110 protein-coding genes, 1 tRNA gene and 1 pseudogene (2 of these 112 only partly in view) are annotated in these 112858 nt (G+C 70.5%); 58 read left to right on the top strand and 54 right to left on the bottom strand.

Annotated elements, in window-relative coordinates:
* The 5 genes in view from MZC64_RS01880 to MZC64_RS01860 are tightly spaced (at most 12 nt apart) and all read left to right on the top strand, a layout consistent with a single transcriptional unit that may run on beyond the window.
* On the top strand, positions 1-1903 hold the 3' portion of the coding sequence (locus MZC64_RS01880) for a tetratricopeptide repeat protein (protein ID WP_247797653.1). 773 nt of this gene lie to the left of the window's left edge; the window shows 1903 of its 2676 coding nt (coding positions 774-2676); its start codon lies beyond the left edge, outside the window; its stop codon occupies positions 1901-1903.
* Between the two features lie 12 nt (positions 1904-1915).
* Complete coding sequence (locus MZC64_RS01875) at positions 1916-3184, top strand: glycosyltransferase family 4 protein (protein ID WP_247755348.1); 1269 nt, start codon at positions 1916-1918, stop codon at positions 3182-3184.
* Positions 3171-3881, top strand: a complete 711-nt coding sequence (locus MZC64_RS01870; RefSeq protein WP_247755347.1) for a class I SAM-dependent methyltransferase — start codon at positions 3171-3173, stop codon at positions 3879-3881. Before MZC64_RS01875 ends, MZC64_RS01870 begins: the two co-directional genes overlap by 14 nt.
* On the top strand, positions 3878-4873 hold the full coding sequence (locus tag MZC64_RS01865; protein WP_247755346.1) for a prenyltransferase/squalene oxidase repeat-containing protein: 996 nt from the start codon (positions 3878-3880) through the stop codon (positions 4871-4873). The genes MZC64_RS01870 and MZC64_RS01865 overlap by 4 nt, the downstream gene beginning before the upstream one ends.
* Positions 4870-5919 carry a GTP-binding protein gene (locus MZC64_RS01860; protein ID WP_247755345.1) on the top strand — a complete coding sequence of 350 codons (1050 nt, stop codon included), beginning with the start codon at positions 4870-4872 and terminating at the stop codon, positions 5917-5919. The genes MZC64_RS01865 and MZC64_RS01860 overlap by 4 nt, the downstream gene beginning before the upstream one ends.
* On the opposite strand, the gene MZC64_RS01855 is transcribed toward MZC64_RS01860, so the two are convergent.
* Positions 5904-7442, bottom strand: coding sequence for a hypothetical protein (locus tag MZC64_RS01855; protein ID WP_247755344.1), 1539 nt, complete (start codon positions 7440-7442; stop codon positions 5904-5906). The two genes, MZC64_RS01860 and MZC64_RS01855, sit on opposite strands and share 16 nt — an antisense overlap.
* A 97-nt stretch (positions 7443-7539) precedes the next feature.
* Between MZC64_RS01855 and MZC64_RS01850 the strand changes: the two genes are divergently transcribed.
* The 5 genes and pseudogenes from MZC64_RS01850 (at position 7540) to MZC64_RS01830 (ending at position 11346) form a co-directional block, all read left to right on the top strand.
* A complete protein-coding gene (locus MZC64_RS01850) occupies positions 7540-8256 on the top strand; it encodes a GAP family protein (RefSeq protein WP_247755343.1) in 717 nt (238 codons plus the stop codon).
* 18 nt (positions 8257-8274) lie between these two features.
* Positions 8275-9027: pseudogene (locus MZC64_RS01845) on the top strand (phosphotransferase); the annotation flags it as partial.
* Positions 9028-9243: 216 nt separating this feature from the next.
* Positions 9244-9828, top strand: coding sequence for a DinB family protein (locus MZC64_RS01840; RefSeq protein WP_247756201.1), 585 nt, complete (start codon positions 9244-9246; stop codon positions 9826-9828).
* 72 nt (positions 9829-9900) lie between these two features.
* Positions 9901-10413, top strand: a complete 513-nt coding sequence (locus MZC64_RS01835; protein WP_247755342.1) for a hypothetical protein — start codon at positions 9901-9903, stop codon at positions 10411-10413.
* Between the two features lie 78 nt (positions 10414-10491).
* Positions 10492-11346 carry a DUF4097 family beta strand repeat-containing protein gene (locus MZC64_RS01830; RefSeq protein ID WP_247755341.1) on the top strand — a complete coding sequence of 285 codons (855 nt, stop codon included), beginning with the start codon at positions 10492-10494 and terminating at the stop codon, positions 11344-11346.
* 301 nt (positions 11347-11647) lie between these two features.
* Here MZC64_RS01830 and MZC64_RS01825 read toward each other — a convergent pair whose 3' ends face one another.
* On the bottom strand, positions 11648-11914 hold the full coding sequence (locus MZC64_RS01825) for a hypothetical protein (protein WP_247755340.1): 267 nt from the start codon (positions 11912-11914) through the stop codon (positions 11648-11650).
* A 46-nt stretch (positions 11915-11960) separates the two neighbouring features.
* Here MZC64_RS01825 and MZC64_RS01820 point away from each other — a divergent pair, with 46 nt between their 5' ends.
* From MZC64_RS01820 to MZC64_RS01810, 3 genes are read left to right on the top strand one after another with little or no spacing between them, the layout of a single operon-like run.
* Positions 11961-12293: a hypothetical protein gene (locus tag MZC64_RS01820; protein WP_247755339.1), complete on the top strand. Its 333-nt coding sequence runs from the start codon at positions 11961-11963 to the stop codon at positions 12291-12293.
* A gap of 14 nt (positions 12294-12307) precedes the next feature.
* Positions 12308-13048: a WXG100 family type VII secretion target gene (locus tag MZC64_RS01815; RefSeq protein WP_247755338.1), complete on the top strand. Its 741-nt coding sequence runs from the start codon at positions 12308-12310 to the stop codon at positions 13046-13048.
* A gap of 10 nt (positions 13049-13058) precedes the next feature.
* Positions 13059-13460 carry a hypothetical protein gene (locus tag MZC64_RS01810; RefSeq protein WP_247755337.1) on the top strand — a complete coding sequence of 134 codons (402 nt, stop codon included), beginning with the start codon at positions 13059-13061 and terminating at the stop codon, positions 13458-13460.
* Between the two features lie 299 nt (positions 13461-13759).
* Here the strand turns inward: MZC64_RS01810 and MZC64_RS01805 are convergent, their stop codons facing one another.
* On the bottom strand, positions 13760-14140 hold the full coding sequence (locus tag MZC64_RS01805; protein WP_247755336.1) for a very short patch repair endonuclease: 381 nt from the start codon (positions 14138-14140) through the stop codon (positions 13760-13762).
* 181 nt (positions 14141-14321) lie between these two features.
* Between MZC64_RS01805 and MZC64_RS01800 the strand changes: the two genes are divergently transcribed.
* A complete protein-coding gene (locus MZC64_RS01800; protein ID WP_247755335.1) occupies positions 14322-15593 on the top strand; it encodes a DNA cytosine methyltransferase in 1272 nt (423 codons plus the stop codon).
* A 75-nt stretch (positions 15594-15668) separates the two neighbouring features.
* Here the strand turns inward: MZC64_RS01800 and MZC64_RS01795 are convergent, their stop codons facing one another.
* From MZC64_RS01795 to MZC64_RS01785, 3 genes are all read right to left on the bottom strand, one after another.
* The gene (locus MZC64_RS01795; RefSeq protein ID WP_247755334.1) at positions 15669-16616 is read right to left on the bottom strand and encodes a NaeI family type II restriction endonuclease; all 948 of its coding nucleotides are present in this window, start codon (positions 16614-16616) and stop codon (positions 15669-15671) included.
* A gap of 227 nt (positions 16617-16843) precedes the next feature.
* A tRNA-Lys gene (locus MZC64_RS01790) sits at positions 16844-16919 on the bottom strand.
* Positions 16920-16966: 47 nt separating this feature from the next.
* Entirely contained in the window at positions 16967-17449 is a 483-nt protein-coding gene (locus tag MZC64_RS01785) for a GbsR/MarR family transcriptional regulator (RefSeq protein ID WP_247755333.1), read from the bottom strand.
* Positions 17450-17677: 228 nt separating this feature from the next.
* On the opposite strand from MZC64_RS01785, the gene lysA reads away from it, so the two are divergent.
* Positions 17678-19018, top strand: a complete 1341-nt coding sequence (gene lysA, locus MZC64_RS01780; protein WP_247755332.1) for a diaminopimelate decarboxylase — start codon at positions 17678-17680, stop codon at positions 19016-19018.
* Here the strand turns inward: lysA and MZC64_RS01775 are convergent.
* On the bottom strand, positions 18969-19904 hold the full coding sequence (locus MZC64_RS01775) for a DMT family transporter (RefSeq protein ID WP_247755331.1): 936 nt from the start codon (positions 19902-19904) through the stop codon (positions 18969-18971). The two genes, lysA and MZC64_RS01775, sit on opposite strands and share 50 nt — an antisense overlap.
* A 78-nt stretch (positions 19905-19982) precedes the next feature.
* Between MZC64_RS01775 and MZC64_RS01770 the strand changes: the two genes are divergently transcribed.
* Positions 19983-20573 carry a superoxide dismutase gene (locus MZC64_RS01770; RefSeq protein ID WP_247755330.1) on the top strand — a complete coding sequence of 197 codons (591 nt, stop codon included), beginning with the start codon at positions 19983-19985 and terminating at the stop codon, positions 20571-20573.
* Here the strand turns inward: MZC64_RS01770 and MZC64_RS01765 are convergent.
* Positions 20570-21667 (bottom strand): hypothetical protein, encoded by a 1098-nt coding sequence (locus MZC64_RS01765; protein WP_247755329.1) that lies wholly within the window; start codon positions 21665-21667, stop codon positions 20570-20572. The genes MZC64_RS01770 and MZC64_RS01765 overlap by 4 nt on opposite strands.
* A 148-nt stretch (positions 21668-21815) precedes the next feature.
* Here MZC64_RS01765 and MZC64_RS01760 point away from each other — a divergent pair, with 148 nt between their 5' ends.
* From MZC64_RS01760 to phoU, 6 genes are all read left to right on the top strand, one after another.
* On the top strand, positions 21816-22154 hold the full coding sequence (locus MZC64_RS01760; RefSeq protein ID WP_247755328.1) for a hypothetical protein: 339 nt from the start codon (positions 21816-21818) through the stop codon (positions 22152-22154).
* Between the two features lie 20 nt (positions 22155-22174).
* Positions 22175-23326 carry a tRNA dihydrouridine synthase DusB gene (gene dusB, locus MZC64_RS01755; RefSeq protein WP_374205594.1) on the top strand — a complete coding sequence of 384 codons (1152 nt, stop codon included), beginning with the start codon at positions 22175-22177 and terminating at the stop codon, positions 23324-23326.
* Positions 23323-23769: a hypothetical protein gene (locus MZC64_RS01750; protein ID WP_247755326.1), complete on the top strand. Its 447-nt coding sequence runs from the start codon at positions 23323-23325 to the stop codon at positions 23767-23769. Before dusB ends, MZC64_RS01750 begins: the two co-directional genes overlap by 4 nt.
* A gap of 252 nt (positions 23770-24021) precedes the next feature.
* Entirely contained in the window at positions 24022-24942 is a 921-nt protein-coding gene (locus MZC64_RS01745; protein WP_374205593.1) for a GGDEF domain-containing protein, read from the top strand.
* A gap of 198 nt (positions 24943-25140) precedes the next feature.
* Positions 25141-27915 carry an LCP family protein gene (locus MZC64_RS48495; RefSeq protein ID WP_308300943.1) on the top strand — a complete coding sequence of 925 codons (2775 nt, stop codon included), beginning with the start codon at positions 25141-25143 and terminating at the stop codon, positions 27913-27915.
* 113 nt (positions 27916-28028) lie between these two features.
* Complete coding sequence (gene phoU / locus MZC64_RS01730; RefSeq protein WP_247755325.1) at positions 28029-28682, top strand: phosphate signaling complex protein PhoU; 654 nt, start codon at positions 28029-28031, stop codon at positions 28680-28682.
* Between the two features lie 101 nt (positions 28683-28783).
* Here the strand turns inward: phoU and pstB are convergent, their stop codons facing one another.
* From pstB to MZC64_RS01700, 6 genes are all read right to left on the bottom strand, one after another.
* Positions 28784-29560, bottom strand: a complete 777-nt coding sequence (gene pstB, locus MZC64_RS01725; protein ID WP_247755324.1) for a phosphate ABC transporter ATP-binding protein PstB — start codon at positions 29558-29560, stop codon at positions 28784-28786.
* A gap of 16 nt (positions 29561-29576) precedes the next feature.
* Positions 29577-30491 carry a phosphate ABC transporter permease PstA gene (gene pstA, locus MZC64_RS01720; protein ID WP_247755323.1) on the bottom strand — a complete coding sequence of 305 codons (915 nt, stop codon included), beginning with the start codon at positions 30489-30491 and terminating at the stop codon, positions 29577-29579.
* Entirely contained in the window at positions 30488-31441 is a 954-nt protein-coding gene (pstC, locus tag MZC64_RS01715; RefSeq protein WP_247755322.1) for a phosphate ABC transporter permease subunit PstC, read from the bottom strand. Before pstC ends, pstA begins: the two co-directional genes overlap by 4 nt.
* A 122-nt stretch (positions 31442-31563) precedes the next feature.
* Positions 31564-32679, bottom strand: coding sequence for a phosphate ABC transporter substrate-binding protein PstS (gene pstS / locus MZC64_RS01710; RefSeq protein WP_247755321.1), 1116 nt, complete (start codon positions 32677-32679; stop codon positions 31564-31566).
* 213 nt (positions 32680-32892) lie between these two features.
* A complete protein-coding gene (gene mshD, locus MZC64_RS01705; protein WP_247756197.1) occupies positions 32893-33807 on the bottom strand; it encodes a mycothiol synthase in 915 nt (304 codons plus the stop codon).
* A gap of 55 nt (positions 33808-33862) precedes the next feature.
* A complete protein-coding gene (locus tag MZC64_RS01700; protein ID WP_247755320.1) occupies positions 33863-34600 on the bottom strand; it encodes a response regulator transcription factor in 738 nt (245 codons plus the stop codon).
* A 98-nt stretch (positions 34601-34698) separates the two neighbouring features.
* Here MZC64_RS01700 and MZC64_RS01695 point away from each other — a divergent pair, with 98 nt between their 5' ends.
* From MZC64_RS01695 to pxpB, 9 genes are all read left to right on the top strand, one after another.
* The gene (locus MZC64_RS01695) at positions 34699-35496 is read left to right on the top strand and encodes an alpha/beta hydrolase (RefSeq protein ID WP_247755319.1); all 798 of its coding nucleotides are present in this window, start codon (positions 34699-34701) and stop codon (positions 35494-35496) included.
* A gap of 28 nt (positions 35497-35524) precedes the next feature.
* On the top strand, positions 35525-36337 hold the full coding sequence (locus tag MZC64_RS01690) for a DUF2993 domain-containing protein (protein WP_247755318.1): 813 nt from the start codon (positions 35525-35527) through the stop codon (positions 36335-36337).
* Complete coding sequence (locus MZC64_RS01685) at positions 36334-36747, top strand: thioredoxin family protein (RefSeq protein WP_247755317.1); 414 nt, start codon at positions 36334-36336, stop codon at positions 36745-36747. The genes MZC64_RS01690 and MZC64_RS01685 overlap by 4 nt, the downstream gene beginning before the upstream one ends.
* A gap of 398 nt (positions 36748-37145) precedes the next feature.
* A complete protein-coding gene (locus MZC64_RS01680) occupies positions 37146-37577 on the top strand; it encodes a DUF4395 domain-containing protein (RefSeq protein ID WP_247755316.1) in 432 nt (143 codons plus the stop codon).
* A 42-nt stretch (positions 37578-37619) separates the two neighbouring features.
* Positions 37620-38459: a sulfurtransferase gene (locus MZC64_RS01675; protein WP_247755315.1), complete on the top strand. Its 840-nt coding sequence runs from the start codon at positions 37620-37622 to the stop codon at positions 38457-38459.
* Positions 38460-38470: 11 nt separating this feature from the next.
* A complete protein-coding gene (locus MZC64_RS01670; RefSeq protein WP_185000742.1) occupies positions 38471-38779 on the top strand; it encodes a DUF1416 domain-containing protein in 309 nt (102 codons plus the stop codon).
* A 205-nt stretch (positions 38780-38984) separates the two neighbouring features.
* On the top strand, positions 38985-39563 hold the full coding sequence (locus MZC64_RS01665) for a peptidoglycan-binding protein (protein ID WP_247755314.1): 579 nt from the start codon (positions 38985-38987) through the stop codon (positions 39561-39563).
* Between the two features lie 173 nt (positions 39564-39736).
* Positions 39737-40378 (top strand): FABP family protein, encoded by a 642-nt coding sequence (locus MZC64_RS01660; RefSeq protein ID WP_247755313.1) that lies wholly within the window; start codon positions 39737-39739, stop codon positions 40376-40378.
* Positions 40379-40540: 162 nt separating this feature from the next.
* A complete protein-coding gene (gene pxpB, locus MZC64_RS01655; RefSeq protein ID WP_247755312.1) occupies positions 40541-41149 on the top strand; it encodes a 5-oxoprolinase subunit PxpB in 609 nt (202 codons plus the stop codon).
* On the opposite strand, the gene MZC64_RS01650 is transcribed toward pxpB, so the two are convergent.
* On the bottom strand, positions 41137-41988 hold the full coding sequence (locus tag MZC64_RS01650; RefSeq protein ID WP_247755311.1) for an aminodeoxychorismate lyase: 852 nt from the start codon (positions 41986-41988) through the stop codon (positions 41137-41139). The two genes, pxpB and MZC64_RS01650, sit on opposite strands and share 13 nt — an antisense overlap.
* A 44-nt stretch (positions 41989-42032) precedes the next feature.
* Here MZC64_RS01650 and MZC64_RS01645 point away from each other — a divergent pair, with 44 nt between their 5' ends.
* From MZC64_RS01645 to MZC64_RS01620, 6 genes are all read left to right on the top strand, one after another.
* On the top strand, positions 42033-42473 hold the full coding sequence (locus MZC64_RS01645) for a transcriptional repressor (protein WP_247755310.1): 441 nt from the start codon (positions 42033-42035) through the stop codon (positions 42471-42473).
* Entirely contained in the window at positions 42470-43567 is a 1098-nt protein-coding gene (locus tag MZC64_RS01640; RefSeq protein WP_247755309.1) for a folate-binding protein YgfZ, read from the top strand. The genes MZC64_RS01645 and MZC64_RS01640 overlap by 4 nt, the downstream gene beginning before the upstream one ends.
* A 49-nt stretch (positions 43568-43616) precedes the next feature.
* Positions 43617-44462, top strand: a complete 846-nt coding sequence (locus MZC64_RS01635; RefSeq protein WP_247755308.1) for a 3-keto-5-aminohexanoate cleavage protein — start codon at positions 43617-43619, stop codon at positions 44460-44462.
* Positions 44463-44523: 61 nt separating this feature from the next.
* The gene (locus tag MZC64_RS01630) at positions 44524-45111 is read left to right on the top strand and encodes an aerial mycelium formation protein (RefSeq protein ID WP_185000752.1); all 588 of its coding nucleotides are present in this window, start codon (positions 44524-44526) and stop codon (positions 45109-45111) included.
* A 14-nt stretch (positions 45112-45125) separates the two neighbouring features.
* On the top strand, positions 45126-46064 hold the full coding sequence (locus MZC64_RS01625; protein WP_247756195.1) for an asparaginase: 939 nt from the start codon (positions 45126-45128) through the stop codon (positions 46062-46064).
* A gap of 57 nt (positions 46065-46121) precedes the next feature.
* Entirely contained in the window at positions 46122-47297 is a 1176-nt protein-coding gene (locus tag MZC64_RS01620; protein ID WP_247755307.1) for an MFS transporter, read from the top strand.
* A 211-nt stretch (positions 47298-47508) separates the two neighbouring features.
* On the opposite strand, the gene MZC64_RS01615 is transcribed toward MZC64_RS01620, so the two are convergent.
* On the bottom strand, positions 47509-48387 hold the full coding sequence (locus MZC64_RS01615) for a hypothetical protein (protein ID WP_247755306.1): 879 nt from the start codon (positions 48385-48387) through the stop codon (positions 47509-47511).
* A gap of 197 nt (positions 48388-48584) precedes the next feature.
* On the opposite strand from MZC64_RS01615, the gene MZC64_RS01610 reads away from it, so the two are divergent.
* From MZC64_RS01610 to MZC64_RS01600, 3 genes are all read left to right on the top strand, one after another.
* On the top strand, positions 48585-48785 hold the full coding sequence (locus MZC64_RS01610; protein WP_185000755.1) for a DUF3073 domain-containing protein: 201 nt from the start codon (positions 48585-48587) through the stop codon (positions 48783-48785).
* 168 nt (positions 48786-48953) lie between these two features.
* Entirely contained in the window at positions 48954-49496 is a 543-nt protein-coding gene (locus MZC64_RS01605; RefSeq protein ID WP_247755305.1) for an HdeD family acid-resistance protein, read from the top strand.
* 102 nt (positions 49497-49598) lie between these two features.
* A complete protein-coding gene (locus tag MZC64_RS01600; RefSeq protein ID WP_247797652.1) occupies positions 49599-50495 on the top strand; it encodes a hypothetical protein in 897 nt (298 codons plus the stop codon).
* Between the two features lie 21 nt (positions 50496-50516).
* Here the strand turns inward: MZC64_RS01600 and iolD are convergent, their stop codons facing one another.
* The 9 genes from iolD to MZC64_RS01555 form a co-directional block, all read right to left on the bottom strand.
* Complete coding sequence (gene iolD, locus MZC64_RS01595; RefSeq protein WP_247756193.1) at positions 50517-52382, bottom strand: 3D-(3,5/4)-trihydroxycyclohexane-1,2-dione acylhydrolase (decyclizing); 1866 nt, start codon at positions 52380-52382, stop codon at positions 50517-50519.
* A 20-nt stretch (positions 52383-52402) separates the two neighbouring features.
* Positions 52403-53293, bottom strand: coding sequence for a 5-deoxy-glucuronate isomerase (gene iolB, locus MZC64_RS01590; RefSeq protein ID WP_247755303.1), 891 nt, complete (start codon positions 53291-53293; stop codon positions 52403-52405).
* Positions 53290-54177 carry an aldolase gene (locus MZC64_RS01585; protein ID WP_247755302.1) on the bottom strand — a complete coding sequence of 296 codons (888 nt, stop codon included), beginning with the start codon at positions 54175-54177 and terminating at the stop codon, positions 53290-53292. Before MZC64_RS01585 ends, iolB begins: the two co-directional genes overlap by 4 nt.
* Positions 54174-55115 carry a 5-dehydro-2-deoxygluconokinase gene (gene iolC, locus MZC64_RS01580; protein WP_247755301.1) on the bottom strand — a complete coding sequence of 314 codons (942 nt, stop codon included), beginning with the start codon at positions 55113-55115 and terminating at the stop codon, positions 54174-54176. The genes MZC64_RS01585 and iolC overlap by 4 nt, the downstream gene beginning before the upstream one ends.
* Positions 55112-55894, bottom strand: coding sequence for an ATP-binding cassette domain-containing protein (locus MZC64_RS01575; protein ID WP_247755300.1), 783 nt, complete (start codon positions 55892-55894; stop codon positions 55112-55114). The genes iolC and MZC64_RS01575 overlap by 4 nt, the downstream gene beginning before the upstream one ends.
* The gene (locus MZC64_RS01570; RefSeq protein ID WP_247755299.1) at positions 55891-56931 is read right to left on the bottom strand and encodes an ABC transporter permease; all 1041 of its coding nucleotides are present in this window, start codon (positions 56929-56931) and stop codon (positions 55891-55893) included. Before MZC64_RS01570 ends, MZC64_RS01575 begins: the two co-directional genes overlap by 4 nt.
* A gap of 1 nt (position 56932) precedes the next feature.
* Positions 56933-57913, bottom strand: coding sequence for a sugar ABC transporter substrate-binding protein (locus MZC64_RS01565; RefSeq protein ID WP_247755298.1), 981 nt, complete (start codon positions 57911-57913; stop codon positions 56933-56935).
* Between the two features lie 17 nt (positions 57914-57930).
* A complete protein-coding gene (locus tag MZC64_RS01560) occupies positions 57931-58743 on the bottom strand; it encodes a TIM barrel protein (RefSeq protein ID WP_247756191.1) in 813 nt (270 codons plus the stop codon).
* Positions 58744-58808: 65 nt separating this feature from the next.
* Positions 58809-59819 carry a Gfo/Idh/MocA family oxidoreductase gene (locus MZC64_RS01555; RefSeq protein ID WP_247755297.1) on the bottom strand — a complete coding sequence of 337 codons (1011 nt, stop codon included), beginning with the start codon at positions 59817-59819 and terminating at the stop codon, positions 58809-58811.
* Positions 59820-59939: 120 nt separating this feature from the next.
* Between MZC64_RS01555 and MZC64_RS01550 the strand changes: the two genes are divergently transcribed.
* On the top strand, positions 59940-60950 hold the full coding sequence (locus MZC64_RS01550; protein ID WP_247755296.1) for a LacI family DNA-binding transcriptional regulator: 1011 nt from the start codon (positions 59940-59942) through the stop codon (positions 60948-60950).
* 1 nt (position 60951) lies between these two features.
* Positions 60952-62442 (top strand): CoA-acylating methylmalonate-semialdehyde dehydrogenase, encoded by a 1491-nt coding sequence (locus tag MZC64_RS01545; RefSeq protein ID WP_247755295.1) that lies wholly within the window; start codon positions 60952-60954, stop codon positions 62440-62442.
* Between the two features lie 51 nt (positions 62443-62493).
* Here MZC64_RS01545 and MZC64_RS01540 read toward each other — a convergent pair whose 3' ends face one another.
* The 5 genes from MZC64_RS01540 to MZC64_RS01520 all read right to left on the bottom strand — a co-directional run bounded on the left by MZC64_RS01540 (position 62494) and on the right by MZC64_RS01520 (position 66624).
* Positions 62494-63006, bottom strand: a complete 513-nt coding sequence (locus MZC64_RS01540; protein WP_247755294.1) for a hypothetical protein — start codon at positions 63004-63006, stop codon at positions 62494-62496.
* Positions 63003-63503, bottom strand: coding sequence for a SigE family RNA polymerase sigma factor (locus MZC64_RS01535; RefSeq protein WP_247755293.1), 501 nt, complete (start codon positions 63501-63503; stop codon positions 63003-63005). The genes MZC64_RS01540 and MZC64_RS01535 overlap by 4 nt, the downstream gene beginning before the upstream one ends.
* Positions 63504-63582: 79 nt before the next feature.
* Positions 63583-65118, bottom strand: a complete 1536-nt coding sequence (locus tag MZC64_RS01530) for a tripartite tricarboxylate transporter permease (protein ID WP_247755292.1) — start codon at positions 65116-65118, stop codon at positions 63583-63585.
* 1 nt (position 65119) lies between these two features.
* Positions 65120-65641 (bottom strand): tripartite tricarboxylate transporter TctB family protein, encoded by a 522-nt coding sequence (locus MZC64_RS01525; protein WP_247755291.1) that lies wholly within the window; start codon positions 65639-65641, stop codon positions 65120-65122.
* Positions 65638-66624, bottom strand: coding sequence for a tripartite tricarboxylate transporter substrate binding protein (locus tag MZC64_RS01520; RefSeq protein WP_247755290.1), 987 nt, complete (start codon positions 66622-66624; stop codon positions 65638-65640). Before MZC64_RS01520 ends, MZC64_RS01525 begins: the two co-directional genes overlap by 4 nt.
* Positions 66625-66756: 132 nt before the next feature.
* Here MZC64_RS01520 and MZC64_RS01515 point away from each other — a divergent pair, with 132 nt between their 5' ends.
* Both MZC64_RS01515 and MZC64_RS01510 read left to right on the top strand, forming a co-directional pair.
* Positions 66757-68352 carry an ATP-binding protein gene (locus MZC64_RS01515; RefSeq protein WP_247755289.1) on the top strand — a complete coding sequence of 532 codons (1596 nt, stop codon included), beginning with the start codon at positions 66757-66759 and terminating at the stop codon, positions 68350-68352.
* Positions 68349-69026, top strand: coding sequence for a response regulator (locus MZC64_RS01510; protein ID WP_247755288.1), 678 nt, complete (start codon positions 68349-68351; stop codon positions 69024-69026). The genes MZC64_RS01515 and MZC64_RS01510 overlap by 4 nt, the downstream gene beginning before the upstream one ends.
* Here MZC64_RS01510 and MZC64_RS01505 read toward each other — a convergent pair.
* The 3 genes from MZC64_RS01505 to purF form a co-directional block, all read right to left on the bottom strand.
* The gene (locus MZC64_RS01505) at positions 69023-69775 is read right to left on the bottom strand and encodes a hypothetical protein (RefSeq protein WP_247755287.1); all 753 of its coding nucleotides are present in this window, start codon (positions 69773-69775) and stop codon (positions 69023-69025) included. The genes MZC64_RS01510 and MZC64_RS01505 overlap by 4 nt on opposite strands.
* Positions 69776-69852: 77 nt before the next feature.
* On the bottom strand, positions 69853-70941 hold the full coding sequence (gene purM / locus MZC64_RS01500) for a phosphoribosylformylglycinamidine cyclo-ligase (RefSeq protein ID WP_247755286.1): 1089 nt from the start codon (positions 70939-70941) through the stop codon (positions 69853-69855).
* A 40-nt stretch (positions 70942-70981) separates the two neighbouring features.
* Positions 70982-72499, bottom strand: a complete 1518-nt coding sequence (gene purF, locus MZC64_RS01495; protein WP_247756190.1) for an amidophosphoribosyltransferase — start codon at positions 72497-72499, stop codon at positions 70982-70984.
* A gap of 167 nt (positions 72500-72666) precedes the next feature.
* Between purF and MZC64_RS01490 the strand changes: the two genes are divergently transcribed.
* Positions 72667-73266, top strand: a complete 600-nt coding sequence (locus tag MZC64_RS01490; RefSeq protein WP_247755285.1) for a VanZ family protein — start codon at positions 72667-72669, stop codon at positions 73264-73266.
* Here MZC64_RS01490 and MZC64_RS01485 read toward each other — a convergent pair.
* The 3 genes from MZC64_RS01485 to MZC64_RS01475 form a co-directional block, all read right to left on the bottom strand.
* On the bottom strand, positions 73233-73727 hold the full coding sequence (locus MZC64_RS01485; RefSeq protein ID WP_247755284.1) for a hypothetical protein: 495 nt from the start codon (positions 73725-73727) through the stop codon (positions 73233-73235). The genes MZC64_RS01490 and MZC64_RS01485 overlap by 34 nt on opposite strands.
* Before the next feature lie 70 nt (positions 73728-73797).
* Positions 73798-75078 carry an MFS transporter gene (locus MZC64_RS01480; protein ID WP_247755283.1) on the bottom strand — a complete coding sequence of 427 codons (1281 nt, stop codon included), beginning with the start codon at positions 75076-75078 and terminating at the stop codon, positions 73798-73800.
* A 43-nt stretch (positions 75079-75121) separates the two neighbouring features.
* Complete coding sequence (locus MZC64_RS01475) at positions 75122-75862, bottom strand: maleylpyruvate isomerase N-terminal domain-containing protein (protein ID WP_247755282.1); 741 nt, start codon at positions 75860-75862, stop codon at positions 75122-75124.
* Positions 75863-75930: 68 nt separating this feature from the next.
* Between MZC64_RS01475 and MZC64_RS01470 the strand changes: the two genes are divergently transcribed.
* Positions 75931-76242 (top strand): hypothetical protein, encoded by a 312-nt coding sequence (locus MZC64_RS01470; RefSeq protein WP_247755281.1) that lies wholly within the window; start codon positions 75931-75933, stop codon positions 76240-76242.
* Entirely contained in the window at positions 76239-78092 is a 1854-nt protein-coding gene (locus MZC64_RS01465; protein WP_247755280.1) for an alpha/beta hydrolase, read from the top strand. Before MZC64_RS01470 ends, MZC64_RS01465 begins: the two co-directional genes overlap by 4 nt.
* A 74-nt stretch (positions 78093-78166) precedes the next feature.
* Here MZC64_RS01465 and MZC64_RS01460 read toward each other — a convergent pair whose 3' ends face one another.
* Entirely contained in the window at positions 78167-78547 is a 381-nt protein-coding gene (locus MZC64_RS01460) for a sterol carrier family protein (RefSeq protein ID WP_247755279.1), read from the bottom strand.
* A gap of 109 nt (positions 78548-78656) precedes the next feature.
* Between MZC64_RS01460 and MZC64_RS01455 the strand changes: the two genes are divergently transcribed.
* The 3 genes from MZC64_RS01455 to MZC64_RS01445 are packed head-to-tail and all read left to right on the top strand — an operon-like array spanning position 78657 to position 81739.
* Positions 78657-80369: an IlvD/Edd family dehydratase gene (locus MZC64_RS01455; RefSeq protein WP_247755278.1), complete on the top strand. Its 1713-nt coding sequence runs from the start codon at positions 78657-78659 to the stop codon at positions 80367-80369.
* A 14-nt stretch (positions 80370-80383) separates the two neighbouring features.
* Positions 80384-81010, top strand: coding sequence for a bifunctional 4-hydroxy-2-oxoglutarate aldolase/2-dehydro-3-deoxy-phosphogluconate aldolase (locus MZC64_RS01450; RefSeq protein WP_247755277.1), 627 nt, complete (start codon positions 80384-80386; stop codon positions 81008-81010).
* A 27-nt stretch (positions 81011-81037) separates the two neighbouring features.
* Positions 81038-81739: a FadR/GntR family transcriptional regulator gene (locus MZC64_RS01445; RefSeq protein WP_247755276.1), complete on the top strand. Its 702-nt coding sequence runs from the start codon at positions 81038-81040 to the stop codon at positions 81737-81739.
* A gap of 233 nt (positions 81740-81972) precedes the next feature.
* Here MZC64_RS01445 and MZC64_RS01440 read toward each other — a convergent pair whose 3' ends face one another.
* Together MZC64_RS01440 and MZC64_RS01435 are read right to left on the bottom strand one after the other, a co-directional pair.
* On the bottom strand, positions 81973-82464 hold the full coding sequence (locus tag MZC64_RS01440; protein WP_247755275.1) for a hypothetical protein: 492 nt from the start codon (positions 82462-82464) through the stop codon (positions 81973-81975).
* 108 nt (positions 82465-82572) lie between these two features.
* Positions 82573-84267, bottom strand: coding sequence for a glycoside hydrolase family 55 protein (locus tag MZC64_RS01435; RefSeq protein WP_247755274.1), 1695 nt, complete (start codon positions 84265-84267; stop codon positions 82573-82575).
* A 187-nt stretch (positions 84268-84454) separates the two neighbouring features.
* Here MZC64_RS01435 and MZC64_RS01430 point away from each other — a divergent pair, with 187 nt between their 5' ends.
* The 4 genes from MZC64_RS01430 to MZC64_RS01415 all read left to right on the top strand — a co-directional run bounded on the left by MZC64_RS01430 (position 84455) and on the right by MZC64_RS01415 (position 92809).
* Positions 84455-87148 (top strand): sugar-binding domain-containing protein, encoded by a 2694-nt coding sequence (locus MZC64_RS01430; RefSeq protein ID WP_247755273.1) that lies wholly within the window; start codon positions 84455-84457, stop codon positions 87146-87148.
* A 151-nt stretch (positions 87149-87299) separates the two neighbouring features.
* Positions 87300-89849 carry a sugar-binding domain-containing protein gene (locus MZC64_RS01425; protein WP_247755272.1) on the top strand — a complete coding sequence of 850 codons (2550 nt, stop codon included), beginning with the start codon at positions 87300-87302 and terminating at the stop codon, positions 89847-89849.
* Positions 89850-89897: 48 nt separating this feature from the next.
* A complete protein-coding gene (locus MZC64_RS01420) occupies positions 89898-91769 on the top strand; it encodes a glycoside hydrolase family 15 protein (protein WP_247755271.1) in 1872 nt (623 codons plus the stop codon).
* Complete coding sequence (locus MZC64_RS01415; protein WP_247755270.1) at positions 91766-92809, top strand: glucose 1-dehydrogenase; 1044 nt, start codon at positions 91766-91768, stop codon at positions 92807-92809. Before MZC64_RS01420 ends, MZC64_RS01415 begins: the two co-directional genes overlap by 4 nt.
* Positions 92810-92854: 45 nt before the next feature.
* Here the strand turns inward: MZC64_RS01415 and MZC64_RS01410 are convergent, their stop codons facing one another.
* The 3 genes from MZC64_RS01410 to MZC64_RS01400 all read right to left on the bottom strand — a co-directional run bounded on the left by MZC64_RS01410 (position 92855) and on the right by MZC64_RS01400 (position 97013).
* The gene (locus MZC64_RS01410) at positions 92855-93565 is read right to left on the bottom strand and encodes a serine protease (protein ID WP_247755269.1); all 711 of its coding nucleotides are present in this window, start codon (positions 93563-93565) and stop codon (positions 92855-92857) included.
* Between the two features lie 2 nt (positions 93566-93567).
* Positions 93568-94263, bottom strand: a complete 696-nt coding sequence (locus tag MZC64_RS01405) for a DUF1986 domain-containing protein (RefSeq protein WP_247755268.1) — start codon at positions 94261-94263, stop codon at positions 93568-93570.
* Positions 94264-94337: 74 nt separating this feature from the next.
* Complete coding sequence (locus MZC64_RS01400) at positions 94338-97013, bottom strand: AAA family ATPase (protein ID WP_247755267.1); 2676 nt, start codon at positions 97011-97013, stop codon at positions 94338-94340.
* A 194-nt stretch (positions 97014-97207) separates the two neighbouring features.
* Here MZC64_RS01400 and MZC64_RS01395 point away from each other — a divergent pair, with 194 nt between their 5' ends.
* Positions 97208-98083, top strand: coding sequence for a LysR family transcriptional regulator (locus MZC64_RS01395; protein WP_247755266.1), 876 nt, complete (start codon positions 97208-97210; stop codon positions 98081-98083).
* A gap of 1 nt (position 98084) precedes the next feature.
* Here MZC64_RS01395 and MZC64_RS01390 read toward each other — a convergent pair whose 3' ends face one another.
* From MZC64_RS01390 to MZC64_RS01360, 7 genes are all read right to left on the bottom strand, one after another.
* Positions 98085-98867, bottom strand: a complete 783-nt coding sequence (locus MZC64_RS01390; protein WP_247755265.1) for an ESX secretion-associated protein EspG — start codon at positions 98865-98867, stop codon at positions 98085-98087.
* Positions 98864-100291, bottom strand: coding sequence for a PPE domain-containing protein (locus MZC64_RS01385; protein ID WP_247755264.1), 1428 nt, complete (start codon positions 100289-100291; stop codon positions 98864-98866). The genes MZC64_RS01390 and MZC64_RS01385 overlap by 4 nt, the downstream gene beginning before the upstream one ends.
* Positions 100292-100303: 12 nt before the next feature.
* On the bottom strand, positions 100304-100870 hold the full coding sequence (locus tag MZC64_RS01380) for a DUF3558 domain-containing protein (RefSeq protein ID WP_247755263.1): 567 nt from the start codon (positions 100868-100870) through the stop codon (positions 100304-100306).
* A 2-nt stretch (positions 100871-100872) separates the two neighbouring features.
* Positions 100873-101301, bottom strand: a complete 429-nt coding sequence (locus tag MZC64_RS01375) for a hypothetical protein (RefSeq protein WP_247755262.1) — start codon at positions 101299-101301, stop codon at positions 100873-100875.
* 92 nt (positions 101302-101393) lie between these two features.
* Complete coding sequence (locus MZC64_RS01370) at positions 101394-103511, bottom strand: bifunctional diguanylate cyclase/phosphodiesterase (RefSeq protein ID WP_247755261.1); 2118 nt, start codon at positions 103509-103511, stop codon at positions 101394-101396.
* Positions 103512-104003: 492 nt separating this feature from the next.
* A complete protein-coding gene (locus MZC64_RS01365; RefSeq protein WP_247755260.1) occupies positions 104004-104813 on the bottom strand; it encodes an SAM-dependent methyltransferase in 810 nt (269 codons plus the stop codon).
* Between the two features lie 14 nt (positions 104814-104827).
* Entirely contained in the window at positions 104828-105634 is an 807-nt protein-coding gene (locus MZC64_RS01360) for an SAM-dependent methyltransferase (protein WP_247755259.1), read from the bottom strand.
* A 92-nt stretch (positions 105635-105726) separates the two neighbouring features.
* Here MZC64_RS01360 and MZC64_RS01355 point away from each other — a divergent pair, with 92 nt between their 5' ends.
* Positions 105727-106650, top strand: coding sequence for a pentapeptide repeat-containing protein (locus tag MZC64_RS01355; protein WP_247755258.1), 924 nt, complete (start codon positions 105727-105729; stop codon positions 106648-106650).
* 85 nt (positions 106651-106735) lie between these two features.
* Positions 106736-106933 (top strand): hypothetical protein, encoded by a 198-nt coding sequence (locus MZC64_RS01350; protein ID WP_247755257.1) that lies wholly within the window; start codon positions 106736-106738, stop codon positions 106931-106933.
* A 51-nt stretch (positions 106934-106984) separates the two neighbouring features.
* Here the strand turns inward: MZC64_RS01350 and purL are convergent, their stop codons facing one another.
* From purL to purS, 3 genes are read right to left on the bottom strand one after another with little or no spacing between them, the layout of a single operon-like run.
* Complete coding sequence (gene purL / locus MZC64_RS01345) at positions 106985-109276, bottom strand: phosphoribosylformylglycinamidine synthase subunit PurL (RefSeq protein WP_247755256.1); 2292 nt, start codon at positions 109274-109276, stop codon at positions 106985-106987.
* Positions 109273-109950, bottom strand: a complete 678-nt coding sequence (purQ, locus tag MZC64_RS01340; RefSeq protein WP_247755255.1) for a phosphoribosylformylglycinamidine synthase subunit PurQ — start codon at positions 109948-109950, stop codon at positions 109273-109275. Before purQ ends, purL begins: the two co-directional genes overlap by 4 nt.
* Entirely contained in the window at positions 109947-110186 is a 240-nt protein-coding gene (gene purS, locus MZC64_RS01335; RefSeq protein ID WP_185000803.1) for a phosphoribosylformylglycinamidine synthase subunit PurS, read from the bottom strand. The genes purQ and purS overlap by 4 nt, the downstream gene beginning before the upstream one ends.
* 154 nt (positions 110187-110340) lie before the next feature.
* Here purS and MZC64_RS01330 point away from each other — a divergent pair, with 154 nt between their 5' ends.
* Positions 110341-111336: an NAD-dependent epimerase/dehydratase family protein gene (locus MZC64_RS01330; RefSeq protein ID WP_247755254.1), complete on the top strand. Its 996-nt coding sequence runs from the start codon at positions 110341-110343 to the stop codon at positions 111334-111336.
* Between the two features lie 45 nt (positions 111337-111381).
* Here the strand turns inward: MZC64_RS01330 and MZC64_RS01325 are convergent, their stop codons facing one another.
* Together MZC64_RS01325 and MZC64_RS01320 are read right to left on the bottom strand one after the other, a co-directional pair.
* Positions 111382-112506, bottom strand: a complete 1125-nt coding sequence (locus MZC64_RS01325; protein ID WP_247755253.1) for a serine protease — start codon at positions 112504-112506, stop codon at positions 111382-111384.
* Positions 112507-112608: 102 nt separating this feature from the next.
* On the bottom strand, positions 112609-112858 hold the end of the coding sequence (locus MZC64_RS01320) for a DUF2334 domain-containing protein (RefSeq protein WP_247755252.1). The gene runs 506 nt beyond the window's last position; 250 of the gene's 756 nt are visible here — the last part of the coding sequence; its start codon lies off the right edge, out of view; the stop codon is at positions 112609-112611.

Here is a 112858-nt window from a genome sequence, read left to right as displayed (position 1 = left end):
CCGCCTGGTCCGGCGGCCGGTGGAGGCAGAGGTGTCCCAGGCACTGGCATCGGACGGGCGGTGCGTGCTGCTACACGGGCCCGCGGAGAGCGGGAAGTCGACGCTGCTGGCCGGGCTGCTCCAACCCGCGCACGCCGGACTGCTGCTCAGCGGCGGTGAACTGCTGGAGTCGATCGCCGGTGAGCTGCGCCGCCAGCTTGAGCTGACCCTGGACGGCTTCGCCGAGGCGGTGACCGGCTACTGGGATACCGTGCCGGACCAGGCAGGCGCCAGTGCGGACGCCTTCGAGCTGAACGTGCTCGGCCCGCTGCGGCGGCTGGCTCCCATTGCCGAAGTGCGGATCGTGGTCGACGGCATCGACAAGTTCGCCGACGGCAACCGGGACCGGCTGTGGGGACTGCTCACCCGCCTGCTCGACGAGCCGGAACTCGCCGCGGTGCGCGTGATCACCGCCGCGCGGAACCCACCGGCCGGACTGCCCGCGACCGTCGTCGTGGTGCCGCCGGCCACCGAGGCCGAGATCGACCAGGTGATCCGCTCGCACGAGGTGCCGGGGCACCGGGTGCCGCAGCTCGTGCGACAGGCCGGGCAGAGCTGGACCGCGGCCAGGCTGTTCAGCGAGGCCGTGCTCGCCGCGGGGATCTCCGCTGACGGCGCCCGGCTGCCGCGCGAGCTGACCGAGGCATTCGACGAACTGCTGCGCCGGGCGAAGATCAGGACTCCCGGCGCGATCGGCGAGCAGGGCCGGGACGTGCTGGCGCTGCTGACCGCGACGGGCCCTGGTCCGGTGCTGCCGATCACCGTGCTGGCCGCCGCACTGGGCCAGGAGATCGCCGAGGTGCGCACCGTGCTGGCCCGGCTGGACGCGATCATCGTGCGGGCACACCCCGGCGAGGACCACGAGCTGGTCGGCCTCGCCCTGCCCGCACTGGCCGACTACCTCGCCGACGGCGCCGTGCTCGGCGTGGACCCGGCGCTCGGGCACGCCCGGCTCGCCGAGGTCCTGGCCGGGGAACCTCGGCGCGGCACCCCGGCCGCGGACTACGCGCAGGCCGCCGAGGTCCGGCACCGGTGGCTGAGCGGGCGACATGCCGAGGCGCTGGACAGCCTGGACCAGCGCGAGGCGCGGATCCCGGCGGAACAGCGGGAACGCTGGAGCGCGCTGGCCCAGCTGGTCAGCGAGCACTTCGGCGCCGACCATCCACTCAGCCTGCGGGCCGAGGGCCGGGTGGCCACCTGGACGGCCAAGGCGGGCGATGCGGCCGCCGCGTTGCGCGCCTTCGGCTACCTGCTCGACCGGGTGCACGCGCTGTTCGGCCCGGCGCACGAGGAGGCGCTGAACCTGCGGGAGAACATCGCCTTCTGGACGCATGCGGGCGGGAATCCGGTGCAGGCCAAGGAGAACTACGACCAGTTGCGCGCCGACTGCCTGCGCCTGCTCGGCCCCGACCACCCGCAAACCCTGATGACCAGGCACGACCGGGCGGTGGTGCTCTCCGCGACCGATGGCCCGGAGATCGCGCTGACCGAGTTCCGGGCGGTGCTCCCAGCCCGCGAACGAGTGCTGGGCCCCACCCACCTGGACACTCTCCGTACCCGGACCAACATCCTGTACCGGGAGTCCGACGTACCGCACCCCCCCCCCGTCGCCTCTCGGTGGTCGGCTCTGGTCGCCGATCTCAGCAACACGGTCGGGGCGGACCACCCGGACACGCTCACTGTGCGTTGCTTCGCGGCCATGTTCCTGGCCAAGTCCGGCGAGGTCGGACCGGCGCTGGACCTGTTGCGGCAGCTGCGACCGCCGACCGAGCAGGTGTTCGGCCGGTGGCATCCGCAGCTGCGCAAGGTGGACGAGCAGCTCGACTTCTGGCGCCGGTTCGATGAGGAATCCCTTGGCGGGTAACGCGGTGGCGGCGTGACGCGACCGTTGCGGATCGCGCTGCTGAGTTACCGCGGCGCCCCGCATTCCGGCGGTCAGGGCGTGTACGTGCGACACCTCAGCCGCGAACTGCACGCACTCGGCCATGCCGTCGAGGTCTTCGCCGGTCCGCCCTACCCCGACCTCGATCCCGGCATCCCGCTCACCCGACTGTCCACTTTGGACATATTCGGCGAGCCGGACCCGTTCCGGTTACCGCCACTGCACCGGGTGCGCGGCCTGGCGGACTGGGTGGAGTACCTGGATTTCCGGTACCGCGGCAACTACCCGGAGCCGCTGTCGTTCTCGTTGCGGGCGCTGCCGGAACTGTCCGCACGCCGGGCCGAGTTCGATCTGGTGCACGACAACCAGGGGCTGGGCTACGGCTTGCTCGGCCTGCGCTGGCTGGGGTTGCCGCTGGTGGCCACCGTGCACCACCCGGTGGCGATCGACCGGGACTTCAAACTCGCCGCCACCACCGGCGCGGACCGGCTGGGCGCCCAGCGCTGGCACCGTTTCCTCGGCATGCAGGGCCGGGTGGCCAGGCAGGCCACCTCGGTGCTGACCGTGTCGGCGGCCGCGCGGGCGGCGATCGTGCGCCGGATGCGGGTGCCGGCCGAGCGTGTTTCCGTGGTGCCACTGGGCGTGGACCACTCGGTGTTCCGGCCGGGGACCGGGCCGAGGGTGCCGGGGCGGATCGTGGTCACGGCCAGCGCGGACGTGCCGATCAAGGGCCTGCGCACCCTGTTGGCCGCCGTGGCCCTGGTGCGGCAACGGATTCCGGCCGAACTCATCGTGGTCGGACGGGCCAAGGCGGACAGTCCGGCAGCGGCCCTGTTGGCCCACCCCGATCTCGCCGGGGCGGTGCGGTTCCAGCCCGATCTGTCCACCGAGCGACTCGCCGGGTTGCTCCGGTCCGCCGAGGTGGTCTGCGTGCCCTCGTTGTTCGAGGGCTTCTCGCTGCCCGCGGCCGAGGCGATGGCCTGCGGCACCCCGCTGGTCACCACCACCGCGGGCGCGCTGCCGGAGGTGGTGGGCCGGGACGAGCAGGCCGCGTTGCTGGTGCCGCCGGCGGACCCGGATGCACTGGCGGCGGCGCTGTGCCGGGTACTCGGCGATGCGGAGCTGCGGGCGCGGCTGGGCGCCGGTGGTGTGCGCCGGGCGGCCGAGTTGACCTGGCGGCGCACCGCGCTGGCCACCGTCGAGCACTACCAACGGGTTCTCCCTGATCCCGCCTGCCACCGGAGCGCACTTGCTGACCATTGACTTCGACCGGTTTCCCATCCGCGCCGGGCACCGGGTGCTCGACTTCGGCTGTGGCCAGGGACGGCACGCCTACGCGGCCTACCGGCGCGGCGGGCGGGTGCTGGCACTGGACCTGGACGGCGCGGTGCTCAAAGAGGTCAGGGACATGTTCGGCGCGATGGCCTACGTCGGTGAGGCCCCGCCGGACGCGACCGCGCACGCGGTGCACGGCGACGGCGCCGCGTTGCCGTTCCCGGACAACGCCTTCGACCGGATCATGGCCGCCGAGGTGCTGGAGCACGTGCCCGACGACAACGCGGTGCTCGGCGAGCTGGCCAGGGTGCTCGCCCCGGGCGGGCTGCTCGCGGTGACCGTGCCGCGCTGGCTGCCGGAGCGGATCTGCTGGGCGCTGTCCAGGGAGTACCACGAGGTCGAGGGCGGGCATGTGCGCGTCTACCGGCGGCGGGTGCTGCGGAAGCTGTTGCGCGGACACGGGTTGATCCCGATCGACAGCCACCACGCGCACGCGCTGCACATGCCGTACTGGTGGCTCAAGTGCGCGGTCGGGCCGAGCCGGGAGACCAGGCTGGTCCGGCGCTACCACGAGTTCCTGTGCTGGGACATCGAACGCGGCAACTGGGCCTCGCGCACCGCGGACCGGCTGCTGAACCCGGTGATCGGCAAGAGCCTGGTCGTCTACGCGGTCAAACCGGCATGACCCCGGAGGACCGCGCCGGCACCGCGCGCTGGATCCAGGCCATCCAGCGCGCGGACGGCTCGATCCCCTGGGACGACCACGGTCATCTCGACCCGTGGAACCACGTCGAGGCGGCGATGGGCCTGGACGCGGCGGGCTGCCATCCGGCCGCAGCGGCGGCGTTGCGCTGGCTGGCCGGGCAGCAACGGCCGGACGGCTCCTTCGCCACCGCCTACCAGGACGGGGTGGTCACCGACCCGCACGGCGACAGCAACTACACCGCCTACCTCGCCGTCGGCGTGCGGCATCACCTGCGGCACACCGGAAATCTCGCGCTGGCCAGGGAACTGTGGCCGACCGTGCGCGCGGCCGTGGAGTTCGTGCTGGAACTGCAGGCCCCGGACGGGACCATCGGCTGGCACCGCAGGCCGGACGGCAGTGTGTGCGCGCTCGCGCTGCGCGCCGGGTGCGCGAGCATCCACCACGCGCTGCGGTGCGCGATCGCCCTGGGCCACCGGCTGGGCGAGCCCACCGCGGACTGGTCGGCGGCCGCGGACCTGCTGCGCACCGCGGTGCTCGACGCCACCCTGTTCCTGCCCAAACCGCATTCGATGGACTGGTACTACCCGGTGCTGGGCGGCGCGGTCACCGGTGCGGCGGCGCGGGCCTGGCTGCTGGCCGACTGGCACCGGTTCGTGCAGCCCGGCCTCGGCGTGCGCTGCGTGCACGACCAGCCCTGGGTGACCGGCGGGGAGACCGCGGAGCTGGCCCTGACCCTGGCGGTGCAGGGCGATTCCGCGCGAGCCAGGGCGCTGCTGGCCGACCTGGCCCTGCTGCGCTGCCCGGACGGCGGGTACTGGACCGGCTACCAGTTCGCCAACCGGGTGCGCTGGCCGGACGAGCGCACCACCTGGACCGCGGGCGCGGTGTTGCTCGCCACCGCGGCGCAGGCAGGCGACCGTGCCACACTCGGCACGTTCGCCCCGGTCCCCGCCGAGAAGGAAACGTCGTGAGCAAGCAGCAGATCCCGGTCATCGTGGTCGCCGGATTCCTCGGCTCCGGCAAGACCACCCTGCTCAACCACCTGCTGCACAACAACAACGGCGCCCGGATCGGGGTGGTGGTCAACGACTTCGGGCAGGTCAACATCGACGCGATGCTGGTGGCCGGGCAGGCGGATTCGATGGTGTCGTTGTCCAACGGGTGCCTGTGCTGCGTGGCCGACACCTCCGAGCTGGACGAGTTGCTGGACCGGCTGGCCCGGCCGCAGGCGCGGATCGACGTGATCGTGATCGAGGCCAGCGGACTGGCCGAACCGCAGACGCTGGTGCGGATGGTGGTCACCAGCGAGAACCCGCGACTGGGGTACGGCGGGCTGGTCGAGGTGGTGGACGCGGTGGAGTTCGAGGCCACCCGGGAGCGGCATCCGGAGCTGGCCAAGCACCTGCGGCTGGCGGATCTGGTGGTGCTCAACAAGGTCGACCGGATCGACGACACCGAACGCCTGCTGCTGCTCAACGAGCTGGAGCACCTGGCGCCGGGCACGCCGATCCTGCCCACCAGCCACGGCCGGATCGACACCGCGCTGCTCTTCGACCACGAACCGCGGGCCGAGGACCTGTCCCAGCCACGCCAGCTCACCCTGGACGAACTGCTCCGCGAACACGACGAGGACCACTCGCACGAACACCTGCACACCGCCTACGACAGCGTGAGCTTCACCGAGTCCGCGCCGCTGCACCCAGGGCGGCTGATGGACTTCCTGCGGGACCGGCCGACCGGGGTCTACCGGATCAAGGGCTTCGTCCACTTCGGACTCCCGGAGCACGACCAGCGATTCACCCTGCACACCGTCGGCAGCCACCTCCAGGTGAGCCGATCTCCTTGGCCGCGCGGGGAGAACCGGCTCAACCAGCTCGTGCTGATCGGCGCCGAGGTGGACGCCGAGGAGATCCGGCGCAGGCTCGCCGACTGCGTGGACCCGGACCCGGCGAGCACCGAGGAGCGCAGCATGCTGCGCTTGCTGGCGGCGCTGGACGAGCCTCAGCCGGAGAACTGACCCAGCACCGCCTCGAACCGATCCAGCCAGTCGTGATCTGGGTGCCAGTTGTCCTCACCGCGAGCCAGCAACAGCACCCGCGCGGGGACGCCGGCCTCGGCGTAGGCGGCCAGTTTGTGGTGCCCGTCCAGCACCGCGCCGACCAGGAACCGCTCCGGGAACTCGGCCTCCACCCAGGTGTCCTCGATCCAGCCGAGCACCACCGCCGCGGGCCGCACCCCGGCCGCGATGGCCGCGCGGTGCCGGGCGACGGTGTCCGGGTCGAGCCGGGGCTGGGTGGGCAGCAGCACGCCGAAGGTCGGCATCGGCCCCGGAATGCGTTCCGGCAGCTGGAAATGCGCGACCCCCGGCCAGTCCTCCGCGGCCATGACCGCACCTTCGCGCTCCGCCCAGCGGCGCACCCACCAGGACTTCCCGGGATCGGTCACCCGCTGCACCGGCAGGTCGACCAGGTAGGCCCGGTAATGCCCGGTCGGCAACTCCCGGACCAGCGGCGCGAGCGCGGCCGGCACACCGTCCACCAGTGAGTCCACAGTGGACAGTGCAGTGCGCAGCCGGTCCGCCGAGGCGGCGGTGACCCGCTCCGGCCAGCCGAGCAGTCGCAGCATGGTCTGGCAGGTGTCGCAGTCCGAACTGACCTGGTACAGCGGCTGCCCGCCGACCAGCAGCGACCGGTTCCAGCGCGGCCAGGCCAAGCCCGGCGCCGGCGGGTCGTAGTCGAGCCGGATCCGGCCACGGCCCTCGTGCAGCTCGAACTCCGCCCGCCGCGGCCCAGTCACCAGCTCCCGGATCTCCGGCTCGGCCCGCACCGCCGGATCAACCTCGGACCACGTGCGCCACAACGCCTTCCTGGATTCCGCGGACGGCCCGGTCCACAGCGGCAGCAGCGGATCCCGGCCGGTCAGCCGCACCAGCGCGTGCAGCAGGTCCCCCGGCGCGTCCGCCTCCTTGAGCTGCCGCACCAGGTATGGCACCGCGGCCGGATCCCCGAGCAGTTCCAGCGCGACCACAAACGCGGTGTGCTCCAGCCCGTCCACCTTCCCGAGCCGCCGCGCGATCGGCTCGGTCCAGCGCCGATCTCCCAACCGCCCCAGGGCAATCGCCGCCGCGGCCCGCTTGCCCGCGGTGTCCAGCCGCTGCCCGAGGTAGTCGGCGAACCCGGGGTCCGCGGCGAGTCCCATCGCGTGCAACACCGGCTCGGCATCGCCAAGATCCGCCGCCAGCCGCCACAGCAGCTCGCCCGGCACCCGCAGCCCACCGCGCACCGCCGTGCCGAGCAGGTCGTGCGCGTCGTCACCGGTGTGCGCGGCGAGCAACCGCAGCAACGCGGGTCCGGCCGAGTCCCCGAGTTGCCCGAGCACCCAGGTCAACCGCCGTCGCTGCGCGGACTCGACCTCGGCGTATCGCGCCTCCGCGACCTGCACCAGATCCGGCGGCCCCACCTCGACCAACTCTCCCAGCCCGGTCCACGGATCCACCGCCGCGAGCGCCGCGTCCAACGCCACCCGAGTCGTCCCGGCCATCAACACCCCCAGTCGCCGACCAGCTGCTCCTCCGCTACCTCGATCACGCTTCGGAGGTGCCGCTGACGCGATAACATTACTTTGGGGGGAAACAAGAATGCTCGCTGTCACATTGTCCGTACTCGGCTTGGCCCTGGTGGACAGCATCAACCCGTCCGTCCTCGGCGTCACGCTGTTCCTGCTGCTCAAGCGGCATACCGGCCGGTCTGCCACGGTCCAGGTGCTGACCTACCTGTCCGCGGTGGCCGCCACCTACTTCACCCTCGGCGTGCTGCTGATGTTCGGGCTGACCGCGCTGTCCGGGCAGCTCGGCGACCTGTTCCGGAGCCCGGCCGCCTACGCGGTCATGGGTGGGCTCGGCGTGGGTTTGTTCGCCTGGAGCTGGCTGGATTCCAGCCGGGACAAGAAAAACCCGGACCGCCACCGCACCCGCAAGCCCCGGCTACCGATCACCGACCGCCTGCCCGCACTGTTCGGCCTCGGCCTGGCAGTCTCGGTGCTGGAGTTCTCCACCGCGCTGCCGTTCCTGGCCGCACTCGGCCTGATGACCAACAACGGCCTGCCGGTCACCGCCTGGCTGCCCCTGCTCGCGATCTACGTGCTGATCATGGTGCTGCCGGAACTGGTCCTGCTGGCCGTGCACCGCCTGCTCAGCGACACCCAGCGGGCGAAGCTGGAGCGCCTGCGGGACCGGCTGGCCGCCAACACCCGCAAGACCGTGCAGTGGATCGCCGCCATCGTCGGTTTCCTGTTGGCGCGCAACGCCGTCTTCTACTTCGCCGTCTTCTTCGGTTGGTATGCGCCGAAGTCCTGACCGGACCAGACTGGGCCGATGCGCCCCGAGGAGACCGCCGCCATCGAGACCGCGCTGGGCAGCCGGGTGCTGGCGAACCGCACCCTGGCCGGCGGCTTCTCGCACGAGACCTGCCTGCTCACGCTGACCACCGGCCAGGTCGTCGCCCGGCTCGGCGGACCGGACCCGGCGATCGAGGCCGCGGTGATGGCGGCGGCGCGTCCGCACGTGCCGGTGCCCCAGGTGCTGCTGGTCCAGCCCGGCACCGCCGCCACCCGGCCGGTCATGGTCATCGAGTACCGCACCGGCACCCTGCTCAGCCACGTGCTCGCGGACGACTCACTCACGCCAGCCGACCTGCGTGCACTCGGCGCCGAGGTGGGCCGGGTCGCCGCGGCCATCAGCACGGTGGAGTTCGACCGGCCCGGGTTCTTCGCCGACCCGCAACTCACCGTCCCCCCGGAACGCCCCTGGTCAGCGCAACTGCCGGAGCTGGTCGCGAGCTGGCTGACGAACACCCCGGACGCCCGCCTGGACCCCACCACCCGCGCAGCCTGGCTGGAGTTGTGCACCACGCACGCCCCGGCGCTGACCGCGGTCGACGACCAGGCCCGGCTGGTGCACTCCGACCTGAACCCGAAGAACATCCTGGTCAGCCGGACCAACCCGGGCTGGCGGGTGGACGCGGTGCTGGACTGGGAGTTCAGCTACTCGGGCTGCCCGTACGGCGACGCGGCCAACATGGCCCGCTTCGGCGCCGAGTACCCAACCGGCTTCCTGCCCGCCTTCCACGCCGCCTTCGCCGCACACCAGCCCGTCCCACCGCCCGTGAACTGGGCTTATCTCGGCCAGGTACTGGACATGTTCGCCCTCGGCGAGCTGGTCACCCGCCCGGCCCCGCACCCGATCGCGGACCAGGCAGCAGCCCGCATCCGACACCTGATCGAACATATGTTCGAGTTGTCCACAGACTTGTCCACAGCAGGGGATAACTCGGAGGCTGTACCCATGACCGAGCCGAAGGCAGACCTGCACCAGTACCTCCAGGCCGCCCGCGAGGCATTGCTGTGGAAGCTGGACGGACTCTCCGAGTACGACGTCCGCCGCCCACTGACCCCGACGGGCACGAACCTGTTGGGGCTGGTCAAGCACGTCGCGGGCTGCGAGATCGGCTACTTCGGCGTCACCTTCGGCCGACCGTTCCCGGCGGAGTTCCCCTGGCTGACCGATACGGCCGAGCCCAACTCGGACATGTGGGCGACCGCGGCGGAGTCCCGCGCGGAGATCATCGGGCTCTACCGCCAGGTGTGGGCGCATTCGGACGCGACGATCAACGCGCTGGACCTGGAGTCGACCGGCCTGGTGCCACATTGGCCCACCGAACGTGCCACGCCGACCCTGCACCGAGTCCTGGTGCACATGATCGCCGAGACCCACCGGCACGCCGGCCACGCGGACATCGTGCGTGAGTTGATCGATGGCACCAGCGGCCTGCGTGCGGACAACGACAACCTGGCACCGGGCGATCGGGCCTGGTGGGCGGGCTACCGAGACCGACTGGAGCAGGTGGCCAAGGACGCCGGCGAGTGCTGATGGCACACGTCTGACACCAGGCCACGCCAAACACGACTTGCACTGGTGCCATTGTGGTGCCATTGTGGTGCCATGGACCTGACGCCCTACGTCGAGAACCTCCGCAACGAGCTGGCGGTGGCCGCCGAAGCCGGCGGCGCGGAAGCTCGGGCGCTGGCAGATCGGCTCAGCGCTCCGCTGGACTCAGCGGTGCGATTGACGCTGCTCGAGGCGCTGTCGACGGCCGCGGACGAGATCACCAGGGAGCTGGCTCCCGGGTCGGTCGACCTGCGACTGCGCGGTGGTTCGCCCACGTTCGTGGTCACGCCGGCACCTGGGGGTGTGGCGCTCGAGGACGTGACGCGGCAGCACGATGGTGCCACCGGTGTGCCATCGGTGGCACCAGAGGGCGATGACGGTCCCATGTCGCGGATCAACCTGCGACTGGCGGAACAGCTCAAGACCCGGATCGAGGAGGCCGCGGGCCGCGAACGGCTCTCGGTCAACGCCTGGCTGGTCCGGGCCGCCGCCGCGGCACTGGAGCCGGAACCCCCGGCTCGCCGCAGTGCGGACTTCGGCCAGAAGTTCACCGGCTGGGTGCGCTAGCCCCACCCGGTTCCAGCTCCACCCCACACGTTCCCCACCTGTGGGAACGCTCATCAACGACCCTGGAAGGGCACAGCCATGCCTATTTTCGACACTCCCGCCCCGATCACCGTCGAACTGTCGCTGATCTCGGCCAACATCCGGATCAACGCCACCGACCGCATCGACACCGCGGTCGAGGTGCGGCCGAGCACGGAGAGCAGCAAGAAGGACGTCGCCCTCGCCGACCTGACCGAGGTCCGCTTCAGCAACGGCACCCTGGTGGTGAAGACCCCCAAGCCGAAGCCGCTGCTGGGCGGCCGCGGCAGCATCGACGTGGTCATCGACCTGCCCGCAGGCTCCCGGCTGCGCGGCGACTCCGCCATCGCCGACCTGCGCGCCACCGGCCTGCTCGGCGAATGCCGGTTCAGCATCGCCAGCGGCGACCTGGAGTTCAACCAGACCGGCCCGCTGAACCTGAACACCACCAGCGGCCGGATCTCGGTCGAGCACGCCACCGGCCACGCCGACATCACCACCGGCTCCGGCGAGGTGTGGCTGCACCAGATCGACGGCACCGCCGTGATCCGCAACTCCAACGGCCCCACCACCATCGGCGACATCACCGGCGACCTGCGAGTCAAGGTCGCCAACGGCGACACCACCATCCACCGCGCCCAGTCCACCGTCGCGGTGAAGTCAGCCGCCGGCAACATCCGCCTCAACGAGGTCGTCCGAGGCTCAGTCGTCCTGGACACCAACGTCGGCGACCTGGAAGTCGGCATCCGCCAGGGCACCGCCGCCCACCTCGACGTCAGCGCCCTGACCGGCCGCCTGATCAACGAACTCGCCACCACCGGCGGCCCCGAAACCAACGACGAAATCGTCAAAATCCAAGCCCGCACCCTGGCCGGCAACATCCGAGTCCACCGCACCCAGCCACAGACCGTGTGACGCGAGGCGGCCCTGGAATTCGCCATACCGCACACGGCGAACCAGTTCGTCACCGTGGACGCCTAGTGCCTACGCGACAAAGGGCTCGTCACGGAAGATGCCGGTAACCACGGAACTGGTCGATCGACTACTCGGCGACCCCCACCGTGTAGCACGAATCAGGAGGCCAAGGCCGAACTCCGAGCAATGCCGCCTCCTGCGAAACTGGTTCCCCGACTGGCTGAATTCGCAAGCTGAACACGCCGACCAGACCCACAAAACCCTCAGGCTGCAGGCCTGGGGTTTTGTGCTGAGTAAGACCTCAGGGCGGAAGGTAGATCAGGCACAATGCGGCCACGACCAGAGTCAATGCACTTGAGGCGATAAACCAGGCTGAACTGCGCTTGTCTGCAGCACGCCAGGCCATGACAGCCAGGACTGACGCGATACCCCCAATGCTCGCGGCAACAATCGTGTCCACACGGGGGACAAAGAACGCGAGCAAGACCATCAGAAGCGCGAAAAGCAGGATGGCGATCCACAGCTGTTCACGGAAACGCCGCCACACGTCTGAGTTCTCGTAGTCCACCGGTTGACGGTACCGTAGCCAGGAGCAGAGCCACAGGGGAGGAACCGTGGGCTTCAAAGCTGACTACCGCATGATCGATGGGTACCGCCAGCTAATCAGACAGGCTTGGGACGACACCCAGTCCGCGCAGTCCTACGTCAACCAGCACTGCGACGTGCCGTTCGAGGACCAAGGATGGCTTCGCCTACTCGGTGACGCGCACAAAGGCGCGCAGGATGCGGTTAGCGATCTTCTTCAGCGAGTGCATTCCGTCGTGAACGCCGCACACGGTGAACTGACCGGTGTCGTCGACTACTACCGGACCACCGACGCCGGTAATGCGGAGACCGTCGACCGGACGTACCCGAAGGTCGATCGCGGCCAGCCAGGCCCGAAGTAGCAGGGGGAGCGTTCATGACTCAGGCCAGCGTCGGAAACGCCAGCGCTGCGACCCATCTCGTTCCGCCGGGCAAGCCCGAGGAGTTCGACGACCCACTGAAGATCATCAACGCCATCTCGGACGGCCTCAGCCCATCGTGGTGGCTCAACGAGATCCTGGCCGCCACCATCGGTGTGAACCCGTTGCAGGAACTGACAAACCAGCTCACCGGCGACTGGGAGAGCTACGCCCGGTGTGCGGCCGCCTGGGAGTCACTGGGCAAATGCATGAGCGCGGTCAGCGAAAGCCTGCAACGTGGCCTCGGTCCGCTGGACAGCGGCTGGCAGGGCAACGCCGCTGACAGCGCACAGGTCTACTTCCGGGACCTGTCCAAGGCGATCAGCGAGAAGCAGCAGATCCTGCATCAGCTGCACGAGGAGTACCTGACCGCGGCCCGGGGCGCCTGGGAGTTCGCGAAGGCCGCTGGTGATGTCATCAAGGACCTCCTGGACGCCGCGATCATCGCCGCCATCGAGGTCGCCGCCGGGGCGGCACTGGGCTGGACCGGTGTCGGCATCGCCATTGCCTGGGCACTTGCGGCGCTGGAATGCGCCAAGATCGTGAAGCTGTGGGCTGATTTCGTCAAGCTGCTCAACACCGCGCAGAAGGTCATGTACGGAGTGCACGGTGCGGTCACTACCGCGACCGGATTGCTCGGGAACGTCAAGAGCATCCCGTTCCCCGAAACCACCTACAACCACCCAGCCGTGAACTGAAGGTGCCGCCGTGCCCCACGACAACGACCCCTTGCTCGACATCGCCAAAGACCCAGTCCGGGCCCAAGCCCTGCGTCAGTCCCTGGAACGCCTGGCCGGCGGTGCGGGCGGCTCAGCACTGGCCGACATGGCCAGCGATGTGCTGGCTGGCCGCACCGACCTGCGCAGCGCGGTCCTGTCCGGGACGTATACGGAGGCCCTGAACTCCCGGATGCAGCAGTTCAGTTCCTGGTACCAGAACCTGTCCGACCAGGAGAAGGAAGAACAGGCTGAACGGGCCAGGGCACACCTGGAGCAACTGCGGCAGGGCGACCAGCCCGAGCCACCTGATCCTCCGCGCAGGCCAGGCCCGCCAACGGACGACGACAGTGACGATGAACCGCCAGCCACCTTCCTGCGAGATGCCTGGTAGCTGATACGGCCGACGAGCCGTGCCTGCCGCGGCCGCGCTTCAGCCCGCTGGACCGTGCACAGTCCAGCGGGCTACGCACAACTCACCCAGCACGCCGCTACCGTCCCACCACTGCGAGGTCCGGCCTCGTGCAATGGCTGGACAGTAGCGGCCAGCGGTCACGTCGCATCTGCGCGTGGCCAGCCGGATCGCGCGATTCTTGTTGCCGTGCAGCAGTTTCCGGCGCCGCTGGTCTCCAGTCGCGAACGGACGGGGCAGGCTAGCAGCGGCATTGTCGGGGCCCAGGTCTAACGTCGAACTCATGTTCGATTGCGCACCAACCCGGCTACGGCAGCGACCGCGGACTCCAGCGGCTCGTGCTCCCAGAACCGGGCGACAGTCCAGCCCGCCGCAGCGAGGGCCTCGTTCGCGGCCCGATCACGTTCCACGTTCCGCCGGAGCTTGGGCGTCCAGTACCACTCGTTCCGGGTCGGCTCTCGCCCGTGCACTGGACACACATGCCAGAAGCAGCCGTCAACGAAGACGGCCACTTTGCGTGCCGTGAACACGATGTCCGGCCGCACCCGCACTCCGTCGTCAAGCCGCAGCAACAGGTCCTTCCGGAAGCGGAGGCCGAGCCGGTGCAGGGCACTGCGCAACCGGACCTCGGGCTTGGTGTCCACGCGGCGATTCGCCTGCATGTTGCGGGACCGCCCCTTGTTGAGCGGCACCGGACGGCGTCTTGCCTCCTCCGCTCCTAACCGAGGTTGAGCAAGCCCGTCATCAGACACAAGAACTCCACTCCCGCAGGGTCCAGCCGCCTGAGGCAAGATACAGCCCGATGGGCGCTCCCCGGCCCTGTCTGTCCTGGAAGGAACACCGTTGGCTAAGGACGAAGTCCACGAAGTTATCGAGATCTGCGCCGGAGCAGGGGGCCAGGCTCTGGGGCTCGAGAAGGCTGGCTTCAAGCACAGGCTGGCCATCGAGCTGGATCCGAACGCATGCGCGACCCTCAGGGCAAACCGGCCGGATTGGGACGTCCGCCAAGGCGATGTGGCTGATCCCGAAAACTGGATACCCAAAGAGCAGACGGGTACCCATCACGGAGTTTCACTTCTAGCTGGCGGCGTTCCTTGCCCCCCGTTCACCATCGCAGGCAAACAGCTAGGGGCAAGCGACGAGCGGGACCTCTTCGCCTGGGCAGTGGAGAAGGCAAAGGAACTCCAACCCAAGGCAGTCATGCTCGAGAACGTCCGCGGCCTGAGTCTGCCGCGATTCGCCGGGTACCGTCAACACGTGCTGGAAGAACTCGAGAACGCCGGGTACATCGCCCACTGGGAACTCCTGCACGCCTCTGATTATGGCGTACCCCAACTCCGCCCAAGGTTCGTACTAGTCGCCCTACAGAAAGAGTACGCGCCATACTGGCAATGGCCAGAAAAGAGTTCTGGAATAGTCACAGTGGGAGAGACTCTTCGCATTCTAATGGGCTCCAACGGCTGGGACGAAGACAAACTGGAAACCTGGGTTGCCAATGCCTCCAAGATTGCCCCCACAATTGTAGGGGGATCCAAGAAGCACGGCGGCGCAGACCTCGGACCAACGCGGGCAAAAAGGGCCTGGGCGGAGATGCATGTGGACGCCATGGGCGTAGCAGACAGTCCTCCCGCTCGCGGAACCGATCCCAAACCTGGCCCTAAGCTGACTACCGAAATGGTAGCCCGCCTGCAGGGCTGGCTAGGAAAATACGATCAGTGGACTTTCACAGGCAAAAAAACATCGCGCTACCGGCAAATTGGAAACGCATTCCCGCCACCAGTCGCCCACGCTCTCGGAAATAGCATCATGAGCGCCCTGAAAAAGGAGGGAACCGAGCGAATCATTCTCTTGCCGCAACATGATCCGATCTCAAAGGTTCTTCGCAAGTCCAAGAAACCTTTGACTGCGGAGCAGCTCATGCTACAAGCCGGGGTAAGCCTGACCGTAGGCGAATTCGAGCGTCGCATCACCTTGCTAGCTAAAGACTTCGACATGAAGATCGAAACCTCGAAGAGCGGCAAGGTCACCTACGAGCTGGGCGACTTCCAGGCCTTCCTCGGGCAGGACGAACACATCAGGAACGAGAAGTTCCAGAAGAGCCGGACCATCAGCTAACCGCCGAGAGAGCACCTGCAGCGATCATTCGGGGTATCGCGACAGGTGCTCCCGAGAGCGACCAACGGTATGAACCTAGTCCCTCACGCTGCCGCGAGGCACCACGGGCGCCGGGACAACAGGATCCCTGGATTCAGCGAGCCGCCATCGCCGACCTTCGATCTCAGCCGCCGGGCGAGGATCATCCTCCCGCGCCGGAACCACCCGCGCTGACACCAGCTCGCCTTTCATCGGCCTGGGCAGGGAAAGTGCCTGAGCGACATCGGGATCGTTATCCTGATGTCCCAGCACCAGAATTCCCTCTGGCCGGAGCTTGTCACGGGCGCCTCCATTACTACGCGCCCGCTTCATGAAATCGTCCTGCTGTGCAACGGTCGCCAGTACTGCCCTGCGCACAATACGCCGCTGCACACTCCGGAACAGTTCACATACCCGCGCCTGACCATGCTGGTTCCCGCGCCTGGCCTTAGCATCCAGGATACGCGAACGCACCTCACCCGGAAGGTGCAGGAGAAGATTCTCGTCCAGCCTCCCGTGTCCGAGCCAAAGCGGCGTGATCTGCGCACGCCCCTCCTGGCTCAGCCGCCCCTTCAGATCGCGGTTCGTCGAGCCGGTCATCAGCTTACGCTCTACCCTGATGAGCCCGGCCGACCACGAGCTTGTGGAATCATCGGCCCACATCAGCAGGCAGAGATGCCCGACAGACTCAGGTGGCAACATCCAGCCGCCAAACTTCATCGAGAACTTGCAGTCGACCTCGATGCCATCGATCGAATAGTCCGTTACATTACCGTCATCGAATTTGAACTCCCGATGGAGATTGATCTCGACCAGCGTGCCCATGTGCGTTTTCTCAGTCTTATGCAACTGACCATAAGCCCACCGGCCAGTGTGCTGGCCGTCATATAGCTGGTCGAGGGTATCCCGAAGGACAGCGGCGGTCCGATTACCATCAGGATCCCATTCGTACAACGCGCCAACAACGCGCTGCAACTCAGCATCGCCACTACCCGGAATCATCATCCAGTCTTCCCTCCAGTCTGGCGGGGATCGTCCCATGCCGGCCCGCACACCGGAACCGACCACGACCCAGCGCCGGAGTGGTGGATGCCCCGGGACAGGGCGACGGGGCACGCGGGCTCCGGGGTTCAGCGATCCGCCGTCGGCTCAGACTCACCAGGACGGCTGTCTTGCCAACTCCCGGTCGGGGTCCCGGCACGCAAAACCCCCAGGCCAACGACCTGGGGGTTTGGTGGGCCGCGTGGGACTCGAACCCACAACCCGCGGATTAAAAGTCCGCTGCTCTGCCAGTTGAGCTAGCGGCCCGGGGACACTCTACCGATACCGGGCTGGGGCGTGCGTCGTGGTTACGGTCACGGGGGGCTGGGGCGTTGCCAGTTGGCCAGCAGGGTGGGGAGTTCGGTTTGCAGGAACTCGAAGAAGTCCCTGGTGAGTTCCAGGCGGTGGCCTGCGGGGGTGGTGGGGCCGACGGCCTGGATGCCTTCCTTGACGCTTTGGACCCAGCGGGAGATCTGCTGTTCGCGGCGCATCAGGGACTCGAACCACAGGTCGTCGCGGACTCGGTAGTGGTCTCGGCGGGCGCCGGGGGAGCGTTCCTTGGTGGCCAGGCCGATGTCGGTCAGGTAGCGGACGCCTCCGCTGACGGCGGCGGGGCTGATCTGCAGGTGGGTGGCCAGGTCGGCGGCGGTGCGGGTGCCGTCGTCGCTGGCGAGCAGGCTGGCGAAGATCCGGGATGGCATGCGGGGCCAGCCCGCGTCGGTGAGGACCAGGGCGAAGCGTTCCACGAAGCGGGCCACTGCTGCCTCGTCCCTGGCGGGCGGGGTGGGACCGGTCATGTACGCCATCCTCTCCGTCACCCCCTTGACCTGCCGGTTTAGTTTAGCTGTTTCAGGAAGATGTGAAGCTAGTGCGGTGTGGTGGGGGCCACCTGGCGCGTCAGGGTTGCGGAAACGTGGCTGGGCGGGGCGTCAGGGGCGCGTAGGGACGGCTGACGGCGGGGGCTGGGCGGCGTTTTCTCGTCATTGGCGGGCAACGTGCCCGTGACAGTGCCCGCGGAGGCCGTCGTGACTCTGGAGTACCTCATACCGTCGCTGCACCGTTCGCTGCGCTCGCACCTGGAGCCGGGGATCTGGCCTGCGGGTACCGAACTGGGGCCGGACAACGACCTGGTGGTGGGGGGTGTGTCGCTGCGGCGGGTCGCGGCTGACTTCGGAACCCCGTCCTATGTGCTGGATGAGGCCCAGGTGCGGGGGCGGTGCCGGGACTATCGGGCCGCGCTGCCGGACATGGAGATCGCCTACGCGAGCAAGGCGCTGCTCACCAAGGCCGTGGCGCGGTGGGTGCGGGAGGAGGGGCTTTCGCTGGACGTGTGCTCGGCGGGGGAACTCGCCGTGGCGCGGGCCGTGGACTTCCCGGCGGAGCGGATCATCCTGCACGGCAACGCCAAGACGCCGGAGGATCTGAAGGCGGCGGTGGGGTACGGGGTTGGGCGGGTGGTGCTCGACTCCTTTGACGAGATCGAGCAGCTGGGTGCGCTGGCGCGGTATCCGCAGCAGGTGCTGGTGCGGGTGACGCCGGGCGTCGACGGGCACACGCACAAGGCGATCGCCACTGGGGTGGAGGACCAGAAGTTCGGGTTCTCGCTGGCCAGTGGGGCCGCGGCGGAGGCGGTGCGGCGGGTGCTCGGGCAGCCGAACCTGCACCTGGCCGGGTTGCACTGCCACATCGGCTCGCAGATCGGGCGGGTGGCCGGGTTCGAGCTGGCGGCGCGGCGGATGGTCGCCTTGCTGGCGGCGATCCGGGATGAGCACGGGATGGTGTTGCCGCAGTTGAACATCGGCGGTGGGCACGCGGTGGCCTACCTGCCGGGCGAGGACGAGTTCGACCTCCAGGGCTTCGCGGCGCGGATCCGGTGCGCGGTGAACTACGAGTGCTCGGCGCACGGGCTGCCGGCGCCGCGGCTGGTGGTGGAGCCGGGGCGATCACTGGTCGCGCGGGCCGGGGTGACGCTGTACCGGGTGGTCGTGGTCAAGGACGTGCCAGGGGTGCGGACCTTTGTCGCGGTGGACGGCGGGATGAGCGACAACCTGCGGCCCTCGCTCTACGGTTCCCGTTACGCGGTAAGGATGTTCGGCCGGGCCAGTCAGGCCGCGCCGCGCACGGTGACCGTGGTCGGGCGGCACTGCGAGGCCGGGGACATCATCGCCAAGGACGTGCAGCTGCCCGGTGACATCCACAGCGGCGACCTGCTGGCGGTGCCCTGCTCGGGCGCCTACCACCACTCGCTGGCGTCCAACTACAACCTGGTCGGCAGGCCGCCGGTGATCGCGGTGGCCGACGGGCGGTACCGGCCGATCATCCGGCGGGAGACGGATGAGGACGTGCTGGCTCGGGATCTGGGCTGAGTCGCACGGTGCTCCCTCGGCCGGTGCGTTCGCGCCAGCCGAGGGCGGTCACCGCCAGCACCAGCAGGCCGAAGCCCAGCCACTGGGTGCCGGACAGGTGCGCGCCGAGCAGGCCGACGCCGATCAGCGCGGCGGTGGCCGGGAAGGCCAGTTCGGCCAGGGTGGCTCGGGTGGCCGGGGTGTTGCGCAGGCCCAGGTAGTACAGGCTCAGCGCGAGCAGGCCGGGCACGATCGCGAGCAGCAGCAGGGCGGGCGCGTTCGCCCAGTCCACCAGGAACGGGGCGCCCTGACCGGCCACCACCACCGCGGTCGCGGGCAGGCCGATGGTGAAGCGCAGCACCGTGACGTCCCACGGGCGCAGGTCGGCGCTGACCAGCCTGCCGAGCACGGTGCCGCCAGCCCACAACGCGGCCGCGCCGAGCGCGAGCAGCGCCGGGACCGCCGCGCTGACCTGCACCCGCAGTGGATCAGGGAAGCTCAGCAGCCAGGCGCCAAGCAGGGCGGGCACCGCGAAGTACAGGTAGTGCGCGCGGGGGCGTTCGCCGAGTAGCGCGAAGGCAGCCAGCAGCACGAACACCGGCTGGAACTTCTGCAGCACCAGCGGGGTCACTGGATCGCCGTAGCGGAAGGCGGCGGTGAACAACGCGGTCGCCACCGCCGAGGAGCCGACGCCGATCACCAGCACCGCCACGCGCCGCGGCCAGCTCAGCCCGGCGAAGGCACGCAGTGCGCGCGGCACCCAGGGCAGCAGCAGGGCCACCACGATCAGGTGCTCCCAGAAGACCACCGTGGCCGAGGGCAGCGCCTGCGCGAGCGGCTTGCGGAGCAGGGCGTCCGTGCCCCACAACGCCGCGGCCAGCGCCACCAGCCAGGTCCGGTCCCGCATTCCTGCCCCCATATCAACCCGCCATACCATCGCTGCCTGCCGCTGCCGGAACTCACCGACCGTGCCAGGGTGAGCACCATGCGACGTCTTCCCCTTGCCGCGACCGGCGTCGCGGCAGTGTTGGTGCTGACCACCGGCAGCACGGCGCCCGCAGGCGCCGATCCGGTCAACTCGCTCTCCACCGATTCCATTCCCGTGCTCACCGTCGGCCGCTTCGCGCCCTATGCCGAGGGCGCCAAGGCCGTCACCCACGACCCCAAGCTGGTGCCGGTAGGCGCGGGCGTGACGGTCGCCGCGACCCACGTCCGGCGCGGCGGCACCCTGGTGCTGCTCGGGGTGCGCGGGCTGGTGCCCGGCCGCACCTACGGCGCGCACGCGCACACCAAGCCGTGCGGGGCGGCGCCCGCCGACTCCGGACCGCACTACCAGAGCGTGCTCGACCCGGTGCAGCCCTCGGTCGATCCCAAGTACGCCAACGCCTCCAACGAGATCTGGCTGGACTTCACCACCAACCGGCACGGCGTGGCGCTGAGCAAGACCGTGGTGCCCTGGCACTTCGGCGAGCGCAGGGCCAAGTCCGTGGTGATCCACTTCGAGAAGACCAGTACGCACCAGGGTCACGCCGGTACCGCCGGAGCGCGGCTGGCCTGCGTGAACGTGGACTTCTAAATCGAACCCAGCAACTTCGGCACGATCTGCTCGGCCAGAGCCTTCTCCAGGCCGCGACGGGCCTCGTCGGTGCGGTTGTCGCCCAGTGCCATCAGCCGCACCGCGAGCAGGTTGTCCATCTTGTCCCGCAGCAGCACCCCGGTGCCGCTGAGCACACTGCCCACCTTGGCCGGCCGGCCCGCGACGGTGATCGCCGTGCCGTTGTACAGCCCGCCGTCCAGCTTGGTGGACAGGATCTGGATCCACACCGTGTGCGCGCCGCCCTTGAACGGCTCGCCGCCGGAAATCGTGCAGTCGCCGCCGTAGGTGAGCTGCCGCTCGCGCACCGGCGCGCCCAGGATGGTCTGGAACATCTCGTCGGTGGCCGCGGTGCACAGCGCGGCGGCGCGCTGCGGGTGCGGCAGGTCGACCACGGCGCCGTCGGCGGGCGGCGGGAACGGGGTGAACGGTAGCGCGCCCTTCTCCCCCGGCGCCGGCGCGGCCGGGCCGGGCTTGGTCAGCTCGACGAGCAGCCTGCCCGCAAGCTCGTGCAGCACCTGCCGGGCCGCCTTGGGCGGGTTGTTGCCGGGGGTGGCGGTCAGGTGCAGGGTGCCCTTGGGCACCGCGTCCTCGCTGTTGCCGTACTTCTGCTGGTCCAGTTCCTGCTCGCCGAAGTGGTTGAACGGCACGCAGAGCACCTCGCCGCCGGAGTTGGTGCTCACCGCGGTCGCAGCCCGGCCCTGCACGTCGACCTGCTGCGGATTGGGCAGCGTCTTGCACGGCTGCTGCCAGCTCAGCGCCGCGTACACGCTCTGGTGCCCGCCCTCGATCAGGCAGCCACCCCGCTGCGACCACCGGCTCTGCACCGGCCCGCCCAGCACCGTGGACCAGTCCGCCGCGGACAGCGCGCCGCAGAGCAGCTGACCGGTCGGCTCCGGGTTGAGCAGGGACACCAGCTCGCCACCGGGCGAGGGGACCTTGCGCGCCGCGGAGCCACGCTTGTCGTAACCCTCGACCGGGTCGCCCGCCTCGGCCACGCCACCCACCTTGGTGCACCCGGCCAGCAGCGCGGTGGCGGCCAGCAGCAGCGCGCCGATACGGCGGGCGTTGGTCATCAGTCCTCCATTTGGCACAGCGGTTCCAAGATGTGATGTTCCCAGCAGGGGGCGAGCGCTGTCCTGGCAACTCCGAGAATCACGCGCGGCCGGTGTGATCTGGGCAGCACTCCCTTAATCGAGCTGATCTGGTTCCGAAAACAAATTCATGAGCGCGAGTCGCAGGCAGAGCGTGGTGGACGCGTTGGAGGCACTGGCCGGGTTCACCCCAGCCACCGTCAACGGCTGGCCGGATCTCAGTGGCACCGTGCAGGTGCTGCTCGCCGACACCTGGTGGGACCGGTTCGACCCGGCGGAGAGCGTGGGCGAGCTGCTGCGGGACCAGGCGGAAGCGGCCGCGGTCAAGGCCGCCGTGCAGCCGTTGCTGGCGGTGCTCGCGGACTACAACTCAGCCACCCCGGATGAGATCTACCTCACCCATCCGCGGTGGCCGGAGGTGGCGGCCAAGGCCGGTGCGGCGCACGAGTTGCTCGCGCGCCGCCCCTGATGGCGCCCGGCAGTCCGAACATGCCGGACAATGGACGAGTGAACGCTCGTCCGCCCTCGCTGCGGGTCGGCCCCTACCAGGTCGATCCGCCGGTGGTGCTCGCGCCGATGGCCGGGATCACCAACGTGGCCTTCCGGCAGCTCTGCCGTCAGTACGGGGCCGGGCTGTACGTGTGCGAGATGGTCACCACCCGGGCGCTGGTCGAGCGGGATCCGATGACCATGCACATGATCACCTTCAGTGCCGACGAGCACCCGCGGTCGTTGCAGCTCTACGGCGTGGACCCGGTGAACATGGCCAAGGCCGTCCGGATGATCGTGGACGAGAACCTGGCCGATCACATCGACATGAACTTCGGCTGCCCGGTGCCCAAGGTGACCCGCAAGGGCGGTGGGGCCGCGCTGCCGTACAAGCGGCGGCTCTTCGGCGACATCGTGCGGGCGGCGGTGCGGGAAGCCGAACCCGCGGGCATCCCGGTGACGGTGAAGTTCCGGATCGGGATCGACGAGGAGCACCTGACCTACCTGGACGCCGGGCGGATCGCCGAGGCGGAGGGCGCGGCCTGGGTCGCGCTGCACGGCCGCACCGCGGCGCAGCGGTACTCCGGGCAGGCCGACTGGTCGGCGATCGCGCGGCTCAAGGAGGCGGTGACCACGATCCCGGTGCTCGGCAACGGGGACATCTTCTCCGCTGACGACGCGCTGCGGATGATGGCCGAGACCGGCTGCGACGGGATCGTGGTCGGGCGCGGTTGCCTGGGCAGGCCGTGGCTGTTCCGGGACCTGGCCGCGGCCTTCGCCGGGCAGCCGGTGCCGCCAGGGCCCTCGCTGGGCGGGGTGGCCGCGGTGCTGCACCAGCACGCCGAGCTGCTCATCGACCACCTCGGGGCCGACAAGGGCATCCGGGACCTGCGCAAACACATGGCCTGGTATCTGCGTGGCTTCCCGGTGGGCGGCGACCTGCGACGCAGTTTCGCGATGGTGTCCAGCCTGGCCGAGCTGGAGGATCTGCTCGCCGAGCTGCCGCACGAGGTGCCGTTCCCGGAGGACGCGGAGGGGCCGCGCGGACGCCAGGGCTCGCCGGCCAAGGTCACGCTGCCGCACGGGTGGCTGGACGATCCGGAGGACGCCTCGGTCCCGGTCGGCGCGGAGCTGATGCACTCCGGCGGGTGAGCGTGCGGCAGGCCGCTGCGTTGCTGTGCGCGCTGCTCACCGCGGGCTGCGCGGTCGGGGTGGCCGGGACACCGGAGGCCGCGCCCGAGGAGGCGGTGGACGCCGGGCTGGTCGGTGGTTACTTCAGTGACGGGCTGGCCGCGGCACGCGGTGGGGCGGGGCCACAGCGGGCGTTCCTGCAGCGCACCCAGCACCCCGATTTCCGCACCGGCGCCTGCGACCTCGGCGACCTGGTGCTGGCCGTGGAACCCGCGCTGTCCACGCTGCGGCCGGACCCGGACTGGGCGGCGGGCCGGGGCGGCGTGCCGCGGGGGCGGGTGTACGTGGTGGCGGTCTCGGTGACCGCGAAACGGGATGGCACGACGGTCGGGGTCCAGATCGGGTCACAGCACGTGGTCGTCCTGGACGGGACGGCCTACGGATTCGCCCCCTGCCCACGCTGAGCGTGACCGGGCCCACACACCTTGGGCTACCGGCAGTTTCCTGCTGGGCCAAGTGGGTGGGCTATGGCCGAACAGCTTGGGACGCCCCGCCATTTCCGGGTACACAACCAAGAGCGTGGTGGATCACGCTGAGTCACCGGGTCGGAGCAGTTCACGGTCAACCAGTTAAGTGAAATGCGCCACCAGCCCGGTTCAGTGGCTCAAGCGTGCCGCCGTAGCCGACGACACCACCGTGGTAGGGAGGTGAACGCGGTGACCGTACTGCGACCTGACATCGCCGAGTCTGATCCGCTCCGCGATGGCGCGCGGCCGGTCTGCTCCGCGCCCACCCCGCCGCGCTCGCCCGCCACCGCCGCCGGTCATCCGGGCCCGCCTGCCACGCCGCCCGCCAACTCCGGGCTGGTGCAGTTACACGAGTCGATCGCCGCGCTGTTCGCCTCCAGGGGGCAGTGGCGGCAGGCCTACCAGCACCTGCGGTCCGCGCTGGACCTGCTCTCCTCCGAACAGACCAACCCGCCGCAGGTGCCCGAACAGCTGCGCCGCGAGGTGGACCGGCTGCGTCGTGAGCACGCCGAGGCGCGCGAGCAGAGCCTGCGGGACAGCCTCACCGCCAGCTACAACCGGCGTTACCTGGACCAGCGGCTGCTGGGTCTGCTCGGTGAGGCGGACCGGCAGGGCGGGCTGGCCGTGGCCCTGGTCGACCTGGACTTCTTCAAACAGGTCAACGACACCTTCGGCCACCTCATCGGCGACCGGGTGCTGCAACGCGTGGTGGAACTGCTGCAGGACGGGCTGCCCGAGGGCGCCTTCTGCGCCCGCTACGGCGGCGAGGAATTCGTGCTGGTGGTGCCGGGAATCGACACCGGGACCGCGGTCGCCGTCTGTGAAGCGGCACGTGCGCGCGTCGAGCGGTACCCGTGGACCCAGCTGGCCCCGGATCTCCGGGTCACGGTGAGTATCGGGCTGGCGCACGAGCTGACCGGCTCACCTGCGCACACGCCCGCGACCGACCCGAAGGAACAGCTGCTGCGCGCGGACAGCTTGCTCTACGTGGCCAAGCAGTCCGGCCGCAACGCCGTCGCGTACCGGGAAGAGGACGGGCGCGTTCGGCTCGCCGGAGCGGCCGGTGGGCGACGGGCTGTGGCCCAGCCCAGGCCGGTTGGCTATAACTGATCTTGCTCGGTACGGCCCCGATCGGGCTAAGCGACTCGGCAATTTTCCGTACAGGACGTGACAAAGCTCGCGGCCGTGCTCGTGTGTCCTACCCGTTATCCGTACTATCGGGCACCGGGCGATCCGTCGGGGGTTACAACCCGTGCGGTTCGCCCTGCGTCTTTAGTCGGAGAGTCACACGATCGGGAAGGAGCACGGGTGCCGGACGACCACCGCGAGGGCGGTTACGGTTCCCGCTCCGGACGACGTCGGCGGGCCGAGGACGACACCCCCGATCTGGACCAGCCGAGCAGGCGCCGCCGGTCCCTCGACGACGGTGGCGGCACCTCGGTCTCGGACCTGCTCGCCAAGCATGGCGGCACCTCGGACAAGCTCCCCCGCCCGGCCCCGCCACCGCCACCGTCGCGTGATCTCTCGCCGCCACCGCTGCCGCCCGTGCCGCCGATGCCGCCCCGGGAGAGCGCGCCGCCGCCCATGGCGCCGCCCCCGATGCCGCCGCGGGACCTGCCGCCGCGCGAGCCCATGCCACCCCGGGACGCGCCGCCGATGGCGCCCCGCCCCGCGCCGCCCCGGGGTCAGCCGCCGCGGCCGCCGATGCCGCCGCAGGGCGATCTGGGGCGGATGCCCTCGGGCGAGCACGGGCGGATGCCCGGTGGCGACCCCGGCCAGCCGTTGCGGCCGCCCATGCCGCCGCAGGGCGAGCTGAACCAGCCCAGTGGCGGGCAACTGCCGCCGCCCCGGTCCGCGCCGCCACGGCCGCCGCGAGGACGGCCGCAAGGTGGGCCGCCCCCGGGTGCACCGCCGCAAGGCGCACCGCCGCCGTTGGACCAGCCCTCCAGTGGTGGCTTCGCCGCGCTGGACGAGCCGTCCCGGCCGCCCGGCCCGCCGCCGGGTGCGCGTCCCGGCGGGCCACCGCCGGGCAACCGGCCGATGCGGCCCGGTGGGCCGATGGACCAGCCCTCCCGGCCGGCGATGCCGATGGAGCGGCCGGGGATCGACCAGCCGTCCCGGCCTGCCATGCCCGCGGGCCAGCCGCCCCGCCCGCCGCAGGGCGCGCCGCCACCGCCGCCGCAGGGTGGGCCGCCGCCTGCCGGCGCCCGGCCCGGCAACCGGCCGCCCGCCAAGCCCGTGGAGCCCGTTGTCGACGGGGAGATGGACGACAAGCGGCGCAAGATCGACGCGACGCTGTCCCGGTTCTCCGCCGTGCACGACGAGATGGCCGAGATCGAGGAGGCCGAACGGGAGCGGCGCGGCAAGCTGACCCAGTTCATCCGGATCGGCGGCAAGGACAAGGGCGACAAGCCCGCGGCCAAGGACGAGCCGGCGGAGCGGACCCAGCTCGTCGAACTGCCCGGGTCGGTGGATGTGGCCACCGTCGGGGTGCCCTACCACGAGCTGGTCGAGGACGACGAGGACGAGCCGCCGCGCGAGACCGGCCAGGCCAGCCCGCCGCCCGAAGACGATCCGGACGCGCTGCGCAAGCGGCGGCTGCTGTTGGTGGGCAAGGCATTGGTGGTCGCGGTGGCCGCGATCGTGCTGGTGGCCACCGGGATCGGCTGGGCGGGCAAGCAGTGGATCAACAGCCAGATCCGCGAGGTGTCCGCGCTGGACCCCAACGCCGATGAGATCCAGGACAAGGACAAGCAGTACGGCGCGGAGAACTTCCTCATGATCGGCTCGGACAGCCGGGCCGGGGCCACCGCCGAGGACGGCGTGGGTGACGAGAAGATCGCCGGCGGCGCGCGCACGGACACCGTGATGGTGGCGCACGTGCCGGCGGACCGGAAGCGCGTGGTGATCGTGTCCTTCCCGCGCGACATGGACGTCACCATCCCGGCCTGCGAGGGCTGGGACGCCAAGACCGGCAAGTACACCGGCAAGACCGAGCCGGTGCGGAAGAACCAGAAGCTCAACTCGGCCTACGCCATCGGCGGCCCGAAGTGCATCACCAAGCTGGTGCTGCAACTGTCCGGGCTGAACATCAACCACTTCGTCGGCATCGACTTCCACGGCTTCAAGGCCATGGTGGACGCGATCAAGGGCGTTGAGGTGTGCGTGCCCAAGCCGATGATCGACGAGAAGATCGGCCCGGTGATCACCCAGACCGGGCGGCAGACCATCTCCGGCGACACCGCGCTGAGCTACGTGCGGGCGCGCACGCTCAAGGGCGACCCGATCCAGAGCGACTACGGCCGGATCCAGCGGCAGCAGAAGTTCCTGTCCTCGTTGCTGCGCAAGGTGATGTCCCAGCAGGTGCTCACCAGTCCCGGTCAGCTGCAGGACTTCGTGAAGGCATTCGCGGGCTCCACCTACGGCGAGAACATCGGCATCGACCAGATGCTCACCCTGGGCACTTCGTTGCAGGGCCTGGAAGCCGGGCGGGTCACCTTCGTGCAGGTGCCGGTGCGCACGGTCGAGGTGGGCAAGGGCTACCGCGAGGAGTTCCGGGAGAAGGACGCCAAGAACCTGTTCCAGGCGATCATCAACGGAACCCCGCTGCCACAGGAGAAACCGGCAGGCGGCGGCAACCAGAACCCGGTGCCGCAGGCGCAGAACAACCCGCCGGCTGACCTGAGCCCGGCCGCGCTGGTGGACCCGAAGACGGTGAAGATCCAGGTGCTCAACGGCGCCAACAAGGCGGGCAACGCGAACAAGGCGGTCACCGGCCTGGAGGACCTCGGTTTCTCGGTGGTGAAGAAGGGCAACTCGCCGACGCCCAGCGACAAGACGGTGATCCGGTTCAGCGATGAACGCCGGGACGCCGCGCGCACGCTGGCCGCCTCGGTGCCGGGCGCCACGATGGTCCCGGATGCCGGCATGGGCGGCTCGATCCAGCTCGTGCTCGGCCCGGAGTTCGACGGCAAGATCGTCAAGCCCGGCAACGGAACCGGCGGCGGTGGCACGCCGACCTCGACCACCAAGCTGCCCGGTGATCTGTCCACTGTGAACGGTGCGGACAACAGCTGCACCTGATCCACCGCACACCGCCGCTGACCGGGGCTTGTGCACCAGTTGTTCGGGGCCCGTTTACGGCTGGTTCACCAATGGATGCAGACCCCGCGACCCGCGCACCGTAGGCTGACCACATGCGCGAGGCCTATCACGAGCAGCTCGATCGTTTCGCCGAGATCCTGGGCGACATGACCGCCGATGTCGCGAAAGCGATGGAGAAGTCGACCGCAGCACTGCTGAATGTCGACCTCGGCCTTGCCGAACAGGTGATCGACGAGGACGCGAAGATCGACGACGCCCGCGCCGCGGCGGAGGAGCAGGCGTTCGCGCTGCTCGCCCTGCAGGCGCCGGTGGCCACCGACCTGCGGGTCGTCGTCGCCGCGATCCACGCCGCCGAGGACCTGGAGCGGATGGGTGATCTGGCGCTGCACGTGGCGAAAGCCACCCGGCGCAGGCACCCCAACGGCGTGCTGCCCGAGCAGGTGCGCGAGGACTTCGCGCAGATGGGCCGGGTCGCGGTGGAGCTGGCCAAGAAGGCCGAGCTGGTCATCCGCAACCGCGATGTCGAGCTGGCCCACCAGCTTGAGCAGGACGACGACGAGATGGACGCCCTGCACAAGCACCTGTTCAGCGTGCTGATGGACAAGGACTGGCCGCACGGCGTGGCCCCCGCGGTGGACATCACGCTGCTGGGCCGGTTCTACGAGCGTTTCGCCGACCACGCGGTGGCGCTGGCCCGCCGGGTGGTGTTCATCGCCACCGGCAAGATGCCCGGCCGCGAGGACTGATTTCCCTTAGGACACAACAAAGGCCGGGTCCCTCCGATGGGGACCCGGCCTTTGTGGTTCCAGAAACCCTTGTGCTTTAACCGCTGTATCGATTGTTCGGCTCAGCCGAAGCGACCGGAGATGTAGTCCTCGGTGGCCTTCTGGGTCGGGTTGGAGAAGATCTTCTCGGTGTCGTCGACCTCGACCAGGCGGCCCGGCTGGCCGACGCCTGCCAGGTTGAAGAACGCCGTCTGGTCGCTCACCCGCGCGGCCTGCTGCATGTTGTGGGTGACGATGACGATCGTGTATTCCTTCTTCAGCTCGGTGATCAGGTCCTCGATCGCCAGCGTGGAGATCGGGTCCAGCGCCGAACAGGGCTCGTCCATCAGCAGCACGTCCGGCTGCACCGCGATGGCGCGCGCGATGCACAGCCGCTGCTGCTGACCGCCGGAGAGGCCGCCGCCGGGCTTGTCCAGCCGGTCCTTGACCTCTTCCCAGAGGTTCGCGCCGCGCAGCGAGCGCTCGCAGACCTCCTCCAGCTTCTTCTTGCCCTTCATCCCGGCCAGCTTCAGCCCGGCCACCACGTTGTCCCTGATGGACATGGTGGGGAACGGGTTGGGCCGCTGGAACACCATGCCGATGGTGCGGCGGACCGACACCGGGTCCACGGCGGTGGCGTAGATGTCCTCGCCGTCGAGCAGGACCTGCCCGTCCACCCTGGCGCCGGGGATCACCTCGTGCATGCGGTTCAGCGAGCGCAGCACGGTGGACTTGCCGCAACCCGAGGGTCCGATGAACGCGGTGACACTGCGCGGCGGCACCTGGAGGGTGACCCCGTCCACGGCGTGGAACTTGCCGTAGTAGATGTTGAGGTCTTTGACATCGATGCGCTTGGCCATTGCTCCTACCGCCCGCTCACTTGGTCTTGATGGCCGAGAGCCGCGAGATGATCGAGGCTACGAGGTTGAACAACATGATCACGATCACCAGGGTGAGCGCCGCGCCCCAGGTCCGGTCGAAACCGGCGGTCTCGGGGTTGGCGAACTCCGAGTTCATCATCAGCGGCAGGTTGGCCATGTTGCCGTCGAAGATGTTGAAGTTGATGAAGGGCGCGTAGGCCACCAGCACCAGCGCGGGCGCGGTCTCGCCCATCACCCTGGCCACGCCGAGCATCGCGCCGGTCACGATGCCGGACATCGCGGTCGGGATGACCACCTTGACGATCGTCTTCCACTTGGGGATGCCCAGCGCGTAGGAGGCCTCGCGCAGCTCGTTCGGCACGATCTTGAGCATCTCCTCGGTGACCCGGATGACCACCGGGACCATGAGCAGCATCAGCGCCAGCGTCACCGCGAAGGAGCTGCGGGAGAAGCCGAAGATGCTGATCCACACCGAGTAGACGAACAGCGCGGCCACGATCGAGGGCACACCGGTGAGGATGTCCACCATGAACGTGGTGATCTTGCCGAGCTTGCTGCCCACCCCGTACTCGACCAGGTAGATGCCCACCATCACGCCGATCGGCACCGACATGATCGCGGTGACCAGGCCTTGCACGATGGTGCCGAAGATCGCGTGGTACGCGCCGCCACCCTCGTCGTAGGGCCGCAGGCCGGAGAGCGAGTGGGTCCACCAGGTGCTGGACAGGATCGGGCCCAGGCCGCGGGACAGGGTGGTGTAGAGCACCCAGACCAGCGGCACGATCGCGATCAGGAAGGCCAGGCCCACCAGCACGGTGGCCGCCACGTTCTTGGCCTTGCGGGCGCCGCTGACCGGTTGGAAGGCCGGCGGCGCCGCCGGGCGTTCGAGGTCGACACTCGCCGTGGTCACGAGTACTCCTTCTTGCGGGCGACGATCGAGCGCGCGGTGGCGTTGACCGCGAAGGTCAGCACGAACAGCACCAGGCCCGCGGCGATGTAGGCGCCCGCGGCCAGCGGGCTGCTCGCCGCCTCGCTGATGCCCAGGGCGATCTTGGAGGCGAAGGTCGAACCACCGTCGAAGAGGCTGAAGAACGGCTGCTGCGCGGTGGTGGACAGGATCAGGTACAGCGCCATCGTCTCGCCAAGCGCGCGGCCAAGGCCGAGCATGGAAGCGTTGACGAAACCGGCCTTGCCGAAGGGCAGCACCGTGGTCTGGATGACCTCCCAGCGGGTCGCGCCGAGGGCCAGCGCGCCCTCGATGTGCTCGCGGGGGGTGCGGGCGAAGACCTCGCGGCTGACCCCGGTGACCGTGGGCAGGATCATCACCGCGAGCACCACGCCCGCGGTGAAGATGTGCCCGCCGCCCGCCGGGTTCACGTTGCCCTTGGCGAACAACGGGAACCAGCCGAGGTTGGCGGTGAGCCACTCGGCGAAGGGGGTCAGCACCGGGGCGAGCACCTGGATGCCCCAGAGACCGAAGATGATCGAGGGCACCGCGGCCAGCAGGTCCACCACGTAGGCGAAGGGCCGGGCCAGGCGGCGCGGGGCGTACTGGGTGAGGAACAGCGCGATGCCCAGGGACACCGGCATCGCCAGCAGCAGGGCCAGCAGGGAGGAGGCCACGGTCACCCAGAGCAGGTCCGGGATGCCGAAGCGCAGGTTGTTGAGGTCGTTGGTGTCCCAGGCGTAGGAGAACAGGAAGTTCGCGTTGTTCGCCTGGAGCGAGGGAATGGCCTGCAACAGCAGGAAGATCCCGATGGCGCCGATCAGCGCGACGATGAAGACGCCGGTACCGCTGGCGATGCCGCTGAAGATGCGGTCACCCGGACGTCGGACCGGCTTGCTCGGCGCGGTGGTCACGGTGGAGATGTGTGCCTCCGGTAGTTCCGGCGATGCGGGCGGTCCTGGTTGGGGACCGCCCGCATCGGGTCGCTCATGGCGTCGCGATCAGCTTGGCAGAGCCGCCGACCGAACGATGTGGGTCAGGAGATCGACTTGATCGACTCGGTGAGCTTGGTGCGGAACTCCGCCGGCAGCGGCACGTAGCCGATCTTGGGCAGGCGGTCCTGGCCGGTGGTGGAGGCCACGGTCAGGAAGTTCTTCAGCGCGGCCGCGGTGTCCGCGTCGGCGCTCTTGGCGCAGACGATCTCGTAGGTGACCAGCACCAGCGGGTAGGAGCCCGCGGTCTTGTCGGCGTAGAGCGCCTTGAGGTCGAGCACCAGGTCGCCGGGGGTGGTGGCGGTCTGCAGCTTGGCGTTGGCGATGGCCTTGCCCGCGCTGGCGTCGGTCAGCTCGACGCCACCGGCGCCGGAGTCCAGCTTGGCGATGCCCAGCTTGTTGGACTTGGCGAAGGAGACCTCGACGTAGGTGATGCCGCCCTCGGTGGCCTTCACCGCGCTGGCCACGTCGGCCGACTTGGCCTTGCCGTCGCCGATGCCGCCCTTGAACTCCTTGCCGTCGCCCTTGGTCCAGGACTGCGGGGCCGCGGCGGCCAGGTACTTCTGGAAGTTGTCGGTGGTGCCCGACTGACCGGAGCGGAAGACCACGCCGATCGCCTTCGCCGGCAGGGTGGCGGAGGGGTTGGCGGCCATGATGGCCGGGTCGTTCCAGGTCTTGATGACGCCGCTGAAGACCTTGGCGACCAGGTCCGGGGTCAGGGTCAGCTCGACGCCGGGCAGGTTGTAGGCGATCGCGACCGGGCCGAAGACCAGCGGCAGGTGCAGCGGGGCGGACCCGGCGCAGCGCTCGGTGGCCTTGGTGATCTCGTCGGCCTTCAGCGGCGAGTCGGAGCCGGCGAAGTCGACCTGCTTGGCGAGGAAGTTCTTGATGCCGTCGCCGGAGGAGGAGACGTTGTAGGCGACGTTGAAGTCCTTGCACGCCTCGACGTAGGAGGCGGTGAACTCGGTCATGGCGTTGCCCTGGGCGGACGAGCCGTCGCCGTTCACCGACTTCTTGCCGGCGCAGGCGATCGAACCGGCCGCGGAGCTGGTGGAGCCGCCGGTGTTGCCGGGGGCGTTGTTGTCCGAGCCACACGCCGAGAGCAGAAGCGCGCCCGCGGCCACCAATCCGAGCACGGCAGCGTGCTGCTTGATCTTCACCTGAGTCCTCCAGAACGTGGACGGGCGGCGGCACCCGCCCTGCAAACCGGGACGTTAGGGACCGAGGGTGGACAGGCGGCCGTCAGAAGATGAACGGAGGGTGAACAAGCCACCTTCAGTGACCATTCACACCCCATTGGTGTGAACCCGTGACCCGGGTGCGACCAGCACGTTTGCACTCCGTGACCCCACCGTCATCTGGCGGAGTTCCGGTCAGCGTGACCGCGCGTACTGCACATCGCTGTCCCAGTGGGTAAAGCCGAGCTTCTCGTAAACCCGGATCGCGGTGGTGTTGTCCGACTCCACGTACAGCATCACCGCGGGCAGACCGCGTTCGCGCAGGTGGCGCAGGCCGGCCAGGGTGAGCACCGAGCCGAGGCCGCCGCCCTGGGCGTCCGGGTCCACGCCGACTACGTAGACCTCCCCGATCGGTTGGTTTCCGGTGTCCGGGCGCGCCGCGTGCACCTTGGTCCAGTGGAAGCCCACGACCCGGCCGTCCCGGACGGCCAGGAAGAAGCCCGCCGGGTCGAACCAGGACTCGGCCTCGCGCAGCTCGATGTCCGCGGTGGTCCAGCCGCCCTGTTCCGGGTGCCAGGAGAACGCCTTGTTGTTGACCTCGACCACGGCGGCCTCGTCCTGACCTGGCACGAAGGCCCGCAGGCTCAGTCCGTCGGGCAGCGCGCGCTGGGGCAGGTCGCCGGTGAAGGCCATCTTCATCCGCCACAGGTCGCGGGCGCGGGTGAAGCCGAGGCGGGCGCCGATGGCCTGGCCGCCGGGGTGGTCGCCGTGCGCCCAGATGCGCAGGTCGTGCTCGCCGGCGCGCTGGAGCAGCTGGGTGACCAGCTCGGTGCCCAGGCCGCGGCGGCGGTGTTCGGGGTGCACGGCGAGTTCGGCCACGTAGCGGCCCTCGTTGTCGCGGTCCAGGTTGACGTAACCGCCCAGCTCGCCATCGACCTGGCGCGCGAGCAGGTGTTCTGCCGAGATCTGCTCGCAGGATCGAGCATGTTGCTGGAGGGTCATCAGCACGTGCTCGCCCACCGGCGCGCGGCCGTCGGCCTCGGCGGCCGCGGCCACCAGGGAGCGGACGGCTTGTGCTTCGTCAGGGGTCAGCTGGCCTGCCCACGTCATCTGCACCACGGCTTCACCGTAGTGCCACCAAACGCGGGCAGGCAGCCGCTGGTGATCAGGAGGACACGTAGTCCGGGGCGGGCTCGTCCTGGCCCAGCTCGACCCGGCTCGCGCCGGCCCGCGGCGGGCGGACGAACTTGTAGCCCACGTTGCGCACGGTGCCGATCAGGGTCTCGTGCTCCAGGCCGAGCTTGGCGCGCAGCCGTCGCACGTGCACGTCCACCGTGCGGGTGCCGCCGAAGAAGTCGTAGCCCCAGACCTCCTGCAGCAGCTGCGCCCTGGTGAACACCCGGCCCGCGTGCTGGGCCAGGTACTTGAGCAGCTCGAACTCCTTGTAGGTGAGTTCCAGCGGGCGGCCGCGCAGCCGGGCGGTGTAGGTGGTGTCGTCGATGACCAGCTCGCCGAGCACCAGCGCGCCGTCGTTGCCGCGGTGCGCGGCGGCGCGCCGGGAACGGACCAGGCGCAGCCGGGCGTCCACCTCGGCAGGGCCTGCGGCGGGCAGCAGGATCTCGTCGATGCCCCAGTCGGCGCTGACCCCGACCAGGCCGCCCTCGTTGACCACGGCGATCACCGGGACGTCGATGCCGCTGCTGGTCAGCAGGCGACAGAGGCTGCGGGCGCCGACCAGGTCGGTGCGCGCGTCGACCAGCACCGCGTCATGCGGGCCGGCCTCCAGCAGCGCGGAGACATCGGGCACCAGCGGGCGCACCTGGTGCGGCAGCAGCGAGAGGGCCGGGAGCACGGACTCCGGGTCGCGGTCCGTGGTCAGCAGAAGCAGGTCCACGCTGGTCATGGCGCCGCCTCCTTTCCACGCTCACCGGGTCGCCCCGGTCGCGCGAGGTAGTCAGGCTTCGGCGCCATTGCCGCTGGATGAACGGGAGAATACTCGGCATGGCACTCGTGACAACAGGCCACGAAACCGGTGTCACACTGCTGACCTCGGACAAGGTGCGGCTGAACGGGTTACTGCTCGGCCCGCGGACCCCCTCGGTGAACCCGACCGCGGTGGTCGTCGCGCACGGTTTCACCAAGCACACCGGCCGCCCCGATGTTCGTCGGTTGTTACGCCGATTGGCCTTGCGGCACACCGTTCTCGGCCTGGACCTGCGTGGCCACGGACGCTCCGGCGGGCGGTCCTCGGTGGGTCTGGACGAGCAGTTCGACGTGGCCGCCGGGGTGGAGTTCCTGCGCGGCCTTGGCCATCCGACCGTGACCACACTGGGATGTTCCCTTGGCGGGTCGGTGGTGTTGCGGCAGGCGGCGCTGGCCGAGGGCGCGGCCAAACCGGACGCGGTGGTGGCGGTCAGCCCGCCCGCGCGCTGGTGGGTGCGCGAGACCCCCAAGATGCGCCGGGTCAATCAGCTGCTGGAGCTGCCGGGCGGTCCGGCGTTCGGGCTGCTGATGCTGGGCGTCCGGCTGGGGCCGAGGTGGACGCAGGCGCCCGCCTCGCCGATCGAGCTGGCGCCGCGGATCGCGCCGACGCCGCTGCTGTTCGTGCACGGCACCGCGGACAACTACTTCCCGGTGGCCGATGTCACCGCGATGCACCGGGCCTGCGGGCCGGGCGCCGAGTTGTGGCTGGAAGAGGGCATGGGGCACGCCGAGTCCGCGTTGACGCCTGGACTGGTGGACCGGATCCGGGAGTGGCTGGGGGCAACCTCGGGGTCGCTACCCTCGTCTTTGAGGTAACTGCCTCCGACTTTCGGAACGGGTCCGTGTGAAGAAGCTAGCCATCGTCCTGGTCGTGCTCATCGGTCTGCTGGTCGCCGGTGATTTCGGCGCCGCCGCGGCCGCGGAGTACCAGGTCTCCACCCGGTTGCGCGCCCAGCTCAAGCTGGCCGACGACCCGGCGGTGCGGATCAACGGCTTCCCGTTCCTCTACCAGGCGCTGGCCGGGGACTACCGCGAGGTCGAGGTCAAGGCGAGCGGGGTGCCGGTGGCCGAGCTGCGCAACGTGGAGGTCGAGGCGACCCTGCGGCACGTGCGCGCGCCCCTGTCCGAGCTGCTCTCCGGCTCGGCCCAGAACGTGACCATCGACGAGGTCACCGGCCGGGTGAAACTGCTGGCCGCCGAGGTGGGCAAGCTGATCAACGTGGCCGACCTCAAGATCGAGCCGGCCAACCTGGACGAGCTGCTGGAGCGCAAGCCCAACGGCGATCCGATCGTGCCCACCGGCAAGCCGCAGGTGGTGGATGAGAAGACCGCGCCGGTGAAGCTGACCGGCAGCACCGACATCGCGGGCACCCGCACCCAGGTGACCGTGGTCGGGGTGCTCTCCCTGGTGGACAACCAGATCGAGGTCAGCCCGAAGCGGCTGCGGGTGAGCAACGAGACCGGTGAGGTGGCGCTGCCGCCCGCGGTGGACCGGCTGATCCGGCGGGCCTTCAGCACCCGGATCGACCCTGGCGGCCTGCCGTTCACCGTGGTGCCCACCGGCGTGCGGGCCGAGCATGGCGCGCTGGTCGTGGAGGGCAGCGCGAAGAACGTGCAGCTCGGCGGCGGCGCGGTGCCGAACCGGGGTGGTCAGTGACGCAGGTGTGGGTGGTCCTGGGCGTGCTGGTGCTGACCGGCGCGCTGGGTCTGCTGTACCGCTGGCGGAACGGGAAGGTGCGCGCCGCGGTGCCGATCGAGCAGTTGCCTGAAGAAATCCGGACCGTGTTGGCGGCCGCCCCGGCGATCACCCTGGTGCAGCTGTCCACCACTTTCTGCGCGCCCTGCCGGCACACCAAGGTGCTGCTCGGCGACGTGGTCCGGCAGGAGCCGCGGCTGCACCACGTGGAACTGGACGTCACCGAACGGCCGGAACTGGCCGAACGGCTCAAGATCATGCGCACGCCCACCACGCTGGTGGTGGACGCCAAGGAGCGGGAGTTGTTCCGCATCTCGGGACTGCCGAAGCGGGATGAGCTGCTCAACGCGTTGCGCCCGTTGCTCGACTAGGGCCTGTCCGCGGGGTCGCGTCTGCGAGAGTCGTGATGGAGGTGGTTCCTGGTGGTGCGGCCGGGCCGCCCTCATACCGGGCGTATTCGGGTGGTCCGGCCGTGCTGCCAGGGGCCGCCTCGGCGCGGCTATCGCGGGCGCGGCCCCGTGGACCGGCCCTTGGTCCCATCCAGTGGACGCCCCTCCCGCAGGGCGGGCTCCGCGAGTAACCTCGCCGTCGTGTACGTGCTGCTTACTCAACGTCGCGCGGTGGACAACTGCCGCGTGGACAGCAGCCTGTGTCGGCTCGGCTGACTTCGGCGGCTTGATCTGGCTTGCCCGCTGCGCCTGACGCGCGGATGTGCCGATAACCGCCACTGACGGACCCATTCCGTGTCCCACCGTCAGGAGGTCCCCCCATGCCCGGCGATGTTCCCGTAGACCCCCGAGGCCCGCGCTTCACCGCGTGGATGACCAGTCTGGTGCTGGTCATCGTGCTGCTCACCGGGGTCTGGCAGCTGCTGGCCGCGCAGACCGTCATCTTCGCGATGTGCGCGTTCATCGGGCTGCGCCTCAACCCCTACGGCCAGCTCTTCCGCACGGCCATCCGGCCGAGGCTCAAGCCCACCAGCGAGCGCGAGGCCCCTGAGCCGCTGCGTTTCGCCCAGGGTGTCGGGTTCGTCTTCGCGCTGGTCGGCACGATCGGGTACGCCTCCGGGCTGACCACGCTCGGAGTGGTGGCGACCTCGGCCGCGCTGGTGGCCGCGCTGCTCAACGCCGCGTTCGGGCTGTGCCTGGGCTGCGAGATGTACCTGGTCATCCGCCGGTTCGCCCCGGCCAAGAGCACCTGATCGTCCACAGTAGACAGAAGTAGACAAGAGGAGCCGCGTCAGATGAGCCGCGAGAACGTCCTGGTATCGGCCGCGTGGGTCGAAGAGAACCTCGACGCCGCCGGCGTCGTGTTCGCCGAGGTGGACGAGGACACCACCGCCTACGAGGGAGGTCACATCCCCGGGGCGGTCCGGATCGACTGGAAGACCGAGCTGCAGGACCAGGTCCGGCGGGACTTCGTCGACCGCGAGGGCTTCGAGAAGCTGCTGTCCGCCAAGGGCATCGGCAACGACGACACGGTCATCCTCTACGGCGGCAACAACAACTGGTTCGCCGCCTACGCCTACTGGTACTTCAAGCTCTACGGGCACCACAACGTCAAGCTGCTCGACGGCGGCCGCAAGAAGTGGGAGCTGGACGGCCGCCCGCTGACCAAGGACCCGGTGAGCCGCGCGGCCACCGAGTACAAGGCGCAGGAGCAGGACCTGTCCATCCGGGCCTTCCGGGACGAGGTCGTGGCCGCGATCAGCGCCAAGAACCTGGTCGACGTGCGCTCCCCTGACGAGTTCTCCGGCAAGCTGCTCGCGCCCGCGCACCTCCCGCAGGAGCAGGCGCAGCGCGGCGGGCACATCCCCAGCGCGATCAACGTGCCGTGGAGCAAGGCGGCCAACGAGGACGGCACCTTCCGGTCCGACGCCGAGCTGACCGAGATCTACGGCGAGGCCGGCCTGGACGGCGGCAAGTCCACCATCGCCTACTGCCGCATCGGCGAGCGCAGCTCGCACACCTGGTTCGTGCTGCGCGAGCTGCTCGGCCACGGCGATGTGAAGAACTACGACGGATCGTGGACCGAGTACGGCTCGCTGGTCGGCGTGCCGATCGAAACCGGCGCCGGAAAGTAAAGGGAGACAACATGAGTGACGGCTGCGGCGCTCCGGTCCAGGGCAGCGCGCTGCCCGCGGGCGTGGATGCGGGCAAGGAGATCGTGGTGACCGGCAAGGTCACCGCCGACGGGTCGCCGGTGGGCGGCGCGTTCGTGCGGCTGCTCGACTCGGGCGGCGAGTTCACCGCCGAGGTCGTCTCCTCCGCCGAGGGCGACTTCCGGTTCTTCGCCGCACCCGGCGACTGGACCGTGCGGGCGCTGCACCGCACCGGCACCGGCCAGGCCGAGCTGCACGCGGACGGTCCGGGGCTGCACAGCCTCGAGGTCGCGGTGGCCTGAGTCGACGTTCGACCAGTGGTCCCGGTTGCCCCGGAATAGGGGTGATCGGGACCACTTTTTTTATCCAGAAACACGGCAACCGGTTTTGCGAGCCAAGCGTGTCAAGGAGGTGAGGACGCCAGGGAATGGCCTGGCGACAAGAATCGAAACTTTCCCAGGGGGAATTGTCATGCGTAAGTGGGCTGCACGCGGAATGGTTCTGGCAATGCTGGCGCTGACCACCATCGGGATTGCTTCTGCCACCACCACACCACAAGCCTCGGCCTGTTCCAGCCAGGAGGACTCCTCGACCTATGCGGCCACGTTGCCGCAGGTCAACCTGGGTGACCGCGGCGCTGAGGTGAAGGGCATGCAGCTCCGGCTGCGCGAACTCGGTTACGGCCTCAACGGCACCGGGTTGTACGCGGACAACACCCTGGCCGCGGTCAAGGACTTCCAGCGCAAACACGGTATCAACGACAGCGGCATTGTCGGCGCGAAGACCTGGCAGCGGCTGGTCGGCGTTATGCCGAAGTTCCGCACCGAGAACCTCTGGCCCACCATGCCGCAGCTGAACCCGGGCGAGCGCAACCCGGATGCCGTGCTCCAGCTGCAGGACCACCTCATGCGGATCACCGACGCCGAGGTGCCGGGCGGGGCGAACGGCGTCTACGACGCGCCGCTGGCCGCCGTGGTCAAGGAGTTCCAGCGGCAGGCCGGCATCAACGACAGCGGCATCGTGGGGGCAAAGACCTGGCACGCGCTGAGCACCGTGGTCTCGGTGCGGGGCAACTGGGGCTGCTGACCTATAACGCTCATCACGGCCGGGGTGGCGGGGCAGGTGTCCGGTCGCCCCGGCCGTTATGCTGCGTCGTTGTGGAAATCTTCTTCACCGGCCTGCTCGTGGCGGCCTGCCTGGTGATCACCTGGTTCGCCGTGTACGTGGTGTACCGGCTGTACTCCGACCAGCGCTGACCCATGACGGAACCGACCACGCCCCAGCCCGGCAGCGGTGACGCGGCGATCCAGGCCGCCGAAGCGCGCGCCGCGGCCACCCGTGACCGCAACCTGCCGCAGTTCGACGATCTGCCGGTGGCCGCCGACACCGCGAACCTGCGGCTCGGCCCGAACCTGCACGACCAGCTGCTCGCCCTGCTGCCCCTGGTCGGGGTCTGGCGCGGCGAGGGCGAGGTGGCCTACAGCTCCCTGGAAGGCGGGCCGTACCGCTTCGGGCAGCAGATCACCTTCGCGCACGACGGCAGGCCGTTCCTGTACTACGAGTCCCGCTCCTGGCTGCTCAACGCCGACGGCAGCGTGCTGCGTCCGGCGGCCCGCGAGGTGGGCTGGTGGCGGGTGCAGGCCGACGACACCATCGAGGTCCTGCTCGCGCACGCGACCGGGATCATGGAGATGTACTACGGCAAGCCGCGCAACCAGACCTCCTGGGAGATCGCCACGGACGCCATCGTGCGCACCGTCGGCGCCAAAGAGGTCACCGCCAGCCAGCGGCTCTACGGCATCGTCGACGGCGGCGACCTGGCCTACGTGGACGAGCGCGCCATGGTCGGCGAGGAAATGCAGCCCCACCTGTCGGCCCGGCTGATCCGCATCGCTGGCTAGGCCGCGTCCCGTGGATCCCGCACACGATCGCCGGGCCCAGCCCGCCCCTGGCGGCACCGCCGGGACAACCACGTACAACCCGGTACGAGGTCGCCCCTGCGGCACCGCCAGGAACGACCTGGACTCCGGCGCTCACGCACTGGATCCACGGGACACGACCTAGTGCGGCTGCTGCCCTGCGGGGCGCACGCCCTGCTGGTCGAGCTGGACTCGGCGGCCGCGGTGCAGGCGGTGCACGCCACACTGCGGGCCGCCGGGCTGCCGGAGGTCGTCGACCTGGTGCCCGCCGCGCGGACCGTGCTGGTCGAGGTGCGGCCGGGCTCCGGGCTGGACAGCGTCCGGGCCGTGCTGGAGTCACTGGGTGAGCGCGAACCGCCGGTGCTGGGCCGCGATGTCCTGCTGCCGGTGGTCTACGACGGCCCCGACCTGGACCTGGTGGCCCGCACCGCGGGGCTGAGCGCCGCCGAGGTGATCGAGCTGCACACCGGCGCGACGTACACGGTGGCCTTCTGCGGGTTCGCGCCCGGGTTCGGCTACCTCACCGGACTGCCCGAAGCACTGCGCCAGCCCCGGCTGGACTCACCGCGGGAGCGGGTGCCCGCCGGGTCGGTCGGCCTGGCAGGGGAGTACACCGGAGCCTATCCACGTGCCTCGCCCGGCGGGTGGCGGCTGATCGGGCGGACCGCGGCGACGCTGTTCGACGTCGACCGCGACCCGCCCGCACTGCTCGCACCCGGTGACCGGGTGCGCTTCCAGGCTCAGTCCCGGTAGTTGGATTCGTACAGCTCGCTGAGTTCGGCGTGCAGGTCCGCGCTGGCCGCCACCGGCTGCCCGTTCAGCGTCCGGATCTGGGTGACCCGGCGCACGCTGGAAAGGAACCAGAGGCCGTCCGCGCTGGTCAGCTCCTCGGCCTGGATCGGCTCGATCCTGGTCTCCCAGCCGACCTTCTCCGCGGCGCGGAACAGCGCGGCCTGGGTGGTGCCGGGCAGGATGCCGATCACCGGCGGGGTGGTGCGCAGGGTGCGGCCGTTGGCCACCACCACGTTCGCGGTCGGGCCCTCCAGCACGCTGCCGTCGGCCGCGGTGAAGATCACCTCGTCCACCCCGTTGGCCTCGGCGTAGCGGATGGCGGCCATGTTCACCGCGTAGGACAGCGACTTCGCGCCCAGCAGCAGCCACGGCGAGCGCTCGGCCTCGGCCGGTTCGAACCCGCGGGCCAGGGTCAGCGCGGACACGCCGTCCTGGCGGCGGCGCACCACACCGGCGCCGATCTGCAGGCCCATCGCGTAGGCGGTCTGGCCCTCGCCGAACTCGGGGCCGCGGCTGTAGACCAGCTTGAGCGCCATCTCCGGGCTGGCCGCCCAGTCCCAGACGTCGATGACGGCCTTGGCGCAGTGCTCCCACTCGGCCGAATCCGGCTCGGGCAGGTCCAGCATGTGCGCCGACCGCGCCAGCCGATCCAGGTGCGGCCCCAGTTCGCGGGGTTTGCCGTCCACCACGAGCACGGTCTCGAAGACACCGTCACCGCGGAGCACGCCTAGATCATCGGCACGCAGCAGCGGGGCTTCCGGGTCGAGGATTGTTCCGTCCAGCAAGGCCAGCACGCGCATGTTGTCCAAGCGTAGACCTGCGAGGAACGCCTAGGATCACGGGTGTGGACACCGCGCCGGAGCAGCTTCGCCGGACCTTGCACGAACGTGGGCTGCGGATGACCCCGCAACGCCAGCTGGTGCTGGACGCGATCATCGCGCTGGCGCACGCCACCCCCGAGCAGATCTGCGCGCATGTGCGGCGGATCACACCCACGGTGAACATAACCACGGTCTACCGGACGTTGGAACTGCTGGAGCGGCTCGGCGTGGTCCGGCACACCCACCTCGGCCACGGCGCGCCGGTCTACTCCCTGGACGAGCACGAGCACGTCCACCTGGTGTGCCACCGTTGCGGCCAGGTGGACGAGGTCCCCTGCGAGGCGCTGGCGGACCTGGGCGAGGCGTTGCGGGCGGCCAAGAACTTCCGCCTGGACCCGAGCCACCTCGCACTTTCCGGGGTGTGCGGGCAGTGTGGTGCGAAAGAGTCGAGGGAGACATCGTGAGTTCACCGTTGCTGGGCAGGCCGGGCGCGATCCCCGCGCCGGAGGGTTCACCGGACCTGGGCGTGCCCTGGCACTTCGGTGACCCGCCTGCCGAGGCCCGCACCGCGGCCCGGCGCGCGGCCGTGGTGGACCGCTCGCACCGGGTGATCATCGCGGTGCCCGGTGCGGACCGGCTGGACTGGCTGCACTCGCTGACCTCCCAGCACTTCCACCAGCTGGCCCCCGGCACCGGCGGCGAGGCGCTGGTGCTGGACGCGCAGGGCCGGGTGGAGCACCACATGCTGGTCGCCCACCACGGCGAGACGATCTACCTGGACACCGAGGCGGAGACCGCGCCCGCGCTGCTGTCCTACCTGACCAAGATGGTCTTCTGGAGCAAGGTCGAGCCGAAGGACGTCAGCGCGGAGTTCGCGCTGCTCACCGTGCTCGGCCCGGACACGGCCGAGGTGCTGGCCAAGGCCGGCGCCGAGGTCCCGGACGTCGCCTACGGCCTGTCCGAACTGCCCGGCGGCGGGTTCGTCCGCCGGATGCCCTGGCCCACCCTGGACGTGGTGGACCTGCTGGTCCCGCACGCCGAGCTGATCACCTGGTTCCAGCGGCTGGCCGACGCGGGCGCCCGCCCCACCGGCACCCTGGCCTATGAGGCCCTGCGGGTGGAGGCGCTGCGGCCGCGGCTGGGCCAGGACACCGACAACCGGACCATCCCGCAGGAGGTCAACTGGATCGGGGTGGCGGTGCACCTGGACAAGGGCTGCTACCGCGGTCAGGAGACCGTGGCCCGGGTGCACAACCTGGGCCGCCCGCCACGCCGGATGGTGCTGCTGCACCTGGACGGGTCCGCGGACGCGGTGCCCGAGACCGGCGATCCGGTGCAGCTGGACGGCCGGGTGGTCGGCAGGCTGGGCAGCGTGGTGATGCACCACGAGCTGGGGCCGATCGGGCTGGCGCTGCTCAAGCAGTCCGTGCCGGTGGACGCCCAGCTGCTCGCCGGAGCTGAGGATCGGGTGGTCGCGGCCACGGTGGACCCCGATTCGGTGCCCGCGCCGACCGGCGAGCCGCCGGGCAAGGCCGCGCTGCGCCGGCTACGGGGCTGAGACTGCCGGGTGCTGACTTGGCCGGGTCCTGCCTGGCAGGATCCGGGCCATGACAGCGCCGTCGCCCACCACCGGCACTCTGCTCACGGTCGCCCCCACCGGGGCCGAGCACGAGAAGGCCGAGGTCCCCAACCTTCCGGTCACCCTGGACGAGCTGGTCAGGACGGCCGCGGACTGCCAGCGGGTCGGGGCAGGGCTCATCCACGTGCACATCAGGGACGATGACGCCGAGCCCACGCTCGACCTCGGCAGGCTCAAGGAGACCGTGGACGCGCTCCGCTCGGAGACCGACCTGGTCGTGCAGCTCTCCACCGGCGGCGCGGTGACCGACGCGGAGGAGGACCGGCTGGCGGTGCTGGACGCGCTGCCCGACTCGGCCTCCTGCACCATGGGCACGGTCAACTTCGGCGAGGCGGTGTTCATGAACCGCTGGGAGTTCATCGTCGAGCTGCACAAGCGGATGCAGGAACGCCAGATCGTGCCCGAGTACGAGATCTTCGACCTCGGTCAGCTCTCCTCGCTGCAGCGGCTGCTGGACCAGCACGGCCTGCCTGCGGGCGGGCACGTGCACGTCGACCTGGTCATGGGCGTGCCCGGCGGGATGCCGGGCGACATCACCACGCTGACCGCGGCGCTGCGGCTGCTGCCGGAGGGCGCTACCTTCTCCGCCACCGGGGTCGGGAGGAGCACGTTGCCCGTGCTGCTCGCCTCTTTGTCCGCGGGCGGTCATCTGCGGGTCGGGATGGAGGACACGCTCTCCTATGCCAAGGGCGAGCGGGTCCGGGACAACGCCCAGCTCGTCGCGCGGGCCGCGGCCGTGTCCAGGATTGCCCAACGTCCCCCGCTGACGCCGGAGCAGGCCCGAAAGCTGCTCGGGGTGCGTCAGGCTGGGTGAATAACCGGGAGAGGCGAAACGATTGTTGGCGGCTGACCGAAACGTCCCGCAGGATGGTCACGTGATGGAGGTCCGTCCAGGTGGGCGCCGGCGCATCGACCGGGTGCTCGCCCCGGACTACGCCCAGGACTGTGAGCAGCGAGCGCTGAACGAGGTGCGCGCGCTGCGGGACGAGGCCGCGCAGGAGGAGACCGACCTGTCCTACGTGCGCAGGCTGCTGCACGGCCGGATAGACATCGTGCAGGCCGAACAGCAGCGGCGGCGGGACGGCGGGTCGACCTCGGTGGTGGAGCAGCTGGTGGCGATCCTGGCCAAGAACGCGGTGGGCCCGGCGACCGGGCTCGGCCGCTACCAGACCCAGGAGCCCTCCAGGGCTGAGGCGCACCGGCGGCATGTGGAGGCGCTGGTCTCCGACGTGGACTTGTCGGATGTCACATCGCTCTCCGATGACAAGCTGCTGGAGACCCTGCGAGCCTATAGAGCCGAGGAAGAAGCCGTGTCCAGGCACCGGCGCGAGGTTCAGCTGGTCGTGGACCGGTTGAACGAGGAGATCGCGCGGCGCTACCGGGACGGCGGCGCCTCGGTGGACGAGCTGCTGAACGCGCAACGCACCCGGCAGCCGGTCGTGGAGCCACGCGAGGAGGAGTAGCCCTGAGCACCGAACTGGTCGAGGTGGTCCGTTCCGGCTTCCGGGAAGGAGTGCACCGCGGTTCGGTGGTCATCGTCCGGCCCGACGGCGTGCTCCGGCACGTGCGCGGCAACGGACGGCAGATCGTGCTGCCCCGCTCCTCGAACAAGCCGTTCCAGATCCTGGGCATGCTGCGCTGCGGCCTGGACCTGCCAGATGACGTCGATCTGGCGCTGGGCTGCGGTTCGCACAACGGCGAGCCGGAGCAGGTGGCCAGGGTGCGCGCCATCCTGGCCAAGCACGGGCTGTCCGAGGCCGATCTGCGCTGCCCGCCGGACCTGCCGGTGCACGAGGCCACCGCGGACGCGATCCTGGCCGCGGGCGGCAAGGCCGAGCCGGTGACCATGAACTGCTCCGGCAAGCACGCGGCCATGCTGACCACCTGCGTGCAGCGCGGCTGGAACACCGCGAACTACACCGATCCCTCGCACCCGCTGCAGGTCACCATCAGGGACACCATGGCCGACCTGGGCGAGGAGCCGATCACGGTGACCACGGTGGACGGCTGCGGCGCGCCGATGTTCGGGCTGTCCCTGGTGGGGCTGGCCAGGGCCTTCGGCAAGCTGGTGCAGGGCGCCGAAGGCAGCCACGAGCGGCGGATCGCCGATGCCATGCGGGCCAACCCGTTCATGGTGGCCGGCACCGGCCGCGAGGACACCCGGCTGATGAACGCGGTGCCGGGGCTGCTGTCCAAGGCCGGCGCGGAGGGTGTGTACGGGGCGGCGCTGCCGGACGGCACCGCGATCGCGATCAAGATCGACGACGGGCATCAGCGGGCCCGGCTGCCGGTGATGGCGGGCGCGCTCCGCTTCCTCGGCGCGGGAACCCCTGAGCTGGCCGAACTGGCCGAGGAGCCGATCCTCGGCGGCGGTCGCCCGGTCGGCTCCGCCCGGCTGCTGCCCGGCGTTTTCTGATCTCAGTCACCGAGAAAGCCCTCCCGGATCGTGGGCGGGCGATCTAGCGTGCGGTGCGTGACCACCTCTGGGTACCGCTGGGTCGTGCTGGCCGTCGGCGCGCTCGCGCAGGGGGTCAACGCGGCCGGATTCCTCGGCCTGCCCTCGATCTCCCCGCAGCTGCGCGCCCACTTCGGGCTGGACCTGGCCGAGGTGGGGCTGCTGGTCGGCGCGGTGAACCTGGGCAACGTGCTCGCGCTGGTCGCCTGGGGGCTGGCCGCGGACCGCTTCGGCGAACGGCTGGTGATGACCGTCGGCCTGTTCGGGACCGCGGGCTGTCTGGCGGTGGCCGGGCTGGTCGACTCCCCGGTGCCGGCCGGACTGGCCCTGCTGGCCTCCGGAATATTCGGGGCAAGCACCAACGCGGCCAGCGGCCGGGCCGTGATGACCTGGTTCGCGCACCGCCAGCGCGGCCTGGCCATGGGCGTGCGGCAGACCGCGACCCCGCTCGGCGCGGCCCTGGCCGCGGTGCTGCTGCCCGCGGTGGCGGCCTGGTGGCAGGCCCCGGCGGCGTTCCTGGCGCTGGCCGCGCTGAACGCGGTGACCGGGGTGGCGGTGGCGATCTGGGTGCGCGAACCCCCTGGCCGGACCCGCCCGGCGAGTTCACTCGGCGGCCTCGGCCTGCTGCGCGACCGCCGGATGCTGCGGATCAGCCTGGCCAGCGGATTGCTGGTGGTGCCGCAGTTCGTGGGCGCCTCGATGCTGGTGGAACTGCTGCACCGGTACGGGCTCTCGCTGGCGGCGGCGGGTGGACTGCTCGCGGTGGCCCAGGTGCTGGGCGGCGCGGGCAGGCTGGGCAACGGGGTGTGGTCGGACCGGGCGGGCAGCAGGCTGGGTCCGCTGCGGATCGTGGCCCTGGGCATCCTGGCGCTGTTCACCCTGGCCGCGGTGCTGGACCCACTGGCGGGCACGGTGCCGGTGTGGGTGCTGGTCGCGCTGTTGCTGCCCGCGGTGGGGCTGGCGATCAGCTGGAACGGGCTGGCGCTGACCGCGGCCGGGGAGATGGCTCCGCCGGAGCGCACCGGGGTGGCACTGGGCATGCAGAACACGGCGAACTACGTGGGTGCGGCACTCACCCCGGCCACGGCGGGCTGGGTGGCCACGGCGGTGTCCTGGCCGGCGGCGCTGTTACTGGCGGCAGCGGGCGGCGGCCTGGCCTGGGTGGTGCTGCGGGGCCTGAGAGAGGGTCGCTAGATCCTCACAACGCGGCGACGACCCCACTTGTTGCGAAACAGGCGTGGCGCGCAGCGACACGGCGGGCTCTTCACCGGCGGCGGGGTGCCGATTTTTCGCGTTGCCTTGTCGTGCGTCCGACGCATCCGAAGCTTGCTTCGCGTGCGGCGGATGCACGACAAGGCGACTCAAGAGCGAAAAATCCCGCGCGCGGAGCGCGCCAATGTGACAGCTAGTTGTGTTGTTCCCGGTTGACGAGTTCGTCCCAGAACTCGCGGAGTTCGGCGTAGCGCTCAGCGACTTCCTCGGCGTCGCCGGCTTCCAGGGCCGCGATCACGGCTTGGACGTCCTGGGCGGAGGTGTCGGCGAGCAGGGTGTCGTCGTCGATGAGCTGGACCAGGCCGCCGTAGTCGAGTTCGACCACCGAACGCGGGTGGAAGTGCGCCAGCCAGCGGCCGGTGTCGCGCAGCACCTTGGCCGGGCTCTCCTCGCCGAGGGCGTTGTGCACCACGGTGAAGGCGTGCGAGACCCGGCTGCGCGCGTCGGTCATGCCGATCCGCCAGCAGCACATCCGGTCCGGGTCGTCCGGGGCGGCCAGCACTAGGTGCCGGGCCTCGGGTTCGACCATGGCGAACCAGGGCAGCGGCACGCTCCAGGTGGCCGAGATGACGTGTGCGGCGCCGCCGGGCATCTCCGCCAGGGCAGCGGCCGCGCGAGCCTTCACCACGTCTGCGGGCTGCTGCAGGGCGGCGTCCAGTAACGGCAGGGTGGCGGTGCCGACGAAGCCGACCAGTCCGGCCGCGCTGCGCGCCCGGACGTCCAGGGGGCAGACCAGGGGTCCGGGGCCGATCTCCGTGCCCTCGGCCAGCGGAACCTCGGCCGGGTCCAGGACCAGCACGTCCAGCGGTTGCGCGCCGACCGTGTCGGCAGGCAGGAGGCGTGGCGGAGCGGCCAACTGTGATCGAAGCCACAGTTCGCGTTCTCGGTCACCCACTGCGTTCCGCGCCGTCCCGCCGACCCCAAGAGCCTGCTCCACTTGGGCGCGCAACGGCTGTTCCAGCACGGACAGTGGTTCGTACACCCGCAGGTAGGCGACGAACGGACGTGGCACGCCGGAATCGTGCCACGCGGGCAGAGCAGGGCCGCACCCCGGTCGGCGGAGGTGGTGTGACGCACGCCTGCACAGGCGTGGCCACGTCGCGATCCGGGGCACTGACACGGTACTGTGGCGGCCAGGAAAATACCGTTGAGACGAGTGGGGCCGCCGTTCCCCCGGCCGCCCCCGTCCCTGTGCGAGGGGGTCGAGCCATGGGGCGCGGCCGTGCCAAGGCCAAGCAGGCGAAGGTGGCCCGGGAGCTGAAATACAGCACTCGGTCCACGGACTTCGACGCCCTGCAGCGCGAGCTGTCGGGCGGCGAACTGTCGAGTGGCGATCAGTCCGATGGCGACCGGTCCGATGAGGACCGCGTCGACGACTCGTACGACGACGGACAAGACGACCGGCGTTGAATGACGCGCACTAGGCGGTGGCCGATCTTCCCGGCCACCGCCTAGTGCGCGCCTTCATGGTTGGGTCGCGCTTCCCCGAGTTGGCGCAGTGCGCAGGGACCGCTTCGGCGCTTGTTGCTGCCCTGCGCCGAATGGCCGATGACCTGGCGTGGGTCGACAATGCCGGGCATGGGTGACTTGCTGCTGCGGCGTTGGTGGTTGGTGGTCGTGCGCGGCGTGGCCGCGATCCTGTTCGGCGTGATCGGGTTGCTCTGGCCCGGGGTCACGGTGCTGGTGCTGGTGTTCCTGTTCGCCTTCTACACCCTCGTGGACGGCGTGGCCGCGATCGCGGGCGCCGCGGCGGACCGGGCAGCGCCCGCGGCGGACCGGTGGCTGGTGGGGCTGCTCGGCGGGCTGGGTGTGCTGGCCGGGCTGGTGGCCCTGTTCTGGCCGGGGATCACGGCGCTGGCGCTGTTGTTCGTGATCGGCGCCTGGGCGGTGGTGACCGGGGTGCTGGAGATCGCCACCGGGTGGCAGCTGCGGAAGGTGATCACCGGGGAGTGGCTGCTGTTCGTCAGCGGCGCGCTGTCGGTGGTGCTGGGGTTCCTGCTGTTCGCCTTCCCTGGGCAGGGGGCGGTGGCGCTGATCGTGACCATCGCCGCGTTCGCGATCCTGTGGGGGATCGTGCTGGTGATGCTCGGGGTGCGTTTGCGCCGGTTGGCGCGGGAGTGACCGGGGTCACAAAGCTGCGTTGAACCGTGTTGGCTCCACCGGCGTTTGAAAGGGCGCCGGACTTGGGAGCGACCTGGGTCCGAAGAACTCAGGGGTGCGTCAATGTCTCGAACTCGCTTTGCGATGCTTGCTGCCGTCTTGACCGCGGGCACCATTACCCTTTCCGCGTGCAGTGGCGGCGGAGTGGAAAATGTGGCGAATACCGCGGCGGCACCGGATACGGCCCAGGAGGCAAATCCGGAAGGTATTCAGTTGCTGTCCGGGACGGCGCAGGGGAACAAAGCCGCGATCAATACCGGGGACTGGGTGAAGCGGCGGGACAACGGCGAATCCGTTGATTCGGCCGCCGCGCAGCGATGGGTTCAGCTGTCCGCGGGCAAGGCGGGGGCGCTGGACCCGGTGGTGGTCGACGGCGGCGGGTTCACGCTGTACCGGTTCGACAAGGACACCGCGAAGCCGTCGAAGACCACCTGTGTGGACGAGTGCGCCAAGATCTGGCCGCCAGTGCTGCTCGCCAAGGGTGGCCGGGTGTTCGTGGACGGCGTGCAGCGCTCCGCGGTCGGCACCGTGACCCGGCCGGACGGCACCCGCCAGCTGACTCTCAAGGGCTGGCCGCTGTACCGGTTCAACAAGGACCTCAAGCCCGGTGATGCCAAGGGTCAGGGTGTGGGCGGCACCTGGTTCGGCATTACCCCGGACGGCAAGAAGGCCGGTCAGCCGACGGCCAGCCCGACCACTTCGGCGGGTGGACGCGGTTCCGCTGTTTTGCACGATGACGCGAATTTCAGTGACAATGGCGCGTCCCAGGGTCTGGCCGGGCCGGGTTGCCAGAATGTGGCCCGGGACAATGTCACCTCTTCGCTGCAGATTTCCGGCGGCCCGGTGAAGATCTGGACCGAGAAGAACTGCAAGGGCAAGTCGCTGGCGGTGGACGCCGATATCGCGGACCTGACGAAGGTCGGCTTTGACAACGACATTTCCTCGATCTTCTTCGGCTGATCAGCGGATCGGCGAACGGGCTCAGCTCAGATAACGGAGCTGGGCCCGTTTGCTGTCCTGCGCCGCGGTGTGGGCGGCGGTGATCTCGGCGCGGTGCGAGGTCTCGGGCACGCCGACCTCCCACCAGGCGCCTGCCTCGGTCCAGGAGGACGGATGGGTGCGGATGAGCACCACGGCGGGGCGGTGTTCGGTGCGCGCGGTGTGTTTGGCCTGGCGGTATGCCTGGGCCAGGCCGGTGAGGCTGTCCACCGCGGTGACCGCGCAGCCCATGCTGGCGGCGTGTGCGGCGAAGTCGACCCGGGGTTTGCCGCCGGTGGCGGAGCGGCAGTGCTCGTACATGTTGTTGAAGCCGGCGCCGCCCTGGCCCTGTTGCAGCCGGTTGATCACCGCGTAGCCGTCGTTGTCGCAGACCACCGCGACGAAGCCGTGGCCGGCGAAGGCGGCGGAGAACAGTTCGGCGTTGAGCATCAGGTAGGAGCCGTCGCCGAGCAGGGTGGTGACCACGCCGTCCGGGTGCGTTTCCGCCCTGGCCATGGCCGCGCCCCAGGCGCCGGCGAGTTCGTAGCCCATGCAGGAGAAGCCGTACTCGACGTCCATGGTCTGCGCGCCCTTGGCCCGCCAGCCGCCGATCAGCTCGCCGGGCAGGCCACCGGAGGCGGTCATCACGTAGTCGTGCTTGCCGGACTCCTCGTTGACCACGCCGACCACCTGGGCGTAGGTGGGCAGGTCGGCCGGGGTGGTGCGCAGGGACTCGATGTGGTTGTCCCACTGGGCGCGTTCGGCCTCGGCCTGGGCGGTCCACGATGCCGCGGCCTGCCAGGCGCCCAGGGCGTGGCCGAGTTCGCGGATGCCTTCCTGGGCGTCGGCGACGAGTTCCTGGGCGGCGTGTTTGACCGCGTCGAAGCGGGCGGTGTTCAGGCTGATGATCCGGACCTCCGGGGCGAACACGGTCCAGGAGGCGGTGGTGAAGTCCTGCAGGCGGGTGCCGATGGCCAGCACCACGTCGGCCTGCGCGGCCAGGGTGTTGGCCGAGGTGGAGCCGGTGACGCCGAGCGGACCGGCGTGCAGGCGGTGCTCGTGCGGCACCAGGGTGCGGCCCGCGGTGGTCTCGGTGACCGGGATGCCGTGCTGCTGAGCGAAGTGGAGCACCTTGCTGCCCGCGCCGGAGTAGCGCACCCCGCCGCCGATGACGATCAGCGGACGCTGGGCTGCGCGCAGGGTTTCCGCGGCGGCCGCGAGCTGGCGGGTGTCCGGGCGCGGGCGCGGGACCACATGCAGGACCGGCTCGAACAGCGCGGCAGGGAACTCGTATGCCTCGGCCTGGATGTCCTGGGGCAGGGCCAGGGTGACCGGGCCGCAGTCGGCCGGGTCGGTGAGGATCCGGGCCACCTGGGGCAGGGTGGACAGCAGCTGTTCCGGGCGGCTGATGCGGTCGAAGTAGCGGCTGACCGCGCGGAAGGCGTCGTTGACCGTGGCGGTCGGGTCGTGGAAGTGCTCGACCTGCTGCAGCACCGGGTCGGGCGCGCGGCCGGCGAAGGTGTCGCCGGGCAGCAGGAGCAGCGGCAGCCGGTTGGCGTGCGCCACGCCCGCGGCGGTGACCATGTTCAGCGCGCCGGGGCCGACCGAGCTGGTGGCCACCATGACCTGGCGGCGGTGGGTGGCCTTGGCGTAGCCGACCGCGGCCAGGGCCATGCCCTGCTCGTTCTGGCCACGCCAGACCGGCAGCTGCTCCCGGTGCTCTTCCAGGGCGTTGCCCAGGCCGAGCACGTTGCCGTGGCCGAAGATGGCGAACACGCCGGGGAACAGCGGGGCCTGCTCGCCGGTCAGCAGCTCGGTCCGCTGGGCGATCAGCCAGCGCACCAGGGCCTGGGCGGTGGTCAGCTTCACGGTGGACACGGGGGCGCTCCTCAGCGGTCGGTGCGGCCTGCGGCGGTGGTCACGGGGCAGCGCGGATCGGTCTGCTGATCGGCCCAGGAGTCCCTGATCCAGGTGTGCGCCGGGTCGTCGCAGAAGGCCATCGAACGTTCCTCGGCTGGTCCGGCCAGCACGTTGAGGTAGTACATCGGGTAGCCGGGGGCGGCCACGCAGGGGCCGTGATAGCCGCGGGGCACCAGGAAGACGTCGCCGTCGCGGACGGTCACGTCCTCGTCGATCTCGCCGTCGGCGGTGTAGGTGCGGTGGAAGCCGAAGCCCTCCCGGGAGGGGGTGACCTGGTCGCGGGCGGCGATGCGGAAGTAGTAGATCTCCTCGTTCACCACCTCGCAGTCGCTGGCCTCGTCGTGCTTGTGCGGCGGGTAGGAGGACCAGTTGCCGTCCGGGGTGATCAGCTCGCAGGCGTTGAGCTTGTCCGCGTGCTCCCAGACGCCGGGCACGCCGAAGCTGGTGACCTGACGGCTCGCGTTGCCCGCGCCCCTGGTCTCGGCCGGGATGCCCTCGGCCGGGCCGTATTTCGGGGTGAGGCGGCGGGTGCAGCGGGCCATCGGCAGCGCGATCTCGGCACCGGCGGCCGAGGTCAGCGTGACGGTGGCATCCCTTGGCACGTAAGCGAAATCGGTGACCCTGGTGAACACCGAGTCGCGGCCGGTCAGCTCGAAGCGCTCGCCGTCGGCCTCGACCACGCAGCCACCGGCCAGGGGCAGCACGAACGCCTCGAACTCGCCGGTCTCGATCACCCTGGGGGTGCCGGGGGCCAGAGTGAGCACGCGCAGGCCGGTGTAGGTCCAGCCCGCGTCGGACGGGGTCAGGTGGATCGGGTCGGCGCCGTCGCTGAGCGTTCCCAGTGGGCGGTGCAGGTTCACGCCGGGATCTCCTTGAGCAGCTGGGCGGCCTTGGCCACCGCGGTGGCCACGTCGCCGTCGGGCGGGTAGAGCAGGGTGCGGCCCACGACCAGACCGCGCACCGCCGGGTGCCGCAGTGGCGGGCCCCAGGTCTCCAGGTCGGTGTCCGGGTTGCCCGAGGGCACGCCGCCGAGCAGCAGGATGGGCAGGGTGGTGGCGTCCAGCACCGCCGGATCGGCCGGGGCGGGCAGTTTCAGCCAGGTGTGCGCGGAGGTGACGCCCAGACCGGCCGCGATGGTGACCGCGCGGGAGAGCGCGGCGGTGTCCTCCTGGAGCACCAGTTTGCCGTCGAGGCGTTGGTACGGCAGGGGTTCGACCATCGCCATCAGGCCGTGCCCGGCGAGCTGGGACACCGCGTTCGCGCAGGATTCCAGGGTGGGGATGGTGCCGGGGTCGTCGTCGACCAGGCGCAGCAACATCTTCCCGCCGTCCAGGCCATAGTCCACAATGGACTGTGCGTCGTACCCGGTGAAGCGGTCGTCGATCTCCCAGCAGGCCCCGGCCAGGCCACCGCGGTTCATCGAGCCGATGACCACCCGGTTGTGCAAGCCGTCCAGCAGCAGCAGTTCCTCGATCACGTCCGGTGTGCCGAGCACACCGTCCACCTCGGGGTTGGCCAGCGCGACGAGCAGCCGCTCCAGCAGGCCACGCCGGTCGGCCATGGCCAGCGGGTCCGCGCCGACGCCGAGCGCGCCGCGAGCCGGGTGGTCGGCGGCGACCAGGAACAGGGTTTCCTTGCCCGCGAACAGGTTTCGCCTGGTCCGGGCGGCGTAGGCGCGGCCGACCGCACCGGGGTCGGTGGCCCTGGTGCGCAACAGGTCGGCCCAGCGCTGATCGGTGATCACACTCGCTCCAGCAGCTCGTTGATCTCGGCCGGGGTGGGCATGGCGTCCGCGCAAGCCAGCCGGGAGGCGACCAGCGCGCCCGCGGCGTTGGCGTACTCGGCGATGCGCACCGGCTCCCAGCCCGCGAGCAGGCCGTGCGCCAGCGCGCCACCGAAGGCATCGCCCGCGCCGAGACCGCAGACGACCTCGACGGGGCACGGTGGCACGGTCCAGGAACCCTCTTGCGTGGCCACAAGAACGCCCTCGGCGCCCTTCTTGACCAGGGCCAGGGACAGGCCGCGGTCGAGCAGCCGGGCGGCGGCCTCGTCCGGGTCGGCGGTGCCCACGGCCACCTCGACCTCGGTGCGGTTGCCGACCGCGACCGTGACGTGGTCCAGCATCCAGCCGATCTCCCGCCGCGCACTGTCCACATCGGACCAGAACATCGGCCGGTAATCCAGGTCCAGCACGGTGTGCGCGCGGCGGCCGCGACGTTCCAGCATGGCCCGCTGGGTGCCGCGGGCGGGTTCGACGCACACGCCGGTGCCGGTGACCCACAGCAGCGGGACCTGTTCGACCACCTCCCACGGGACATCGTCGGCGGTGAGGGTGAGGTCAGGGGCGGTGGGCAGGCGGTAGAACAGCAGCGGCGGGTCCTCCGGCGGGTCCAGCGCGCAGAAGACCACCGGGGTGAGCAGATCCGCCGCCGTGCCAACGTGATCCGGGAACACGCCGAAGCCGGTGAGGGCCTGCCGGACGTAGTCGCCGAAGCCGTCCGGGCCGACCTTGGTGAGCACCGCGGTGCGACGGCCCAGCCGGGCCGCCGCCACCGCGACGTTGGTCGCCGTGCCACCGAGGGACTTGGCGAAGGTCCGCACTTCGGCGAGTGGCACGCCGGACTGCTCCGGGTACAGGTCGACGCCGACCCGGCCGACGGTGAGAATCTCCAGCCCGGTCACGACACCGCCCCGCGCAACTCGTGTTCCAGGGCCTCCAGTTCGGCGCCGCCTGCCATCTGCCTGGTCAGTTCGGCCAGGGTGATGTCCGGCTTGTCGAAGCAGCCGAGGCTGCGGCCGCGCTTGAGCAGCAGGAACCGGTCGGCCACCGGGTAGGCGTGGTGCGGGTTGTGCGTGATCAGCACCACGCCGAGGCCGCGATCCCTGGCCTGGGCCACGTATTTGAGCACCACCCCGGCCTGCTTCACGCCGAGTGCGGCGGTCGGCTCGTCCAGGATGAGCACCTTGGCGCCGAAGTGCACCGCGCGGGCGATCGCCACGCACTGCCGCTCGCCGCCGGAGAGGGTGCCCACCGGCTGTTCCACGTCGCGCAGGTCGATGCCCATGTCCGCCAACGCTTTCCGGGTGGTCTCCCGGGCAGCGCGGCGGTCCAGGCGGCGCAGCGGGCCCCAGCCGGTGGTGGGCTCGGAGCCGAGGAAGAAGTTGCGCCACACCGACATCAGCGGCACCACGGACAGGTCCTGGAACACCGTGGCGATGCCCCGGTCCAGCGCTTCCCGCGGTGAGGCCAGCTTGGTGGGCACGCCGTCGAGCAGGAACTCGCCCTCGTCGTGCTGGTGCGCGCCGGCCAGGATCTTGATCAGCGTGGACTTGCCTGCGCCGTTGTCGCCCAGCACGCAGGTGACCTCGCCCGCGTTGACCACGGTGGAGACCTCCTGCAGCGCGATCACGCTGCCGAAGCGCTTGCCGACGTCACGGACCTCAAGCAGTGGTGTGCTCATTTCCGGACCCTTTCCGCGCGCCGCCGGAAGGTGTTGTTGACCAGCACCGCGGCCAGCAGCATCACGCCGAGGAAGAGCTGGAACCAGTCGCTGTCCCAGCGGGCGAAGACAATGCCCTGCCGGGCCATGCCGAAGATCAGCGCGCCGATCGCGGCGCCGATGGCCGAGCCGTAGCCGCCGGTGAGCAGGCAGCCGCCGATCACCGCGGCGATGATGAACTGGAACTCCAGGCCGATGCCCTGGTTGGCCTGCACGGTGGTGAAACGCAGGATGTTGATGGTGCCGACCAGCCAGGCGGCGAAGGCGGTGGTCATGAACAGCAGGATCTTGGTGCGCATGACCGGCACGCCGACCGCGCGGGCGCTCGGCGCGGCCCCGCCCACGGCGAAGATCCAGTTGCCGAACCTGGTGCGCAGCAACAGCCAGCTGGCTGCCGCGGCGGCCAGCAGCCACCAAATGATGGAGATCTGGAAGGTGGTGCCGCCGATGTCGATGGTGGAGGCGAACAGGAATCCAGCGCTGGCGTAACCGTCCGCGGCGCGCATGCCGGAGACCTGCACGGTGCCGGTGACCAGGCGGGTGATGCCCAGGTTGAGCCCCTGCAGGGCCAGGAAGGTGCCCAGGGTGACGATGAAGCTGGGCAGGCCGGTGCGCATCACCAGCCAGCCGTTGAGCGCGCCCACCGCCAGCGCGAACACCAGCGAGGCGAGGATCGCCAGCCAGGTGTTCCAGCCGAGTTTGGTGGCCAGGATCGCGGTGACCAGCGCGGTGGAGGCGGTCATCACGCCGGCGGAGAGGTCGAACTCGCCGCCGATCATCAGCAGCGCCACCGCGACCGCCATGATGCCCAGGGTGGCCGAGTCGTCCAGCCAGGTGGCCACACCGAGCGGGGTCAGGAACCGTTCGGTGAGCACCGAGAAGAAGATCAGCACGGCCAGCGCGCCGAGCACCGAGCCCAGCTCCGGCCGGGCCACCAGCCGGTCCAGCGGGCCCTTCCTGGTCACTCGTTCGTCAAGGCTGCCAACGGCGATCGCCATGTCAGCGGGTCCCCCGTTCCGCATTCTTGCCGACCGCGTCCACATTGGACTTGTCAACGAAGCCGGGCCCGGTGAGGACAGGGCGGCCGCCGCCGACGGTGTTCGCGTTGTCCCGGTACAGCTTCAGGAAGACCACCGGCAGGTAGCCCTGGAGGTACTGCTGCTGGTCGACGGCGAAGAGCACCTGATCGGCCTTGATCGCGGCCACCACGTCCGGGTTGAGGTCGAAGGTGGCGACCTGGGCCTTGCTCGCCGACTCCTTGATCGCGTTCACCGTGTTGGCCGCGACCTGCGGGTTCAGCGTGAGCACCGCGTCGATGGCCGGATCGGACTGCAGCGCGCCCTTGATCCGGGCCTGTGCGTCGGTCGGGTTGCTGATGTCGACCTGCAGGTTGGAGGTGGCGCCGAAGCCGCGCTTGGCGCCGTCGCAGCGCTGGTTGAGGCCGATGTTGCCGGCCTCGTGGATCACGCACAGCAGCTTGGACTTGCCCGCCTGCTTGAGCCGCTTGCCCGCGTCCTCGCCTGCGATGCCCTCGTTCTGACCGACGTGGGTGACCGCGCCGAACTCGGCGCTGCGGCCCTCACCGGAGTTGATGGTGATCACCGGGATGCCCGCCTTGGTGGCCTTGCTGACCGAGTCACGCAGCGCGTCCGGGTTGGCCATGGACACCACCAGGCCGCCGACCTGCTGGGCCACCGCGTTGTCGATCAGCTTGGCCTGACCGGCCGGGTCGCCGTCGGAGTTGTACTCCACGGTGACCGCGAGTTCCTTGCCGGCGGCCTCGGCGCCGTTCTTGACCACGTTCCAGAAGGAGTCGCCCGCGGTGCCGTGCGAGATCACCGCGATCCGCAGCGGGCCGCCCGAGGGCTGGCCGGAGTTGGTGTTGGCGCCGGAGTTGGAGCCGGCCGGACCGCTGCACGCGGTCAGCAGCAGGAGACTTGCGGCCGCGGCGGTGAGTGCGCCGCGAGAGAGCTTGGACATCGTCGTCCTTCCCAGATTCAGCCGAACAGGGGGCGGAGATGATCAAGGCTCCGCGCGGTGTCCTTCTTCGGTCGCGCGGCCGCGTCGGCGTCGCCCTCGGCCAACGCGGTGTCCTGCTCCAGGACATACCAGCCCTGGTAGCCCGCATCGCGCAGGAAACGCACGATGCCTGCGATATCCACGTCACCGTCCCCGAGCGGCACGTACAGTCCCTGGCCTACGGCGGTGGCATACGGGAGTTCGCCGTCGCGAACCCGTGCCGCCACCTCGGCCCGGACGTCCTTGAGGTGCATGTGGCCGATCCGCCCCGCGTGCTCGCGGGCCAGTTCGACCGGATCGGTCCCGCCGATCAGCAGGTGCCCGGTGTCCAGGCACAGTTCCAGGTCGGAGTCGGCCAGGAACCGCTCCACCTCGGCCTTGCGCTCGATGTGCGTGCCCACATGCGGGTGCAGCACGGTGCGCAGGCCGTGCCGGGCGGCGATATCGCGGATCCGCCCGGAGACTCGGATGAGGGTGGCCCATTCGGCGTCGGTGAGCGCGGGGCGCTCGTCGTAGCCGTCCAGGCCGGTGGCCGCGGCCAGCACCAGCACCTCGGCGCCGGTGGCGGCCAGCAGCGCGGCGGTCCGTTCGGCTTCGTCCACTGTGGACTGTTCGACGGAGTTCTCGTGCAGCACCACGGCGAGGAAGCCGCCGATCATGCTCAGCCGGTGGCCGCCGAGCAGTTCGCGCAGCTTGGCCGGGTCGGTGGGCAGGTACTCGGGCGGGCCGAGTTCGGTGGCGGTCAGGCCCAGTGCGGCCATCTCGCCGAGCACGGTGTCCGCGTCGATCATGTGCCCCCAGCCGGGGACCTCGCACACGCCCCAGGAAATGGGCGCACCGGCCAGTTTCGGGGCGCTCACGCGGTCACCGCCGCGTTCGCCAGGCGCACCGGCTGGCCGGAGCGGCGGGAGGTCTCGCAGGCCAGTGCGAGTTCCAGACTGATCAGGCTTTCCCTTGCCGGCGAGGGGTTCTGCGCCTTGCCCGCGACCACGTCGGTGAACACCGCCATCTCGTTGAGGTAGGCGCGGTGGAAGCGTTCGGTGAAGCCGGGGTAGGCATCCGGGGCGACCTGGGGGCCGTCCGGTTCCAGCGAGGTCAGCGGGGTGCGCGGGTCGACGCCGACGGCCAGGGAGTCCTTGCTGCCGAGCACCTCGATCCGGTGGTCGTAGCCGAGCGCGTCCTGGCGGCCACCGGCCAGCACCGCGTGCGCGCCACTGGCGAAGCGCAGCGTGACCACGGCGTTGTCCACGTCGTCGGCCTGCGCGAACGCCTCGTGCACCAGCACCGAGCCGGAGGCGTAGACCTCCACCACCGGCTCGCCGAGCAGCCACGGCACCGCGTCCAGGTCGTGGATCAGCAGGTCGCGGAAGATGCCGCCGGAGGCGGGCAGGTAGCCGAAGTCCGGCGGCTGCGCGTCGTGGCCGATGGCCCTGGCCAGGTACACGGTGCCCAGCTCACCGGCGCGGATCCGGCGGTGCAACTCGACCACGGCCGGGTCGAACCGGCGCTGGAAGCCGACCAGCACCTCCACCCCGGACGCCTCGACCTCGGCGACCAGGGCGCGCATGGTGTCCAGGTCACCGGCGATCGGCTTCTCGCACAGGGTGGGCACCCGGGCGGCGATGGCCCGCCGCAGCATTTCCGGGTGGGTGTCGGTGGGGGTGGCCAGCAGCACCCCGTCGGCCGCGGTGAGCAGCTCGTCGAGGGTGTCCACCGCCGTGGCCCGCCCGCCCAGCGCGGCCGCCGAGGCCGCGGCCCGGCCGGGCACCGGGTCGAACAGCACGACCTCGTCGAGGGAGGGCAACGTGGCGAGGTTCGTGGCGTGCATGGTGCCGATACGCCCGACGCCCGCTACTCCGATCCGCATCCGGGGATCTCCGTCCTGGTCAACGCTACTTTGCGTTAGAGCGCTCTATTGGTTGGAGCGCGCTAATGCTGTAGCGTCCGTCCCGCCGGTGTCAAGGGTCACATTCGTCGGGGAGGGAAAATGGGCCGTCCGACCATGGAGGATGTGGCGGCGCGCGCCGGGGTCTCCCGCGCGCTGGTCTCGCTGGTGATGCGGGGTTCGCCCAAGGTCTCCGAGCAGCGGCGCTCAGCCGTGCTCAAGGCGGCCGAGGAACTCGGGTACTCCCCGCACGCGATGGCCCGCTCACTGGCCAGCCGCACCTCCACGGTGCTCGGCGTGATGGTCTCCGACCTGCACAACCCGTTCTTCGCCGAGGTGGTGGACGGGGTGGACGCGGCCGCGCGGGCCGAGGGCTTCGACCTGATCATCAACACCGGTGGCCGCAGCGCCGCCCGCGAGCGCGGCGCGCTGACCAGCCTGCTCTCCTTCCGGCCAGCCGGGCTGGTGCTACTCGGCCCGGTGGTCAGCGCGAGCGCGATCGGCGCGGCCGCCGAGCAGGTGCCGGTGACCCTGGTGTCCCGCTCCTCTCGACTGTCCACTGTGGACACTGTGAACGATGACGGCGAGGTGGGCTCACTGCTCGCGGTGGACCACCTGGTCGCGTTGGGGCACAACCGGATCGTGCACCTCGACGGTGGCGGCGGCTCGCAGTCGGCGTTGCGCAGGCGGGGTTACGAGCTGGCCATGCGGCGGCACGGGCTGACCGCCGAGGTGGTGCCCAGCGAGTACACCGACGCCGCGGGCGCCAAGTCCGTGCGCGAGTTCCTCAGTTCCCGCAACGGAAATCCACTGCCGACCGCGATCGTGGCGGCCAACGACTACAACGCGATCGGCGCGGTCTCCGCACTGGAGGAGGCCGGACTGCGGGTGCCCGACGATGTCTCGGTCGTCGGCTACGACAACTCCGCGCTCGCCTCGCTCCGGCACGTCTCGCTCACCACCGTGGACCAGCCGCGGATCGAGATGGGCCGGCTGGCCGCCGAGGCTCTGCTGGAACGGGTCCGGCACGGCCGCACCAGCCCGGTCCGCCATCTGCTGCACCCGTCCCTGGTGATCCGCTCGACCACCGGCTCTCCCCCAGGAGGTTCCTGACATGTCCCAGCTCGTCCCGCACTGGATCGACGGCGCCCGCAGCGAGGGCGTTTCCGGCCGCCGCGGCGAGGTGTTCGACCCGGCCACCGGCCAGGTGACCCGCGAGGTGGTGCTGGCCGAGCAGTCCGATGTGGACACCGTGGTCGCCTCCGCGGTCAAGGCGGCGGCGCAGTGGGGCGAGTCCTCGCTGGCCGCGCGGTCCCGGGTGCTGTTCGGCTTCCGCGAGCTGGTGCACCGGCACCGGGACGAGCTGGCCGCGCTGATCACCGCCGAGCACGGCAAGGTGCTCGCCGACGCCGCCGGTGAGGTGCAGCGCGGGCTGGAGGTGGTCGAGTTCGCCTGCGGCATCCCGCAGCTGCTCAAGGGTGATCATTCCGAGCAGGTCAGCCGGGGTGTGGACGCCTATTCGGCGCGGCATCCGCTGGGCGTGGTCGCCGGGATCACCCCGTTCAACTTCCCGGTGATGGTGCCGATGTGGATGTTCCCGATGGCGGTGGCCTGCGGGAACGCCTTCGTGCTCAAGCCATCCGAGCGGGACCCGTCCGCGGCGGTGCGGCTGGCCGAGCTGTTCTCCGAGGCCGGGCTGCCCGACGGCGTGCTCAACGTGCTGCAGGGCGACGCGACCGCGGTGAACGCCTTGCTGGACCACCCCGACGTGGCCGCGGTGTCCTTCGTGGGCTCGACCCCGATCGCCCGGCACGTGTACTCGCGCGGCACCGCCAGCGGCAAGCGGGTGCAGGCACTCGGCGGGGCGAAGAACCACATGGTGGTGCTGCCGGACGCCGATCTGGAGGTGGCCGCGGACGCCGCGATCAACGCCGGCTTCGGCTCGGCGGGCGAACGGTGCATGGCGATCTCGGTGGTGGTCGCGGTCGGCGACGTCGGCGACCGCCTGGTGCCGGCGATCGCGCAGCGGATGGCCGGGCTGGTCACCGGACCGGGTACGGACCCGAAGTCGCAGATGGGGCCGCTGGTCACCGGGGTGCACCGGGACCGGGTCAAGTCCTATGTGGACGCCGGCGTCGAGCAGGGCGCCGAGCTGGTGGTGGACGGGCGCGGGTTCGCGCCAGCAGGTCATGAGGACGGGTTCTGGCTGGCGCCAACGCTGTTCGACCAGGTGGGCGCGGAGATGTCGATCTACACCGACGAGATTTTCGGGCCGGTGCTCTCGGTGGTGCGGGTGCCCACCTTCGAGGCGGCGGTGGAACTGGTCAACGCCAACCAGTACGGCAACGGGACCGCCGTGTTCACCGCGGACGGCCTGGCCGCGCGGGAGTACCAGCGACGGGTGCAGGTGGGCATGGTCGGCATCAACGTGCCGATCCCGGTGCCGATGGCCTACTACAGCTTCGGTGGCTGGAAGGACTCGCTGTTCGGGGACACCCACGTGCACGGGGCGGACGGGGTGAAGTTCTACACCCGGCTCAAGGCGGTCACCGCGCGGTGGCCGAGGGAGTCCGGCATCGACCTCGGCTTCCCCACCCACGGCTGAGGCGCGGATCGGCCTGTTTCCCCTTGCGCGCCAGGGGAAACAGGTCATCGCTCACTTGCCGTGCGGCGGCTTGATCTTTTTGCAGTATTCGAGCTTCTCGAAGTACGGGAGCAGTTTGGGCTTCTTCGGCCCCGGCGGCGGCACGATGCTCGCACCGGGCTTCAGTGCCCCCGGCTTGCCCGGCCACACCCCGGGACACTCGGCAGGCCAGCAGTTGGCCGGAAGCATCGACACCCCGCCCGGCTGCACCACCGGGCCGCTACCGTCCTCGGTTCGCTGGCACACCACCTCACCCTCGCGCCCGGCCTTCTCGGCCACCTGGCCCGCGGGCCGCGCGCTGTCCGTACCGAAGCCGCCCGCGATCGCGGTGGTGCCGAAGCCCACCACCAGCACCCCCGCCACCACCCCGGTGGCCAGCAGCGCGCGGCCGCGGCGCAGGCTGCGCTTGGCCGTGCCCAGCACGCTCTGTGGATCAATCTTCATCGACGGTTCCTCTCCCAGTGCCCTGGCCAGCAGGTCGCGGGCCTCGGCGTGATCCAGATCGGACAGTTCGTAGTGGCTCATCGCCCTTCCTCCAGCACGAGATAGCCGGATAACGACTTTCGGAGTGCGGCCAGCCCTTTGGCCGACTGACTCTTCACAGTCCCCTCGGAACAGCCGAGGAGACGAGCCACCTCCTGGACCGGGAGGTCCTCCCAAAACCGGAGCACCACCACCGCGCGCTGGCGTTTCGGCAGGGCGTCCAGCGCCCGCCGGACGTCCAGCGCCACGTGGGGGCCGGACTCGGGGATGGGGAGGTCGGGCAGTTCCGCGGTGATCTTCTCCCGCCGCCAGAACCTGCGGGACTCCTCGATCACGATGCGCACCAGCACCTGCCGCGCGTAGGACTCCACCGCGCCGTCCAGTTCGACCCGCCGCCACGCCTTGTACAGCTTGATCAGCGCGGTCTGGGTCAGGTCCTCGGCCCGGTGCCAGTCGCCGCACAGCAGGAACGCGGTGCGGCGCAGGGCCGGGCCGCGGGCGCGGACGAATTCGACGAACTCGGCATTGCGATCCGCCAAGGTGACCTCCTCCCGGTCTACCCCTGGATACGAGGTGGACCGGGAGGAAGGTTGCCTCGATCGGCGCGAAGCTGGGGGACTAAACGCCGATCGAATCGCGATCGGACTGTTCGCGCTGGTCGTGGGAGGGGCGGCGGCGCTTCCGGAGCAGCGCGCCCACCAGCGGAGCGAACAGGATCGCGGCCACCACCAGGTAGACGGTGATGGAGAAGGGGGTGTTGACCAGCCCGGTGACGTCGCCGTCACTGAGTTGCAGGGCCCGGCGCATCTGGAGTTCGGCGGCCGGGCCGAGGATGACGCCGAGCACCGCGGGCAGCACCGGCAGGCCGTAGCGCCGCATGGCGAAGCCGAGCAGGCCGATGATGAACAGGACCACCAGGTCCAGCACGTCGCCGCTGACCGCGTAGGCGCCCACGCTGGCGAAGAAAAGGATGCCCGCGTACAGGTACGGCCGCGGGATGCGCAGCAGCTTGGCCCAGATCGGGGCCAGCGGCAGGTTCAGCACCAGCAACAGCACACTGCCGATGAACAGGCTCGCGATCAGCGCCCAGACCAGCGTGGACTCCCGCTGGAACAGCAGCGGGCCCGGCTGGATGCCGTACTGCTGGAAGGCGGCCAGCATCACCGCGGCGGTGGCCGTGGTGGGCAGGCCCAGGGTGAGCATCGAGGTCAGCGTGCCCGCGGCGGACGCGCTCGCGGTGGCCTCCGGACCGGCCACGCCCTCGATCGCGCCCTTGCCCCACTCGTCCTTGTGCTTGGACAGCTTCCGCTCCGCGGCGTAGGAGAGGAAGGTGGGAATCTCCGCGCCACCGGCCGGGATCGCGCCGAACGGGAAGCCGATCAGCGGTCCGCGCAGCCACGGCTTCCAGGACCGGCGCACGTCCTCCTTGCCCAGCCACGGCCGCCCGACCGGGATCGGCTGGGCCGGCTTGCTGCGCATGTGCGCGGCCACCCAGAGCGACTCGCCGATGGCGAACAGGCCGACCGCTACGATCACCACCTCGATGCCGTCGTTGAGGTGCAGCAGGCCGAAGGTGAGCCGTTGCTGGCCGGTCATCTCGTCCAGGCCGACCAGGCCCAGGGACAGGCCGATGAGCAGCGAGGCGAAGCCGCGGATCCGGGACTTGCCCAGGATCGAGGTGACCGCGATGAAGGCCAGCACCATGACCGCGAAGTAGTCCGGCGCGCCGATGTCCACCGCCAGACTGGCCACCAGCGGCGCGAGCAGCACCAGCAGCACGGTGCCGGCGATGCCGCCGATGAAGTGCCCGATGGCCGCGGCGGCCAGGGCTTGCGAGCCACGACCGTTGCGCGCCATCGGGTTTCCCTCGATCGCGGTCACCACGGCCGCGGTCTCCCCCGGCGTGTTGAGCAGGATCGAGGTGGTGGAGCCGCCGTACATGCCGCCGTAGTAGATGCCGGCGAACATGATGAACGCGCCGGTCGGGTCCAGGCCGTAGGTCACCGGCAGCAGCAGTGCCACCGCCATCGCCGGGCCGATGCCGGGCAGCACGCCGATCGCGGTGCCCAGCAGCACGCCGATCACCGCGTACAGCAGGTTCATCGGGGTCAGCGCGGTGCCGAAGCCGTCGATCAGATGGGCCAGCGCGTCCATGTCAGAGCACCCCAGTCAGCGGCCCGCCCGGCAGTGACACGCCGAGCAGGGAGTTGAACACCAGGTAGGTCGCGATGGACAGCCCGGCCGCGACCAGCGGGTCGCGCACGTAGTTCCGGCTGCCGAGCGCGTAGGCCGCGCCCCAGAACAGCACCATGCCGGACAGCGGGAAGCCGACCAGGTTGATCAGCACCACGTTGGCCAGGAAGGCCGCCGCGAGCTGGGCCACCACCCGCCAGTCCGCCGGCGCGTTCAGGTCGACGTCCTCACCGGCCTCGGCCTCGCCGCGCCCGCCCCGCAGCACGTCCCTGGCCAGCAGCCCGGCGACCAGCACCAGGCCGCCGCCGACCAGGTAGGGCACCAGTTCCGGGCCGACCGGGCCGCGCTGGGCGAAGTTGGCCGGGATGCGGATCGCATCGACCAGCACCAGCACGCCCAGGGCCAGCAACAGCACGCAGATGCCGAGTTCGGACCGTTCCTTCAGCCAGGCCAGCGCCGAGCGCCCCTGCACCTGCTCACTCATGCCAGCCCCAACTCCTTCAGCACATCGGCCACCCGCTTGCTCTCCGCGGCCAGGAACTCGCCGAACTTCGCCCCTGGCAGGAAGGCGTCGGTCCAGCCGTTGCGCTTGACCGCCTCCTGCCACTGCGGGGAGTCGTGCAGCTTCTGGAACAGCTCGACCAGCCGGGTGCGTTCGGCGTCGGAGAGGCCGGGCGGGGCGACCATGCCGCGCCAGTTGGTGAAGGTCACCGGCACACCCGCCTCGGACAGGGTGGGCGCGTCGATGTCCTTGATCCGGTTCGCCCCGGTGACCGCGAGCACCCGCAGTTCACCGGCCTTGACCTGGTCCACGTACTCGCCAACGCCGGACACGCCGAAGTGGATCTTGCCGCCGAGCACCGAGGAGAGCAGCTCGCCGCCGCCGTCGTAGGGGATGTAGCTGACCCGCCTGGGTTCCAGGCCGACCGCCTTGGCCATCAGCATCGGGGCCAGGTGGTCCGGACCGCCGGGGCTGGAGCCGCCACCCACGGTGACCGCGCCCGGGTTGGCCTTCCAGGCGGCGACCAGGTCGCCGATGGTGCGGTACGGGGAGTTCTTGCCGACCACGACGATGTCGGGTTCCTCGGTCAGCTTGGCGATCGGGGTGGTCTCGGCGAGGGAGTTCGGCGACTTGTTGGTGAACACGCTGCCCACCACGCCCAGGCCCATGGACATCACCAGGCGCTGGTTGCCGGTCTCGGCCACGGTGCGGCCCAGGCCGACCGTGCCGCCCGCGCCCGGCAGGTTGAAGACCTCGGCGTTGCGGGTCAGTTCGACCTCGTCCATGGCCTTGGCCGCGGTGCGCGCGGTGACGTCGTAGCCGCCGCCGGGCGCGTTGGGCACCAGCAGCCGCAGACCCCGCAGCGGACCGGTGGCGTCGCCGCCGGCCCCGGAGGTGAACAGCGGTGGCACGACCAGCGTCGCGGCCACCGCGGCCAGCCCCGCCAGCCAGTTGCGGATCGGCATCGATCCTCGCCTCCTCGTCTCGCAGTGAGCTAAGCCATAGTGACCACTTACGCTGAAAACCGTGTTCTTGCGTCCGCAGCGTTCGTTGTGGTCGTTGTGTTCACGCGATAGAGGCACGAGGAGGTGCGCGGCGTGGGTGTGCGTGGGTCGCTGGCGCGGCAGCTCTTCGCGTTGCAGTTCCTGGTCGTGCTGGCGCTGCTGGGCGCGGTGACCGCGTCCACGCTGAGCCAGTCCACCGCGAACTTCCGGGAGACCCAGGGCCGCCGGATGTTGCTGGTGGCCGAGCAGGTGGCCGCCACCGACGGGGTGCAGGACGCGCTGGCCGAGGAGCAGTACCACCGGCTGGTCACCTTCGCCGAGACTGCCCGCGGCCAGGCCGGGAACAGCTCGATCAGCATCGCGGGCGCCGACCTGCGGATCCACACCGCCACCGACCCCCGGCAGGTCAACCAGCAGCTCGCGATCGGGCTGCCGCGGGTGGCCAGTGGGCGGAGCTGGGACGGGGTGCTCGGCGATCAGGTGGTGGCGCAGGTGCCGGTGTATTCCGACGAGGGCCGGATGGTCGGCGTGGTCAGCGCGGGCCAGGACGAGCCGGGGCTGTGGGAATCACTGGTCAGCTCGCCCGGCGACCTGCTGCTCCACCTCGGGCTGGGCACCGGGATCGGCCTGATCGGCTCACTGCTGGCCGCGCGCTGGGTGAAACGGCAGACGCTGGGGCTGGAGCCCAGGGAGATCACCGGGCTGGTGGAGCACCGGGAGGCGATGCTGCACGGCATCCGGGAGGGCGTCCTCGGTCTGGACCAGCAGCACCGGATCACCCTGATGAACACCTCGGCCCGGGAGCTGCTCGCGCTGCCGGACGCCATCGGCACCCAGGTGGACGAGCTGGCCGATGCCAACGAGCGGCTGCGCGACGTGCTCACCGGGCGGGCCAGCGGGGCCAACCAGGTGGTGCTGCGCAGTGGGCGGGTGCTGGTGATGAACCGGATGCCGATCGGGCTGCACGGGCAGCAGATCGGCGCCGTGGTCACCCTCCGGGACCGGACCGAACTTGTTGCGCTGCAACAGGAACTCGATGTCAACCGGCATGCCACGGACACCCTGCGGGCGCAGGCGCACGAGTTCCGCAACGAGCTGCACACCATTGCCGGGCTGATCGAGCTGGGCGAGTACGACGAGGTGGTCCGCTATGTCACCCGCGCCAACCGGGCGCACGCGGACTGGAGCCGCGCGGTGACCGGGCGGATCGCCGATCCCGCGCTGGCCGCGTTGCTGATCGCCAAGGCCAGCCTGGCCGCGGAACGCGCGGTGGGCATCAAACTGTCCGAGGAGTCCATTGTGGACAGAGTTGACGACGCGCTGTCCCAGGATCTGGTGACGGTGGTGGGCAACCTGGTGGACAACGCGCTGGACGCGTTGCCGGCCGGGGCCGGGCAGTGGGTGGAGGTGCACATCGCCGCCTCGGCGGAACAGGTGCTGGTGCGGGTGCGGGATTCCGGGCCGGGCATCGCGCCCGAGCTGGCCGAGGAGGTCTTCGAGCACGGGTTCACCACCAAGGTGGCCACCCAGGGCGGGCAGCGCGGCATCGGGCTGGCGCTGACCAGGCAGATCTGCGTGCGTCGCGGCGGCTCGGTGTCGGTGCGCAACGAGGGCGGCGCGGTGTTCACCGCCACCCTGGGCCGGGCCACCGCGGCCGTGGGCACCCGTCCGCCGGAGGTGCGCGGGTGATCAAGGTGCTGGTGGTCGACGACGATTTCATGGTGGCCAAGGTGCACAGCGGTTACGTCGCGCGCACGCCAGGGTTCGAGGTGGTCGGGGTGGCGCACACCGCGGCCGAGGCCATCCGCTCGGTACGCGAGCTGCGGCCGGACCTGGTGCTGCTGGACATCTACCTGCCCGATGCCGACGGCGTGCACGTGCTGCGTGAACTGCGCGCCGGGGCGGCCGGCGAGCAGGCCGGGCACACCGATGTGATCGTGGTGAGCGCGGCCAGGGATGTGGAGACGGTGCGCGCGGCGGTGCGGGGCGGGGTGCTGCACTACCTGATCAAGCCGTTCGAGTACGCGGCCCTGCGTGATCAGCTCGCGCACTTCGCCGAGGTCCGCTCCCGGCTGACCGGCTCGGTGGACCAGGCCGTGCTGGACCAGGTCTTCGGCGCCCGCCCGACCTCGGCCCCGACCATGCCCAAAGGCCTGACCCCGCAGACCGCCAAGCTGGTCGAGGAGGTGCTGCGGTCGGCTGACGGCGATGTGTCGGCCACCGAGTGCGCGGGCCAGACCAACCTGTCCCGGGTCAGCGCCCGCCGCTACCTGGAGCACTTCGTCAGCGCGGGCCGGGCCGAGGTGCGGTTGCGCTACGGCAGCACCGGCAGGCCGGAACGCCGCTACCGCTGGGTGAACTAGCCAGACAGGTTGGTGACCAGTTCGGCGATCTCGCTGCCGGACAGGATCGGCCAGCCGCTGTTGTCGATGACCACCGCGCCGACCTGCAGGCCGGTCTCAGTGGTGACCAGCACCTCGCGTTCGGTGGTGGCGGTGTCGGTCTTCTTCACCCAGGAGTACCGGTTCTTGCCGCTGCGCATGACTTCGGCCCGGCAGCCGTCGGAGTCCCGGCAGTAGACCGGGTGCCCGGTGGGCGAGCGCACGGTGAGCACCAGCAGGCCGGTGTGGCCCTGCCGGTCGGTCAGCCGGACGCCGAGCCGGAGGAAGTCCTCGACCAGCTGGAACTGGCCGGGTTTGGCGCCGCTGTCGGAGACCGCGGTGTAGCCGGGGGGCGGCCACTGCTGTTTGGCCAGCAGGACGCTGTACCACTCGATGTCCTTCTGGGTCATCGGCGGGAACAGCGGCTTGTCCTTGGTGCTGCTCTGGTTTGTCGTGGTGGGGGTGACCGAGGGCGGCGGGGTGACCGAAGGCGGCGGTGTCGGCGAACTGGTGACCCCGGCCGATTCGACCTCGGCCACCGGCAGCAGCGCGAGGGTGCCGATCGAGAGCACGGCGAGCACCGCGGCCAGCACGATGGCCACCCCGATCCGTCGCCCGCGCACCACCCTGCGGCCGTCCCGCACGACATCGGCGCAGCTCACCGTGGGTGGTGGCGCCTCGACGGCCAGCACTGACCGCAACTCGCTCGCGCGTAGTTCCCCGCCTGGCACCGCTGACCTCCTTCCGCACTCACCGCTACTACGGCGAAACAGCGCGGAAGGTTGTCAGGGCAACCCGAACGTGGGAATCAGAACCGCGGGTGATCCCCGCGCAGCACGGCCCGGTCCTCGGGCTTCTCGCCCGGCTCGGTGCTCTTGCCGACCTCGCCGAGCACCCAGGCAGGCACGTGCCGGGCGGTGAGCACGGCCAGTGCGCGGTCGACCTCCTCGGGCGCGACCACGGCGACCATGCCGACGCCCATGTTGAAGGTCTTCTCCATTTCCGGCTTCTCCACCCGGCCGCGCTGGGCGATCAGCGCGAACACCGGCGCGGGCGTCCAGCTGCCGCGGTCCAAGTCGGCGACGAGGCCCTTGGGGATGACCCGGCCCAGGTTGGCGGCCAGGCCACCGCCGGTGATGTGCGCGAAGGTCCGGACGTCGGCCTCGGCGGCCAGGGCGAGGCAGTCCTTGGCGTAGATCCGGGTGGGTTCGAGCATTTCCTCGCCGAGGGTGCGGCCGAACTCCTCGACGTGGCCCTCCAGCGGCATCCGGCCGATTTCCAGCAGCACGTGCCGGGCCAGCGAGTAGCCGTTGGAGTGCAGGCCGGTGGAGCCCATCGCGATCAGCACGTCGCCGGGGCGGACCCGGTCCGGGCCGAGCAGCTTGTCCGCCTCGACCACGCCGACGCCGGTGGCGGACATGTCGTAGTGACCGGGGTCCATCAGGCCGGGGTGCTCGGCGGTCTCGCCGCCCAGCAGTGCGCACCCGGCCTGCGTGCAGCCTTCGGCGATGCCCTTGACCAGCGCGGCGATCCGCTCCGGCACGACCTTGCCGACGGCGATGTAGTCCTGCAGGAACAGCGGTTCGGCGCCGCAGACGACCAGGTCGTCCACGACCATGGCGACCAGGTCGATGCCCACGGTGTCGTGCTTGTCCAGGGCCTGGGCCACGGCGAGCTTGGTGCCGACGCCGTCGGTGGAGGAGGCGAGCACCGGCTCCTTCCACCGGTCCAGCTTGAGCTTGAACAACCCGGCGAAGCCGCCGATGCCGCCGAGCACCTCAGGTCGGGTGGCCTTCTCCGCCCACGGCTTGAGCTGCTCCACAGCTTCGTCACCTGCGGCGATGTCGACTCCGGCGGCCGCGTAGGTGGCCTTCCCGCTTTCGGCGTGCGCGGTCACTGCTCGTCCAGCTCCATCCGAGATCAATTGTCTAGCCAGGTCAGGGACGCCGAACGGCGTCTTCGGCACCGTACCCGCTGGGCAGCACGGGCTCCGCCGGACCGGCCACACCCTTCTCGATGTTCTCCAGCAGGTGCTTGCCGATCTTGAGGTCATCGGGCAGCGCGATCGGGTACTCGCCGTCGAAGCAGGCCGAGCAGAGCCGGGTCTTGGGCTGCTCGGTGGCGGCGATCAGCGCCTCCAGCGAGACGTAGCCGAGCGAGTCGGCGCCGACCGAGCGGCGCACCCCGTCCATGTCCAGGCCGTTGGCGATCAGCTCGGCGCGGGAGGCGAAGTCGATGCCGTAGAAGCAGGGCCAGCGCACCGGCGGTGAGGCGATCCGCACGTGCACCTCGACCGCGCCTGCCTCGCGCAGCATCCGGACCAGGGCGCGCTGGGTGTTGCCGCGCACGATCGAGTCGTCCACCACGACCAGCCGCTTGCCCCGGATGACATCGCGCAGCGGGTTCAGCTTGAGCCGGATGCCCAGCTGGCGGATGGTCTGCGAGGGCTGGATGAAGGTGCGGCCCACGTAGGCGTTCTTGACCAGGCCGGAGCCGTAGGGGATGCCGGATGCCTGGGCGTAGCCGATGGCGGCCGGGGTGCCGGATTCGGGCACCGGGATGACCAGGTCGGCCTCGACCGGGAACTCCGCGGCCAGCCTGCGGCCGATGTCCACCCTGGCGGCGTGCACGCCGCGGCCGGCGATGGAGGTGTCCGGGCGCGCCAGGTAGACGTACTCGAACACGCAGCCCTTGGGCTCGGGGTTGGCGAAGCGGGAGGACCGCAGGCCGTTCTCGTCGATGGCGATCAGCTCGCCGGGTTCGACCTCGCGCACGAAGGAGGCGCCGGTGATGTCGAGTGCGGCGGTCTCGCTGGCGACCACCCAGCCGCGCTCCAGCCGACCGAGCACCAGCGGGTGCACGCCCTGCGGGTCACGCGCGGCGTAGAGGGTGGACTCGTCCGAGAAGACCAGGCAGAACGCGCCCCGCAGGGTGGGCAGCAGGTCCATCGCGGCCTGCTCGAAACCGACGTCCGCGGCGGCCGCGGCGAGCAGCCCGCAGACCAGGTCGGAGTCGGTGGTGGCGCCCGCGGTGGCGACGCCGGCTTCCTTGGCCCTGGTCAGCAACTCGGCGGTGTTCACCAGGTTGCCGTTGTGGCCGAGGGACAGGGCGCTGCCGGTGGCCGTGTTGCGGAAGGTGGGCTGGGCGTTCTCCCAGGTGGTGGAGCCGGTGGTGGAGTACCGGCAGTGGCCGACGGCGACGTGGCCGCGCAGCGAGGACAGGACCTGCTCGTCGAAGACCTGGCTGACCAGCCCCAGATCCTTGAACACCACCACCTGGTGTCCGTCGCCGACGGAGATGCCCGCCGCTTCCTGGCCGCGGTGCTGGAGGGCGTACAAGCCGTAGAAGGTGAGCTTGGCCACCTCCTCGCCGGGGGCCCAGACACCGAAGACACCGCATTCTTCGCGGGGGGTGTCGTCCTGGTCGCGATCGGTCTGGCTGGGGTCGATGACCACCGAGAACTCCCTCGGGACGGGATCAGACACGCCTAAGTGTAAGTGCCCCGGAGTAGTGCTCCTGCCCCTTCTGGCCGGTGACGCGGCTCTCGTTCGGGCCAACTCCGGACCCCCCTCGCGCGTCTGCTGAACGGACGAGAGCCAAAAAAGAGGCGAGGTGGGTGCTCGTGCTGGAGTTGCTGAACGGCCGGTTGGACCGGGATCTGAACCTGGCCGAGCGGATTTTCGCCCGGCCGGAGGTGCTGGCCTACGCGGTCGGCGCGGGGCTGGTGCTCGGCCTGATCGGGCTGCTGCTGGGCCGGTTGTTCGGCTGGCGGGCGCTGTTCACCGGGCTGTCGCTGGGTTCGCTGGGCGGGGTGCTCGCGGTGACGCTGGTGCGGGTGGGCAGGCAGGGCGGCGAGTCCGCCTCGCTGGGCCAGGCGTGGGCGGAGTGCATCCAGAACGAGTTCTCCCTTGCCGGGTCCTGGCAGCGGCTGAACTTCGTGCTGTTGATGCCGTTCGCCTTCTTCGGCGCGATCGCGGTGCGCCGGTTCCTGCCGGTGGCCTTGCTGAGCGTGGCGCTGGCGGTGGGCATCGAGCTGTACCAGGGCATGACCGGGCTGGGCGCCTGCGAGACCCAGGACATGATCAACAATGGCCTTGGCGGGGTGCTGGCGGCGCTGGTCGGCTGGGCGGTGGCGGGTCGGCGGGGTGGCGGCAGGCTCCGGAACGCCACCCCGCCGGGCTCAGCCGGTCAGCACGCGGCCTTGATGTCCACCGCGCGCTGATGTTCGAGCTGCCGGGACCATTTTCCGGCCAGTCCCATCATCTCGATCTTGTAGTAAAGGTCGACCTTATAGGTGCCCTCGGCACACTTGAATGATTTTCCGGTCGCCTCGACCCGGCCGTCCACCGACTCCATGGTGGACATGTCGACATTCGACTTGGCGGCATCGGGCGCAGTCAGGGTGTACCGGGCCTCGGAGGTGCGGCATTTCGACGGCGGCTTGCCCCAGAACCAGCCCCCGTAGTTCCACTTGCAGTCACCCCTGACCACCACCTTCAACTCGCTCTCGGCGGCTGGGGTCAGGCAGATCCGGTGGTCGTACCCGGCGGCCTCGTTGCGGTCGCTGAACTGTTCGCTACAGGACTCCGAAGCGGCCGGCGTGGCCTGGGAAACGCTGCCAAAAAGCAGCAGGGCGAGTGCGGAAACTAGGACGAGGACAACCGGGCGAAGATAACCGATCATGCCCTCAATACTGCATATGCTGCTCTAATCAGGCGATAACCGAAACGGGGGTGCCGAATCGGGTGAGTGGTTACTTACGGACAGTTTCCGGCAGCCCGAGCAGGCACAGCAGGCTGATCAGCCCGGCCGCGGACAGGTAGGTCGCGACCAGCCAGGAGGACCCGCCTGCCGCGGTGACCAGGGTGTTGGCGATCAGCGGGGACAGGCCGCCGCCGAGCACCGCGCCGATCTGGTAGCCGAAGCCGACGCCGGTGTAGCGCAGTTCCGGGCCGAACAGCTCGGAGAAGTAGGCCAGCATCGGGCCAAAGATGGCCGCCGAGCCGCCGAAGGCGAGCACGATGCCGAGCACCGCGAGCGCCGGGTTGCCCGAGTCGACCAGGGCGAAGAGCGGGAAGCCCCACAGCGTGCAGAAGATCGCGCCCGCCATCAGCACCGGCTTGCGGCCGATCCGGTCGGTGAGGCGGCAGAAGTAGACGATCCCGGCGACCTGGGCGATGCTGCCCGCCATCGAGCCGTAGAGCAGCACCGACCGGGAGATGCCGACCGCCTGACTGCCGTAGGAGAGCAGGAAGGTGACCACGATGAACATGAACGCGTTGAAGCCCAGGTTGACCCCGGCGGTGAGCAGCACCAGGCGTTTGTGCTCGCGCAGCACCACGATCAGCGGCGCGCGCTCGGTGCGTTCGGTCTTGGCCAGCCGCTCGAACTCGGGGGTCTCGGCCACGTTGCGCCGGGCGAACAGGCCGACCAGCACCACCGCGATGCCTGCCAGGAATGGGAGCCGCCAGCCCCAGTCGTAGAGATCGGCCTCGGGCAGCAGCAGGACCAGCGCGAACGCGCCGTTGGCCAGGAAGGCGCCCAGTGGCGAGCCGATGGTGACCAGGCTGCCGTAGAGCCCGCGCTTGCCCTCCGGGGCGTGTTCGACGGCCAGCAGGGTGGCGCCCGCGGTCTCGCCGCCGACGGAGAGGCCGTGCACGATCCGCAGTGACAGCAACAACAGTGGCGCGGCGATGCCGATCGCGGCGTAGGTGGGCAGCAGGCCCATCAGCGCGGTGGACACACCCATCAGGGACAGGCTGATCACCAGCATCCGGCGGCGGCCGAGCCGGTCGCCGAAGTGCCCGAAGATGATCGAGCCGATCGGCCGCATCAGGAAGCCGACCGCGAAGGTGGAGAAGGCCAGCAGGGTGGCCGTCCACGGCTCGCTCTGCGGGAAGAACAACCGGCCGAAGACCAGCGCGGAGGCGGTGCCGTAGATCAGGAAGTCGTAGAACTCCAGTGAGCTGCCGACGCCGCAGGCCACCGCCAGCCGGGCGAAGCTGGGCCGGTCACGCTGCGCTGTCTCCGCCATGCCGAGCACTCTGCCGGAGCGTTCGGGGCCGAACAAGACGGATTCAGTGTGCTTGCACTCCGGAGAGCAACACCGGGTCCCCTTCGGCCATCGGCAGCTCGATCCGGCCCCACAACCCGTGGTAGAGCGCGGTGGCGCGACCGGTGGTGGTGGCCCTGGCGGCCGGGATGTCGGCCGGGTCGCGGACCACCTCCGGTGCCTCGCCGGGTTGCAGCCAGACCAGCCAGCGCTCCGGGCCGTCGGTGCAGGAGACCAGCACCGCACCGGTGGCGGCCGGACTGGACGCGGCGGTGTACCGGCTGGCCAGCAGGGTGCCGAGCACCTCGTCGATGCCGTCCACGGCCAGCGCGCGGTCGGTGGGGACCAAGGTGCGCAGGGTGGCCTGGGCGTCCCAGCGGCGCAGGTTCAGCTCGTGCGCGACCCGGCGGTGCCAGAACCAGGCCAGGCTGGGCGCTGCCGGACTGAATGTCCACAGTGGACGATTCGGCGGGCAGGCGGCGAGCAGCCGGAGGCAGTCGTCCAGCTGCTGGTCGAAGAAGTCCAGTGGGTCCTCGACGGTGGCAGGTTCCGGCACCGGCCGGGCCCGGTCGGCGCCGCCGGTGCGCAGCTGGCCGCCGACGATCTGCAGGAACCGCGCGGTGTGCAGCACCAGCTCGCGGAAGCGCCAGCCGGGGCAGGAGGGCACCGGCAGATCCGGGTCGGCGGCCAGCGCGGCCTGCCGGAAGGCGGTCGCCTGCTCGGTGGCCACGGCCAGCCACCAGGGGCTGTCCTGCGGTCCTGCCATCTCGTCTCCAGGGGAACCGGGGTCGGGTGTCTGCCGTCACAGACGTGCCGAGCAGCCCTGGAGGTTCCATGACCGAGCACATCCGTGTCGAACCGGACCGGTTGCGCGCGGCCGCCCGCGAGTTCTTCGCCGGGGCCGACGCGACCGCCGACGGCGCTGCCCTGCTCGACCACCTGCGGCTGGACCCGGCCCTGCTCGGCGAGGTGGACGGCGCGGGCGCGTTCGCCGCCGCGCTGACCCGCTTCGGCGCGGCGCACGGCACCGACCTGCGGCACGGCTCGGCCTGGTTCGCCGACGCGGCGCAGGCGCTGACCAGCAACGCGGACGGGTACGCCGAAGGCGAGACCGAGGCCAGGCGGTTACTGGGCGGCGCCCGGTGAACCCGGAGGCGCTCTACCAGCGGATGACCGGCGGGGATCCGGCCCGGCTGGCCGAGGCGGCGGATCCGCTGACCGGGGCGGTCAGCGCGGTGGACCGGGCGGGCGAATCGGTCCGGCACAGCCGGGCCGCGGCCGGTTCCTGGACCGGGGCGGCGGGTGTGGCCTTCACCGAACGCGGCGACCTGAGCCGCACCGCGGCCGGTGCCGCGGGGTCCAGGCTGCGCTCGGCGGTGGCGATCGTGCACGCGGCCGTCCGCGCCCAGCAGAGCATGCGCACCGGCGCGGACCGGGCCATCGCGATCTGGCGCGGCCGCTCGGCCGGGGCCGATCCGCTGATCGAGCGGGAACTCGCGGCGACCGTGGTCCGGGCCCTGGAAACGGTCCGCGCGCCCTACACCGAGCTGCTGCGTTCCCTGGCCGGTGCGCTGGATCGCCTGGCACCGGGGTTCGGCACGGTGGCCGGGCAGACCCCGGAATGGCAGGCACTACCGGTGCACGGCCTCGCGGTGCCACCGGCAGGCTCGGATCCGCGGCAGGTGGCGGCCTGGTGGGCCGGACTGTCCACTGTGGAGCGTGAGCGGCTGCTGCTCACTCAGTACGACCAGCTCGGCCGGTTGCGTGGACTGCCCGCGCCGGTGCTGGACGCGGCGAACCGGCGGCGGATCACCGAGGACGGCGCGCGATTCCGGGGCGCGCTGGCCGAGGCCGACCGCCGGCTCACCGACCGGGCCCGCGAACTCGGCCTGGACCCCGCAGACACCGAAAACCTGCGCAACGCCAACGATCCCGCACTGTCCCGCCTGCTCGACGAACGCGCCCAGGCGCAACGCCAGGTGCGCAACACCGACCTCGCCGCGGACCGCCTCGCCGAGGCCGAACGCCTGGCGGGCGAACGCGGCATCCCGCGCGAGGAAGTGCTGATCATGGCCTGGGAGCCGGACGGCCCACGCGGTCAGGGCGGACTCGCCGTGGCGTTCGGAAACCCAGACAAGGCAACAGATGTCGCGGTCTGTGTGCCCGGCACCGGCTCTGGTCTCGGCGGTTTCAGCCTGGGCCAGGCGGCGAACCTGCGCGCGGAGATGGACGCGGCCAGCCCCGGCGGCAACGCGACCATCCAGTGGCTGGGTTACGACGCCCCGGACGCGATCACCAACGCCCAGGTCAGCCGCCCGGACCAGGCGATCGAGGGCGCGGCCCGACTGGTCGCGGACGTGGACGGCTACCGGGCCGCGGCCGAGCACCGGCAGCACCTCACCGTGATCGGGCACAGCTACGGCAGCACGGTGGCCGGGTACGCGGGCATGACCGGACTGGCCGCGGACGAGCTGGCCTTCGTCGGCTCCCCGGGCGTCGGCGCGGCCAGCGCGGCGGAATTGCCGGGGCGGGTGTGGGCCGGGATGACCGAGCACGACCCGGTGGTGCGGGCCACCGACGGCAGCTGGTTCACCGCCAACGGCGCCAACCACGGGCCCTACGACGAGCAGTTCGGCGCCCGCGGCTTCGGCGCGAGCGAGGACTCCGGGCTGCGGCACGCGCACTCGGCCTACTTCGACCAGGGCTCGGAATCCCTGCGCAACCTGGGCAACATCGCCACCGGCCAGCCGGAGCGGGTGACCGGGGCCGGACCGGGACTCGGCGGCGAACTGGGGGAGGCCGGCGGAGACCTCTGGGACGGCGGCGGCCGGGTGATCGGCAACGCGCTGGACGGGAACTGGGACGCCGCGCGGAACGCCGCGGCCGACACCGGACGCGAACTGCTCAACGACCTCGGCGACGCAGCGGTCTCCGGGGCCGGCCGCCTGGTGGAATCCAGCCGCGACCTGCTCGGCGGCCTGGGCCGATTGTTCTGATCCCCGCCGACTTGGCCCAACTGGTACGCCCACTTGGGCCAATTTGGCGTACGACTTGGGCCAACTCGGCGGGGTCAGACCTGGAGCAGGGGCAGCCAGGCCGCGATTTCCTCGGCTCGGTTGCCGGAGGCGGTGAGGGCGCCGGTGTCCAGGGCGGTGGCCCAGTCGCGGCGGCCCAGCGCGAGTTCCAGCCAGGTGCGCGGGTCGGTCTCCACCACGTTCGGCGGGGTGCCCCTGGTGTGCCGGGGACCGGCCACGCATTGGACCGCGGCGAACGGCGGCACCCGCAGCTCCACGCTGCGGCCAGGGGCCAGGCCCTCCAGCGTGCGCAGGCTCAGCCGGACCGCGGCGGCCAGGGCGGCGCGGTCGGGCTGATCACCGCCGTCCAGCCAGGGCAGGACCTCGGTCACCGCGGCGCGCAGCTCATGCGGATCCACCGCTCTGCGTAGAGGCACGCCGAAGGCTAACCCGGACCTCCGACGATCGGACTGTTCTCCTGGACACGGCGCGCTCGCTGTCGCAGAGTGAAGGAGTATTAGTAATACTTTTGCCGATGGGAGGCTCATGGCACTCCGCAGTCAGGCCTGGTTCGGCGGCACCGGCAAGAACGGGTTCATCGCGCGGCACAGCCTGCGCGGACTCGGTTACGGCGGGCAGCACTTCGACGGCCGCCCGGTCATCGGCATCGGCAACACCTTCTCCGAACTGACCCCGTGCAACGCGCACCTGCGACTGCTCGCCGAGGCGGTCAAACGCGGCGTGTACCAGGCCGGTGGCTTCCCCCTGGAATTCCCGGCGATGAGCCTGGGCGAACCGCTGATGCGGCCCAGCACCATGCTCTACCGCAACCTGGCCGCGATGGAGATCGAGGAGCTGATCCGGGCCAACCCGGTGGACTCGGTGGTGCTGCTCACCGGCTGCGACAAGACCACCCCCGCCGCGCTGATGGGCGCGGCCAGCGCCGGGGTGCCCGCGATCCTGCTCACCGGCGGCCCGATGCTCAACGGCAACTACCGCGGCCGCGAGGTCGGCTCCGGCACCGACATCTGGCGGATGACCGAGGAACTGCGCGCCGGGACGATCACCGAGGCCGAGTTCACCGAGTTCGAGACCTGCCTGAACCGCTCGGCCGGGCACTGCATGACCATGGGCACCGCCTCCACCATGGCCTGTGTGACCGAGGCCCTGGGCATGCAACTGCCCGGCGCCTCCGGCCTGCCCGCGGTGGACGCCCGGCGCGGCACCCTGGCCGAACAGACCGGGATCAGGGCGGTCGCGCTGGCCACCGACGGCCCGCACCCGGCCGAGGTGATGACCAGGAAGGCCTTCGAGAACGCGATCCTGGTCAACGCGGCCATCGGCGGCTCCACCAACGCGGTGCTGCACCTGCTGGCCATCGCCGGACGCCTCGGCGTGCCACTGGACCTGGAGGACTTCGACCGGCTCGGCGCCCGGCTGCCGCTGCTGGTCGACCTGATGCCCTCGGGCCGGTTCCTGATGGAGCAGTTCGCCTACGCCGGCGGGCTGCCCGCGCTGATCGAGCGGATCAAGGACCAGCTGCACGAGGACGTGCTCACGGTGACCGGGCAGGGCCTGGTCGCCAACTGCGCCGGGTCGGTGGTGCACGACGACGAGGTGATCCGGCCGCTGACCAACCCGGTGCAGCCCGCCGACAGCGGCACCGCGGTGCTGCGCGGCAACCTGGCGCCCGGCGGCGCGGTGGTCAAACAGTCCGCGGCCGAGCCGAGGTTGTTGCGGCACACCGGTCCCGCACTGGTCTTTGACTCGGTCGAGGACTACCACGCGGTGATCGCCGACCCGGAGTTGCCAGTCACCGCGGACACCGTGCTGGTGGTGCGCAATACCGGCCCGGTCGGCTACCCGGGCATGCCCGAGGTCGGCAACCTGCCGCTGCCGCAGAAGCTCCTGGACGCCGGAATCCGGGACCTGGTGCGGATTTCCGACGCCCGGATGAGCGGCACCGCGTTTGGCGCCTGCGTGCTGCACGTCGCGCCGGAAGCCGCCGTCGGCGGGCCATTGGCCCTGGTGCGGAACGGGGACCTGATCACCGTGGACGCGCCCGGCCGACGGCTGCACCTGCACGTGCCGGATGCGGAGCTGGCGGCCCGCCGGGCCGAGTGGCGGCCACCGGCGAACGGACCGGACCGCGGCTGGGTGCGGCTGTACCGGGAACACGTGCAGCAGGCCGATCGCGGGGTGGACCTGGACTTCCTGGTCGGCTCGACCGATTCGGCCCCGCCGCGCGCGGCCTTCTGATGAGGAGTTTGTCGTTGTACCGATGGGAAACACTGGCCGCACTGGCCGGACAGCGGGTGTTCGGCATCGTGCGGGCCGGGGACGCCAAGATCGCGCTGGCCACCGCCGAGGCGATGATCGACGCCGGTCTGCGCACCCTGGAGATCGCGCTGACCACCCCCGGCGGGCTGTCGGTGATCGAGGAACTGGCCGGCCGGCCCGGGATCACCCTGGGCGCGGGCACCGTGCTGGACGAGGCCACCGCCCGGCTGGCCATCCTGGCCGGGGCCAGTTTCCTGGTCTCGCCCAGCCTGCACCCCGAGGTGATCCGCACCGCGCACCGCTACGGCGCGGCCGCGCTGCCCGGCGTGGCCAGCCCGACCGAGATCGTGACCGCCCTGGAACACGGGGCCGACGCGGTGAAGTTGTTCCCCGCCAGGGGTTTTGGCCCGCGCTGGCTGGCCGATGTGCGGGCCGCGCTGCCGCAGGCGCCGATCATGCCCACCGGCGGGGTGGCCCTGGACGAGGTGCCGGAGTGGGTGGCCGCGGGCGCGGTGGCCTGCGGGGTCGGCGCGGCGCTGACCGAGGGCGGCCCGGAGGCGGCGGCGCGACGCGTGCGAAGTCTGGTCGAATCACTCGCCGGCCCGGCTACCGTGAGTTGATCTGCTCATCAGCCCTCTGGAGCGATCATGACCCAGCGCGGTCTGCACGGTCAGCTGCTGGACCAGCTGGGCCAGGCCATCACCTCCGGCGCCATCCCCGGCGGCCGGGTGCTGCGGATCGAGGAACTCGCCACCCAGCACGGGGTCTCCCGCACGGTGGCGCGCGAGGCGGTGCGGGTGCTGGAGGCCATGCGGCTGGTGCACAGCAGGCCCAAGGTGGGCACCACGGTGCGGCCGAGGACCGAGTGGAACCTGTTCGACCCGCAGGTGGTGCGCTGGCGGCTGGGCAGCACGCAGCGCGGCGAGCAACTGCGCCAGCTCAGCCACGTGCGCGCGGCGGTGGAGCCCGCGGCGGGCTCGCTGGCCGCCGTGGCGGCCAGTCCGGAGCAGCGGGCGGAGTTGCTGGCGCTGGCCGCGGAACTGGGCAGGCTGGCCGAACGCGGCGAGGTGGATCAGTTCGTGGAGGTGGATGTGCGCTTCCACCGGCTGGTGCTGACCGCCTCCGGGAACGAGATGTTCGCCCATCTCGGTGACTTCACCGCCGAGCTGCTGCGCGGGCGCAACCGGCTGCACCTGATGCCCGCGGTGCCGGACGCGGTGGCCACCCAGCGGCACGTCGAGGTGGCACGGGCGATCGCGCAGGGGCAGCCGGACCGGGCCGAGGAGTTGTTGCGCCAGATCGTGGCGGGCGCCGCGGCCGAGGTGGCGGCACTGCTGACGCGGAAGTAGCTTCGTGGCCTTGCGATCTTCCCCGTACCCCAAGGCCACGAAGCCATGTGATCCACAAACACCGCCGATGGTGGGCTGGAAGGAGATCCGCAAACCACCCACCGACGAGTCAAACCTAGCGCGCACGCACACTCCGTGCACGGATGGCACGCCGACTGCACTCCATTGGGGAAGGTGATCACTCAGTCGTGCCAGTTGCCGTCACAAATTTGCTGACTGGTTCTCTAGAGTGATCAACGGTTGGGGCGCTCGTAGTCCTGGAACGGCGGGACCATCCGGCCCGGTCCACGCTGGTCGAAGCGGTCGCCGAAGCGGCCGTCATCCCGGTTGGGGCCCTTGCCGACGTACTCCCGGTCGTGGCGGTTGTGCCCACCACCGTGGCCGCCGACGGTGAGGCCGACCACCCCGGCGCCGACCACCGCGCCGAGCACGCCGACCGCCACCAGTTGCACGGCCTTGCGCTTGGCGAAGCCTTTGAAGCGGCTGGGACGGGGCGGCACGGGCGGAGCGGGGGCTTCCGCCGCCTGGGCCGCCGCGGGCTGTTCAGCGGGCTGAGCTGGGGCTTCCGCGGCCTGCTGGGCCTCGGGCGCTGCCGCGGCGGGTGCGGGCTGTTCCGGTTGCGCGGGCGTGGCCGCGACGGGCTGGGTGGGGGCGTCGGGGGCAGGCTGCTGGGCGCCGGGTTCCTCGGGAGAACCGGCCGCCCTCTTCTCGTTCTCCTCGGACATGTGCCGCTCCAAATCTCGGTGTCAGCCACCCGGCTCTGGGTGGCTGACACCGAGGATGCGCGCGCTAGCTGTGTCCTGGCTGTGAGAAACCTGTCGAAAACCAATCGGTCACCGGCGGTGCCGTTTCCGCAGGTCGCGCTGGGCCCGGTGCAGGTTGGGCGGGTTCACCTTCGGCGTCCCGTAGGACTCGAGCTTGGAATTCAGCGCGCCGGAGAAGTCCGGTTTGTCGATCTGGCCGAACTCGGTGACCTCGGAGATGCCGACCGTGGCGCTGAACGGGGCCACGTGGTCGATCTTCACGCAGCCCGCCCTGCCGTTGGTGACGGTGACGTTCCAGTGGGTGAACCGGGCGCCGTAGAGCGGTCCGGCGTTGGCGCTGCCGCCGTGCGCGCCGTCGTTGAGGATGCTGACCTCGGTGCGCACGTTGGCGAAGGGCAGTCCGCGGTGGGTGTCGAAGGTGCCTGCCTGCATCTCGCCCTTGGACCAGACGTTGCCGCAGGACAGGCCCTCCACGTTGATGCCGTGGTGGCCGGAGCCTGAGGTGGGCGGCTCGGTGAACTTGCCGATCCGGAAGTTCTCCACCAGGTTGTCGTGCGCCTGTTCCCGGCAGGCGTAGGAGTGGTGCTGGCCGCGGCCGTCCACGCTGGTCCGGGACAGGGTGACGCCCTTGGCTGCGACCAGCAGGAAGCCGTTGTCGCTGTCCACCACGGCGACGTCGTCGGCCCAGCAGTCCCAGGCGCACTGGAAGGCCAGGCCGTTGTAGCCCTTGTCCTGCAGGTGCTTGGGCCGGACGGTTTTGACCATGCGGATGGTCAGGCCCTCCACGCCCGCGCCGCTGATCGGCGGCGCGAAAGTGGTCAGCCGTGGCTTCCAGGCCAGCCGGGCGTCCACCGGCAACGGCTGTTCCAGGGTCACCTGGTTGCCGCGGACCCTGGTGATCCGCACCGGCCACTGGAACGGGCGGTAGGAGAGCAGCTTGTCCTTGTTCGACCACACGTACTCGGCGGTGCCGGGGCCGTCCCCGCACATGTGCCGGAGCAGCCCGTACTCGGCGTCGTCGTCAATCTGCACCAGCACCCGCTGGCCAGGGTGCAGAGCCCGCCCGTCGGCCACGGTGAGGGTGAATCCGCCACGGGCGGCGGGCGCGGTGACGGTGGTCAGGGTGCGGATGCCCTCGCCCTCGTTGCCCAGCCAGCCCTCCAGGGGCCACTTCTTCGCCTTGATGGCCGCCACCAGCGGCTGATGCCGGTCCCGGTGACTGACCCAGACCAGGCCGCCCGCCCAGCTCCAGGCCGAGTTCTCGCTGCCGTAGCGGCTGCGGTTGATGCCGACGATCTCCTCCAGGGACCGGGTGGCGTACAGCGTGGTCCGCCCGCTGCCCTCGCCGCGCAGCACCACGTTGTCGTACCCGAGCTGGATGATGTTGTCGATCCGGTAGGTGCCCGCCGGCAGCAGCACGGTGCCGCCGCCGCGCCTGCCTACGTCAACGATGGCGGCGTTGATGGCCGCGCTGGCGTCGGCCGAACCGTCCTTGACCGCGCCGTAGCGCAGCACGTTGGCCCGCACCGGCGGGTGCGGCCAGCGTTCACCGGTGCGATACCCGGCGAAGGAGATGTCCGGGATCTGCGGGTGGTTGTGCGGGTTGCGGACGTACTCCTGCCACAGCGCGGCTGTCGGCGCCTTCGCTTCGCCGGTCTCCGCTGCGACCTCGGTCGCGGCCTGCGCCGAACCTGCCCCGCTGGTCAGGGTGTAGGCCGCGGCCGCGACCCCACCGGCGAGGAATGTTCTGCGTTCGATCGTCATCGATCGTCTCCATCTCCCAAACGCGGGCGGCGGTTTGGTTGACGCGGGCAGCTTCACCCGCCGGAGGGCGGCACGGCAAGAGGGGAATTTCGTTCGTAAGGACCCTTGCCAAAGCAGGCGGTGACCAGCGAGAGTTGCCTGGGAAAGCCCCATCCAGCCGCCGCCATGTGGTTGCCGGGAGCGTTCAATGACCAGACGTCGTGCCCCGTGGCTGGCGGCAGCCGTCAGCCTTGCCCTCCTCCTGCCCGCCCTACCAGGCATGGCCGCCCCAGAACCCGCTGCCGCCGGACCGGCCTACCAGCTCGGCGCGACCCCGGCGGCCCCCGCCCGCGCCGCGCAGATCACCACCATCCCGGACTGGCGGTTGCAGTCCTCGGCGGTGGCCACCGGCACCGGGGCGGCGATCTCCGCGCCGGGCTTCAACGACAGCTCCTGGTACGCGGTGCCCAAGCGGTCCACCGTGCTGGCCGGTCTGATCGCCAACAACAAGTACGGCGACGTCAACTACGGCAACAACCTGCAGAAGGCCAACCGCAACGACTTCCTGGTGCCCTGGTGGTACCGGCGGTCCTTCACCGCGGACCCGGCGCCGGGCACGCACACCTTCCTCAAGCTCAACGGCGGGGTGATCTCCCGCGGCGAGGTGTGGCTCAACGGCACCAAGATCGCCGGCACGGACACCGTGATCGGCGCCTACCCGACGTTCGAGTTCGACGTGACCTCGTTGCTGCGCAAGGGGGACAACGCGCTGGCCATCCGGGCGAACTCGGCCGACCAGGACCGCGACCTGATCATCCACTTCATCGACTGGGCGCAGCTGCCGGCCGACCGCAACCAGGGCATCTTCCGCGACGTCCAGCTGGCGGCCAGCGGTGCGGTGTCCCTGCGCGAGCCGCGGGTGGACACCGACCTGCCGCTGCCCAGCCTGAACCACGCCGACGTCACGGTGAAGGTCAACGCGCGCAACAACACCAACGCGCCGGTCACCGCCGAGATCAGCGGCACCGCGGGCAACGTGGGCTTCCGGCAGACGGTCTCGCTGGCGGCCAAGGAGACCAAGACGGTCAGCTTCACCCCGAGCAACACCGTGGGCCTGCGCTTCCTGAACCCGCAGGTGTGGTGGCCGTTCCAGATGGGCGGCCAGCCGATGTACGACGCGGCGCTGTCCGCATCGGTGAACGGCGCGGTCACCGACACCGCGAAGACCAGCTTCGGCGTGCGCGAGGTCAGCTCCCGGCTGAACAAGGGCGGCCGCGAGTTCTCGGTCAACGGCAAGCCGTTCCTGGTCCGCGGTGGCGGCTGGGCCTCGGACCTGTTCCTGCGCACCGACCTGCGCTACCTGCAGGACCAGATGAACCTGGTGCGCGGCATGGGCATGAACACCATCCGGCTGGAGGGCAAGCCGGAGAACGACGAGTTCTATGACATGGCCGACCGGGCCGGGGTCATGCTGATCACCGGCTGGGAGTGCTGCTCGAAGTGGGAGAAGTACAGCTCCTTCACCGCCGAGGACAACCGGGTCGCCGGTGAGTCGGCCGAGGACGAGGCCAAGCGCATCCGCAACCACCCGAGCCTGCTCGCGTTCATGATCGGCAGTGACGCGGCGCCCGGCGCGGGGCTGGAGAAGATCTACCTGGACGCGCTGGGCCGGGCGGAGTGGAAGCTGCCGGTGATCTCCTCGGCCAAGGCGCTCAGCTCGCCGCAGCTGGGCAGCCCCGGCATGAAGATGGACGGTCCGTACTGGTGGGAGCCGCCGAACTACTGGTACAACGAGCAGCTCGGCGGGGCGGCCGGGTTCGCCTCCGAGATCGGGCCCGGCCCGACCATCCCGGAGATGGACGAGCTGAAGAAGTTCCTGCCGCAGGGCGACATCAACAAGCTCACCGACTACAACGCCACCCAGTACCACCTGTCCCGGTCGAGCACGTTCAACAAGCTGACCTTCTGGGGCACCGCGCTGGACGGCCGCTACGGCAAACCGGCGAACCCGGCCGAGGTGGTGAAGAAGGCCCAGCTGGCCAACTACGAGACCAACCGGGCCCAGTTCGAGGCCTTCGGCCGGGACTGGTCGGACACCAACAAACCGGCCACCGGCGTCATCTACTGGATGCTCAACAACGCCTGGCCGACCATGTACTGGCACCTCTACGACTACTACCTGGCCACCGGCGGCTCCTACTTCGGCGCCAAGACCGCGTTGCGGCCGCTGCACGTGCAGTACTCCTACGACGACAAGTCGATCGCGGTGGTCAACACCGGACTGGCCGACGTGCCGGGGCTTTCGGTGCAGGCCACGGTGTTCAACCTGGACGGCACGGTGAAGGCCGATGAGACCCGGCCGGTCAGCGCCAAGGCCAACGGTTCGGTGCGGGCGGGCAACCTGCCGCAGCCGAGCGGGCTGTCCACCACCTACTTCACCCGGCTGCTGCTCAAGGACGGCAGCGGAAAGGTGCTGGACCGCAACGTGTACTGGCTCTCCACCAAGGCCGACACGCTCAACTACGGCGCCTCCACCTGGTACCACACGCCGCAGTCCGGCTATGCCGATCTCAAGGGGCTGAACAACCTGGCCGCGGCCAGCGTGCAGTCCTCGGCGAAGTCCACTGTGGAGGGTGAGCACACGAAGACCACGGTGACGCTGACCAACAACTCCAGCGGCAAGCAGGTCGGCTTCTTCCTGCGTGCCAACATCCGCAAGGGCGCAGGCGGGCCCGAGGTGCTGCCGACGGACTGGAGCGACAACTACGTCACGCTGTGGCCCGGCGAGACGCTGACCCTCACCGGCAGCTATCGCACCGCGGACCTGGGTGGCGCGACGCCGAGTGTGGAGATCAACGGCCACAACGTGGCCAAGCAGGTGCTGTCCGCGTCTATCCGGTAGCCGAACCGGCAGTCGGACAGGTAGGACCTGAGGGCGGCTCTCCCGGGTACAGGGCTCCGGAGAGCCGCCCTCGGCCTGCGCCGGGTTCGTTGGAAATTTACTTCGTTAGGAGTCTTGTCGAAACTGGGCAACCAGCGGCAGAGTGCCGGACATGCGCCTGCCGCCACTGGTTCTCGGGATCGCCCTCGCCCTGTGCGCCTCGCTGACCCCGGCCGTCGCCGACCCGGCGCCCGATCCCGGGCTGACCGTGGCCGGACCAGGCACGACAGTGGTGCCGGACTGGCGGATGCAGACCTCGGCCAAAGCTGGGCTGGACGGCTCGCTGATCTCCAGTCCCCGGCATGGCGACCGCGGCTGGCTGACCGTGCCCGCTCGCTCGACCGTGATGGCCGGGCTGATCGCGAACCGGCGCTATCCGGACCTGAACTACTCCACCAACCTGCGGGACGCGGTGAACCCGGCCGATTTCAGCGTGCCGTGGTGGTACCGGCGGGAGTTCCTGGCCTTACCGCAGCCGGGCAGGCACACGGTGCTGCGGCTCAACGGCGGGGTGATCTCGCGCGGGGAGCTGTGGCTCAACGGGGTGCGGCTCGGGGACACCGCCGGGGCCTACCCGCGGGCGGAGTTCGACCTGACCGGGCTGCTGCGGCCGGGTCGCAACGCGCTGGCGATCAAGGCCATGCCGGCGGACCCGTTCCGCGATTTCACGGTGAGCTTCCTGGACTGGAGCCCGCCGGCGCCGGACAACAACATGGGTATCTGGCGGGATATCAGCCTGGCGACCTCGGGCGCGATCTCGGTGGCCGAGCCCAGGGTGGTGACCGCGCTGGAACCTGACCTCAGCGCCGCCCGGCTGACCGTGAAGGCGGCTGTGCGCAACCATTCCGACCAGCCACAACGCACCACGGTGACCGCCTCGATCGGGGCTGACCGGCTACGGCAGCAGGTCGAGCTGGCACCGGGGGAAAGCAAGATCGTCGCCTTCCCGGAGCTGCGGGTGGACCGGCCGAAGGTGTGGTGGCCCGCGCAGTTCGGCGAGCAGCCGCTGTACCGGCTGACCGTGTCGGCGGGTGAGTCGACGGCGAGCACCGACTTCGGCATCCGGGACGTGCGCTCCGAACTCACCCCGCAGGGCCAGCGGAAGTTCCTGGTCAACTTCCGGCCGTTCCTGGTGCGGGGCGGCGGCTGGGCCTCGGATCTGTTCCTGCGCGCCCAGCCGCGGCGGCTGGCCGAGGAGCTGAAGCACGTGCGCGATCTCGGCGTGAACACGCTGCGGCTGGAGGGCAAGCAGGAGGACCACGAACTGCTCGAACTGGCCGACCGGCTGGGTATCATGCTGCTGCCCGGCTGGGAGTGCTGCACCAAGTGGGAGAAGTACAGCACCTGGACCGAGGAGGACTACCGGATCGCCGGGGCCTCCACCGCGGCCGAGGCGGCCCGGCTGGTCAACCATCCCAGTGTGCTGGGCTTTTTCATCGGCAGTGACAACGCGGCCACCGCCAGGGTCGAGCAGACCTACCTGGACGCCCTGCGCGCGGCCGATTTCACCGCGCCGATCCTGCCCTCGGCCGCGGCCAAGAGCACGCCGCAGCTGGGCAAATCCGGGATGAAGATGGACGGGCCGTACTGGTGGATCCCGCCGAACTACTGGTACCAGGACAAACTCGGCGGCGCGGCCGGGTTCGCCTCCGAGGTCGGGTCCGGGCCGATGATCCCGGAGCTGGCCAGCCTGCGGAAGTTCCTGACCCCGCAGGAAATCGACGACCTCTGGCGGATGCCGACCAAACCGCACTACCACCTGGCAAAAAAGGAAGTGTTCGCCACACTGAGCCTGTTCGCGGACGCGCTGGCCAAGCGGTACGGCCAGCCCAAGGACCTGACGGACTTCCTGCGCAAGGCCCAGCTGGCCAACTACGAGGGCAACCGGGCCCAGTTCGAGGCCTACGGCCGGGACTTCGCCGATCCGGCCAACCCGGCCACCGGCGTCATCTACTGGATGATCAACAACGCCTGGCCGACGCTGTACTGGCACCTGTGGGACCACAACCTGGACGCGGCCGGGTCCTACTTCGGCGCGAAGAAGGCGTTGCGGCCACTGCACGTGCAGTACTCCTACGACGACCGCTCGGTGGTGCTGGCCGGCACCGGCCTGACCGATGTGCCGGGACTCAAGGTCCGGGCCACCGCGACCACCGTGGACGGCCGGGTGCTGGCCGAGCAGACGGTCACCGCCACCGCGCCGGCGAACTCCTCGGCCCGGGTGCTCACCCTGCCGGAGATCACCGGGGTCCAGGGCACCTACCTGGTGCGACTGCTGCTGGAACGGGACGGCGCGGAAATCGACCGGAACGTCTACTGGCTATCCACCAGCGCCGATGTGCTCGACTTCACCAGGTCGACCTGGTGGCACACCCCGGTCACCGGCTCGGCCGATCTCACCGGGTTGCAGGACCTGCCGATGACGTCGGTGAACCACAGCGCGCGGCGGGTGCCGGGCGGGGCCGAGGTGCGGCTGCACAACACCTCCGGCACGGTCGCGCTGGCGATCAAGGCCAGTCTGGACGGGGTCAGCGGGCCGGTTCGGTGGTCGGACAACTACGTGACGTTGTGGCCGGGCGAGTCGATCACCCTGCGCGCGGAGTACGCGGGCGGCGGCGGGCTGCCACCGGTCCGGCTCGGTGGGTTCAATGTGGGCGGATAGCCGTGTCCGGTCGGGCACTTGCCGGGTCTGACGCCTAACCTCGGTGGAGTGGCCGATCACGAGCTAGCCATCTCCGGTGGTCCGGGACCGATCGAGGACTACGCCCTGCTGTCCGATCTGCGCACCGCGGCGCTGGTGAGCAAGACCGGGTCGGTCGACTGGCTGTGCCTGCCCCGGTTCGACTCGCCGTCCTGCTTCGCCCGGCTGCTCGGCGACGAGCAGTCCGGGCACTGGCAGATCGCGCCCACCGGGCCGGTGGAGCACACCCACCGGCGCTACCGGGACACCTCGCTGGTGCTGGAGACCGAGTTCCACACCGCCGACGGCACGGTGCGGCTGATCGACTCGATGCCACCGCACGAGAAGAACATGGACGACCAGCCAGCCCTGGTCCGGGTGCTGGAGGGCGTCACCGGCGAGGTCGAGGTGCGGCTGCGCTGGGTGATCCGGTTCGCCTACGGGGACTCGGTGCCCTGGGTGCGCCGGACCGAGGCGCACGGTTCGGAGTGCATCATCGCGGTGGCCGGTCCGCACACCGTGGTGCTGCGCGGGGACCGGCTGCCCTACCGGGTCGCGGGTGAGCGGGCGCACGAGGCGGTGTTCACCATCGCCGCCGGCCAGCGACTGGCCTGGATCATGCAGTGGTCCACCTCCTACGAGGCGGTGGCCGAACCCCTCGATCCGGTGCAGGAAACCCAGGACAGCGAGGACTTCTGGCGGGAGTGGGCGGAGAACATCCGCTACGACGGCCCGCACGCCGACGCGGTGCACCGCTCACTGGCCACGCTGAAGGCGCTGACCTTCGCGCCCACCGGCGGCATGGTCGCCGCGCCGACCACCTCGCTGCCGGAAACCCTTGGCGGGGAACGGAACTGGGACTACCGCTACTGCTGGCTGCGCGATGCCACCTTCACCCTGCTGGCCCTGGACAACTTCGGCTGCTCCGGCGAGGCGGTGGCCTGGCGGAACTGGCTGCTGCGCGCGGTGGCGGGCGATCCGGCCGATGTGCAGATCATGTACGGCATCGACGGCGAACGGCACCTGATCGAATGGGAGGCGGACTGGCTGCCCGGCTACCAGGGCGCCAAACCGGTGCGGATCGGCAACGCCGCCTACCGTCAGCTCCAGCTCGACGTCTACGGCGAGGTCATGGACGCCTTGCACCTGTCCCGCGAACGCGGGCTGGGTGAGACGCCGGAGTCCTGGGCCCTGCAGCGCGGCATGATGCGGCACCTGGAAACGCTGTGGCAGCAACCGGATTCCGGGCTGTGGGAGGTGCGCGGACCGGACCGGCACTTCACCCACTCCCGGGTGATGGTGTGGGTGGCCTTCGACCGGGCGGTGCGCGCGGTGGAACAGCACGACCTGCCGGGACCGGTGGCCCGCTGGCGGGAACTGCGGGACGCGGTGCACGCGGAGGTGCTGGCCAAGGGCTGGAACGCCGAGCTGAACTCCTTCACCCAGTACTACGGCGGCACCGAACTGGACGCGTCCACGCTGCTCATCCCCGCGGTCGGCTTCCTGCCGGGGGACGACGAGCGGGTGGTCGGCACGGTGCGCGCGATCGAGCGCGAGCTGAAAAACGGCGACCTGGTCGACCGGTACAGCACCGACAGCGGAAAGTCCGATGTGGACGGTCTGCACGGGCGCGAGGGCTCGTTCCTGGCCTGCTCGTTCTGGTTCGTGGACGCGCTGGCCCTGTCCGGCAGACGAAATGAGGCGGCTTCCATGTTCGACCGGCTGGTGGCACTGGCCAACGACGTCGGCCTGCTGGCCGAGGAGTACGACGCCGCGCACGGCCGGTTCACCGGCAACTTCCCGCAGGCCTTCAGCCACCTCGCGCTGGTCAACAGCGCCGCGGTGCTCTACGGCGGCCGGACCAGGGACGCCAGGGACCGCACCGACGGGCTCGACGCGTGAAGGCCGTGGTCGGCGTGCCCGGCGACCCCAGCCGGACCGCCCTGCGCGAACTACCCGATCCCGTTGCGGCGCCAGGGGAACTGCTGGTCACCGGGTTGCTGGCCGGGGTCTGCGGCACCGATCGCGAGGTGGTCGAACAGGGCTACGGCGAACTGCCACCGGACCGGGCCGAGATGGTGCTGCTGCACGAGTCGCTGGGCCGGGTGCGCACCGCTCCTGATGGCAGCGGCTTCACCCCCGGAGATCTGGTGGTGGGCCTGGTGCGGCGGCCCGATCCGGAGCCCTGCGGGGCCTGCGCGGACGGGCAGTGGGACTTCTGCCGCAACGGTAAGTACACCGAGTGCGGCATCAAGGCACTGGACGGGTACGGCGCGCAGCTGTGGACGGTCGAGCCGGAGTTCGCGGTGCGACTGGACCCGGCGCTGGGCGAGCTGGGCGTGCTCACCGAGCCGACCTCGGTGGTGGCCAAGGTCTGGGACCAGATCGAGCGGATCGGCCTGCGCGGCTACTTCCGGCCGCGCACCGTGCTGATCACCGGGGCCGGGCCGATCGGCCTGCTGGCCGCACTGCTCGGCGTGCAGCGCGGACTGGACGTGCACGTGGTGGACCGGATGCGCACCGGCCCCAAGCCGGACCTGGTCTTCGGTCTGGGCGCCTGGTACCACGCCGACCTGGCCGAGATCAGCTTCGAGCCGGACCTGGTGATCGAGTGCACCGGCGCGCCCGAGGTGGCCTTCGAGGTGCTGCGCCGCACCTCGCGCAACTCCATCACCGTCCTCACCGGACTGTCCGGTTCGGACGGTGAGCTGCCGCTGCCGGCCGGGCAGATCAACAACAATATGGTGCTGCGCAACGGGGTCGTGGTGGGCAGCGTGAACGGCAACCTGCGGCACTACCGGCGGGCCGCGGCCGCGCTGGCCGACAGCGACCGGGACTGGCTGAACGCGCTGATCACCCGCCGGGTGTCGCTGGCCGACTGGCCGGAAGCGTTGGCGCGCAAGGACGAGGACGTCAAGGTCGTGCTGGACCTGCAGGGCTGAGCGCGGTGCCGCCGGGGCTACCCCAGTCCCGGCGGCACCGGCCTTTCAGCCTCCGGTCTGCTGGGCGATCCAGTCCCGATAGGCGGGCACCGCGGTGTACACCGAGGGCGCGGTGGCACAGGTGGTGCTGGTGCTGCCCGCGCGGCTCGCCGCGCCGACGAGCTGCCAGACCCCGCCGATCGAGCGCAGTTGTGGGCCGCCGGAGTCGCCGTAGCAGGCGCCGGAGTTCCCGCCAGGGTTGTTCACACACAACTCTGACTTGTCGATGCCGAGGCAGCGCCGGGCCTCGACCACGGTGGTGTCCAGCTGCTGCAACACCTTCGGCGTGCCACCGCAGCCGGGCCGGGCGCAGGTCTGGCCCCAGCCGAGCAGCCGGGTCGCGCTGCCGACCGGGACGTCCGCGGCGATCGGGATCGGGCGCTGGCTGACCGCGCGGTCGAGCTGGACGACCGCGATGTCGTAGTAGGCGGTCGGGCCCCAGCGCGGGTGCGCGATGATCCGGCGCACCCCGGTCAGGGTGCCGCCGCTGCCCGCGTCCCGGCTGCCGATGCGCACCTTCACCTGACCCGGCTGCTCGTCCTTGACGCAGTGCGCCGCGGTGACCAGCCAGTCCGGTTTGATCAGCGAGGCGCCGCAGAAGTGCGCGCCATAGCTGGTCTGCAGGCTGGCCATGAACGGGTAGTCCTGGTCCGCCGGGGTGCCGCCGACCAGGAACGGGATGATCGCGGCGGCGCTGAGCAGCTTGGTCAGCACCACCCTCACACCCCGGAGACCTGGCGGATCCAGTCCCGCACCGCGGGCACGCTGCTGTACTGCTGGGTGCTGCGGCCGTCCGCGGTGGAGGCCACGCCCACCTGGAGCCCGTTGAACACCTGCGGTCCGCCGGAGTCGCCGGACCAGGCGTTGCCGGTGATCCGGCTGGTGCACAACGCCTGACCGCCGTAGTAGTCCCGGCAGATCGAGGTGAGCCGGACGTCAGCCACCTTGAGCTGGGTGGCCGGCGGCGCGCTCTGGCTGGTCATGCCCCAGCCGTAGATCTGGTTGGTGCTGCCGGTGGCCGGGTTGGCATCGGCGAGTTTGCTGTACTCGCTGGTCTGCACCGGCGCGGCCAGCCGCAGCAGGGACTGGTCGGCGCGGGCGTGCGAGGTGTAACTGGCCACCGTGGCCAGGGTGCCCTGGGCGCGATAGACGTTGCCGACCCGGACGGTCAGGCCGCTGCCCACGCAGTGCTTGGCGGTGAGCACCCAGGTCGGGGCGATGATCGTGCCGGAGCAGGTGAAGGAGCCGTTGCGGTACACCGCGGCCGCCCACGGCGCCGAGGTGACGAACTTGCCGCCGATGATGAACGGGTCCGCGCTGGCCCCGGCCGGAGCAGCCAGCGGCACGAGTGCGGTGGCGGCCAGGGCAGTGGCGGTCAGAACGGAGGCGATCGGGAGCAGGCGGAGCAGACGCATGGGCACTCCTAGGCATTGCAGGGGACCCTGACGCTAGGAAGCCGTTGCCTGGGCACGAAACGGGGAAATCCCGGTCACCGCACCGGCTCGGCTGCGGGGTCCGGAAGGCGGAGCGCCAGTTCGGTCCGGGAGCGGACGGCGAGTTTGCGGTAGATCCTGGTCAGCGCGCCCTCCACGGTCTTGCCGCTGACGTTGAGCCGGGCGGCCACCTCCCGGTTGGTGGCCCCGCCCGCGACCAGCCGGGCGATCCGGTGCTCCAGCCCGGTCAGCGCGCCGCACGGTACCTGCTCCTGGTCCTCGCCCAGCACCGCCAGCGCCCTGGCCGCCCACGGCGTCGCACCCGCGCCGGCGAAGGTGCGGTGCGCCAGCCGCAAGGTCTCCCGGGCCGCTGCCCGGCGCCGGCGGCGGCGGGCAGCGATGCCCAGCCACAGCAGGCTGCGCCCGTACTGCACGGGCTGGCCGAGCGCGGCCTGTTCGGCACAGGCGGATTCCAGTGCCCGCACCGCCTGATCGGTCTGCTGGGCCAGCAGCAACCGGATACCGTCGGCCCGCGCCAGGGTCGCCAGCACCCCCCGGCGGCCGAGTCGCTGCGCTTGTTCGGCGGCGGCCGCGAGCACCTCGGTGGCCTCGGCCTGCGCACCGGTGGCCACCAGCGCCTCGGCCAGATCGGCCCGCAGCCCGAACACCGCCGGATCGACTACGGCCAGCTCGGTTTCCAGAACACCCGCGCGGCGCAACGGTTCCAGCGCCGCGGCCGGATCACCGGCGGCCAGTCCGGCCAGGCCGAGCGCGTGCAGGTTGCGCAGCACGAACGCCTGGTCGCCGTCGGCTTCGGCGGTGGCCAGGCCGGCCGCGGCCAGCTCGGCGGCGCGGGCCGGATCGCCGCCGACCGCCTCGGCCAGCGCGGCGGCGTAGCGGGCCGGGCCGAGGTCGGTGCCGGTGGATTCGGCCTGGCGCAAGGCTTCCCCGGCCCGCTGCCGGGCCTGCCCGCACCGGCCGGCGGCCAGCAGCACCTCGGTGGCGCTCCAGCTCATCGCGACCAGCTCACCCAGCTCGCCGCGTTCCTCGGCCAGCTCGAACAGGTTCGCCAGCTCGGTCTGGGCCGCGGGCAGCCGGTCGGCGAACAGGTGCAGCCGGGCCGCGGTCCAGCCGACCCCGCCGTGCAGCGCCACCGGTTCGGCCACCGGCACCGCGGCCGCGGCGGCCAGGGTGTCCTCGGCGGCCGGATCCCCCAGGGCCACCTGGCACAGCGCCAGCGAACAGCGGGCGTTGACCTCGGTGAGCTGATCACCGGCGGTGTGCGCGAGCTGGGCGGCCCTGGCCAGTCCGGCCGCGGCCGCGGGGAAATCACCGCCGATGGCCGCGTGCACGGCGTGCCGCAGCCGGACCGGGGCCTCCAGCGCGGGTTCGCCGCGGGATTCGGCCAGTGCCCGGCGGAAGATCCGCTCGGCGGTGGCCCTGGTGTGCCGGGCCGCGTCCACCAGCGCCAGGCAGGCGGTGACCCGCTGTTTCCGGGTGCTGTGCGGGCAGGTCAGCACCGCGGCGGCCAGCGTGCGGGCCAGTTCGTGCGCGCCCGCGGTGACCGCGTCGGTGGCCGCGGCCAGCCGCCGGGCCACCGCGGCCTTGGGCTGCCCCACCGGCGTGCGATCGGCGGCCAGCGCACCCAGCTCGGCCGCGGCGGCGGGCAGTCCGCGCTGCCGGGCCGAGCCGGCGGCCGCGGCCAGGGTGCGGGCCAGGTCCTCGGCCGGTGCGGGCCGGGCCCTGGCCAGCTGCCGGGCCTGCTCCACCGGGTCCGAGCTGACCGCGGCCAGCTCCTCGTGCGCCTGCCGGAGCTGCGCCGGATCCGCCTCCGCCACAACCAGATCGGCCAGCAGCGGCAGCCGGAAGGACAGCGCGCCGTCCACCGCCCGGTCCAGCACACCGGCCCGCAACGCGGTGTCCACTGTCGACTCCGGCTCGGCCAGCCCGCAGGCGTACAGCAGGCTCACGGTGACCCGCCCGGCCAGCGCGATGCGCAGCAGCACCGCTCGGTCGAGCCGGTCGAGCCGTTGGCGGAGCAGGGTTTTCGCCACCTCGGTGAGCCCGCCGCCGGACCGGCTCAGCTCCAGGACCAGCCGGGGATGCCCACCAGCGGCCTGGTGCAGCGCGGCCGGATCTCCTTGTCCACGCAACAGATCCGTGGTCTCGGCCAGGGTCAGCGGCGGCAGCTCCAGCACGGTGGCCGGGCTCAGCCAGGTGGCCAGCGGACTCGCCCCCGGCGCGACCAGCTCGGCCGCGGCGAACCTGGCCGCCGGGCCGGTCCGGCGGGCGGCGAAGGCGAGCAGGTCGACACTGTCCGAATCGGCCCACTGCACATCGTCGAGCACCAGCAGCACCGGTGCCTCCGCGCCCAGGACCCGCAGCAGGGCGAGGAATCCCAGCCGCAGCGCGAGCCGGTCCAGGGTGCCGGGGTGGTCCCGGCGCACCGCCTGGCGCAGGGCGGCGCGCTGGGGTTCGGCCAGCAGTCGCCAGGGCTGCGGCGGCAACTCGTCGAGCAGGTCGGCCAGGGTGGTCCAGGGCACCGCGGCATCGGCCGGTCCGGGCGCGGCGCGCAGGATCCGGCCCCGCTGGGCCGTTCGGGTCACCAGCTCGGCCAGCACGGTGGTCCGGCCATAGCCCGCAGGGCCGTGCACCAGCACCGGCCCGGCGGTCAGCCCGGCCACCGCGCACCGCAGGATCTCCGCTCGCCCCGGCACGACCAGCTCCTTCATCACCCAGCAGTCCACAATGGACAGTCGCTACCCGATCGAGCGATCGACCGACCGGGTTGCCGACGCAAGAATCGTTGCGCCCATTGGGTATTCGCGACTCCGCCAAGTGAGGGAAGAACCTGGTAACGATCGCCGAACGGGCTAGTCACAACCGATCGGAGCCGCTCTAATGGCGCGGAGTTATGGACGTGCATATGCGGGACCTTCGATACTTCGTCGCGGTGGCCGAGGAACTGAGCTTCAGCGCGGCCGCCGAGCGGCTGCACGTTTCCCAGCCCGCGCTGAGCAAACAGATCCGGCTGCTGGAACGCAGTCTGCGCTCGGCGCTGCTGCGCCGGGACCGGCGCAGCGTGGCGCTCACCGCGGCCGGGGTCGCCCTGCTGCCCAGGGCGCAGCGACTACTCGCCGACTGGGGCGCCGCACTCGGCGAGGTCGGCCGGGCCGCAGCCGGGGAGCGGATGGTGTTGCAGATCGGCGTGCACAGCAACCTGGCGCCCGGCCTGTTCGAGCGGATCTCCGACCGCTTCGCCGAGCTGCTGCCCGGCTGGCGGATCGGCGTGCACCGCAGCGACTGGGACGATTCCTCGGCCGGACTGCGCGACGGCCAGGTCGACCTGGCACTGGTCTGGCTGCCCGTGGCCGACCAGGACCGCTACGCCTACCGGGTGCTGCTGGCCGAACCTCGCTGGGTGGCCCTGCCGGCCGACCACCCGCTGACCGCGGAGGCCGAGGTGGCCTTCACCGACCTGCTCACCGAACCGTTCGTGGCCCTGCCCGAGGCAGCAGGCCCGCAACGCGAGTTCTGGCTGGCCGCCGACGCCCGCCGGGACCGCCCGGCCACGGTGACCGCGGTGGCGAACAACCTGGCCGAGGTCTTCGCCGCGGTGGCCGCGGGCACCGGCATCGCCCTGGTGGCCAGCAGCACCAGCGAGTCCAACACCGGGGAGGACGTGGTGTTCCGCCCGGTGCCCGGCATCCGGCCGGGCCGGCTGGCCGCGCTGTGGCGGCTGGGCGAGCAGCGCGGCGCGGTGAACGCCTTCGTGCGCGCCTGCCGGGAGGCCACCGAGTAACTCAGCCGGTGCGGGCCGCGGAGATCAGTTCCTGCACCCGGTGCGCGATCCGCTGGTTGTCCGCCGCGCTGATGGACAGCCGTCCGCGCTCGCTGACCAGCAGGTACCGCCCGTCCTCGCTGTCGAACCAGGACACCACGGTGGGATCGCGTTCCATGTGCGTGGTGTAGCGCTCGGCCAGGCTGACCGAGAACTGCCCGCCCTGGTGCCGGTGCCTGCTCAGGAAGTCCAGCGTGTACGCCTCGTTGCGGCTCATCCCGGCGGCGACCAGCTGATCAACGCTGTCCCCGAACGGATCCAGCTTCTCCGGCCCGCTGGCCCGTTGCAGCCCGGCCAGCGGCGCGGACACCGGCGCCTGCCGCCCGGCCTGTCCCGGCGGCAGCGCGCTGACGATCGCCTCGGCCAGCCCGGTGTCCCGCACTTCCTGCAGGTGCACGGATTCGTCCTCGGTCTGCACCGCCAGCACCGCGCTCTCGCCCCGCGACACCGCGACCGCCAGCACCGGGGAGTCGGTGTACTGGATCAGCTCCACTGCCAGCGAATGCCGGGCGAGCAGCCCGAGCTGGTCCTCCAGCACCGGATCCAGCTCCCAGCGCGGCCCGCGTTCCCTGGCCAGCCGCCGCTGCCGCAGCCCTTCCAGCACCTGTAGCCGCAGCGCGGACCGTTCCTCCATGGTCACGCCGTGGCTGCGCAGCTTGAGCGGGTACGGCGCCCGCTCCAGCCCCAGTTCCTGCCAGGCGAAGTCCAGCTCCGTCGCGGTGAGCGTGGTCAGCACGCTGGTCATTCCCCGATCACCGGAGGCGCCACCCGCTGCCCGTCACCCCACACGTCCTCGGTCTCCTGGAGGTAGTCGGCCCGCTTGTGCTCCTTGTCCTCTTCCTTGCGACCCGCACCGGCGCCCATCGGCCCGCCGCCCATGCCCCCGGCGCCCGGTCCACCCCTGGCTCCGGCCGCACCGGCCCCGGCCACCGCGCCACCCAGCCCGGCGCCCGCGGCCCCACCCGGCCCGAAACTGCCCTTGCCAGCCCCGGTTCCGGTGCCCGGTGTGCCCCCGGCACCCCCGGTGAGCGCACCGAGAATGCCCCCGGGCGCGATGCCACCGGGCGGCTTGCCACCCGGCCCCGTCCCGGTCGGCAGGTTCGGCGGCACCGGCACCCGCCCGGACGGTTTGGTCGGATCGCCCGGCTTCGGCGGCGGCAACGGCCGGTCCGGCAGCTTGTTCTTGTCGGGCAACTTGTTCTTGTCCGGCACCGGCGGCGGCGGAAACGGCGGCGGCACCGGCGGCTTCGGCACCGGCGGCTTGCCCTTGGGCGGCGGTGGCACCGGCGGCGGCAACGGCCGCACCGGCACCGGAATCGGCGTGATCACCGGCGGCGGCACCGGCGGCACCACCCGCGGCGGCTGGATCACCCGCGGCGGATCCGGCGGCCAGTTCGGCGGCGGGTTCGGCGGCCAGGGCGGCGTCGGCTTGGGCGGCCACGGCTCCCCGGGAATCCCACCGATCGGCGGCGGCGGCGAGAACACCGGTGTGGTGGCATCCACCTGCCGCGAACTCGCCTCGTTGTTCTGCATCACCCGGATCGCGTTCTGATGCGCGTTGTCCGCTTCCTGGCGCTTGGCCGGGATGTCCTGCACCGCGGACTTGACCAGCCCGAGCAGCCCACCGGACTTGAACGCGTCCCGCATCATCTGGTTCTCGTCGAACTTCACCGGCTCGGGCATCCGGTTCTTGCTGTCCTCGGCGATCAGCCCGAGGTCGTTGGTCCGGTTCCCCATGTACTGACTGGTCTGCGCGGCATCGCCACCCCACTTGGCCAGCTTGAGCGTGGCCTCCCGCGCCGCATCGCCACCGAGGCCACTCCACCCGTGCTCGGTGGCCTTGATCAGCTTGTCCATCTCCTCAGAGGACTTCGCCATCTCATTGCCGAGCTTGGTCCACTGCTCGGCGACCGAGTAGACCTGACCAGGGTCGTTGTTGTTGGAGATCTGGTCATACATGGCCTGGTGCTCGACTCCGGCCCAGTTCCCGGTCTGGGTGAGCGCCCGGTCGGTGCCCATCTTCAGGCCCTCGCGCAGCTCGCGTTCCTGCGTGGCGACCGCGTCCCGGTCGTCCTCGGTCCCCATCACCGCCCGCCCGAAGGTCCCCTGGTCTGCCGGGTTGACCTTGGACTCGACCTGGCGGTAGTCACCGTTCTGCGGCTGGGTCATGACATCCCCCTGCTACTTCTTCGGCATTCTGGGCAGCACGAAGCCGACCATCTTCTCGGTGATCGAGCACACCGCTTCGGGCGTGTTCGCCTGGCGCAGGCTGGTCTGCACGAACACCACCTCGGTCTTGTTGACCTCGATGTTCACCGTGCACAGCGTGCCGTCGGCGTTGGGGTAGTAGTTGACCCGCCTGCCATCCACGGTGAGCTTGCGGATCCCGGCCTCATCGGTGTTCGGCGGGGTGCGCAGCTGGTCGATGCCGAACACCGGGTCGATGGTGACGTTGCCGGTCACCGGCGACGGCTTGGAGACATCGCGGAACTGGCACTGACGCTTCTTACCGAAGTCCTCCGGCTGGCCTGCCAGCAGACCGAGCGAAGCGGCCTCAGCGTTGGTCAGCAACGCGCAGGGCAGGACCGCGGACAGCGAAGCACCCGGACCGTCACCGGTCGAGGCGCTTGAGGTGGCCGCGCCGCTGGTCGCGGGGGTCGGCGTGCCCGCGATCGAGCCGCCCGAACAGCCACCGAGGAAGACAGCGGCAGCCAGCGCGCCACCAACAACGATCTTGCTACGACTCACGTCTACTTCCCGTGCTTTCCGAGGTCGGCGGCGCTACCGGTGTCCGCGCCCGTGGTCGCCCGGATCGCCTCATCCAGGACGACCTGGGCCTTCTGCAGTTCATCGATGTACAGGTTGACCTGGGTGGCGAAGGAGAAGTCCGTGCCGCTGGCACGCTTGCTCATCTTGTCCGCCATCTGCTGGCCCACCCAGTGGTTGCCAAGCGGCAACGCCTGCTCAAGTTGTGATGCGGTTTCCTGCCACTTCAGGGCCCGCGATTCCTGCTCCGTGAGGGCCTTCTTCAGCTGCGCTCCTGCTGCCGGGTCGAGCTTGACCCGGCCCGCGCGGACGTCCTCGCGCAGCTGATTCATGCCCTCGACCGACTTGTTCAGGCTGGTCAGGGCCGACATCGCCATGGCGGGGCCTGGTTGGGCGCTCTTCGGGTCGGTCACTGTGTTTCCCCTCCGTCACGCAGTGCGCGTCCACGGTCACCGTACCAACGACGCAGCACACCCACGGGTGGTTCCGTGAGCTGGGGAAGTGTCTAGAGCAGGCCGTCGATGCTGGCCGGGGGTCCTGGCTTGGCGAAGAGCCAGCCCTGGCCGGAGTCGCAGCCGATGGCGCGCAGGCGTTCGGCCTGGGTGGTGGTTTCCACGCCTTCGGCGGTGACGGTCAGGCCGAGGGCGTGCGCCAGGGAGACCAGGGTGGCCACGATCTGCTGGTCGACCTCGTCGCCGGCCGCGGCGGCGCGCAGGCCCTCCACGAACGAGCCCGCGATCTTGAGTTCGTGCACGGGCAGGTGGCGGAGGTAGGCCAGGTTGGAGTAGCCGGTGCCGAAGTCGTCGATGGCGATGCGCACGCCCATGTCCGACAGCGCGCACAGGGCGTCCAGCGGCTCGGCCGCGTTGCCCATGATGGCGCTCTCGGTCAGCTCCAGCTGGAGCTTGCCAGGGGGCAGGCCGGACTCGGCCAGGATCCGGGCCACGTCGCCGACCAGGCCGGCGTCGCGGAGCTGGCGGACGGCCAGGTTCACGCTGACGAAGGGGGCGGCCGCGCCGAACTCGTCGATCCAGCTGCGGGCCTGGCGGCAGGCCTGTTCCAGCACCCAGCGGCCGAGCGAGACGATCAGGCCGGTCTCCTCGGCCAGTTCGATGAACCGGTCGGGGCCGAGCCTGCCGAACTCCGGGTGCTGCCAGCGGACCAGCGCCTCCACCCCGACCACCGCGGTGTCGGTGAGCCGGACCAGCGGCTGGTAGTCCACGTAGAACTCGCCGCGCTCCAGCGCCGCGGGCATGGTCGCGGACAGGGTGAAGCGGGCCACCTCGCGGGCGTTGCGCTCGGAGTCGAACAGCGCCCAGCGGCTCTTGCCGTCGGCCTTGGCCCAGTACAGCGTGATGTCGGCGTCGCGCATCAGGTCGGCGGGGCAGGCCACGCTGGTCGGCCGCTCCACGATGCCGATGCTGGCCGAGATGGACAGCTCGTGCCCGGCCACCTTGATCGGTTCGACCAGCGCGTCCAGCACCTGCTCGGCGACCGCGATGACCTCGTCGTCGCCGGTGGTGCCGTCGAGCAGGATGACGAACTCGTCCCCGCCCATCCGGGCCACCAGCCTGCCGGGGCCGGACACGCAGTCGTCCAGCCGCCGGGCCACCGCGACCAGCAGCTGATCGCCGATGTCGTGGCCGAGGCTGTCGTTGATCACCTTGAAGCCATCGAGGTCGAGGTAACAGAGGCCGATCCGGGCCTGCGGCTCCTTGCGGGCGAAGGCGTTGGCCAGCTCGTCCAGGAACAGCGCCCGGTTGGACAGCCCGGTCAGCGGATCGTGCAGGGCCTGGTGCACCAGCCGGGTCTGCAGCAGGTGCCGGTCGGTGACGTCCTCGATCATGGCCACCACGTACCGCGGCGCGCCCTGCTCGTCCCTGATCAGCGAGACGGTGATGTGCGTCCAGATCTCCTGGCCGTCCCGCCTGGTCAGCCGGGAGTCCAGCCGGACATGGTCGCGGGCGCCGGAGGCCACCGAGGCGCACAGGTCGCGCAGGTCCGCCCGGTCCTGCGGGTAGAGCACGTCGTGCCCCTTGCGCTGGCACAGCTCTTCAAGGGAGTAGTCCAGCATGTGCTGCAGGGAGGCGTTGGCGTCCAGGAAGCGGCCGTTGGTGTCCAGGATGCCGATGCCGATCGCGGCCTCGGTGAACACCGCGCGGAAGCGGGCCTCGCTGGCCCGGCGGGCGTGCTCGGCGGCGTCCCTGGCGTCCAGCACCGCCTGGCGGATCGCCTCCTGCTCGTCCAGGGTCCGCTCGCGCAGCGCCTGGGCGTAGCCGGCGGCCAGCGCGCCCTGCAACGCGGCGATCCGGGCCTGCAGCCGCTCGTCCGGCTCCACCCGCAGCTCGCCGAGGAACTCATCGCCCAGCAGCGCGACGGTCCGGCTCAGCGTCTCGATTCCGGTGAAATGCGCCTGGACGAGCTGGAATCCGATCTCCCGTGCCGGAGTGGCCCGGAACGGATCGGCGAACAGCGCCTGCACCAGGCGCTCGGTGTGCGCGAGCAGCAGCTGCTCCGTCTCGGCAAGGCCAAGGGAGACGTAGCTGGTACCGGCGATGGCGCGGACCCAGCTTCGGGCGAATCGCGCACAGGCCTGGTGGGTTCGGTCGGCGCCGTCAGTCACCAGCAGCCTTCCAGGGCGGAAAGAATCGCTGTTCGTCGCACTCATACCCATCGCCCGACCGCGGCACACAAACCAGACTGTCCGGGTCGCCCGCTGTCCTCCTGGGTCCAGTTTGCCGTGGTCACGGTCGTCGAGACGAGCCCCTCATCAACAAATCCGAAGCTGACCGGCAATTCCATGACCTGGCGCACACTCGCGAAGATCAGCGAAGTGGGAGCGGGTCGGCACATCGTCCTGATCCTCTCACTCGTCACCTGCGGGGATCATCGCTGATGGGGGTAATAACTCTACGATAACGCCACCAGTGGCGACACTCCGCCACCGCGGCCGGAAAAGACGGGTCAAGTTCCCCTGACGCGTGGCTGGATCCAACCCTTCCGCGCAGTTCCGTAACGGTTCGACGCCACGAAGGGTAGCGGTGTCGCGGGCCCGCAGAAAGCCCGAAAACCCGGGAATGATTCCCATCTCAGTCGTTTCCGCTGGCCACATGGTCTAGACCTTCTGGCCGACCGCCGCGAAGCCGGCGAAAACTGCCGGATCCCCCTCGTACGGGGCTGCCGGGTCCGGTCGCCACAGCGGCAGCCGGACCAGTCCCGGCTCGACCAGCCGGGCCGGCCCGAACAGGCCCGCGACCTGGTCAACGGGCCGGATGGTCAGCGCGCTGCCCGCCCGGCGGTAGAGCTTCTGGTGGAACTCGGCCTGCTCGCCGACGCCCTCCAGGCAGGCGTGCGAGAGCACCAGGAAGCTGCCCGGCGCGACCGCGTCCAGGTACCGGCGGACCAGTCCGGCCGGATCGGCCTCATCCGGCACGAAGTGCAGCACCGCCACCATCAGCACCGCCACCGGCTGGGACAAATCCAGCAGGGCCTTGGTCTGCGGCGCGTCCAGCACCCGTTCGGGTTGTCGCAAGTCGGCCTGGACGATCTCGGAGAAATCGTTACCAGCGAGCATGATTCGGCTGTGCGCTACGGCAACCGGGTCAATATCGACATAGACCACCCGGCAGTCGGGGTCGAGTTCCTGGGCCACCTCGTGCACATTGCCCACGGTCGGTATTCCTGAACCGATGTCCAGAAACTGGCGTATCCCCGCTTGTACGCAGAACTTCACCGCCCGGCGCAGGAAGGCCCGGTTCGCCTGCATGATCATCGGTAGCTCGGGCCAGTCCTCGATGGCCACCCTGGCCAGCTCCCGGTCCACCCCGAAGTTGTGCGAACCGCCCAGGTAGTAGTCATAGACCCGGGCCGCGCTCGGCCGGGTGAGATCGATTCCCGGTGGCACCCAGCCGTGTTCCTGTTGCACCGCGCCTCCCCGGTTCAGGCCTTGTAACCGACGCCGGTGAACCCGCTGAGTTGCTCCGGCGAGCCCCAGTACTCGTCGTCGGGCTCCGGCCGCCACTGGGTCATCTGGCTCAGCCCCGGCGGCAGCAGCTCGCAGTCGCCGAAGTAGGTGAGCACCCGCTGGCGCGAGCGCATGAAGATCCGGCTGCCGGTGCGCTGGTAGAGGTCCTCGTGCTGGGCGGCCCGCTGCGGCGCGCCCTCGCTGCTGCCGTGCGAGAGCACCAGGTAGCTGCCCGAGGGCACCGCGTCCAGGTAGCGGCGGACCAGCCCGGCCGGGTCCTCCTCATCGGCGATGAAGTGCAGCACCGCCACGAACAGCACCGCGGTCGGCTGGGACAGGTCGAGCAGCTTGGTCAGCTCGGGCGCGTCCAGCACGTCCCCGGGGGTGCGCAGGTCGGCCTGGACGACCGCGGTGTTCGGGTTGTCGCTGAGCATCAGCCTGCTGTGCGCGACCGCGATCGGGTCCACGTCCACGTAGGCGATACGGCAGGCCGGGTCGAAGGCCTGGGCGATCTCGTGCACGTTGCCGACGGTGGGGATGCCGGAGCCGATGTCCAGGAACTGCCGGATGCCCTGGGTCAGGCAGAACTTCACCGCGCGGCGCAGGAAGGCCCGGTTGGCCCGCAGCGCCGCTGGCAGCAGCGGCCACTGCTCGATCGCCTGCCGCGCCTGGGCCCGGTCCACCGCGAAGTTGTGCGAGCCGCCGAGGTAGTAGTCATAGACCCTGGCCGCGCTCGGCACGGTGAGGTCAAGCTCGCCCGGCGCCCAGTTCGGGCGTTCCACAGTCCGCTCCCCTGTCCGGTTCGGGTGACCAGCGAGCATACGACCAGACGAAACGGACCGGTGCCGCTTACCTGGCGAACTACCGTTGGACGTTGAACGACCACTCGAATGGCGGCACGATCATCGCCGTGGACAACGGGTGGTGGCTGCTGGGACCGGGTATCGGCGGGTTCGTGGTGGCACTGGGGGTGCTCGGCTTCGGCATGCTGCGACGCAGGCAGGCGGTGGTGCTCACCGGCACCGTGCTGCTCGCGATGGGAGCGTTGCTGCTGGTCGGCGGGGGTTTGCTGGTGGCGGATCCGAAGGCGGGGCTGACCGAGGCGCTCAAGACCGGCGGGCTGGGCGCGGGGTCGGTGGTGGCGCTGTACGCGCTCTGGCTCAACGACCGGCGGCGGCAGGTGGAGGAGCAGCGGCAGCGGCTGGACACCAGCCGGGCCGAGCACGACCGGGAGCGGGTCAGCGACGAACGCTTCGCCAAGGCGGTGGAGCTGCTCGGGCACGAGGCGGACCAGGTGCGGGTGGGCGCGCTGCACGCGCTGGCCGGTATCGCGCGCAGCCGGCCCGAGTACGCCCAGACCGTGCTGGACATCTACTGCGCCTACCTGCGCCGCCCGTTCGAGATGCCGGATGAGCGCAAGGGCGAGTCCCGCTACTCCAGGGAGGGCGAGGTGCGGCGCAGCGCGCAGCAGCTCATCCGGGACCTGCTGCCCAAGGCGGGCACCGACGGCCCTCGGTACAACCTGGACCTGATGGGCGCCACGCTGAGCAGGCTGGACCTCAGCGGCAGGCTGATCGGCGGGATGCGGATCCAGGACGCCACCCTGTGGCGGGTCACTCACCTGGACCACGCCGAGTTCCACGGCAACGTCTACCTCACCAGGGCCACCTTCATGGGACCGCTGAACTGGGACGGGGCCCGTTTCCACCGTCGCTGCGGCCTCGGCGGCGTGACCTGGTCGCAGCGCCCCGACCCGGCCAAGGCCACCTTCGCGACCCCGGACCAACCCTGCGGATGACCCACCGGGGGTGGTTTTTCACTACAGTCGGGTCACAACGGTGCGTGTCGGGTGGACCACAGAATACGAAAGAAGGACTGCGGCCATGCTCGAAGTGTTCGGGATCGTCGCGATGATCCAGGGCTTCGGCGGGCTCATCGCCAGGCAGGTCGGTGGCGAGGGCTGGCTGTTGATGCACATGGTCCCCGAGCACCTGCAACTGCTCACCGGGCTCTCCCTCGGCCTGCTCGGCCTGGTCCTGCTGCTCACCGCGACCAGCCGCAGGCGAGCCACCAGCCAGTAAGCGAAAGGGGAGAGACCAGGTGGCCTCTCCCCTTGTCGCAGTGCGAAAAACTCAGTCGAACAGCGCGTGCAGCGTGCCCTCCCAGGCGGTGCGCAGCTCATCCAGGCCCACCGTGAACTGGCCCTGGACCTGCACCGCCTTGGACTCGGTGTCCACCACGCCCACCCGGCTGCAGGGCAGCTCGCGCGCCTTGCACATCTCGGTGAACCGCAGCTCCTCGCTGCGCGGCACCGCGACCAGCGCGCGACCGGCGGACTCGGAGAACAGGAAGGTGAACGGGTCCGCGCCCTCGGGCAGCACGATCCGGCAGCCGCTCTCGCCAATGATCGCGGCCTCCACCACGGTCTGGATCAGACCGCCCTCGGAGAGGTCGTGCGCGGCGGAAAGCATGCCGTCGCGGGACCCGGCCACCAGCACCTCGGCCAGCACCCGCTCCCGCTCCAGGTCCACCGACGGCGGCTGGCCACCGAGGTGACCATGGACGTGGTTGGCCCACTCGGAGCCGCCGAACTCGTCCTTGGTCTCACCCAGCAGCAGCAGGGTCTCGCCGTCCTCCGCGCCCAGGCCGGTGGGGGTGCGGCGGCTGACGTCGTCGATCACGCCGAGCACGCCGACCACCGGGGTGGGCAGGATCGCCACCGAGCCGGTCTGGTTGTAGAAGGAGACGTTGCCGCCGGTGACCGGGATGCCCAGCTGCTTGCAGCCGTCGGCCAGGCCGCGCACGGCCTCGCTGAACTGCCACATCACGCCCGGGTCCTCCGGCGAGCCGAAGTTGAGGCAGTTGGTCACCGCGTACGGGGTGGCGCCGGTGGCGGCCACGTTGCGGTATGCCTCGGCCAGCGCGAGCTGGGTGCCGGTGTAGGGATCCAGCTGCACATAACGGCCATTGCAGTCGGTGGAGATCGCCACGCCGCGGCCGGTTTCCTCGTCGATCCGGATCATCCCGGAGTCGGCGGGCTGGGCCAGCACGGTGTTGCCGCGCACGTACCGGTCGTACTGCTCGGTGACCCACTTGCGGCTGCACAGGTTCGGCGAGGCGATCAGCTGCAGTAAGGTCGCCCGCAACTCCTCGGCCGACCCGGGTCGCGGCAGCGTGTCCGGCACGTCCGCGATCAGCGCGTCCTGGGTGGCCGGGCGCTGGATCGGCCGCTGGTACACCGGGCCCTCGTGCGCCACGGTGCGCGGCGGCACGTCCACCACGGTCTGTCCGTTCCAGGTGATCACCAGCCGGTCGCCCTCGGTGACCTCGCCGATCTCGGTGGCGATCACGTCCCACTTGCGGCAGACCCGCAGGAACGCCTCGACGTCCTTGGGCTCGACCACCGCGCACATGCGTTCCTGCGACTCGCTGGAGAGGATCTCCGCGGGCGACATGCCGGTGGCGCGCAACGGAACCGTCTCCAGGTTCACGTGCATGCCGCCGTCACCGGCACTGGCCAGCTCCGAGGTGGCGCAGGACAGCCCGGCGCCGCCGAGGTCCTGGATGCCCACCACGATGCCCTCGCGGAAGAGTTCCAGGCAGCACTCGATGAGCACCTTCTCGGTGAACGGGTCGCCCACCTGCACACTGGGCAGCTTCTTGCGTCCGGTGCCGGACTCGTCGCCGGAGAAGCTGTCCGAGGCGAGCACGGACACCCCGCCGATGCCGTCCAGGCCGGTGCGCGCGCCGAAGAGCATGATCTTGTTGCCGGTGCCGGAGGCGTGCGCCAGGTGCAGGTCCTCGACCCGCATCGCGCCCACGCACAACGCGTTCACCAACGGATTGCCCGCGTAGGTCTGGTCGAAGACGACCTCGCCGCCGATGTTGGGCAGGCCGAGGCAGTTGCCGTAACCGCCGACCCCGGCGACGATCCCGGGCAGCACCCGGCGGGTGTCCGGCGCGTCGGCCGGGCCGAAGCGCAGCGGGTCCATCACCGCGAGCGGGCGGGCGCCCATGGCCAGGATGTCCCGGACAATGCCGCCGACACCGGTGGCCGCGCCCTGGTACGGCTCCACATAGGACGGATGGTTGTGGCTCTCCGCCTTGAAGGTCACCGCCCAGCCGTCGCCGATGTCCACCACACCGGCGTTCTCACCGATGCCGGCGAGCATGTGCTGCTTCATCTCCGGCGTGGTGGTCTTGCCGAAGTAGCTCAGGTGCACCTTGGAGGACTTGTACGAGCAGTGCTCGCTCCACATCACCGAGTACATCGCCAGTTCGGCGTCGGTGGGGCGGCGACCGAGGATCTCCCGGATGCGGGTGTACTCGTCGTCCTTGAGGCCGAGTTCGCGGTAGGGCTGCGCCAGCTCTGGCGTGGCCGCCGCGTGCTCGACGGTGTCCACTTGCTGTTCAGTCGTTGTCACGCCGCCACCAGCGAGTCGAGAACGGACAGGAACAGGCCGAGACCGTCATCGGTCGGGCCGGTGAGGGCCTCGATCGCGTGCTCGGGGTGCGGCATCAGGCCGACGATCCGGCCGTTGGCGCTGGTGATGCCCGCGATGTCGTCGAGCGCGCCGTTGGGGTTGCCGCCGACGTAGCGGAACACCACCCGGCCTTCGCCCTCGAGTTCGTCCACAGTGGACTTCTCCGCGACATAGCGGCCCTCGCCGGACTTCAGCGGCACCAGGATCTCGGCGCCCTGCTCGTACCGGGAGGTCCACGCGGTGGAGTTGTTCTCCACCCGCAGCCACTGGTCGCGGCAGACGAAGTGCAGTCCGGCGTTGCGGACCAGCGCGCCGGGCAGCAGCCCGGCCTCGCACAGGATCTGGAATCCGTTGCAGATCCCCAGCACTGGCAGACCCTTGGCCGCGGCCGCGACGACCTCGCCCATCACCGGGGCGAACCGGGCGATCGCGCCTGCCCGCAGGTAATCCCCGTAGGAGAACCCGCCGGGCACGACCACCGCGTCCACCCCGCGCAGATCCGCGTCGGCGTGCCACAGCGGTACGGCTTCGGCCTCGGCGTAACGCACGGCGCGCAGGGCGTCGACGTCGTCGAGGGTGCCGGGAAAGGTGATGACCCCGATCCGGGGGCTCATGACTCGATCCGGCGGACGGTCCAGTCCTCAATCACCGGATTGGCGAGGAAGGTCTCGGCGATCTTCGCGAGAGCTTCGTCGTCGACGTTGTCGTCGACCTCCAGCTCAAAATGCTTGCCTTGGCGGACGGAGGCGATGCCATCAAATCCGAGACGGGGCAGCGCATTCGCCACCGCCTGTCCTTGCGGATCGAGGATCTCCTGCTTGGGCATGACGTCGACGACGACTCGGGCCACGCGAATGCTCCTGGATTTTGCCGGGAAGCGGGACGAGAGGAGCCTACCTGACCTGCTTGTTCACTCCGCGCGCTCGATGCGTTACCGCTCTCACCGCCGTTCGCTCTGCGCGAGATCGGTCGCGGGCCGCGCATCGGTCCAGCAGGGTGTGGGCATGCGGATTCTGGTACTGGGCGGGACGATCTTCCTTTCGAAGGCCGTCGCCGAAGAAGCGTTGCGACGTGGGCATGACGTGGTCTGCGCGGTCCGCGGGGTCTCTGGACAGGTGCCCGCCGGGGCAGTCACCGCGGTGGTGGACCGGAGCGCGCCGGAGGGGTTGGCGGCGCTGGCCGGGGAGCGCTTCGACGCGGTGGTGGACGTGGCGAGGATCTCCTTCCCGTGGGTGCGGGACGCGCTGGAGAAGCTGGCGAAGACCACCAAGCACTGGACGTTCGTCTCCACCATCAGCGTGTACGCGGACAACGCGACCACGGGCCAAGGTGTGGACGGAAAACTGGTCGAACCACTCGTGGACGACGCGGCCGGGTTGCCCACCGCCGAGGTGGGTGAGCGCTACGGCCGGATCAAGGTGGCCAGCGAGAACGCGGTGCGCGAGGTCTTCGGCGAGGACGCGTTCATCCCGCGCCCTGGCCTGATCACCGGACCGGGCGATCTTTCCGACCGGTTCGGGTACTGGCCCGCCCGGTTCGCCCGCGGCGGCCGGGTGCTGGTGCCGGACGCGCCCGCACAGCCGTTCCAGCACATCGACGCGCGTGATTTCGCCGCGTGGATCGTGCTGGCCGCCGAGCAGCGGCTGGGCGGCACCTTCGACGCGATCAGCGAACCCGCGCCGCTGCCGGAGTTCCTCGGCGAAGTCCAGGACGCGCTCGGCGTCCCGGCGGAACTGGTGCGGGCGCCCGAGGCGAAGCTGACCGAACTGGAGATCAAGCCCTGGGGCGGGCCGGGATCGCTGCCGCTGTGGCTGCCCGCGGACTACGCCGGGATGACCTCGCACCAGGCCCAGCCCGCGCTGGACGCGGGCCTGACCATCCGCTCTGCCGCGGAGACCGCGGTGGACACGCTGGCCTGGGAACGCGAACTGGGCCTGGACCGGGAGCGCAAGGCGGGACTGAGCCCGGCTCAGGAGGCCGAGGTGCTGGCGAGCCTGTGACCCGGGCCCGCCCGGTCGATGGGGGTCGACCGGGCGGGCGGTGGCTCAGAGCAGGTTGCCGATCTTGGCCGCCACCAGGTCGATGCGCACGCCCTGGTTCGGGCAGCCGCCGAAGTGGTGCAGGCCGATCACCTTGTGCGTGTTGCCGGACAGGACCGGCGAACCGGAGGAGCCGCCCTCGGTGTCGCACATGTAGGAGATGTCGCTCTGCGAGCTGCTGCCGTTCACCCGCACCGCGCGGACCTGGCAGTTGCCGCTCGGGCTCTGGTCGTCCTTGAGCGAGAGCTTCTTCAGCTTGCCAGCCGGGTGGCCGATCACGTACATCCGCTCACCGACCGCGGGCACCCGGACGTCGAGTTCCAGGAAGCCGAAGCTGGAGATCGCGGCGAAGTTGTTGACCTCGAACAGGGTGTAGTCCAGGCCGGCGTCGGTGCTGAGCACCTTCGAGGCGAGCACCTTGGTCGGCGTGCTGGTGGTGCCGTTGCAGGTGGGGCACTGGTAGTTGAACCACACCTCGATGCCGGCGGTGCTGGTGAAGCAGTGGTTGTTGGTGAGCATGCGGTTCTTCGCACCGACCCGCCAGGCGGTGCACAGCGAGGAGCCGTTGCGCAGCAGCTTGGCCACCGGCTTGGTGCGGGCGAACTCGGTCGGGTTCGAGGTCTGGTAGCAGGCCACGTCCTGGTAGTTGTTCGCACCGCAGATGCTGCGGGTCTGCCTGTCCTGCGCGGCCTTGAACTCCGCCGGGGTGAAGCCGCGGGTCAGCTTGTCGATGGTGGCGGTGGAATCGGGCGAGGCCGGGCCACCGTCCTTGCCGGACAGGCTCAGCACCGCGGCCTCGCCGGTGACCGACATGGCCCAGAACCCGGTCGCGTCCGGGCTGGCGGCCAGGTCGTCCGCGCCGGTGTAGGTGTAGCTCTCCCGGCCGCTCGGGTCGGAAATGCGGAGCACATCGCCTGGCTGCAGTTTCAGGCCGGTGACGTGTGCCTTGACGTAGCCGGATTCCGCGCGCCGCAGGGTCAGCGCGCTGTCGCCACCGGCAATTGTGTGCGCCACGTTTTCCTCGGCGCCGATCTTCTCGTCCTGGGGCACACTGGCCGCGGCTGCCGGGGCCGGGGCGGAAAATCCGAACGAGCCCGCCGCCGGGATGGCCATGGCGGCAACCAGGAACAATTTCGTAATTCTGTTCATACGCACCTCACCGCAGGGTTGGGAGGGGACGATCTCGATCGTCCGGTGCGGTGATTGGCGCCGTCACTCGTTCAAGCGACGTAATTATCCGGCATTCAGCCCACGACGTTCGGCGATACGGCCCAGACCGAGGTCTGCATATGTCCCACCGAGCGCGCCCAGCGCCAGCGCGCCGCTGATCGCGCCGAGCACCGCGCGGGCCGGTTGCGGCCGGCACAACTCGGTCGCGTCCACCGCGATCCGGACCAGGCCGCCGCGCCGCCCACCGCGCAGCGCGGCCCGCGCCCACAGCTCGCCCCGGCCGACCTCGTGCACCCGGCCCCGGTGCCGCACC

Source organism: Crossiella sp. S99.2 (genome assembly GCF_023094165.1).
Lineage (GTDB): Bacteria > Actinomycetota > Actinomycetes > Mycobacteriales > Pseudonocardiaceae > Crossiella.
Note: the sequence above shows the minus strand (reverse complement) of the source record. Positions and strands in the feature narration are given on the sequence as shown.

Coding starts and splice junctions, on each gene's coding strand:
- MZC64_RS01865 (WP_247755346.1), top strand. CDS start 3,878: ATGACCCCGGAGGACCGCGCCGGCACCGCGCGCTGGATCCAGGCCATC.
- MZC64_RS01855 (WP_247755344.1), bottom strand. CDS start 7,442: ATGGCCGGGACGACTCGGGTGGCGTTGGACGCGGCGCTCGCGGCGGTG.
- MZC64_RS01850 (WP_247755343.1), top strand. CDS start 7,540: ATGCTCGCTGTCACATTGTCCGTACTCGGCTTGGCCCTGGTGGACAGC.
- MZC64_RS01840 (WP_247756201.1), top strand. CDS start 9,244: ATGACCGAGCCGAAGGCAGACCTGCACCAGTACCTCCAGGCCGCCCGC.
- MZC64_RS01835 (WP_247755342.1), top strand. CDS start 9,901: ATGGACCTGACGCCCTACGTCGAGAACCTCCGCAACGAGCTGGCGGTG.
- MZC64_RS01830 (WP_247755341.1), top strand. CDS start 10,492: ATGCCTATTTTCGACACTCCCGCCCCGATCACCGTCGAACTGTCGCTG.
- MZC64_RS01815 (WP_247755338.1), top strand. CDS start 12,308: ATGACTCAGGCCAGCGTCGGAAACGCCAGCGCTGCGACCCATCTCGTT.
- MZC64_RS01805 (WP_247755336.1), bottom strand. CDS start 14,140: ATGCAGGCGAATCGCCGCGTGGACACCAAGCCCGAGGTCCGGTTGCGC.
- MZC64_RS01795 (WP_247755334.1), bottom strand. CDS start 16,616: ATGATGATTCCGGGTAGTGGCGATGCTGAGTTGCAGCGCGTTGTTGGC.
- MZC64_RS01785 (WP_247755333.1), bottom strand. CDS start 17,449: ATGACCGGTCCCACCCCGCCCGCCAGGGACGAGGCAGCAGTGGCCCGC.
- MZC64_RS01775 (WP_247755331.1), bottom strand. CDS start 19,904: ATGCGGGACCGGACCTGGCTGGTGGCGCTGGCCGCGGCGTTGTGGGGC.
- MZC64_RS01770 (WP_247755330.1), top strand. CDS start 19,983: ATGCGACGTCTTCCCCTTGCCGCGACCGGCGTCGCGGCAGTGTTGGTG.
- MZC64_RS01765 (WP_247755329.1), bottom strand. CDS start 21,667: ATGACCAACGCCCGCCGTATCGGCGCGCTGCTGCTGGCCGCCACCGCG.
- MZC64_RS01760 (WP_247755328.1), top strand. CDS start 21,816: ATGAGCGCGAGTCGCAGGCAGAGCGTGGTGGACGCGTTGGAGGCACTG.
- dusB (WP_374205594.1), top strand. CDS start 22,175: ATGCCGGACAATGGACGAGTGAACGCTCGTCCGCCCTCGCTGCGGGTC.
- phoU (WP_247755325.1), top strand. CDS start 28,029: ATGCGCGAGGCCTATCACGAGCAGCTCGATCGTTTCGCCGAGATCCTG.
- pstB (WP_247755324.1), bottom strand. CDS start 29,560: ATGGCCAAGCGCATCGATGTCAAAGACCTCAACATCTACTACGGCAAG.
- mshD (WP_247756197.1), bottom strand. CDS start 33,807: ATGACGTGGGCAGGCCAGCTGACCCCTGACGAAGCACAAGCCGTCCGC.
- MZC64_RS01700 (WP_247755320.1), bottom strand. CDS start 34,600: ATGACCAGCGTGGACCTGCTTCTGCTGACCACGGACCGCGACCCGGAG.
- MZC64_RS01695 (WP_247755319.1), top strand. CDS start 34,699: ATGGCACTCGTGACAACAGGCCACGAAACCGGTGTCACACTGCTGACC.
- MZC64_RS01680 (WP_247755316.1), top strand. CDS start 37,146: ATGCCCGGCGATGTTCCCGTAGACCCCCGAGGCCCGCGCTTCACCGCG.
- MZC64_RS01675 (WP_247755315.1), top strand. CDS start 37,620: ATGAGCCGCGAGAACGTCCTGGTATCGGCCGCGTGGGTCGAAGAGAAC.
- MZC64_RS01670 (WP_185000742.1), top strand. CDS start 38,471: ATGAGTGACGGCTGCGGCGCTCCGGTCCAGGGCAGCGCGCTGCCCGCG.
- MZC64_RS01665 (WP_247755314.1), top strand. CDS start 38,985: ATGCTGGCGCTGACCACCATCGGGATTGCTTCTGCCACCACCACACCA.
- MZC64_RS01660 (WP_247755313.1), top strand. CDS start 39,737: ATGACGGAACCGACCACGCCCCAGCCCGGCAGCGGTGACGCGGCGATC.
- MZC64_RS01650 (WP_247755311.1), bottom strand. CDS start 41,988: ATGCGCGTGCTGGCCTTGCTGGACGGAACAATCCTCGACCCGGAAGCC.
- MZC64_RS01635 (WP_247755308.1), top strand. CDS start 43,617: ATGACAGCGCCGTCGCCCACCACCGGCACTCTGCTCACGGTCGCCCCC.
- MZC64_RS01610 (WP_185000755.1), top strand. CDS start 48,585: ATGGGGCGCGGCCGTGCCAAGGCCAAGCAGGCGAAGGTGGCCCGGGAG.
- MZC64_RS01605 (WP_247755305.1), top strand. CDS start 48,954: ATGGGTGACTTGCTGCTGCGGCGTTGGTGGTTGGTGGTCGTGCGCGGC.
- MZC64_RS01600 (WP_247797652.1), top strand. CDS start 49,599: ATGTCTCGAACTCGCTTTGCGATGCTTGCTGCCGTCTTGACCGCGGGC.
- MZC64_RS01575 (WP_247755300.1), bottom strand. CDS start 55,894: ATGAGCACACCACTGCTTGAGGTCCGTGACGTCGGCAAGCGCTTCGGC.
- MZC64_RS01570 (WP_247755299.1), bottom strand. CDS start 56,931: ATGGCGATCGCCGTTGGCAGCCTTGACGAACGAGTGACCAGGAAGGGC.
- MZC64_RS01565 (WP_247755298.1), bottom strand. CDS start 57,913: ATGTCCAAGCTCTCTCGCGGCGCACTCACCGCCGCGGCCGCAAGTCTC.
- MZC64_RS01560 (WP_247756191.1), bottom strand. CDS start 58,743: ATGATCGACGCGGACACCGTGCTCGGCGAGATGGCCGCACTGGGCCTG.
- MZC64_RS01555 (WP_247755297.1), bottom strand. CDS start 59,819: ATGCGGATCGGAGTAGCGGGCGTCGGGCGTATCGGCACCATGCACGCC.
- MZC64_RS01550 (WP_247755296.1), top strand. CDS start 59,940: ATGGGCCGTCCGACCATGGAGGATGTGGCGGCGCGCGCCGGGGTCTCC.
- MZC64_RS01545 (WP_247755295.1), top strand. CDS start 60,952: ATGTCCCAGCTCGTCCCGCACTGGATCGACGGCGCCCGCAGCGAGGGC.
- MZC64_RS01540 (WP_247755294.1), bottom strand. CDS start 63,006: ATGAGCCACTACGAACTGTCCGATCTGGATCACGCCGAGGCCCGCGAC.
- MZC64_RS01530 (WP_247755292.1), bottom strand. CDS start 65,118: ATGGACGCGCTGGCCCATCTGATCGACGGCTTCGGCACCGCGCTGACC.
- MZC64_RS01525 (WP_247755291.1), bottom strand. CDS start 65,641: ATGAGTGAGCAGGTGCAGGGGCGCTCGGCGCTGGCCTGGCTGAAGGAA.
- MZC64_RS01520 (WP_247755290.1), bottom strand. CDS start 66,624: ATGCCGATCCGCAACTGGCTGGCGGGGCTGGCCGCGGTGGCCGCGACG.
- MZC64_RS01485 (WP_247755284.1), bottom strand. CDS start 73,727: ATGATCGGTTATCTTCGCCCGGTTGTCCTCGTCCTAGTTTCCGCACTC.
- MZC64_RS01480 (WP_247755283.1), bottom strand. CDS start 75,078: ATGGCGGAGACAGCGCAGCGTGACCGGCCCAGCTTCGCCCGGCTGGCG.
- MZC64_RS01475 (WP_247755282.1), bottom strand. CDS start 75,862: ATGGCAGGACCGCAGGACAGCCCCTGGTGGCTGGCCGTGGCCACCGAG.
- MZC64_RS01470 (WP_247755281.1), top strand. CDS start 75,931: ATGACCGAGCACATCCGTGTCGAACCGGACCGGTTGCGCGCGGCCGCC.
- MZC64_RS01455 (WP_247755278.1), top strand. CDS start 78,657: ATGGCACTCCGCAGTCAGGCCTGGTTCGGCGGCACCGGCAAGAACGGG.
- MZC64_RS01445 (WP_247755276.1), top strand. CDS start 81,038: ATGACCCAGCGCGGTCTGCACGGTCAGCTGCTGGACCAGCTGGGCCAG.
- MZC64_RS01440 (WP_247755275.1), bottom strand. CDS start 82,464: ATGTCCGAGGAGAACGAGAAGAGGGCGGCCGGTTCTCCCGAGGAACCC.
- MZC64_RS01435 (WP_247755274.1), bottom strand. CDS start 84,267: ATGACGATCGAACGCAGAACATTCCTCGCCGGTGGGGTCGCGGCCGCG.
- MZC64_RS01430 (WP_247755273.1), top strand. CDS start 84,455: ATGACCAGACGTCGTGCCCCGTGGCTGGCGGCAGCCGTCAGCCTTGCC.
- MZC64_RS01425 (WP_247755272.1), top strand. CDS start 87,300: ATGCGCCTGCCGCCACTGGTTCTCGGGATCGCCCTCGCCCTGTGCGCC.
- MZC64_RS01405 (WP_247755268.1), bottom strand. CDS start 94,263: ATGCGTCTGCTCCGCCTGCTCCCGATCGCCTCCGTTCTGACCGCCACT.
- MZC64_RS01400 (WP_247755267.1), bottom strand. CDS start 97,013: ATGAAGGAGCTGGTCGTGCCGGGGCGAGCGGAGATCCTGCGGTGCGCG.
- MZC64_RS01395 (WP_247755266.1), top strand. CDS start 97,208: ATGCGGGACCTTCGATACTTCGTCGCGGTGGCCGAGGAACTGAGCTTC.
- MZC64_RS01390 (WP_247755265.1), bottom strand. CDS start 98,867: ATGACCAGCGTGCTGACCACGCTCACCGCGACGGAGCTGGACTTCGCC.
- MZC64_RS01385 (WP_247755264.1), bottom strand. CDS start 100,291: ATGACCCAGCCGCAGAACGGTGACTACCGCCAGGTCGAGTCCAAGGTC.
- MZC64_RS01350 (WP_247755257.1), top strand. CDS start 106,736: ATGCTCGAAGTGTTCGGGATCGTCGCGATGATCCAGGGCTTCGGCGGG.
- purQ (WP_247755255.1), bottom strand. CDS start 109,950: ATGAGCCCCCGGATCGGGGTCATCACCTTTCCCGGCACCCTCGACGAC.
- MZC64_RS01330 (WP_247755254.1), top strand. CDS start 110,341: ATGCGGATTCTGGTACTGGGCGGGACGATCTTCCTTTCGAAGGCCGTC.